Annotated in this window: 108 protein-coding genes and 3 pseudogenes (1 of these 111 cut by a window edge); 72 read left to right on the top strand and 39 right to left on the bottom strand. The window is 67.0% G+C overall.

Going from position 1 to position 114,994, the window contains the following annotated elements; translation table 11 throughout:
- A protein-coding gene (locus ACE37B_RS19905) for an acyl-CoA dehydrogenase family protein (protein WP_409925251.1) crosses the window boundary here: on the top strand, positions 1-792 show its 3' portion. The gene continues 276 nt to the left of window position 1, outside the view; the window shows 792 of its 1,068 coding nt (coding positions 277-1,068); its start codon lies off the left edge, out of view; it ends in the stop codon at positions 790-792.
- On the top strand, positions 789-1,538 hold the full coding sequence (locus ACE37B_RS19900) for a VOC family protein (RefSeq protein ID WP_409925083.1): 750 nt from the start codon (positions 789-791) through the stop codon (positions 1,536-1,538). The genes ACE37B_RS19905 and ACE37B_RS19900 overlap by 4 nt, the downstream gene beginning before the upstream one ends.
- Positions 1,539-1,689: 151 nt before the next feature.
- Here the strand turns inward: ACE37B_RS19900 and ACE37B_RS19895 are convergent, their stop codons facing one another.
- The gene (locus tag ACE37B_RS19895; RefSeq protein ID WP_409925082.1) at positions 1,690-1,866 is read right to left on the bottom strand and encodes a hypothetical protein; all 177 of its coding nucleotides are present in this window, start codon (positions 1,864-1,866) and stop codon (positions 1,690-1,692) included.
- Positions 1,867-1,970: 104 nt separating this feature from the next.
- On the bottom strand, positions 1,971-3,422 hold the full coding sequence (locus ACE37B_RS19890; RefSeq protein ID WP_409925081.1) for an amidase: 1,452 nt from the start codon (positions 3,420-3,422) through the stop codon (positions 1,971-1,973).
- Positions 3,423-3,557: 135 nt separating this feature from the next.
- Here ACE37B_RS19890 and ACE37B_RS19885 point away from each other — a divergent pair, with 135 nt between their 5' ends.
- From ACE37B_RS19885 to ACE37B_RS19860, 6 genes are all read left to right on the top strand, one after another.
- On the top strand, positions 3,558-4,826 hold the full coding sequence (locus ACE37B_RS19885) for a cytochrome P450 (RefSeq protein ID WP_409925080.1): 1,269 nt from the start codon (positions 3,558-3,560) through the stop codon (positions 4,824-4,826).
- The gene (locus ACE37B_RS19880) at positions 4,823-6,796 is read left to right on the top strand and encodes a flavin-containing monooxygenase (protein ID WP_409925079.1); all 1,974 of its coding nucleotides are present in this window, start codon (positions 4,823-4,825) and stop codon (positions 6,794-6,796) included. Before ACE37B_RS19885 ends, ACE37B_RS19880 begins: the two co-directional genes overlap by 4 nt.
- Before the next feature lie 33 nt (positions 6,797-6,829).
- Positions 6,830-7,537: a nitroreductase family protein gene (locus tag ACE37B_RS19875; RefSeq protein WP_409925078.1), complete on the top strand. Its 708-nt coding sequence runs from the start codon at positions 6,830-6,832 to the stop codon at positions 7,535-7,537.
- Positions 7,534-8,217, top strand: coding sequence for a hypothetical protein (locus tag ACE37B_RS19870; RefSeq protein ID WP_409925077.1), 684 nt, complete (start codon positions 7,534-7,536; stop codon positions 8,215-8,217). Before ACE37B_RS19875 ends, ACE37B_RS19870 begins: the two co-directional genes overlap by 4 nt.
- A 128-nt stretch (positions 8,218-8,345) precedes the next feature.
- On the top strand, positions 8,346-9,122 hold the full coding sequence (locus tag ACE37B_RS19865) for a diacylglycerol kinase family protein (RefSeq protein WP_409925076.1): 777 nt from the start codon (positions 8,346-8,348) through the stop codon (positions 9,120-9,122).
- Between the two features lie 773 nt (positions 9,123-9,895).
- Positions 9,896-10,186 (top strand): DUF2380 domain-containing protein, encoded by a 291-nt coding sequence (locus ACE37B_RS19860; RefSeq protein WP_409925250.1) that lies wholly within the window; start codon positions 9,896-9,898, stop codon positions 10,184-10,186.
- 93 nt (positions 10,187-10,279) lie between these two features.
- On the opposite strand, the gene ACE37B_RS19855 is transcribed toward ACE37B_RS19860, so the two are convergent.
- The gene (locus ACE37B_RS19855; RefSeq protein WP_409925075.1) at positions 10,280-10,495 is read right to left on the bottom strand and encodes a hypothetical protein; all 216 of its coding nucleotides are present in this window, start codon (positions 10,493-10,495) and stop codon (positions 10,280-10,282) included.
- Positions 10,496-10,662: 167 nt separating this feature from the next.
- On the opposite strand from ACE37B_RS19855, the gene ACE37B_RS19850 reads away from it, so the two are divergent.
- The 3 genes from ACE37B_RS19850 (at position 10,663) to ACE37B_RS19840 (ending at position 13,536) form a co-directional block, all read left to right on the top strand.
- On the top strand, positions 10,663-11,736 hold the full coding sequence (locus ACE37B_RS19850; RefSeq protein WP_409925249.1) for an AIR synthase-related protein: 1,074 nt from the start codon (positions 10,663-10,665) through the stop codon (positions 11,734-11,736).
- Positions 11,737-11,740: 4 nt separating this feature from the next.
- On the top strand, positions 11,741-12,688 hold the full coding sequence (locus ACE37B_RS19845; protein WP_409925074.1) for an alpha/beta fold hydrolase: 948 nt from the start codon (positions 11,741-11,743) through the stop codon (positions 12,686-12,688).
- Positions 12,689-12,780: 92 nt separating this feature from the next.
- On the top strand, positions 12,781-13,536 hold the full coding sequence (locus ACE37B_RS19840) for an SDR family NAD(P)-dependent oxidoreductase (protein ID WP_409925248.1): 756 nt from the start codon (positions 12,781-12,783) through the stop codon (positions 13,534-13,536).
- Positions 13,537-13,640: 104 nt separating this feature from the next.
- Here the strand turns inward: ACE37B_RS19840 and ACE37B_RS19835 are convergent, their stop codons facing one another.
- From ACE37B_RS19835 to ACE37B_RS19825, 3 genes are all read right to left on the bottom strand, one after another.
- A complete protein-coding gene (locus ACE37B_RS19835) occupies positions 13,641-15,593 on the bottom strand; it encodes a serine protease (protein ID WP_409925073.1) in 1,953 nt (650 codons plus the stop codon).
- Positions 15,594-15,719: 126 nt separating this feature from the next.
- The gene (locus tag ACE37B_RS19830; protein ID WP_409925072.1) at positions 15,720-16,718 is read right to left on the bottom strand and encodes a hypothetical protein; all 999 of its coding nucleotides are present in this window, start codon (positions 16,716-16,718) and stop codon (positions 15,720-15,722) included.
- A gap of 97 nt (positions 16,719-16,815) precedes the next feature.
- Positions 16,816-17,811, bottom strand: coding sequence for a serine/threonine-protein kinase (locus tag ACE37B_RS19825; RefSeq protein ID WP_409925071.1), 996 nt, complete (start codon positions 17,809-17,811; stop codon positions 16,816-16,818).
- A gap of 175 nt (positions 17,812-17,986) precedes the next feature.
- On the opposite strand from ACE37B_RS19825, the gene ACE37B_RS19820 reads away from it, so the two are divergent.
- The 5 genes from ACE37B_RS19820 to ACE37B_RS19800 are packed head-to-tail and all read left to right on the top strand — an operon-like array spanning position 17,987 to position 23,345.
- Positions 17,987-19,510, top strand: coding sequence for a hypothetical protein (locus ACE37B_RS19820; RefSeq protein WP_409925070.1), 1,524 nt, complete (start codon positions 17,987-17,989; stop codon positions 19,508-19,510).
- 19 nt (positions 19,511-19,529) lie between these two features.
- Positions 19,530-20,003, top strand: a complete 474-nt coding sequence (locus ACE37B_RS19815; protein WP_409925069.1) for a hypothetical protein — start codon at positions 19,530-19,532, stop codon at positions 20,001-20,003.
- A gap of 41 nt (positions 20,004-20,044) precedes the next feature.
- Complete coding sequence (locus tag ACE37B_RS19810; RefSeq protein WP_409925068.1) at positions 20,045-21,355, top strand: TSUP family transporter; 1,311 nt, start codon at positions 20,045-20,047, stop codon at positions 21,353-21,355.
- Positions 21,352-22,179 (top strand): protein kinase domain-containing protein, encoded by an 828-nt coding sequence (locus ACE37B_RS19805; RefSeq protein ID WP_409925067.1) that lies wholly within the window; start codon positions 21,352-21,354, stop codon positions 22,177-22,179. The genes ACE37B_RS19810 and ACE37B_RS19805 overlap by 4 nt, the downstream gene beginning before the upstream one ends.
- Positions 22,176-23,345 (top strand): FHA domain-containing protein, encoded by a 1,170-nt coding sequence (locus ACE37B_RS19800; protein ID WP_409925066.1) that lies wholly within the window; start codon positions 22,176-22,178, stop codon positions 23,343-23,345. Before ACE37B_RS19805 ends, ACE37B_RS19800 begins: the two co-directional genes overlap by 4 nt.
- Before the next feature lie 46 nt (positions 23,346-23,391).
- Here ACE37B_RS19800 and ACE37B_RS19795 read toward each other — a convergent pair whose 3' ends face one another.
- Positions 23,392-23,847: a winged helix-turn-helix transcriptional regulator gene (locus ACE37B_RS19795; RefSeq protein WP_409925065.1), complete on the bottom strand. Its 456-nt coding sequence runs from the start codon at positions 23,845-23,847 to the stop codon at positions 23,392-23,394.
- A gap of 55 nt (positions 23,848-23,902) precedes the next feature.
- On the opposite strand from ACE37B_RS19795, the gene ACE37B_RS19790 reads away from it, so the two are divergent.
- Together ACE37B_RS19790 and ACE37B_RS19785 are read left to right on the top strand one after the other, a co-directional pair.
- Complete coding sequence (locus tag ACE37B_RS19790) at positions 23,903-24,712, top strand: acyl-CoA thioesterase (RefSeq protein ID WP_409925064.1); 810 nt, start codon at positions 23,903-23,905, stop codon at positions 24,710-24,712.
- A gap of 4 nt (positions 24,713-24,716) precedes the next feature.
- Complete coding sequence (locus tag ACE37B_RS19785) at positions 24,717-26,171, top strand: DHA2 family efflux MFS transporter permease subunit (protein WP_409925063.1); 1,455 nt, start codon at positions 24,717-24,719, stop codon at positions 26,169-26,171.
- Positions 26,172-26,221: 50 nt separating this feature from the next.
- Here the strand turns inward: ACE37B_RS19785 and mnhG are convergent, their stop codons facing one another.
- The 8 genes from mnhG to ACE37B_RS19745 all read right to left on the bottom strand — a co-directional run bounded on the left by mnhG (position 26,222) and on the right by ACE37B_RS19745 (position 33,678).
- On the bottom strand, positions 26,222-26,671 hold the full coding sequence (gene mnhG, locus ACE37B_RS19780) for a monovalent cation/H(+) antiporter subunit G (RefSeq protein ID WP_409925062.1): 450 nt from the start codon (positions 26,669-26,671) through the stop codon (positions 26,222-26,224).
- On the bottom strand, positions 26,668-26,928 hold the full coding sequence (locus ACE37B_RS19775; RefSeq protein ID WP_409925061.1) for a monovalent cation/H+ antiporter complex subunit F: 261 nt from the start codon (positions 26,926-26,928) through the stop codon (positions 26,668-26,670). Before ACE37B_RS19775 ends, mnhG begins: the two co-directional genes overlap by 4 nt.
- Positions 26,925-27,488 (bottom strand): Na+/H+ antiporter subunit E, encoded by a 564-nt coding sequence (locus ACE37B_RS19770; protein WP_409925060.1) that lies wholly within the window; start codon positions 27,486-27,488, stop codon positions 26,925-26,927. Before ACE37B_RS19770 ends, ACE37B_RS19775 begins: the two co-directional genes overlap by 4 nt.
- Positions 27,485-28,966 carry a Na+/H+ antiporter subunit D gene (locus ACE37B_RS19765; RefSeq protein WP_409925059.1) on the bottom strand — a complete coding sequence of 494 codons (1,482 nt, stop codon included), beginning with the start codon at positions 28,964-28,966 and terminating at the stop codon, positions 27,485-27,487. The genes ACE37B_RS19770 and ACE37B_RS19765 overlap by 4 nt, the downstream gene beginning before the upstream one ends.
- A complete protein-coding gene (locus ACE37B_RS19760; protein ID WP_409925058.1) occupies positions 28,963-29,406 on the bottom strand; it encodes an NADH-quinone oxidoreductase subunit K in 444 nt (147 codons plus the stop codon). The genes ACE37B_RS19765 and ACE37B_RS19760 overlap by 4 nt, the downstream gene beginning before the upstream one ends.
- A complete protein-coding gene (locus tag ACE37B_RS19755) occupies positions 29,403-29,906 on the bottom strand; it encodes an MnhB domain-containing protein (RefSeq protein WP_409925057.1) in 504 nt (167 codons plus the stop codon). The genes ACE37B_RS19760 and ACE37B_RS19755 overlap by 4 nt, the downstream gene beginning before the upstream one ends.
- Positions 29,903-32,359, bottom strand: coding sequence for a hydrogen gas-evolving membrane-bound hydrogenase subunit E (gene mbhE, locus ACE37B_RS19750; protein WP_409925056.1), 2,457 nt, complete (start codon positions 32,357-32,359; stop codon positions 29,903-29,905). Before mbhE ends, ACE37B_RS19755 begins: the two co-directional genes overlap by 4 nt.
- A 143-nt stretch (positions 32,360-32,502) precedes the next feature.
- Entirely contained in the window at positions 32,503-33,678 is a 1,176-nt protein-coding gene (locus ACE37B_RS19745) for a hypothetical protein (protein WP_409925055.1), read from the bottom strand.
- Between the two features lie 236 nt (positions 33,679-33,914).
- Here ACE37B_RS19745 and ACE37B_RS19740 point away from each other — a divergent pair, with 236 nt between their 5' ends.
- From ACE37B_RS19740 to ACE37B_RS19730, 3 genes are all read left to right on the top strand, one after another.
- Positions 33,915-34,436 (top strand): helix-turn-helix domain-containing protein, encoded by a 522-nt coding sequence (locus tag ACE37B_RS19740; protein WP_409925054.1) that lies wholly within the window; start codon positions 33,915-33,917, stop codon positions 34,434-34,436.
- The gene (locus ACE37B_RS19735) at positions 34,433-34,762 is read left to right on the top strand and encodes a DUF86 domain-containing protein (RefSeq protein WP_409925053.1); all 330 of its coding nucleotides are present in this window, start codon (positions 34,433-34,435) and stop codon (positions 34,760-34,762) included. The genes ACE37B_RS19740 and ACE37B_RS19735 overlap by 4 nt, the downstream gene beginning before the upstream one ends.
- Positions 34,763-34,868: 106 nt before the next feature.
- Complete coding sequence (locus tag ACE37B_RS19730; protein ID WP_409925052.1) at positions 34,869-35,624, top strand: class I SAM-dependent DNA methyltransferase; 756 nt, start codon at positions 34,869-34,871, stop codon at positions 35,622-35,624.
- Positions 35,625-35,806: 182 nt separating this feature from the next.
- On the opposite strand, the gene ACE37B_RS19725 is transcribed toward ACE37B_RS19730, so the two are convergent.
- Both ACE37B_RS19725 and ACE37B_RS19720 read right to left on the bottom strand, forming a co-directional pair.
- Positions 35,807-36,022, bottom strand: a complete 216-nt coding sequence (locus ACE37B_RS19725; protein ID WP_409925247.1) for a cupin domain-containing protein — start codon at positions 36,020-36,022, stop codon at positions 35,807-35,809.
- Between the two features lie 138 nt (positions 36,023-36,160).
- Positions 36,161-36,409, bottom strand: a pseudogene (locus ACE37B_RS19720) (helix-turn-helix domain-containing protein); the annotation flags it as partial.
- A 231-nt stretch (positions 36,410-36,640) separates the two neighbouring features.
- Between ACE37B_RS19720 and ACE37B_RS19715 the strand changes: the two are divergent.
- The 9 genes from ACE37B_RS19715 to ACE37B_RS19675 all read left to right on the top strand — a co-directional run bounded on the left by ACE37B_RS19715 (position 36,641) and on the right by ACE37B_RS19675 (position 45,883).
- Positions 36,641-37,717: an LLM class flavin-dependent oxidoreductase gene (locus tag ACE37B_RS19715; RefSeq protein ID WP_409925051.1), complete on the top strand. Its 1,077-nt coding sequence runs from the start codon at positions 36,641-36,643 to the stop codon at positions 37,715-37,717.
- Positions 37,714-39,240 carry an FAD-dependent oxidoreductase gene (locus ACE37B_RS19710; protein WP_409925050.1) on the top strand — a complete coding sequence of 509 codons (1,527 nt, stop codon included), beginning with the start codon at positions 37,714-37,716 and terminating at the stop codon, positions 39,238-39,240. Before ACE37B_RS19715 ends, ACE37B_RS19710 begins: the two co-directional genes overlap by 4 nt.
- A 110-nt stretch (positions 39,241-39,350) precedes the next feature.
- Positions 39,351-40,115, top strand: a complete 765-nt coding sequence (locus ACE37B_RS19705; protein ID WP_409925049.1) for an ABC transporter permease — start codon at positions 39,351-39,353, stop codon at positions 40,113-40,115.
- The gene (locus ACE37B_RS19700; protein WP_409925048.1) at positions 40,112-40,927 is read left to right on the top strand and encodes an ABC transporter ATP-binding protein; all 816 of its coding nucleotides are present in this window, start codon (positions 40,112-40,114) and stop codon (positions 40,925-40,927) included. The genes ACE37B_RS19705 and ACE37B_RS19700 overlap by 4 nt, the downstream gene beginning before the upstream one ends.
- Before the next feature lie 55 nt (positions 40,928-40,982).
- Positions 40,983-42,074, top strand: coding sequence for an ABC transporter substrate-binding protein (locus ACE37B_RS19695; protein ID WP_409925047.1), 1,092 nt, complete (start codon positions 40,983-40,985; stop codon positions 42,072-42,074).
- Positions 42,071-42,994, top strand: a complete 924-nt coding sequence (locus tag ACE37B_RS19690) for a dihydrodipicolinate synthase family protein (RefSeq protein ID WP_409925046.1) — start codon at positions 42,071-42,073, stop codon at positions 42,992-42,994. Before ACE37B_RS19695 ends, ACE37B_RS19690 begins: the two co-directional genes overlap by 4 nt.
- Positions 42,994-44,403, top strand: coding sequence for an FAD-binding oxidoreductase (locus ACE37B_RS19685; protein ID WP_409925045.1), 1,410 nt, complete (start codon positions 42,994-42,996; stop codon positions 44,401-44,403). The genes ACE37B_RS19690 and ACE37B_RS19685 overlap by 1 nt, the downstream gene beginning before the upstream one ends.
- Positions 44,400-44,810 (top strand): VOC family protein, encoded by a 411-nt coding sequence (locus ACE37B_RS19680; RefSeq protein ID WP_409925044.1) that lies wholly within the window; start codon positions 44,400-44,402, stop codon positions 44,808-44,810. The genes ACE37B_RS19685 and ACE37B_RS19680 overlap by 4 nt, the downstream gene beginning before the upstream one ends.
- A 56-nt stretch (positions 44,811-44,866) precedes the next feature.
- On the top strand, positions 44,867-45,883 hold the full coding sequence (locus ACE37B_RS19675) for a restriction endonuclease (RefSeq protein WP_409925043.1): 1,017 nt from the start codon (positions 44,867-44,869) through the stop codon (positions 45,881-45,883).
- 121 nt (positions 45,884-46,004) lie between these two features.
- Here ACE37B_RS19675 and ACE37B_RS19670 read toward each other — a convergent pair whose 3' ends face one another.
- The 3 genes from ACE37B_RS19670 to ACE37B_RS19660 are packed head-to-tail and all read right to left on the bottom strand — an operon-like array spanning position 46,005 to position 47,452.
- Positions 46,005-46,412: a hypothetical protein gene (locus tag ACE37B_RS19670; RefSeq protein ID WP_409925042.1), complete on the bottom strand. Its 408-nt coding sequence runs from the start codon at positions 46,410-46,412 to the stop codon at positions 46,005-46,007.
- Entirely contained in the window at positions 46,405-47,028 is a 624-nt protein-coding gene (locus ACE37B_RS19665) for a nucleotidyltransferase domain-containing protein (protein WP_409925041.1), read from the bottom strand. The genes ACE37B_RS19670 and ACE37B_RS19665 overlap by 8 nt, the downstream gene beginning before the upstream one ends.
- Positions 47,029-47,038: 10 nt before the next feature.
- Positions 47,039-47,452 carry a hypothetical protein gene (locus ACE37B_RS19660; RefSeq protein WP_409925040.1) on the bottom strand — a complete coding sequence of 138 codons (414 nt, stop codon included), beginning with the start codon at positions 47,450-47,452 and terminating at the stop codon, positions 47,039-47,041.
- Between ACE37B_RS19660 and ACE37B_RS19655 the strand changes: the two genes are divergently transcribed.
- The 4 genes from ACE37B_RS19655 (at position 47,453) to ACE37B_RS19640 (ending at position 53,762) form a co-directional block, all read left to right on the top strand.
- The gene (locus ACE37B_RS19655; RefSeq protein WP_409925039.1) at positions 47,453-47,884 is read left to right on the top strand and encodes a restriction endonuclease; all 432 of its coding nucleotides are present in this window, start codon (positions 47,453-47,455) and stop codon (positions 47,882-47,884) included. It abuts the gene before it with no gap.
- A 240-nt stretch (positions 47,885-48,124) separates the two neighbouring features.
- Positions 48,125-50,959 (top strand): DEAD/DEAH box helicase family protein, encoded by a 2,835-nt coding sequence (locus tag ACE37B_RS19650; protein WP_409925038.1) that lies wholly within the window; start codon positions 48,125-48,127, stop codon positions 50,957-50,959.
- The gene (locus tag ACE37B_RS19645) at positions 50,956-52,278 is read left to right on the top strand and encodes a restriction endonuclease subunit S (RefSeq protein ID WP_409925037.1); all 1,323 of its coding nucleotides are present in this window, start codon (positions 50,956-50,958) and stop codon (positions 52,276-52,278) included. The genes ACE37B_RS19650 and ACE37B_RS19645 overlap by 4 nt, the downstream gene beginning before the upstream one ends.
- On the top strand, positions 52,272-53,762 hold the full coding sequence (locus ACE37B_RS19640) for an N-6 DNA methylase (protein WP_409925246.1): 1,491 nt from the start codon (positions 52,272-52,274) through the stop codon (positions 53,760-53,762). Before ACE37B_RS19645 ends, ACE37B_RS19640 begins: the two co-directional genes overlap by 7 nt.
- Positions 53,763-53,930: 168 nt before the next feature.
- Here the strand turns inward: ACE37B_RS19640 and ACE37B_RS19635 are convergent, their stop codons facing one another.
- Complete coding sequence (locus tag ACE37B_RS19635) at positions 53,931-54,692, bottom strand: hypothetical protein (RefSeq protein ID WP_409925036.1); 762 nt, start codon at positions 54,690-54,692, stop codon at positions 53,931-53,933.
- A gap of 2,583 nt (positions 54,693-57,275) precedes the next feature.
- Here ACE37B_RS19635 and ACE37B_RS19630 point away from each other — a divergent pair.
- The 4 genes from ACE37B_RS19630 (at position 57,276) to ACE37B_RS19615 (ending at position 59,442) form a co-directional block, all read left to right on the top strand.
- On the top strand, positions 57,276-57,686 hold the full coding sequence (locus ACE37B_RS19630) for a hypothetical protein (RefSeq protein ID WP_409925035.1): 411 nt from the start codon (positions 57,276-57,278) through the stop codon (positions 57,684-57,686).
- Positions 57,637-58,092: a nuclease-related domain-containing protein gene (locus tag ACE37B_RS19625; protein ID WP_409925245.1), complete on the top strand. Its 456-nt coding sequence runs from the start codon at positions 57,637-57,639 to the stop codon at positions 58,090-58,092. The genes ACE37B_RS19630 and ACE37B_RS19625 overlap by 50 nt, the downstream gene beginning before the upstream one ends.
- Before the next feature lie 163 nt (positions 58,093-58,255).
- The gene (locus ACE37B_RS19620; RefSeq protein WP_409925034.1) at positions 58,256-59,050 is read left to right on the top strand and encodes a hypothetical protein; all 795 of its coding nucleotides are present in this window, start codon (positions 58,256-58,258) and stop codon (positions 59,048-59,050) included.
- Between the two features lie 221 nt (positions 59,051-59,271).
- Positions 59,272-59,442, top strand: a complete 171-nt coding sequence (locus ACE37B_RS19615; protein ID WP_409925033.1) for a hypothetical protein — start codon at positions 59,272-59,274, stop codon at positions 59,440-59,442.
- A gap of 137 nt (positions 59,443-59,579) precedes the next feature.
- Here the strand turns inward: ACE37B_RS19615 and ACE37B_RS19610 are convergent, their stop codons facing one another.
- Positions 59,580-62,696 (bottom strand): DUF3427 domain-containing protein, encoded by a 3,117-nt coding sequence (locus ACE37B_RS19610; RefSeq protein ID WP_409925032.1) that lies wholly within the window; start codon positions 62,694-62,696, stop codon positions 59,580-59,582.
- A 112-nt stretch (positions 62,697-62,808) separates the two neighbouring features.
- Between ACE37B_RS19610 and ACE37B_RS19605 the strand changes: the two genes are divergently transcribed.
- The gene (locus ACE37B_RS19605) at positions 62,809-64,683 is read left to right on the top strand and encodes a UvrD-helicase domain-containing protein (RefSeq protein ID WP_409925031.1); all 1,875 of its coding nucleotides are present in this window, start codon (positions 62,809-62,811) and stop codon (positions 64,681-64,683) included.
- Positions 64,684-64,721: 38 nt separating this feature from the next.
- Here ACE37B_RS19605 and ACE37B_RS19600 read toward each other — a convergent pair whose 3' ends face one another.
- Positions 64,722-65,135 carry a YccF domain-containing protein gene (locus tag ACE37B_RS19600; RefSeq protein ID WP_409925030.1) on the bottom strand — a complete coding sequence of 138 codons (414 nt, stop codon included), beginning with the start codon at positions 65,133-65,135 and terminating at the stop codon, positions 64,722-64,724.
- A 130-nt stretch (positions 65,136-65,265) separates the two neighbouring features.
- On the opposite strand from ACE37B_RS19600, the gene ACE37B_RS19595 reads away from it, so the two are divergent.
- The 5 genes from ACE37B_RS19595 (at position 65,266) to ACE37B_RS19575 (ending at position 69,871) form a co-directional block, all read left to right on the top strand.
- A complete protein-coding gene (locus ACE37B_RS19595; RefSeq protein WP_409925029.1) occupies positions 65,266-65,646 on the top strand; it encodes a RidA family protein in 381 nt (126 codons plus the stop codon).
- A 175-nt stretch (positions 65,647-65,821) separates the two neighbouring features.
- Entirely contained in the window at positions 65,822-66,412 is a 591-nt protein-coding gene (locus tag ACE37B_RS19590; protein ID WP_409925028.1) for a hypothetical protein, read from the top strand.
- Positions 66,409-68,094 carry a hypothetical protein gene (locus ACE37B_RS19585; protein WP_409925027.1) on the top strand — a complete coding sequence of 562 codons (1,686 nt, stop codon included), beginning with the start codon at positions 66,409-66,411 and terminating at the stop codon, positions 68,092-68,094. Before ACE37B_RS19590 ends, ACE37B_RS19585 begins: the two co-directional genes overlap by 4 nt.
- Positions 68,094-68,789 (top strand): hypothetical protein, encoded by a 696-nt coding sequence (locus ACE37B_RS19580; protein WP_409925026.1) that lies wholly within the window; start codon positions 68,094-68,096, stop codon positions 68,787-68,789. Before ACE37B_RS19585 ends, ACE37B_RS19580 begins: the two co-directional genes overlap by 1 nt.
- Positions 68,786-69,871 (top strand): serine hydrolase domain-containing protein, encoded by a 1,086-nt coding sequence (locus ACE37B_RS19575; RefSeq protein ID WP_409925025.1) that lies wholly within the window; start codon positions 68,786-68,788, stop codon positions 69,869-69,871. The genes ACE37B_RS19580 and ACE37B_RS19575 overlap by 4 nt, the downstream gene beginning before the upstream one ends.
- Before the next feature lie 198 nt (positions 69,872-70,069).
- Here the strand turns inward: ACE37B_RS19575 and ACE37B_RS19570 are convergent, their stop codons facing one another.
- Positions 70,070-70,513 carry a DMT family transporter gene (locus tag ACE37B_RS19570; protein WP_409925024.1) on the bottom strand — a complete coding sequence of 148 codons (444 nt, stop codon included), beginning with the start codon at positions 70,511-70,513 and terminating at the stop codon, positions 70,070-70,072.
- A 198-nt stretch (positions 70,514-70,711) separates the two neighbouring features.
- Between ACE37B_RS19570 and ACE37B_RS19565 the strand changes: the two genes are divergently transcribed.
- The gene (locus ACE37B_RS19565; RefSeq protein WP_409925023.1) at positions 70,712-72,343 is read left to right on the top strand and encodes a glycoside hydrolase family 68 protein; all 1,632 of its coding nucleotides are present in this window, start codon (positions 70,712-70,714) and stop codon (positions 72,341-72,343) included.
- A gap of 23 nt (positions 72,344-72,366) precedes the next feature.
- Positions 72,367-74,013 carry a glycoside hydrolase family 32 protein gene (locus ACE37B_RS19560; protein ID WP_409925022.1) on the top strand — a complete coding sequence of 549 codons (1,647 nt, stop codon included), beginning with the start codon at positions 72,367-72,369 and terminating at the stop codon, positions 74,011-74,013.
- 121 nt (positions 74,014-74,134) lie between these two features.
- On the opposite strand, the gene ACE37B_RS19555 is transcribed toward ACE37B_RS19560, so the two are convergent.
- Complete coding sequence (locus ACE37B_RS19555; protein WP_409925244.1) at positions 74,135-74,677, bottom strand: DUF305 domain-containing protein; 543 nt, start codon at positions 74,675-74,677, stop codon at positions 74,135-74,137.
- 320 nt (positions 74,678-74,997) lie between these two features.
- Between ACE37B_RS19555 and ACE37B_RS19550 the strand changes: the two genes are divergently transcribed.
- Positions 74,998-76,272 carry a hypothetical protein gene (locus ACE37B_RS19550; protein WP_409925021.1) on the top strand — a complete coding sequence of 425 codons (1,275 nt, stop codon included), beginning with the start codon at positions 74,998-75,000 and terminating at the stop codon, positions 76,270-76,272.
- Between the two features lie 56 nt (positions 76,273-76,328).
- On the opposite strand, the gene ACE37B_RS19545 is transcribed toward ACE37B_RS19550, so the two are convergent.
- Complete coding sequence (locus tag ACE37B_RS19545; protein ID WP_409925020.1) at positions 76,329-77,783, bottom strand: PLP-dependent aminotransferase family protein; 1,455 nt, start codon at positions 77,781-77,783, stop codon at positions 76,329-76,331.
- Positions 77,784-77,802: 19 nt separating this feature from the next.
- On the opposite strand from ACE37B_RS19545, the gene ACE37B_RS19540 reads away from it, so the two are divergent.
- Both ACE37B_RS19540 and ACE37B_RS19535 read left to right on the top strand, forming a co-directional pair.
- Complete coding sequence (locus ACE37B_RS19540; RefSeq protein ID WP_409925019.1) at positions 77,803-78,141, top strand: hypothetical protein; 339 nt, start codon at positions 77,803-77,805, stop codon at positions 78,139-78,141.
- Positions 78,142-78,217: 76 nt separating this feature from the next.
- On the top strand, positions 78,218-79,672 hold the full coding sequence (locus ACE37B_RS19535; protein ID WP_409925018.1) for a hypothetical protein: 1,455 nt from the start codon (positions 78,218-78,220) through the stop codon (positions 79,670-79,672).
- 76 nt (positions 79,673-79,748) lie between these two features.
- On the opposite strand, the gene ACE37B_RS19530 is transcribed toward ACE37B_RS19535, so the two are convergent.
- Together ACE37B_RS19530 and ACE37B_RS19525 are read right to left on the bottom strand one after the other, a co-directional pair.
- Positions 79,749-81,089 (bottom strand): MFS transporter, encoded by a 1,341-nt coding sequence (locus tag ACE37B_RS19530; protein WP_409925017.1) that lies wholly within the window; start codon positions 81,087-81,089, stop codon positions 79,749-79,751.
- Positions 81,090-81,099: 10 nt separating this feature from the next.
- A complete protein-coding gene (locus ACE37B_RS19525) occupies positions 81,100-81,294 on the bottom strand; it encodes a hypothetical protein (RefSeq protein WP_409925016.1) in 195 nt (64 codons plus the stop codon).
- 54 nt (positions 81,295-81,348) lie between these two features.
- Between ACE37B_RS19525 and ACE37B_RS19520 the strand changes: the two genes are divergently transcribed.
- From ACE37B_RS19520 to ACE37B_RS19505, 4 genes are all read left to right on the top strand, one after another.
- A complete protein-coding gene (locus tag ACE37B_RS19520; RefSeq protein ID WP_409925015.1) occupies positions 81,349-82,569 on the top strand; it encodes a threonine ammonia-lyase in 1,221 nt (406 codons plus the stop codon).
- A 102-nt stretch (positions 82,570-82,671) separates the two neighbouring features.
- Positions 82,672-83,682, top strand: a complete 1,011-nt coding sequence (locus ACE37B_RS19515; protein WP_409925014.1) for an iron-siderophore ABC transporter substrate-binding protein — start codon at positions 82,672-82,674, stop codon at positions 83,680-83,682.
- Entirely contained in the window at positions 83,679-84,503 is an 825-nt protein-coding gene (locus ACE37B_RS19510; RefSeq protein WP_409925013.1) for a hypothetical protein, read from the top strand. The genes ACE37B_RS19515 and ACE37B_RS19510 overlap by 4 nt, the downstream gene beginning before the upstream one ends.
- Positions 84,504-84,657: 154 nt before the next feature.
- A complete protein-coding gene (locus ACE37B_RS19505) occupies positions 84,658-85,959 on the top strand; it encodes a ferric reductase-like transmembrane domain-containing protein (RefSeq protein WP_409925012.1) in 1,302 nt (433 codons plus the stop codon).
- 288 nt (positions 85,960-86,247) lie between these two features.
- On the opposite strand, the gene ACE37B_RS19500 is transcribed toward ACE37B_RS19505, so the two are convergent.
- A complete protein-coding gene (locus ACE37B_RS19500; protein WP_409925011.1) occupies positions 86,248-87,396 on the bottom strand; it encodes a flavin monoamine oxidase family protein in 1,149 nt (382 codons plus the stop codon).
- A gap of 302 nt (positions 87,397-87,698) precedes the next feature.
- Here ACE37B_RS19500 and ACE37B_RS19495 point away from each other — a divergent pair, with 302 nt between their 5' ends.
- Positions 87,699-88,139, top strand: a complete 441-nt coding sequence (locus ACE37B_RS19495) for a nitroreductase family deazaflavin-dependent oxidoreductase (protein WP_409925010.1) — start codon at positions 87,699-87,701, stop codon at positions 88,137-88,139.
- A 63-nt stretch (positions 88,140-88,202) separates the two neighbouring features.
- Here the strand turns inward: ACE37B_RS19495 and ACE37B_RS19490 are convergent, their stop codons facing one another.
- The 5 genes and pseudogenes from ACE37B_RS19490 to ACE37B_RS19470 all read right to left on the bottom strand — a co-directional run bounded on the left by ACE37B_RS19490 (position 88,203) and on the right by ACE37B_RS19470 (position 91,439).
- Positions 88,203-89,060 carry a serine hydrolase domain-containing protein gene (locus ACE37B_RS19490; RefSeq protein WP_409925243.1) on the bottom strand — a complete coding sequence of 286 codons (858 nt, stop codon included), beginning with the start codon at positions 89,058-89,060 and terminating at the stop codon, positions 88,203-88,205.
- A pseudogene (locus tag ACE37B_RS19485) lies at positions 89,004-89,146 on the bottom strand (hypothetical protein); the annotation flags it as partial. The pseudogene ACE37B_RS19485 and the gene ACE37B_RS19490, both read right to left, overlap by 57 nt.
- 122 nt (positions 89,147-89,268) lie before the next feature.
- A complete protein-coding gene (locus ACE37B_RS19480; RefSeq protein WP_409925009.1) occupies positions 89,269-90,240 on the bottom strand; it encodes a sigma-70 family RNA polymerase sigma factor in 972 nt (323 codons plus the stop codon).
- Between the two features lie 105 nt (positions 90,241-90,345).
- Positions 90,346-90,969, bottom strand: a complete 624-nt coding sequence (locus ACE37B_RS19475) for a dihydrofolate reductase family protein (RefSeq protein ID WP_409925008.1) — start codon at positions 90,967-90,969, stop codon at positions 90,346-90,348.
- The gene (locus tag ACE37B_RS19470; protein ID WP_409925007.1) at positions 90,966-91,439 is read right to left on the bottom strand and encodes a VOC family protein; all 474 of its coding nucleotides are present in this window, start codon (positions 91,437-91,439) and stop codon (positions 90,966-90,968) included. Before ACE37B_RS19470 ends, ACE37B_RS19475 begins: the two co-directional genes overlap by 4 nt.
- A gap of 213 nt (positions 91,440-91,652) precedes the next feature.
- Here ACE37B_RS19470 and ACE37B_RS19465 point away from each other — a divergent pair, with 213 nt between their 5' ends.
- Together ACE37B_RS19465 and ACE37B_RS19460 are read left to right on the top strand one after the other, a co-directional pair.
- Positions 91,653-92,846, top strand: a complete 1,194-nt coding sequence (locus tag ACE37B_RS19465; RefSeq protein WP_409925006.1) for an acyl-CoA dehydrogenase family protein — start codon at positions 91,653-91,655, stop codon at positions 92,844-92,846.
- A 297-nt stretch (positions 92,847-93,143) separates the two neighbouring features.
- Positions 93,144-95,741 (top strand): LuxR C-terminal-related transcriptional regulator, encoded by a 2,598-nt coding sequence (locus ACE37B_RS19460; RefSeq protein ID WP_409925005.1) that lies wholly within the window; start codon positions 93,144-93,146, stop codon positions 95,739-95,741.
- A gap of 252 nt (positions 95,742-95,993) precedes the next feature.
- On the opposite strand, the gene ACE37B_RS19455 is transcribed toward ACE37B_RS19460, so the two are convergent.
- Positions 95,994-97,079, bottom strand: coding sequence for a DUF222 domain-containing protein (locus ACE37B_RS19455; RefSeq protein ID WP_409925004.1), 1,086 nt, complete (start codon positions 97,077-97,079; stop codon positions 95,994-95,996).
- Between the two features lie 320 nt (positions 97,080-97,399).
- Here ACE37B_RS19455 and ACE37B_RS19450 point away from each other — a divergent pair, with 320 nt between their 5' ends.
- The 4 genes from ACE37B_RS19450 to ACE37B_RS19435 all read left to right on the top strand — a co-directional run bounded on the left by ACE37B_RS19450 (position 97,400) and on the right by ACE37B_RS19435 (position 99,414).
- Positions 97,400-98,236, top strand: a complete 837-nt coding sequence (locus ACE37B_RS19450; protein WP_409925003.1) for a phytanoyl-CoA dioxygenase family protein — start codon at positions 97,400-97,402, stop codon at positions 98,234-98,236.
- Between the two features lie 101 nt (positions 98,237-98,337).
- Positions 98,338-98,574, top strand: coding sequence for a 50S ribosomal protein L28 (gene rpmB / locus ACE37B_RS19445; protein WP_409925002.1), 237 nt, complete (start codon positions 98,338-98,340; stop codon positions 98,572-98,574).
- Between the two features lie 41 nt (positions 98,575-98,615).
- Positions 98,616-98,870 (top strand): type B 50S ribosomal protein L31, encoded by a 255-nt coding sequence (locus ACE37B_RS19440; RefSeq protein WP_409925001.1) that lies wholly within the window; start codon positions 98,616-98,618, stop codon positions 98,868-98,870.
- Positions 98,871-98,961: 91 nt separating this feature from the next.
- Positions 98,962-99,414 carry a Fur family transcriptional regulator gene (locus tag ACE37B_RS19435; RefSeq protein WP_409925000.1) on the top strand — a complete coding sequence of 151 codons (453 nt, stop codon included), beginning with the start codon at positions 98,962-98,964 and terminating at the stop codon, positions 99,412-99,414.
- A gap of 51 nt (positions 99,415-99,465) precedes the next feature.
- Here the strand turns inward: ACE37B_RS19435 and ACE37B_RS19430 are convergent, their stop codons facing one another.
- A complete protein-coding gene (locus ACE37B_RS19430; RefSeq protein WP_409924999.1) occupies positions 99,466-100,443 on the bottom strand; it encodes a WD40 repeat domain-containing protein in 978 nt (325 codons plus the stop codon).
- 52 nt (positions 100,444-100,495) lie between these two features.
- Positions 100,496-101,512 carry a GTP-binding protein gene (locus ACE37B_RS19425; protein WP_409924998.1) on the bottom strand — a complete coding sequence of 339 codons (1,017 nt, stop codon included), beginning with the start codon at positions 101,510-101,512 and terminating at the stop codon, positions 100,496-100,498.
- Positions 101,513-101,699: 187 nt separating this feature from the next.
- On the opposite strand from ACE37B_RS19425, the gene ACE37B_RS19420 reads away from it, so the two are divergent.
- The 6 genes from ACE37B_RS19420 to ACE37B_RS19395 all read left to right on the top strand — a co-directional run bounded on the left by ACE37B_RS19420 (position 101,700) and on the right by ACE37B_RS19395 (position 106,889).
- Positions 101,700-102,542 carry an IS5 family transposase gene (locus ACE37B_RS19420; RefSeq protein WP_409921328.1) on the top strand — a complete coding sequence of 281 codons (843 nt, stop codon included), beginning with the start codon at positions 101,700-101,702 and terminating at the stop codon, positions 102,540-102,542.
- A gap of 88 nt (positions 102,543-102,630) precedes the next feature.
- The gene (locus ACE37B_RS19415; protein ID WP_409924997.1) at positions 102,631-102,927 is read left to right on the top strand and encodes an ArsR/SmtB family transcription factor; all 297 of its coding nucleotides are present in this window, start codon (positions 102,631-102,633) and stop codon (positions 102,925-102,927) included.
- Complete coding sequence (locus tag ACE37B_RS19410; RefSeq protein ID WP_409924996.1) at positions 102,924-103,247, top strand: hypothetical protein; 324 nt, start codon at positions 102,924-102,926, stop codon at positions 103,245-103,247. The genes ACE37B_RS19415 and ACE37B_RS19410 overlap by 4 nt, the downstream gene beginning before the upstream one ends.
- A gap of 122 nt (positions 103,248-103,369) precedes the next feature.
- Positions 103,370-104,638: an iron-containing alcohol dehydrogenase gene (locus tag ACE37B_RS19405; protein ID WP_409924995.1), complete on the top strand. Its 1,269-nt coding sequence runs from the start codon at positions 103,370-103,372 to the stop codon at positions 104,636-104,638.
- Positions 104,635-105,657 carry an AAA family ATPase gene (locus ACE37B_RS19400; RefSeq protein WP_409924994.1) on the top strand — a complete coding sequence of 341 codons (1,023 nt, stop codon included), beginning with the start codon at positions 104,635-104,637 and terminating at the stop codon, positions 105,655-105,657. Before ACE37B_RS19405 ends, ACE37B_RS19400 begins: the two co-directional genes overlap by 4 nt.
- Positions 105,654-106,889: a VWA domain-containing protein gene (locus tag ACE37B_RS19395; protein WP_409924993.1), complete on the top strand. Its 1,236-nt coding sequence runs from the start codon at positions 105,654-105,656 to the stop codon at positions 106,887-106,889. Before ACE37B_RS19400 ends, ACE37B_RS19395 begins: the two co-directional genes overlap by 4 nt.
- A 19-nt stretch (positions 106,890-106,908) precedes the next feature.
- On the opposite strand, the gene ACE37B_RS19390 is transcribed toward ACE37B_RS19395, so the two are convergent.
- Together ACE37B_RS19390 and ACE37B_RS19385 are read right to left on the bottom strand one after the other, a co-directional pair.
- Positions 106,909-107,937 (bottom strand): WD40 repeat domain-containing protein, encoded by a 1,029-nt coding sequence (locus tag ACE37B_RS19390; protein WP_409924992.1) that lies wholly within the window; start codon positions 107,935-107,937, stop codon positions 106,909-106,911.
- Positions 107,922-108,911, bottom strand: coding sequence for a CobW family GTP-binding protein (locus ACE37B_RS19385; RefSeq protein ID WP_409924991.1), 990 nt, complete (start codon positions 108,909-108,911; stop codon positions 107,922-107,924). Before ACE37B_RS19385 ends, ACE37B_RS19390 begins: the two co-directional genes overlap by 16 nt.
- A gap of 82 nt (positions 108,912-108,993) precedes the next feature.
- Between ACE37B_RS19385 and ACE37B_RS19380 the strand changes: the two genes are divergently transcribed.
- The 6 genes and pseudogenes from ACE37B_RS19380 to ACE37B_RS19355 form a co-directional block, all read left to right on the top strand.
- On the top strand, positions 108,994-109,806 hold the full coding sequence (locus ACE37B_RS19380) for a class I SAM-dependent methyltransferase (RefSeq protein ID WP_409924990.1): 813 nt from the start codon (positions 108,994-108,996) through the stop codon (positions 109,804-109,806).
- Complete coding sequence (locus ACE37B_RS19375; protein ID WP_409924989.1) at positions 109,803-110,891, top strand: FecCD family ABC transporter permease; 1,089 nt, start codon at positions 109,803-109,805, stop codon at positions 110,889-110,891. The genes ACE37B_RS19380 and ACE37B_RS19375 overlap by 4 nt, the downstream gene beginning before the upstream one ends.
- 124 nt (positions 110,892-111,015) lie before the next feature.
- Positions 111,016-112,068: an ABC transporter substrate-binding protein gene (locus ACE37B_RS19370; protein WP_409924988.1), complete on the top strand. Its 1,053-nt coding sequence runs from the start codon at positions 111,016-111,018 to the stop codon at positions 112,066-112,068.
- A gap of 34 nt (positions 112,069-112,102) precedes the next feature.
- Entirely contained in the window at positions 112,103-112,861 is a 759-nt protein-coding gene (locus tag ACE37B_RS19365; protein ID WP_409924987.1) for an ABC transporter ATP-binding protein, read from the top strand.
- Between the two features lie 95 nt (positions 112,862-112,956).
- Complete coding sequence (locus ACE37B_RS19360; protein ID WP_409924986.1) at positions 112,957-114,564, top strand: acyl-CoA synthetase; 1,608 nt, start codon at positions 112,957-112,959, stop codon at positions 114,562-114,564.
- Between the two features lie 231 nt (positions 114,565-114,795).
- Positions 114,796-114,994, top strand: a pseudogene (locus ACE37B_RS19355) (hypothetical protein); the annotation flags it as partial.

The following is a 114,994-nucleotide window of genomic DNA, read 5'->3' as shown; positions in this document are numbered from 1 at the left end:
GTCGCTCCGTTGCTCGCGGCGACGTCCGACGATCGACGGGGGCTCCTCGACGGTGTGGTCGGAGGTGACCTCGTCGCCACGGCGACGCTCTCATCGGGCAGCACGCTGGCGACCGATGCTCAGGACGCCGACATGATCGCCACCCTCGGACCGACGGTTCGGCTCGACCGTCCGTCCAGATTCCGCGTTCGGCCACAACAGAGCATGGCCAGCGGGCGCGGCGTCTGCGTCGTCGAGCCCTCGACCGAAGCGCAGGAGGTCGTGGGCCCGACCGCCGACGATCTGTTGCCGCGGATCCTCGTTGCCAACTCAGCGCTGCTGTTGGGGAACGCCGCGGCGCTGGTCGAGCGCACCCTCGACTATGTGGCCGAGCGTCGACAGTTCGATCGACCGATCGCCTCGTTCCAGGCGGTGAAGCACCGGCTCGCCGATGCGCACGTCGAACTCGAGGCCTCTCGGGCAGCGGTGTGGGCGGCGGCGGTCGACCTCGACGAGGGACCCGCAACGCAAGCCCGCGCGGCTGCCCACACCGCCGCGGCGATCGTCGGTGAGGCGGCTGAGTTCGCCAACGATATGGCGCTCCAACTCCACGGTGGGATCGGTTACACCTGGGAGTACGACCTTCAGCTGTGGTTGAAGCAGGGCATCGTCCTCGGTCGCCGACTGGGTCGACCGGCACGGCACCGACGCCGGGCCCTGGAGCTCAGGGTCGCATCGATCGCCGGGAGTACCGGAACCGCCACCGCAGTGGGTTCGCGCCCATCTGCCGACACAACGGAGGTCACGCCATGAGCATCGCACGCTTCGACCACATCGCCTACGGCGTCGAGCACCCGACGGCGACGTTCACCACACTGCGCAGCCGGCTCGGTCTGGAGTGGGTGCAATGGGACACCAACGTCGGATTCGCCGCGCTCCAGGCGGAGTTTCCGAGCGGATTCAAGATCGAGGTGATCCACCCCTTCGAAGCGGAGCGCAACCCTTTCATGCGCCGGTTCCTCGACCGGCACGGCAACGCTCCCCACCACCTCACGTTCCGGCTCCAGGGCATCGAGAGCTACCTGGAGCGTCTCGGCTCGATCGGTGTGGAACCTGTCGCCGTGCGCCTTGACACCCCGGCGTGGAGGGAGGCCTTCGTGCACAGTCGCGGAGGGATCGGTGTGCTGCTCCAACTCGCCGAATCGGACAACGACCTGAACACTGAGGCGCCGCCCGAGTGGCCCGACGCCGCCCCCGAGACCGCTCGGTTCGTCCGTCTCGAGCACGACGTCGAGCACCTCGGTCGCGCGTGCGAGATCCTGGCCGCCATCGACGGCACACCCCAGGATCCATCGAGTGACGACCTCGGCGACTTCATCGACGTGGTCTGGCCGGGCGAGCGGACGCTCCGGCTCCGCCCGTCGTCCGAGCAGCCCGACGGACGACACCGGTGTCTCGTCGTCGATCGGCTCGCCGGGGTCGACACTGGCCGCCCCGCAGATCCGTTTGCCGACCCTGAGTTGGGTGCGACGATCTGCGTCGAAGCGGCGGACGCCTAAACCGTTCGCTCGACGGGCGCCGATCGCGCTCGTTCGTGGGGAGCCGGTGGGCTGCCGCTCGCCCGACTCGAGCTGTGCGGTGAGTGGAACAGCGAGCCGTTGGGGCCGTAGCTGACCCCGGACTGGCGTCCTACGGCTCGGCAACTCGCGGTCAGCGCAGCCACGCAAGCACCATCGCGCGCTCGACGGCCCGGACGAGCGAAATGGTGGTGCAGCCGTGAGCCCGGTCATCGGTCACCTCGCCCTCGTCGGCCGTGGCCCGCTCGCCGTCGAGTGCAGGCGGTGGCGCGTGATGGCATGTGCAGCACGCGCCCGCCGGGGAACTCATCGGTGCCGAACTGACCAGTCGTTGCGTCGCCGTCCGGCGATGCTCGTGGCCAGGTTGTGGAGGTCAACGGTCCGCTGTGGTGGCGAGCGGCCACCGTTCGGCGTTCAGCCGGCGTCGCCGAGTAGCGGGGCCTCATCGGGCCGACGGTGCGCCCAGGGGCGAGCGGTCTCAAGCTGGCCAGCCAGACGGAACAGCGTGGCCTCATCGCCGTACCGTGCGGCGAACTGGCTCCCAACGGGCAACCCGTCGGCCGTCCAGTGGAGCGGCACCGACATCGCTGGCTGACCGCTGGCGTTGAATACTGCGGTGAACGGGATGTACGACCACACGCGGCGCAGGTATTCGTCGAGGTCGTCGCTGTTCATATCGAGGTAGCCGAGCGGCGGCGGCGGGTGAGCCACCGTCGGCCGCAGGATCACGTCGTAGTCCTCCATGAACGCTCCGATCTGGCGGCCGGCGAGGTGGATCGTCTCCACCGCCCGAACATAGTCGGCTGCCGACACCGCCTGCCCGACCTCGACCCGCTTCCGGATGACGACCTCGAGCTCATCGCTAGAGGGTTCTCGTCCGAGCACCTCGGACCGCTTGGCGACGGCGTTGGCGTAGTTGACTGCGATGATCTTCACAACCGCCTGGGATACCTCGGCGAGGTCGTAGTCGGGGCCGACCTCAACGACGTCGTGTCCCAGCTCCGCGCACAGCGCCACGGTCGAGTCGAATGCCGCCTGCGCCTCGCTGTGGACGTCGAGACCGTCGGGCCGTTGCATCGAGGCGGCAATGCGGAGCCTGCCCGGGTCCCGGCCGACCTCGTCAAGGAACGGTCGCTCTGGCGCAGGGCACGCATAAGGGTCACCCGTGGCGGGTCCGGACGTCACGTCGAGCAAGGCGGCGCTGTCGCGTATCGTGCGGGTCACGGCGTGTTCGGCACTCATGCCCACCCATTGCTCGCCGAGGACCGGGCCTGACGAATTGCGACCGCGCGAGGGCTTCAGCCCGAACAGGCCGCAGCACGACGCCGGGATTCGGATCGAGCCTCCGCCGTCCGACGCATGCGCGGCTGGGACCATCCCGGCTGCGACTGCAGCGCTTGCGCCGCCGCTCGAGCCGCCCGATGAATGGCCGAGGTTCCACGGATTTCGCGACGGCCCGAACAGGCGGGGTTCGGTTGTCGGCGATCCGCCCAGTTCGGGCGTGTTGGTCTTGCCGAAAATGACCAAGCCGGCTGACCGCAAGCGCGACACCACCACAGTATCGACCTCGGGCACAAAGTTGCGCCAGAAGGCGCTGCCGTAGGTGGTCGGAACGCCTGCGAACCAGGTCGTCAGATCCTTGAGTAGGTACGGCACGCCGGCGAGCGGCGACGTCGACGTGTCGACGGTCGCGAGCTGTGCCCGCGCCTCTTCCTCCATCAGCCTGACGACTGCGTTGACCGTCGGGTTGACGGCCCGAAGCCGATCGAGGGCTGCGTCAAGCAACTCCTCCGGGGTCACGTCTCCGGCGTCGACGAGCTCGCCCAGACCGACGGCATCGTGAGCGATGTAGTCGTCGCACTTCACGGTGGTGTTCCTCCTGGTGTCGTGCAGGGAACGGCGGTCGTCCCTGAGCTTGCGATATACGTCACGGTACCCCTGCCGACTGGTGTCGTCCAGAGATATTTCCGACATATGGAATTGGATCCGAAAATATGGAATGTGTCGCAGAATCCTGGTACGATCGTCAGCGAGGTGATGGTGTTGCGGTCGTTCGATCCCAGCTCGGTGGCGTTTCTCACCGATCCGTATCCGGTGTACGAGTATCTCCGGCAGCACGATCCGTTCGCGGAGGTCGAGATCGCCGGCGTGTCGATCAGCCTCGTCGCCCGCTACGACGACGTACGGCGGGTGCTCAAGGATCCGCAGGCGATGCAGCGTCCGCTTCACGGCGACGTACCCGAGATCCTCGGTGACGGACCGGCAGCCCGGATGTTCATCAGCAGTATGTCGCAGGCCGATCCGCCGCAGCACGCCCGACAGCGCCGCCTGTCGGCGGCCGCTTTCAGCCCGCGTGCTGTCGCTGCACTCCAGGGCCGGATCGACGCCATCGTCGCTGGCGCAGTGAATGATCTGGTGCGCCGAGAGCGGTTCGACGCGGTCCACGACTTCGCGCTGAAGATCCCGATGCGGGTGATCTGCGAGATCATGGGGATCCCAGAGGACGACTGGCCGGAGCTGATCGGCTGGACGCCCGACGCGCTGCGTGTGTTCATGCCGGAGGGCAGTACCTCGGATGAGCTCGATCGGTGCCACCGCGCATCGCAGTTCTTCTTCGACTACATCTCGGCGATGATCGAGGATCGTCGCCGGTCCCCGCGCGACGACCTCACGACGAGACTCGTTGAAGCCAACGACGAGGCCGAGAACATCTCCCACGACGAGATGTGCGCGATGATCCGCGGCCTTATCACCGCCGGGTTCGAGACCACGACGAATACGATCGCTGCTGGGTTCCTCGCCTTCGCCAAGTTTCCCGACCAGCTCGAACTGCTGCGGAGTGAACCCCAAGTCGTCGAAAGTGCCGTTGAGGAGCTGTTGCGCTGGGAGGGACCGGTACAGGCGCAGCCACGCTGCATGCACACCGAGATCGAGTTCGCCGACGGCGAGCGGTTCGAGGCGGGCCGCAAGTTCTGGCTTCTCCTGGGTTCGGCGAATCGCGACCGCAGCCAATTCGACAACCCCGACGTGGTGCGCATCGACCGCAACGAAGGCGACCATTTTTCGTTCGGCGGGGGGCGACACATCTGCCTCGGCGCGGGCCTGGCGCGCTCGGAGATCCGCAGCGCCTTGCGCCACATCGGGCGCGCCTTCTCCGCGATCGAACTCGACGGGCCGATCCAGCGCCGGGATCACTTCCAGTTCCGCGGTCTTGCGCATCTTCCGGTGAGCGTTACGTGGGCTCCGGAGCCGGTGGGGAGCGGAACGTGAACGCCACCCAGCTCGACCCGGATCAGATCGACCGGGCGCTGGAAGACGCCGACATCCCGATCCTACTGATGGTGCTCGTCCATCTGACCGGCGACATGCGGTGGATCGCCGAACCTTACCGTCCACTGCGCGACGTACGGCTGTTCCCCGACGAGTCCGGCGGACTCTCCCCCGAGATTCGACGCGAGGTCCGCTCGGCGGCTGCTGCCGAACTCCACAAGCTCGTCGAGGGAGCGACCGTGTTCGAGCCGTCGACCGACGAGTACGCCTCGATGATGAGCGCATGTGTCGGCGAGGCGGTGCCGCCCGAGTACGTGGGCTTGTTCCTCGAGGAGATGGGGTTCGTGCCCTCGACGCCGGACAAGACTCTCGACGGCGACCCCCCACCCGGGCCGCCACGGGACGTCTTGATTATCGGCGCCGGCTTCTCCGGGTTGGCAGCGGCGATTCGCCTGCAGGCGAGCGGGTTCGAGTTCACGATCGTCGAACGGAACTCGAGCGTCGGCGGCGTCTGGGTCGACAACACGTACCCCGATGCTGGCGTCGACACGCCCAATCACTTCTACTCGTTCTCGTTCCGCCCGAATCTGGCCTGGTCGTCGTACTTCTCGAAGCAGCCCGAGGTCCTGTCGTACATCGCAGACTGCGCCGAGCACTACGGCATTCTCGAGCGGATTGAGTTCGACACCGAGGTGCTCGAGACCCGTTGGGTCGAGAGCGACCAGCAGTGGGATACCACCCTGCGACGATCCGACGGGCGGCACGACCGCATCCGCTCCGATGTCGTGATCGCTGCGACGGGTCACTTGAGCCAGCCTCAGATCCCCGACATCGAGGGGCTCGACGACTTCACCGGACCGGTGTTCCACACGTCGCAGTGGCGCCACGAAGTCGACCTCTCGTCGAAACGCGTCGCCATGGTCGGTGTCGGAGCGAGTGCGATCCAAGCCGCCAGGACGGTTGCAGCCGAGGCCGACCACTTCGCGGTCTTTCAGCGCTCACCACAATGGGTTGCTCCCAACCCCGATTATCACCGCAACGTCAGCGACGAGAAACTGTGGCTGCTGGCGAACGTGCCGCGCTACGCCAACTGGTATCGCTTCGTGCGCTTCTGGCGGTACGGCGACAGCCTGCTCCAGTCGCTGTTCAAGGTCGACGGATGGGACCATGCCGATCGTTCGGTCAGCCCGGCCAACGACCGCCACCGTCGTTTCTTCACGGAGTATCTTCTGAGCGAACTCGAGGGGCGCGACGACCTGATCGCCAAGACGCTTCCGACATACCCCCCGTTCGGCAAGCGGATGCTCGTCGACAACGACTGGTTCAAGACACTACGGCTCGATCACGTCGAACTCGTGACCGACCCGATAGAGCGCATCACTCGGACCGGCATCGTGACCGAGGACGGAACCGAGTTCGCCGTCGACGTGATCATCTTGGCGACCGGGTTCTATGCCCGACGGTACGTGTGGCCGGTCGAGGCGATCGGTCGTCGCAACCTACGCGAGATCTGGGACGAAGACGATGCCCGGGCCTATCTCGGTCTCACGATTCCTGACATGCCGAACTTCTTTGTCATGGGTGGGCCGAACACTTCTCTGGCTCACGGTGGTAGCGCTATCTTCCATGCCGAGTGCCAGGCCCGCTACATCGTCAGCCTGCTTGACCAGTTGCGCAGCAACGGCTACGCGGTCGGCGACGTCGACCCAGGGGTGCTTGAGAGCTACATCGCCAAGGTCGACGAGCGGCATCAAGATCTGGTGTGGACCCACCCCGGAATGTCGAACTGGTATCGGAACGCAGATGGGCGCGTCGTAGCCACGACGCCCTGGCGGATGGTCGACTACTGGGCGATGACGCATGAGGCGGCCCTCGGCGACTACCGCCTCGACCGGCCGTCTTCAGCCGGTTCCGATGAAGTGGCCACGGCCCAAGACGACAGCGTTGCGCGAGCGAGCGAGCGCCGGTGAACAGAAGGAGAGGACGTGGATCTACACCACGCAATGAAGACATCGCCGGCCCTGCGTGCGTTCCACGAGGACCCGATCCCGACTGGCGTGCTGGTGCGTGCGGTCGAGGCCGCGCGGTTCGCGCCCAGTGGTGGCAATCTGCAGCCGTGGCGTGTGATCGTCGTCAACGATCCCGCCAAGCGCACAGCGATGCGCGATATCTACTGGCGTCACTGGCAGCCGTACTACGAGCAGAAAATGCAGAGCAAGCCTTCGGCCGAGGGCCTCGTTGCCGTCGAATTGACACCAGAGATGGAGCGGCGGCTGAACGCAGCCAACGAGTTCGCCGATCGCTGGGATCGTGTGCCGCTCATGCTCGCCATCTGTACTGACCTCAACCGTCTCCTGATGACGGACAAGGGGCTTGATCGTCCAACGATCGTGGGCGGCGCATCGACCTACACCTTCGTGCAGAACTTGATGTTGGCACTGCGAGCTGAGGGGCTTACGAGTGTCCTCACGACGCTGACAGTGGCCGATGAGCCTGACGTGCTCAGGATCCTCGGTGTCCCTGACCACTACGCGCTCGCGAGCGTGGTCATGGCGGCGCACTCACCACGCGATCTCGACAACACCAGGTTGACGCGGCTGTCGACCGAGGAGATTCTCTTCGTCGACGACTTCGGCGCTGCGCTCGAGACGAGCGGCGTCGACGAGATCGGCCCGTCCGACCCCGCGCTGTCCGCTGGAGGAGACCGATGAGCTCCCCATTCGAGCAAAATTTCGTCTACGTCGTCCGCTTCAACGTCGACGATGACCGTGCGATCGAGTTCGATGACTGGTACGTGAGACGCCACGGTCCTGACGTCGTTCGCGACGTTCCGGGCTTCGCCGCTGCGAGGTCGTATCGCGTCACGGACGGTCCGCAGAGGATCCTGTCGATCTACGACATCAGCGATCCAGCGATCCTCGTGAGCGACGAGTATACGTTCATGCGCTCCACGGACGCGCAGGGCAACAGCATCCGGGCGACCGCGCTGTCCGACTCCACGCTGTGCATCTACAGCGAGGTGGCGCGGGCGGCAGGGACGGTCAGCAAGGGACGATCGGACGTTCCGCGCTTCACGAGCGCCGACATCTCCACTCTCCGGTTCGACCTGGACAATGTCGATCAGGAACAGGCACTGATCGACTGGTTCGCTTCGCCCGGCCCGGCCTTCGGTGCAGACGCTGCTGCGCTCGGCAGCTACTTGTGCCGGCACGCAGCCGACCACCCGAAGGCTCCGTCCACTGAGCCTCAGTGGATCGTCGTAACCGACTGGCTGACGTCCTCGGGCGCAGGCGACGCACTCGACCTCGTTGACCAGGTGCAGGCTGTCGTCGGAAAGGTCGCCCGGGCGACCCTGGATCACGCCCGGCGTGTCTACGAGTACCAGGGGTGATCCTGAACGAGTGGTTCGCCGCCGCGCGCGAGCCAGAGCTTTGCGGCCGCATATATCGCTGTGCTCGAACACCAGCGCGCTCGGATCGACGACCTGCCGACCTGTGCTAGCCCAGCGGTGAATGCACGATGGGTCCCATCTTCCTCGGTGTCGAAGGTGGCCGCATGGACCGGTACTACGCGGATTGGACGGTCAAGCGGTTGGTGAAGCGCGCCGGGATCGACAAGCGCACCTCGCCGCACAGCCTGCGGCGCTCGTTCATCACCGCTGCCCTCGATGCCGGTGTCCCGTTGTGGGACGTGCAAGAGACCGCATCGAGTGCCGGCCCTCGCAGAACAATGCGCTGCGACCGGGCCCGTCGCAGCCTCGACCGGCATGCCACCTACATCGTGTCGACGTTCATCGCCGGAGCAACCAGACCGTTCCTCGCCGGTGACGGACTCGAAGAACTCCGCGCGGCGCTCGCCGATGCCGACTGCGCAGATCCGCCATGGCGTGAGGTCGCGAAGAGCAAGAAGGCACCGCCAGCGGTGAAGGAACTCGTCGAGCAGTGCGGCGTCGACCGGCTGCTCGTGTGGGGCGGCGACGGCACGGTACGGCGTTGCATCAGCACGCTGCTTCGCAACGGCTACGACGACGTCGCGGTCGGTGTGCTCCCGGCCGGGACGGGCAATCTGCTCGCCCACAATCTGGGGATTCCGATCGACAATGCGACGTCACCAGGTCAGACCCGCCCGGGTGGCTTGGGCGCGCTTGGTCACATTCCGGACGTTGATTTCGCACGGAACAACCTTGCGATTCGACCGATTGGAAGTCGGAGATCAGCCATGTACAGATGTTCGAGGTTCCACCCGGGGTGCGAGTGCAGGTTGGCCCAGTCGGTCCGCAGACCCTCAACGGGGTGACCTACCCGGGCGGCGCGAACCAGGTTGCGATTCTGAACGACGCTGATCGCGCCCGGCTCGTGGCGATCGGTGCCCCACGGGTGATCAAATGAGACGCCAGCTCGTCACCGTTGTTGGCTCGTTGACTCAACTCGTCATGGCCGAAGGGCTACCGGTGCGATTCGACCGACCAGCGCGATCGGTGTCGTTGGCCGGCAACTCGCTTGCGCTGGTTGTGTTCGACTGGGATCCCGGCGAGAAGAACCTGATCGTTCTTGGTCCAGCGGGCGACGAACTAACCCGCCTGGGCACGACGTGTGGATCCGGCTCAGTGGACGAGGTACTCGAGGTCCAAGGCGAACTCAGATTCATTGAGGCGACCCCTCACGGTCTCTACCAAGCCACACTCGATCTCGGCTCCCTAACGCTCGAAAGGGTTGCTGAGCGGCGGTAGCTGGCACGTGTGCGGACGCAAGCTCTTGTGTGCGCTTCCGTCGTCGCTGGCACGGTCGCCATCGTCACCGCCAGCCCGGTTGCTGTTGCCGCTCTCGGCCTCGAACAGAACGGTCGGGGCTCGGCCGGAAGCGCAAACGCTGCGGGTTCAGCGTACGCCCATGGCTATCCGGCCGTTGCAGTGGTGGACGGTGAGCGGGCCGTCGCGGATCACGTCTTCTTGCGGTCCTTCGTCGCCCCCTTCTGCCCCACAAACGCCACCTCGCGCGATTGGTTCGGGTGATCGTTCTGTGGGGGCGATTGGGCCGTCAGAGAATCCGGGGGCGTTGCCTAGTGTGGGAATGACTGATCATCATGTGTTTCCGCAGCAGTTCCGCAGTCGGTTCGGTGATGCTGCAATCAACATCGATGATTTCACGGTGACGATCAATCACAACACGACTCACTTGCGGGATGCGCATGGCAACGGTCTTCCGAATCAGGTGATGCCCGGTGGGTGGAACAAGCGGTGGGCCGAGTTCTTCGATTGGAATCCGAACGCTTCTGCGACGGAGATCTATCAGTTCGGTGGCGGGCTGATGGATGAGTTCGGGCTGAGTGGGTTGCCGATCCATCCGTATGGCAAGCCGTGACGCTCAGCTCGACCTGATTCTTGATTGGCTGGTGAAGCAGTAGAAGCAGATGAAGACGGCGACGACGTCGACGACGTCGACGTCGGCGAGTTCCTAGCCTTCGCCGATCGAGTCGAGTTGGCCGTAGAAGCTCCTTGTCTCGCCGCAGCTGTCGCAGCGCGGGTAGTCGTCGGGTCCGGTGAAGAATGGTTCGCCGCCGATTCGATGGCGGGTGCCGACGTCGGGGTCTGCGTACGGGAAGCAGCGGAGTTCGGCGGCTTCGTCGGTGAGCGGTTCTGCTCGGAGTGGGAACGCAGGGATCTGTTTCATGATGCGTTGTTCCAGCGGCGGGTGTCGTGGCGCAGGAGGATGGCTCCGATGAGGCGTATTCGGACGGGGTGAGGTGATCGAGGCCTGCTTGGTGGCGTTGGCGGGTGGAGAAGCCCTCGATGAACTCGAAGAGGTAGGCGTGGCAGGCGGCTCGGGTCCCGAAGTAGATCGAGCCTCGGATCCATTCGATCTCGACTTTCAGCCGCGCCCAGAACGTCTGGATCGCGGCGTTGTCGAACGCGTCGCCGGTCGAGCCGAACGACAGGATCATGTCAGGGTTGGCGGCGACGAACGCGAAGCCCAGCGACGTGTGGATACCGGATTCAACGCTCGATGCGGTGAACCTCGCTGCACAGCATCCCGACCGTGAGGTGGTGTTCTTCGCGATCGGCTTCGAGACGACCGCTCCCGCCAACGCGATGGCGGTGCATCTGGCCGAGCAGCGCGGCCTCGAGAACTTCTCCGTGCTGGTGAGCCACGTGCTGGTGCCGCGGGCGATCGACGCGATCGTGTCCTCTCCGACGAATCGGGTCGACGGGTTCCTCGCGGCCGGGCACGTGTGTTCCGTCATGGGCACCTGGCAGTACGAGCCGCTCGTGGCACGCTTCGGCATCGTTCCCGAAGGCGTCGACATCCGTCCGTCTCGGGCGACTGCTGGCGACGTCGTCATCGTGAGCGGACCGATCGGCCAGCACGGCGTGGCGAACATGTCGCGACGAGAAGGCCTCGAGTTCGGAACCGAGATGACCAGCGACTCCGCCCCGCTCAACGGCCTGGTTGCAGCGATGCTCGACGCCTTTCGAGACCTTCACGTGCTGCGCGACGCGACTCGCGGCGGGGTGACGGCGTCACTGTGTGAGATCGCGGGAGCCGGCCGTGTCGGGATCGAGTACGAGGAGTCGTTGATTCCGGTGCCGGACGACGTCGCCGCGGCCTGCTCGTTCCTCGGACTGGACGCGATGAGCATCGCGAACGAGGACAAGCTCGTCGCGACCGTGCCGACCGACGCGTTGGACGACGTGCTGGGTGCGATGCACGCGCACCCGCTGGGCACTGACGCGTGCGTGATCGGTCGCGTCGTCGATGACCATCCCGGCGTCGCCACCACCGCGTTCGGCGCGTGTCGCGTGGTCGACGTCCCCCTCGGCGAACAACTGCCCGCATCTGCTGACCCCGCCGCCCCATGCGACAGAGTGGGTCAGACCCACTCTGTCGGTGCGGGTCGTGATCTGGCAGCATGATGCGATGGATCCGCTGACGTATCGGACGATCGCCGTCAACGACGTCGAGTTGCAGGTGTCGGTCTCCAACGAGGGCGGCCCGGCGGGCCTCGCGTTGTTGCTGCACGGGTTCCCCGAGTTGGCGTTCTCGTGGCGGCATCAGATCCCGGCGCTCGTCGCCGCCGGCTACGAGGTGTGGGCGCCGAACCTGCGCGGCTACGGCGAGTCGTCCAAGCCGCGCAAGGTCGCCGATTATTCGATGGATCGTCTCCTCGCCGACATCGCCGCGCTGATCGACGCGTCGGGCCGCGCCGACGTCACGCTGGTCGGTCACGACTGGGGAGCGGCGCAGGCGTGGATGTTCGCCAGCCGTCGGGTGCGACCGATCGAGCGGTTGGTGATCATGAACGTGCCGCATCCGGCGTGTATGCGACGCGAGCTCCGATCGTTCCGCCAGCTCCGCAAGTCCTGGTACATCTTCTTCTTCCAGATTCCCTGGCTCCCCGAGAAGTTGCTGCGGGCACGTCGGGCGCAGGCGGTGGCCGACGCGTTCGAGAAGATGGCCGTCGACACGACCAGGTTCCCCGCCGCCGTCACCGACGTCTACCGAGAGGCGGCGATGCGACCCGGAGCGATGCGCGGGATGATCAACTACTACCGCGCCGCGTTGCGCGGCGCTCGCTCGACGGCACGTGAGGAGTTCGCGGTGATCGAGACGCCGACGCTGATGGTGTGGGGTCTGGAAGACACCGCGCTGTCGAAGGAGACGACCGACGGCACCGACGAGTACGTGGCCGACCTGACCCTGCGGTTCCTCCCCGATGTGTCGCACTGGGTGCAGCAGGAAGCGCCCGAGATCGTCAACGCGATGCTGCTCGCCTGGCTCGCCGGTGACCCGGTTCCGGAGGCCGGTGACGTGATCGCCGACCGTCTTCCCGAGCCAGCCGAGCCAGCCGGGTCACCGCCGACCTGACGTCGGGCTGCACCCCCGTGCCGGGAACGGCCAGTGATCGAGCGCGTGTCGGGATGCGGTTTCCGAGCGACGATCGCGACACGATGGAGCAGATGGCGACCAGCGACATCGGGGACGGTTCGGTGCTGCTCCTTGGAGGCCGCAGCGAGATCGGGCTGGAGGTGGCCCGGGGTCTGGCCCCGGGCCGACGCGTCATCTTGGCGGCTCGACGATCGGGGGACCTGGCGACGGAAACGCAATCGATCCGTGCGGCTGGAGCGACATCGGTGGACGTGGTCGAGTTCGACGCCGACGACACCGAACAGCACACGGCGGTGATCGACGACATCGTCACACGGTACGGACCGGTCGCGGTGGCGGTCCTCGCCTTCGGGATCCTCGGCGATCAGGCCGCCGCCGAGCGCGATCCGGCGCATGCCCTCGCCGTCATCCAGACCGATTTCGTCGCACAGGTCAGCGTGCTCACGGTGTTGGCGAATCGGATGCGGTCGGTCGGGAGTGGCCGGATCGTCGTGTTCTCGTCGGTGGCCGGTGTACGGGTTCGTCGAGCCAACTACGTGTACGGATCGGCGAAGGCCGGCCTCGACGGGTTCGCCAGCGGACTCGGTGACGCCCTGCACGGCACGGGCGTCAGCGTGCTCGTCGTTCGACCCGGGTTCGTGATCGGACGGATGACGGAGGGCATGTCGCCGGCTCCGATGTCGAGCACACCGAGCCAGGTGGCGAGCGCCACCGTCGAAGCGCTGCATCGCGGCCGTTCGTCGGTGTGGGTACCGCGGGCACTGCGACCCGCGTTCTTCGTGGCTCGATTGGTCCCGCGGGCGCTCTGGCGGCGGATGCCGCGCTAGTACGGCTGGTTCGCACGAACCGGTTCGGACGTCACCCGCAGCGCAGGGGTCGGCAGCGCGTGATCGGCAGCGCGTGATCAGCGACGCGGGTCAGCGGAGCGTGATCAGAGGGTGAGCGTGAGGTCGGAGTCGAACAGGCTGTCGGGGTCGGTGAAGACCACCTGACCGTCGCAGTCGACCACCTGTGTCTGATAGCGGCCGGGTGGCAGCACGGTTTCGAATCGCTCGCCGGTGCCGATGGCTGCGGTGTTGCGTGGGATGCCTGCCGACACCGAACCGGCTGGCGCCCACTGCACAGCGCACACCGGTGGGCCGGTGTTGTCGAGGGCGATCACCACGCCGATCGGGTTGTTTCCGACGTAGGTGGAGTGGATGAACACGCCCTCGCCGTCGACGACCCAGATCGCCTCGTAGAGACCGGGAACGAGACCGGCGGGATTGTTGATGCACCCGAAGAACTGACCCGAGGCGCCGCCCTGGTTCGTCCCTTCGGAGACCGAGCCGTCGTCGAGGACACCGTCGATGTTCCACCCGAACACGAACGGCGTGCCCGGCGCGAAGTTCTCGTACTCCCAGGTCAGGCACAACTGGGTCGACCCGTCGGGCACCACGAAGACCTGAGGGTCGGGGAGGCCGTCGGTCGTCTGGAGCGAGAAGCGCGGGTTGATGGCGAACGGCTCGTCGTCGGCCGGGGCCACGGGCGGCGCGGTCTCGGGCGGCTGGGTCGCCGGCGGTGTGGTGGGTGGCGTGGTGGGTGGCGTGGTGGGTGGTGTGGTGGGTGGCGTGGTGGGTGGCGCGGTCGGCGTCGTGTCGGCCGGAGGGGTGACGGGCGTGTCGCGCGCCTCTTCGATCAGCGCGAGCGCGAGGCTGATCGGCCGAACCCCGTTGACGAAGCCGCCGGTCGGCACGCAGGTGTCGTTCTCGTCGATCGTTCCGTCGCGGTTGGTGTCGGCGACGACCCGGCAGTCGGTGATCGAGTCGTTGGTTCCGACGCGGGTGGGGACGCCCACGATCCGACCGGTGTCGTCGGCGGCGAGTCCGCCGCTGTTGCCGCCGGAGATCGCCGTGTCGGTCTTCAGCCAACTGCGCTGTCCGAGCCCTGGCTGTTCGACGAAGCCGGAGATGGTTCCCTCGGTGAACGTGATGGTCTCGCCGCCGACGCCCGGAAATCCGAACACGCGCAGCCGCTCACCGAGCTCGAGCGATTCGGAGTCGCCGATCTCGACCACGGGGAAGTTGGGAACGACTTCTCCTCCGTCGAGGCGGGCGGCGATGCGGATCACGGCGAGATCGAGCCGGGCGTCGGCGACCACGACCTCGGCCGTGAACAACGGGATCGGTGGGAGGTCGGGTCGATCGATCGTCGCGACGATGAGGTCCTCCCACGGGCAGATCTCGGACCGTTCGACGACGTGCTGGTTGGTGAGGATGAGGCCGGACGCGTCGATGATGGTGCCGCTGCCGGTGCACGCGCCGCCGTCGAACGGGGCGATGATCTGCACGACCGACGCAGCGAGTTGCTCCGCCGACAGGTCCATCGGAGCGGCCGGTGTCGTCGTGTTGGTGTCTGGGGCCGATCCGTCGGTGGTCCCGCCTGGCGTGCCCACGGGTTCGTCGCCGTCGGTTCCGACGGGGGTTTCGGCGGGCTCGGTGTTCGCGGAGGCGTCGCCGCCATCACCGTCGCCGTCGTCGCCTCCGAGGATGACGACCAGTCCGACCACCAGCACGAGGACGAGCGCGACCGCTCCGCCGATCAGCATCCACGGCGGCTTCGATGCCGGTTCGCCTGATCCGGCCGGTGCGGGTGCCGCAGCGTCGAACGACGCCGGGGGGACGTCGAACGACGCCGGGGGGACGTCGAACGACGCCGGGGGGATCTGGCCGGCGCCGTAGCCGCCTGCGGCCGACTGGCTCGGCTCGGCCTGTGGGCCGAGGTGGGTGGTGGGAGGCGACGACCACGGCGCCGTTTCCGGGAGCGGGTCGGCGGCGGGGTGCTGGTCGGCCGGGCCGGGAGTTTCGGGGCCATCGGATGGGTCGCGGGGCGGGTCGTTCGACACTCGGCGGACAGTACGGATCGTGCGGTAACAGCCGGGCAACAGTGCCGGACAACAGTCGCTGGTCGGTGTGGTGGTCGGCGGTTCGAAGCCGGATCAGAGCCGGATCAGAGCCGGATCAGAGCCGGATCAGAGTGGGATCGTCATCGGGCCGAGGACGTCGATGCCGTACTCCTCGGTGACGATCGTGCCGTCGCAGGCCGTTGCTTGAATGTCGTAGACGCCGTCGGGCACGCTGACCACGAACGATTCGCCGGGGCGCACCGAGGTGAGGTTGAGGGGAATGCCGAACGACGTCGCAGCCTGCGGCGACACGTTGACGTTGCAGAGTTCGAGGCCGCTGGTGGAGTTGACGAACTCGATGTCGATGGGGATCGACCCCTCGCCGACGTACCACCCGTGCCGGAAGACGACGGTGCCGTCGGCGGTCCATTCGATCTCGTGGAGCCCTGATGGCAGCCCGGCCGCATCGAAGTTGCAGGCGAAGTAGACGCCGGACAGCGAGCCGACGTCGTTGACGCCGTCGAACGCGGTACTGAACTCGCCGTTGATGAACCACTCCATCCGCAGCGGGATGCCGATCGGGACGTCGAAGAAGTCCCAGGTGAGGCAGATGCGTGTTGCTCCGTCGGCGATCGCCACGACCTCGGGAGCGGGTCGGCCGAGGTCGTCGACCTGCAGCGAGAAGCGGGGATTGCGCGCGAAGGCAGGTCCGTCGGGCCCGGGCACGGCAGTGGCTGGTGGGGCGGTGGCGCTGGGCGCGGAGGTGGGTGCCGCCGTTGCCGGCGCCGTGGTGGGCGCCGTGGTGGGCGCCGTGGTGGGCGCCGTGGTGGGCGCTGAGGTGACCACCGGGCCGGTGGTGGGCAACGAGAACGTCGGCACCGTCGACGTCGTGAGTGGGCCGGTGCTCGTGGCGGTGGTCGAGGCGGCGATGGTCGTGGTGCTCGCCGGTGTGTCGGCCCCCGGTGATGCGTCGTCGTCGCCGAGCACCACGACGAACAGGCCGAGGAGGAGCACGGCGACCAGCGAGACCACGCCGGCGATCAGCATCATCGGCGGCCCATGGCCAGCACTGCTCGTGCCGCGGCCCGCGGCTGGCGCCACGTTCGATCCCGGCCCGTCGGTCATGGTGCGAACGTAGAGCAGGCCCGCCAACAACGCACCAACAGCAGCGGCCTCGCTCGCGACCACGCCGGCCGTCAGGTGCCCTGGCGCGCGGGTCCAATCAGAGCTGTGACGCGATGATCAACAGCAGCAGCACGGCCGACACCGCGAGCAGCGCGATCCCGATCGTCCTCGACCGGTCGGGATCCCACGACGAGAACGACGATGACGCAGATGATGCGGCGGCGGGCGCGAAGGCGGGGGCGACGGGTGCGGTGGCTGGCGACCAGTTGGTCACCTTCGGGGCTGCCAACGGTTGGCGTCGAGCCCCGTCGAGCTCACGTCGCAGCTCTGCCACGGTCGGATGGCGATCGGCGGGATCCTTGGCCATGCCGCGCTGGATCGCGTCGGCGACGGCGGGTGGCACGTCGGGGCGTTCGACCCGCGGCACCGGTTCGGTGGCGACGCGGCGCAAGACCGAGAGCGCCCCGGAGTCTTCGCCGTATGGCTGGCGCGCCGTGAGCAGCGCGTAGAGGGTCGAGGAGAGCCCGTACACGTCGGATTGCACCGTTCCCGGTTTGCCGTCGAGGACGACGGGGTCGGCGAACGCCGGAGTCGCGCGGATCGTCGTGGTGCCCATCTCGTCGTCGATCAACGCGGCGATGCCGAAGTCGACGATCTTGGCGCGCCCGAACGACGAGAAGAGGATGTTCTCCGGCTTGAGGTCGAGGTGGAGCACGCGTCCCTGATGCGCGTGGTCGAGTGCCTCGCAGAGCACGTCCGCGATCGAGAGGGCCTCGTCGACCGGCAGTGGGCCGTCGCGGCGGAGCCGGTCGGCGAGCGATCCGCCTTGGAGCATCTCCATCACGAGGTAGGGCCGCCCGTCGGCGAGCGCACCGGAGGTGTGCACCACGGCGATGTGTGGATGCCCCGACAGGGTGCCCATCGCCCGGCGTTCTCGGTCGAAGCGGCGGCGGGCGTCGTCGTTCGGGATGCCTTCGAGGACCTTGATCGCCACGTCTCTGCCGTGCGCGACGTCTTCGGCTCGATACACCGTGCCGAAGCCGCCTCGACCGATCTCGTCGATCACACGGAAGCCGTCGAGTTCGACACTCACCGTTCGATCGTCCTCCGCACGTCGCAGAGGCTAGCCCTTCGCTTGCCGGCGCTCACTTGCTGTCGTCCGTCCGCCACCCGTCTGCGGCCCGTTCGTTGTCGGCGTGGTCGGCGCTGTTGGCGCGCTGTTACCGCGCTCGGCAACGGCCTCGATTTCGCCCACTACGGTTCGCCCGATGCGGGGGATCGATCGACTGGACACCGTCCCGGTGTGGAGCGACCACGACGTCGCGAGCGCCGGCTGGGACGTGGTCGACGTGCCGTTGACGAGTGTCGGTGGCGGTCTCGGCTCGTTCGCGCTCGTCGACACGCTGCGCATCGGTGGCCGGTCGGCCGCCGAGCTCGCGGTGCTCTCCGACCTGACCGTGCCGTCCCAGACCTACGAGCACCTCGCGACCAACAGCCAGATCCCGCGCCACGAGCGCCTGCGGTCCGACTCCGGATCGGTGATCGACAACATCTGGGGCTGGCCGGGGTACGCGCTGCGCGAGGCCGTTGCCGACAAGTCGGTGGCACCGGCATGGCAGGCGATGACCGAACCCGTGCTGACCGAGTACTTCACTCCGAAGGCCGGTCAGGTCTACGAGTCGGTCGCTCGGGAGGCGGTACGGATCGGCTGGGACTCGATGGTGCGACGAGGTGTCGTCCGGACCGTTCGCAAGCGCGCGGAGGGCGGCTACTACGTGCTGCATTCCCCTGACGGCGACGACGCGGTGGGCCCCGATGGCGACCGCCGGCGGGTGGCGTACCGGAGCCATCACGTCCACCTCGCGGTCGGCTACCCGGGCGTCAAGATGCTGCCCGATCTCCAGCGGTACCGCAGCGACCACAACGACTGGTCGCGTGTCGTCAACGCGTACGAACCTCACGACCACGTCTACGAGGAATGCCGTCGGCGTCCGTGCACGGTGGTCGTGCGCGGCGCTGGGATCGTCGGCTCGCGTGTGATGCAGCGGTTGATCGACGATCACGACGGCCACGGTGCGCAGACGACGATCGTGCATCTGTTCCGCAACTACCCCGACGGCTATCAGGGGGATTCGCCGACGTTCCGTCGTCCGGCTCGCCGCGGTTGGGCCTATCAGGCGTTCAACTATCCGAAGGCGGCGTGGGGTGGCCAGTTGCGCGATCGTCTCGACGCGCTCGAGGGTCAGGCCCGCGCCGACCTCATCGACGAGATGGGTGGAACGAACACCGCGCCACGACGTGACTGGCGCGAGCAACTCGAACGCGGCGACCGGGAGGGCTTCTACCGCCAGATCCTCGGCAGTGTCCGTTCGGTCGAGCCCGGTGAATCGGCCTCGAACATCCAGATGACGGTCGCGGAGCCGTCGGGTTCGGAGCTGCGTTTCGACGCCGACTTCATCATCGACGCGACGGGGCTCGAGGCCGACATTGAGCAGCATCGGGTGCTCAACGATCTGCTCGTCCACGGCGGAGCCGGTCGCAATCCGAAGGGCCGCCTCGACGTGGAACGCGACTTCTCGGTGCGTGGCACCGCCAGCGGGACCGGGCGGCTGTACGCATCGGGTTCGATCACGCTCGGCGGCTACTACGCCGGCGTCGATTCGTTCCTCGGCCTCCAGTACGCGGCGCTGCGCATCTCCGACTCGCTGGCCGACCACGGGTTCGGGCGCCGCATCGGGCCCGGCCGTTCGATCTCCCAGTGGTGGCGATGGGCCCGCAATCAACCGATCTGACGCGCTTCGAGGACACGAGATGACACCCACGCTCTTCGGACGCATCCAGACCCGAGTCGTCATGATCTTCGGGCTCGGCTCGTTGTGGACGATCCTGATCGGCCCGTTTCTGCCGCGGCCCGGCGACATGTCGCTGGCTTCGATGTACGGGGCGCTGTTCACCGCGCTCGTGGTGGTCGGCGTGCTCGGCGTCGGATGGGAGTGCGCCTACCACGGCCTCCAGCAGTACCGGTGGGAGAAGGACTGGCCGACGCTGTTCGGGTTGCTCACCGCGATCCCGGAGGGCATCGTGGCCTACATCGTGCTCGACGCCGGACTGCCGTGGGACGTCCGGCCGGGACCGCCCGGCGCCCCCGGGGCGTTCCCGCTCGCGGCGTTCCTCTGGATGTTCACCACGACGTGGCTGCTCGTCTGGGCGACGGTGAACGGCCCGCTTCAGATCGTCTCGTTGCGCTGGCGCTACCGCGGCGGTCGTTTCGACTCGCGCTGGTGAGCGTGCTGGTGATGCCGTGAACGATCGGAAGGTGCGCTGACGTGGACGAGACCGACAACGTGACGCCTGCGCCGGCCGATGACCGTCGTGCTGCGGCCGAGCGTGCGGGCGACGGGTTCGACGTCGACGCGATCGTGAGCGCTGCGTCGACGGCGCGTGGTCGCGACGAACGTCGCCGGGCGCGTGCCGCGCTCGGCGTGTCGGCGTCGGTGACGGTCGTGTGGTTGATCTACGTCACCGCCTGGTCGCAGTGGGATCGGGTGATCGACAACTGGGTCTCGTCGATCACGATGGTCGCGGGCAGCTTCGTCGCCGGGGCGACGCCGCAAGGTGGTGGGGCGGTCGCGTTCCCCGTCTTCACGAAGGGCCTCGAGATCCCGAGCGAGGTGGCGCGCACGTTCTCGCTGTGCATCCAGACGATCGGGATGGGCGCGGCGTCGTGCGCCATCTTGATCCGACGTCGGCGGGTCGAGGTCGGAGCGCTCGTCGCCGCATTGCCCGCCGCGCTCGGGGGCTTCCTCGTCGGCTACCTGTTGCTCTCCGATCGCGATCTGCTCTTCGCGCCGTCGGTGCTCCCCGGTGCGTACGTCAAGGTCGGCTTCACGTTGCTCACGGCTGGGATGGCGGCCGTCATCTACCTCGCCTACCGCGTGCACGTGTTGGAGGTGAGGAACCGTGTCGTCGCCACAGGACAGCGAGCCACGCTGATGTTGGTCGTGTGCGGTGCGATCGGTGGCCTCGTCTCGTCGCAGGTCGGTTCCGGTGCCGACGTCTTGCTGTACCTCGGTCTGGTGGTGCTCGCCGGTGTCAGCCCGCGTGTCGGGGTGCCGACGAGCGTGTTGCTGATGGCGTCGGTCTCGATCCTCGGATTCGTGTTGATCGGCATCGTCGACGGGCAACTCGACATCACACTCGTCGCAGACGGCGTGACGGCGGTGGGTGGCACGGCGATCGACGGTCCGCCGCTGGAGGCGTCTCGTTTCGACCTGTTCGGTTTGTGGATCGCTGCGGCTCCGATCGTCGCGTGGGGTGCGCCGCTCGGGTCGTGGGCCACATCGCGCCTCTCGGATCGTCGCCTCGTGGTGGCGGTCGTCGCGTTGGCGATGCTCGAGGTGGTGACCACGGTCATCTTCCTCGACGAACTCCGCAGCGAGGTCGGCCTGGTCGTGTTCGCCGTCGGTGGCGCGATCGCGATCGTCGGCGGACTCTTGTTGTTGCAACGCCACCGGGTTCGTCTCCTCGGTCTCGCACCGCTCGATCCGGAGGCGTCGTTACGACGCTCGATGGTCGATCTCGGCCCCGATCACGAGGCACAGGTCGGCGAGCGCTCTCAGAAGGAGGAGCCACGATGACGGGCACTGCGGGCCAGACGTTCGGCGACTACCAACTGCTCGCCACGCTGCGCGACGCCGACCACGCGTCGACCCATCTCGCGCGCCCGCCGCAGCGTCTCGGCGTCGTCGACGACCGGGTCGAGCTGAAGCTGCTCGGCAGTCGCGGGAGCGCCGAGGACTTCAAGCGGTTCTCCAACGAGATCCGTCTGCTCCACGCGCTGCGCTGCGACCATCTCGCGGAACTGCTCGACGCCGGCAGCGTCGGCGGCACGATGTTCCTCGTCACCCGGCACTACCCCGAGGGGACGCTCGACTCGCGTCGGGAGTCGCTCGACGTCACTTCGCGCCTCTCGCTCGTGGCCGACGCGGCGCGGGGCGCGCACGAACTGCACGAGGTCGGGGTGACCCACCGCGACTTGCGTCCGGACAACATCGCCGTCAGCAACGGTCGAGGTCGCATCGTCGACCTCGGGCTCGCTCAGATGGCGGCCGGGACCTCGGCGACCGTGGGGGCCGGGCCGATCGGATCGCTGGCGTTCGGTGACCCGGATCTGCTCGCATCTGGGCGCCCTGGTCGCTCGTCCGACATCTGGTCGCTCGGCCTCGTCCTCCACGACGTCGCCGGAGGTGCGCCTCCGTACGGGGAGATTCCGACGCGCAATCTGCTCGACGCGCTGCGTCATCTGGTGCGCACGACGCCCGTGGTCGATCCGACGCTCGACGACGACGTGCGCGCCGTCATCTCGCGCTGCCTGGCGCCGCTCGATGAGCGCTACGCCACCGCTGTCGAACTGGCCGATGCGCTCGACGCGCTCGTCCGATCCCGAGGAGGAACCTCATGAACCGGCTCAGCGAGCTCAGCACGATCAGCGGAAGCGGCGGACGGGTAGCGATCAGTCCCGGCGGACGGCTGGTCCTGGTCGCCGATGGGGTCACGAACGCGCCCGACGGGTCAGGCTCCGACGGTGCGTCGCTCGGTGGCGCGGTCCGTGGCGCGATCGGTGGCGCGATCGGTGGAGCGATCGACGACGCCGTCGGGTCGGGCAGCGGTGTTCGGGCGGCCGTCGAGCGACTCGCCGCACTCGGCCACCGCGATGTCGTGGTGATCGAACGAATCGACGACATGGCGGTCATCGGATTTCGCGGTGATGTGGTGGTCGGCTGGATCGTCGGTGAGGTCGAACGGTTCGCTCGCCCCGTCGGCGTCGACACGGTGTGCGACGTCCAGGTTCCGGCGGCCGCCGCCGAGATCGCCGTTGCGTTGGGCTCGACCGTTCCCGCACGCGGCGAGTCGCTCGAGATGTGCGCCGTCGCCGACACCGGCACGTCGCCGGCCGGCCGCGTCCACGTCGACCTCACGACGCGCCCGGCCGACGTCGCCCTCCCACCACCGCAGCTTCCGCCGCCGCCACCACCAACTCCGCCATCGCCATCGCCGGTGCCCGAGGGGATGGAACTGGTGAACTTCACGGTCGCGGTGCCCGCGGGCGTTCCGCTGCCCGTCGGCTCAGCCGGTCGGGCGCCGGAGGTCTCGGTGCTCGGGATTCGTTGCCCGCTCGATCATCACAACCATCCGGAGGCCGAGTACTGCTCGTCGTGCGGACGCAAGATGGGCGTCAACGCGACTGCCGTGTTCGTGCAGGGTCCGCGCCCGCCGGTCGGGTTGCTGTTGACGGCGTCGGGCGAGGCGATCCCGCTCGCCGGCGACCTCGTGATCGGGCGCGAGCCCACGAGTCACGCCGATGTCGTGGACCGCAGCGCGACTCCGGTCCACATCGACGATCAGACGCATGTCGTGTCGCGACATCACGTCGCGATCACGCTCGATGGCTGGGACGTGTTCGTGAGCGACCTCGGCAGCGCCAACGGGACGGTGCTCGCGTCGGGACGAACCGGACTCGAGCGTCGCTTGTCCGCCGGTGAACGCGTGCGGATGGACGCCGACGACGAGATCCGATTGGGCGAGCACGCGTTCCGCCTCGCCTTGCATCACATCGCCCGTCGCTGAGCCCGAAGCCGGGCAGCGTGATCGCGCCCGTCGGGCCGGCTGACGCTCAGTTCGTCGCGCCGGGGCCGGGGACGGCGCGGACCGTGCGGGCGTCGAGTGGTTCGCCGCAGACGTCGCAGGTCAGGCGGGCGGTCGTGAGGTGTTCGTGGTCTCGATGCTCCAAGAGGATCGGTTCGTTGCCGGCGCCCAGGATCCATTCGTCGCCCCACTGGCGAAGGGTGGTCATCACGGGCCAGAGCGCGCGTCCTTTGTCGGTGAGGACGTAGTCGTAGCGGCCGCGGGCGTCGTCGTAGGCACGTCGTTCGAGGATGCCGGTGTCGACGAGTTTGTCGAGGCGTGTGGTGAGGACGTTGCGGGAGATGCCGAGTCGTTCGACGAAGTCGTCGAAGCGACGGATGCCGAGGAAGCTGTCGCGCAAGATCAGCAGGGTCCACCACTCGCCGACGATCTCGAGTGCCTGCGCGACCGAGCAGTTCATGTCGGCGAACGATGCCTTGCGCATGGACGCAGCCTAGGTGAGTTGCGTCATCGAACTCAAGGGTGCCATGATGAGTTGCATGACAGAACTCAGGATGGATCGGTCGGACTTCGACCGGACCACGACGCTCACACCGAACGGCGCCGACTCCGGATCGTTCACGGTCGACCTCGACGCCGGATGGTCGTCGTTGGTCGGCGTGCACGGCGGGTACCTGTGCTCGCTCGCCGTTCGGGCCGCGGAGACCGTGGTGGAGCACCGGTCGGTGCGCACGCTCACGACGAGCTTTCTCCGAACCGCATCGGTGGGTGCTGCGGTCGTGTCGGTGCGCGAGATCCGCCGCGGGCGCACGATGTCGACGATCGCCGTCGACATCGACCAGGACGGGCGTCATCTGCTGTCGAGCCGCCTGACGGCGTTCGTCGAGCGCGCGGGCGTGGAGTGGTCGACGCCGGTCGACCTCGAGTTGCCGCCCGTGGAGCGATGCGTGCCGATGGAGCCGGGCAACGTCGCTCACTTCGGTCGCGTCGACGGACGTTTCGACCCGGCGAGCCTCCCGTTCTCCGGAGGCGAGCGGGCGATGGTGCAGGGGTTCCTCCGACCACTCGAGGGGCGACACGTCGACTCGGCGTGGCTGGCGATGGCCAGCGATTGGTTCCCGCCGCCCGCGTTCGTCCGGCTCGACCCGCCGACCGGCGGCGTCAGCATCGACCTGACGACCCACGTCCATCAGCCCGATGTGCGACTGGGCGACGACGACTGGTTGCGCGCCCGGTTCGAGATCCGAACGTCGACCAACGGTCTGGCGGTCGAGCACGGTCTGATCACCCTCGGCGACGGGACCCTGGTCGCCGAGTCGTTCCAGACCCGCCTCACCGCGCAGGACTGACGTCGTGTTCGCCGATTCCCAGCGCACGTTGCTCATCGCATCGTTGGCCACGTTGGCGACGTTCCTCGACACGACGATCCTCTACGTGGCGTTCCCCGACATCACCGCCACGTTCACCGAGACGAGCGCTGCCGAGTTGTCGTGGGTGCTCAACGCCTACACCATCGTCTTCGCCGCACTCCTGATTCCCGCCGGCAAGATCGCCGACCGCGTCGGTCACCGGCGAGTGTTCCTCACCGGGTCGGCGCTCTTCACGGCTGCGTCGATGGCCTGCGGGCTGGCGCCGACCGCTGAGCTGCTGATCGCGTTCCGCATCGTGCAGGCCGCAGGTGCCGCGTGTCTGATCCCTGCCTCGTTGGCGCTGGTGATGCACGCCTTCGCACACGACCAACTGCCGCGAGCGGTCGCGATCTGGGGTGCCGCGGGTGCGGTGGCCGGCGCGCTCGGGCCCACGCTCGGCGCTGCGATCGTCGAGTCCCTCGGTTGGCGTTGGGCGTTCTTCATCAACCTGCCCGTCGGCGTCTACACCCTGGTGGCCGGACGTTCCAGCTTGAACGAGTCGTCGGATCCCGACACGAAGGTGCCAGCGATGCTCGGCGTCGTGTTGGTCGCCGCGGCCGCCGGCCTGGTGTCGTATGCCGTGGCCGGTACCGAGGAGATCGGATGGCTCTCGGGACGCACCATCGCCATGTTCGTCGCCGGTGGTGTCGCCGTCGGGGTCTTCATCGTCCATCAGCGCCGTACGTCGGCCCCGGTGCTCGATCTCGAGCTGTTCGGTATCGGCAACTTCCGGTGGGCCAACCTCGCGATGCTCGTGTTCGGAACCGCTTTCTCGGCGCTGTTCCTCGGGTCGATCCTGTTCCTCACGCAGGTCTGGGGCTGGTCGATTCTGGAGGCGGGTTTCGGCGTGGCGCCGGGGCCGGTCGTCGTCGGCCTCGTCGCTGCGCGTATCGGATCGCTCGCCAGCCGGATCGGTCAGCGCCCGATCCTGCTGCTCGGCGGTGTGCTCTACGCGTGCAGCGGCGCGTATCGCCTGGTGATGCTCGGCCCTGATTCCGACTATCTGCGCGACTACTTCCCGTCGATGGTCATCAGCGGGATCGGCGTCGGCTTCGTGTTTCCGCAACTCTCCAGCGTCGTCGCCCAGGCCCTGCCACCCAACCGGCGCGGCGTCGGTGGTGCCGCATTGCAAGCGGGTCGCCAGCTCGGTGGGACGTTCGGTGTCGCGCTCACCATCGCGTTGCTCGGTGCCGCGACCAGCGCGTCGTCGGCGCTGTCGGCCTTCGACGGCATCTGGTGGTTGATCGTCATCGGCGGCCTCGCCACGTCGGCGTTCGCCCTCCCGCTGCTCGCGTCGACGCCCGTCGTCGGCGCCGACACGGTGAACGCTGCTTCCCCGCCGCCGGCGCGGGTCCGGCCAGCGACCGCGCCGGAGCAATTCGGCGCGCCCTCCGACTGAGTCGAGCGCACCGAGGCCGCCTCTGGACGCGAGCCAGCTGACACCTGGTGTCAGCTGGGTGAGCCCTCCGCAGCGTCGGGCCCGGTGTCGGTCGCGGTGCCGTCCCCGGTGTCGGTAGCGGTGTCGGTAGCGGTGTCGGTCGCGGTGTCGGTCGCGGTGTCGGTCGCGGTGTCGGCAGCGTCGAGGTCGTCGACGACCCAGGGGGTCGAGGGGCGCAGACCGGTGGCGTGGGCGGCGCGGCCGAGCATGTGGCTCGCGACGGGGGCGGTCCAGAACTGCAACAGCACGGCGAGCAACAGCTTCGTGGTCGGGGCGGGTCCGGGGATTCGCAGCACCGCGGCACCGACGGTCAACACGACGGCGAGCGTGGCCGGCTTGGTGGCCACGTGGATGCGTGAGTAGGCGTCAGGCATGCGGAACAGCCCGATCGCGGCGATCAAGGCGAGGGCCGCGCCGGAGATCATGAGCACGGCGGCGAGGACGTCGACGACGGTGTTCATGATCCTCGCTGTTCGATGTAGCGGGCGATCGTGACGCTGCCGAGGAACGCGAGCAGGCCGATGATCAACAGCAGCGCGGCGACGAGATCGTCGAGGGTGATCGCGATGGCGACGGCGAGCGCGTTGAGGATGACGGCCACGAGCATGTCGATGCCGATCGCTCGGTCGACGAGATTGCGTGAACGTACGACGTGCACCGCGGTGAGCACCCCGGCCATCGCCAGCATCACGCCGCTCACCCAGCCGACGACGTTCACGACGCGTCCTCCTCTGCCGTCTCCTGTGCCGTCGCTTGTTCGGTCGCGTGTGGGGTCGCGTGTGGGGTCACGGCCGACACGACGAGGCGTTCGAGGCGCTGCACGTCGGTGCGGATCGCGTCGGGATCGTCGAGTCCGAGCACGTGAATGTAGAGCACGGGCGGCACCGACGGTGACTCGCGGTCGTCGCCCTCGTCGTAGCGGGTTTCGAGGGTGACGGTGCCCGGGGTGAGGCTGATCGCGTCGGCGACGATGGTCGCGACGAGCGGCGACGGCTGCGACAGACGCACGCCGACCACGCCCGACCGCAACCGGGCAGGGGTCGGGGAGAGCACGGCGGCCACGACCGTCACCGACGACGACACCAGCCGCCACACGAACACGGCGAGCAGCTTCACGAGCGCGATGGGGTTCAGCGTGTGACCGCGCGGGCCGGGCCCGAACAGCATGGCCAGGATCGCGACGACGAGCACACCACTGGCCACGTTGATCACCGAGATCTCGCCCCACAGCGCCAGCCACACGACGAGGGCGAACAGGGTGGGCACCAATCGGCTCATGGCAGTACCGCCGTTCGGTACACGGCCGGGTCGGTGACGTCGTTCGCCGCGCGCTCACTGAATCGGTACAGCGGCCCGGCGAACACGGCGATCAGCAACGTCAGGGCGACGACGCCTGCGGTCACCGCCGACATCAACGGTTGCTTGCGCAAGATGCCCTCGTGGTGGGCGTCGACCGACATCGGCTCGGGGTCGCCCCAGAACGCGCCGCTCCAGATCTTGAGCATCGACACCAACGTCATCAACGACACCGCGATGGCAGCGGCCACGATCCACCACGATCGCTGGTCGAGTCCTTCGGTGACGATGGCGGTCTTGCCGAGGAACCCGGAGAACGGTGGGAGCCCGGCGAGACTGAACGCGGGGATCAAGAACAGCAGCGCCAATGGCCCCGATCGTCGGGCGAGCCCGGACACACGCCCGAGCGTGGACGAACCGGTCTCTCGTTCGATGATGCCTTCGACGAGGAACAGCGACGTCTTCACGGGAATGTGGTGGAGCATGTAGAAGATCGTCGCGGAGATCGCGGCGACGCCACCGAGTGCGACGCCCATGATCATGTAGCCGATCTGGCTGATGATGTGGAAGCTCAGGATCCGTTTCATGTCGGACTGTGCGATCGCGCCGAGCACTCCGATCACCATGGTGAGCCCGGCGATGACGAGCAGCAGTTCGCGGTTGGTGTCGGGGAACAGCAGCGTCTGGGTGCGGATGATGGCGTACACGCCGACCTTGGTGAGCAGCCCGGCGAACACCGCGCTGACGGGGCTCGGAGCAGCCGGGTAGCTGTCGGGCAGCCACGAGAACAGGGGGAACACGGCGGCTTTGAGACCGAACGCGATGAGCAGCAGCAGGTTGAGGCCGAGGCGGACGCCGTCGGGCAGTTCCGCGAGTCGTTCGGGGAGCTGCGCCATGTTGAGCGTGCCGGTCGCGGCGAAGATCAGGGCCACACCGGTGACGAGGACGAACGACTCGATCACGTTGAGCACGACGTAGGTGGTGCCGGAGCGGATCTGGCCGTCGTTGCCCTCGAGGGTGAGCAGCACGTAGCTGGCGATCAGCAGCACCTCGAACCAGACGAACAGGTTGAACAGGTCACCGGCGAGGAACGCACCGCACACACCGGCGATCAGGACCTGGTAGGCGGGGTGATACCAGCGGGAGCGTTCGTCGTCGGTCTGCTGGCCCATCGCGTAGAGCAGCACGGCGAGCAGCATCGTGGAGCTGATCGTCAGCATCAGTGCGGCGAAACGGTCGGCGACGAGGTTGATCGCGATGTCGGCGGGCCAGTCGCCCATGGCGGCCACCTCGGTGCCGTCGCGGTCGACGCCGATCAGGATGGTGACCGAGATCGCGGCGGTCGCGGCGGCCGCGGCGACGCTGATCACCCGCTGCATCGTGCGTGAGCCGATGGCGAGCAACGACAGCGCGGCACCGATGAGCGGCACCGCGATCGCGAGGGGCAGCAGCACGCTCATGCTGGCCCTCCCGGATGATGGTTCGGGGTCGCCTCGGAGGCTGCCCCTGCTTCGGTGTGTGCGGTGCCGTTGTCGTCTGCGGCTGCTGCCGCTGCCGAGTCGGACTCGGCGAGGAGTCGGTCGCTGATGTCGTCTTCGACTTCGTCACTGCCGTCGATGGTCCACATGCGGTAGGCCATCGCGAGCAGGAACGAGGTGACGCCGAAACCGATCACGATCGCGGTGAGGACGAGCGCCTGGGGGACCGGGTCGGTGAAGTCGCCGACCTGGCCGATGATCGGGGTCACGCCCGGCCCGTCGCCCGAGCTGAGGATGAGCAGGTTGATCGCGTTGCCGAGCAGCCCGAGGCCGAGGATGATCCGGGTGAGCGTGCGATGCATCACCAGGTACGTGCCGACCCCGGCGAGCACGCCGATCAGGATCGCCTGTTCCCAACTCATCGCCGGCCCCGCATCTCGCCGTCGCCACGGCTCTGCAGCTCGCCGTCTTGGCGGCCTCGCATCTCGTCGTCGGCTTCGGCGAGCGCGACCAGCACGGCCATCGTCGCGCCGACGACGAGGATGTGGACGCCGATGTCGAACAGCGACGACGACACGATCTTCAGTTCACCGAGCACCGGGACGTCGAACTTCCAGATCGCCGATTCGAGGAACGAGCCGTCGGCGATGAGCGACGTCAACCCGACGGAGACAGCGATCAACAGGCCGGTGCCGATCAGGACGATCGGGTCGACCCGCAGGTTTCGCACGCCGCGCGGCCCGGCGGCGAGGTAGCGCAGTACGACGGCCAAGCCCATCACCAGGCCGCCGGCGAAGCCGCCGCCGGGCGCGTTGTGGCCGCGCAGCGTGAGGAAGATCGAGAAGATCATCAGCACCGGCGTGAGACCGTCGACGGTTTCGGTGAGCACGACGGAGCGCCGGGTGCGGTTGGGTTCGCTCATCGCCACACTCCCACCCGTCGGCCGCGATCGATCGGCAGGCCGCCGTCGGTGTTCGCGTCGCCCTCGACGTTCTCGATGTCGACACCGTCGTCGAGGTGTTTGCGGCGCTGCTCGCGGCGGGCGGCGCGCACGAGGTTGATGACACCCGCGCCGGCGACGGCGAGCACGACGATCTCACCGAGTGTGTCGAAGCCACGGAAGTCGACGAGGATGACGTTGACCACGTTGCGGCCACCGGCTTCGGGCTCGGACAGCGCGACGTACTCTTCGCCGACCGAGGGAGCGGTTCGCGAGCTCGACGCGCTGAGCGCGAACACCGCGACGGTGACGCCGACGGCGGTGGCGATGCCGATTCGAACGAGCTTGGGAGCCCACGCGGGTGCGGGTGAGAAGTCCGACGGGAGGCGGGCGAGCACGAGGAGGAACACGACGATCGTGAGCGTCTCGACGAGGAACTGGGTGATCGCGAGGTCGGGCGCGCCCTGGATCAGGTAGACGATGGCGAGGCCGTAGCCGCTGCCACCGAGGAGGACAGCGGCACCGAATCGGTTGCGGGCGAACACGATGGCGACCGCGAGCATGCCGGTGACCACGACCGCGACGAACTCGATCGGCGAGTTGCTGAAGCGCGGGCTCGAGATCGAGTCGGTGGCGCCGGCGACGATCGCGGCGAGCAGCGCGGCGGCGACGGTCGACAGCACGACGGCGAGGTAGAGCGGGAGTGATCCGCTCTGGGTGGTCGCTGTGATCCGGCGGGCGCCGTCGAGCAGTCCGTCGTAGGTGCGGTCGTAGATGGCGGTCGCGGCGCTGCGCGATGCGTCGATGTGGCGGGTGGCGGCACGGGTGAACCACCACAGCGCGATGCCGGCGGCGATGATTCCGGTCGAGGTGAGGAGCGCTTCGTTGACGCCGGGCCACAGCACGAGGTGTTTGCTGGCAGTGGCCGGATCGAGGGACGCGGCGGCCGATGCCAACCAGTCGCCGACCGGCCCGGCGCCGAACCCGAACGCGAGTGACGCCAATGCGAGCAGCACCGGGGAGGCGAGCAACCCGACCGGTGGGCGGTGCACCGACGCCGGGTCGATCGGGCCGAGCGTCGGTTCGGGATCGGACCCGCTCTCGACACCCGGTGCGTCGACGCCGGGTGCGTCGTTGCCGAGCAGGCCGACGGTGATGCGGATGGTGTAGGCGACGGTGAGCACGGACCCGAGGACGATGCCGATGAGGGCGATGGTGCCGATGGTGCCGATCTCGTTGTCGCGGGCGAGTTCGATGAGCCCGTCGAGCGCCTTTTCCTTGGTGACGAACCCGAACGTGGGCGGGATCGCCGCCATCGACGCGGCGGCGACGATGATCGCCGCGGCCGCCACCGGCAGGGCGCGGGCGAGGCCGCGCAGGCGGCGCATGTCACGGGTGCCGGCCTCGTGGTCGACGACTCCGACCGACAAGAACAGTGACGCTTTGAACAACGCGTGGGCGAGGAGCATCGCGATGCCGGCGTAGGTGGTGGCGGGCGTGCCGAGGCCGAGCAGCACCATCAGGAACCCGAGTTGGCTGACGGTGCCGTAGGCGAGCGCGAGCTTCGCGTCTTGTTGGCGCATCGCGCCGATGCCGCCGAGGAACAGCGTGGCCAGGCCGGCGACGACGACGAGTTCCCGCCATGGGCCTTCGGAGGCGAAGGTGGGCGCGAACCGGGCGACCACGACGAGGCCGGCCTTCACCATCGTCGCCGAGTGCAGGTACGCGCTGACCGGGGTGGGGGCGGCCATCGCGCCGGGCAGCCAGAAGTGGAACGGGAACTGCGCCGACTTCGTGAACGCACCGACCAGTACGAGTACGAGCGCGACGCTGGTGAGCGTGCCGGTCGGTGGGTCGGCGGCGAGGCCGGAGATGGTGGTGGTGTCGCCGACGATCGTGAGGATGATGAGCCCGGCGAGCAGGGCGAGGCCTCCGACGCCGGTGACGAGGAACGCTCGCGTCGCCGCGAAGCGCGACGCGGGGTTGGACTGGTCGAAGCCGATCAGGAGGAACGACGTGATCGTGGTGAGTTCCCAGAACACGAACAGCGTGAGGAGCCCGTCGGCCCACACGATGCCGAGCATCGCGCCGGCGAACGCGACGAGGAGGCCGGCGAGGCGCCCGAGGTCGGCGCGGCGCCCGAAGTACGCCATCGAGTATCCCAGGACGAGGACGCCGATGCCCGACACGATCAGCCCCATCAGGAGCCCGAAGCCGTCGAGGCGCAGGGTGATCGACAGCGCGATCTGCGGGACCCACTCGATGTCGACCGTCGGGGTGTCGCCGTCGAGCACGGCGCCGCTCTTCGACACCAGCCAGCCGAACGTGATCGCCGGGGCGATCGCCGCGACCGGTAGCGCCCAGCGCGCGCTGCGTCGACCGGGCGCGAGGCAGACGACCGCCGCAAAGAGGTGAGCGAGGAGCAGAGCAATCACGCGGGTGGCGAGGCTAACCCTCTCTCGCCGTCGGCGTCACACTCGCTGTCGGCGCACGCCACGCCCACGCCGGCTGGGGTGATTCGGGTGCCGGTTCAGGTGGCGGTTCAGGTACCGGGTCAGGTGCCGGTTCAGGTGCCGGCTCAGGTGGCGGGATCGCAACGACCGCCGGGCACCGGTTCGAATGACACCGAGCTGGCATCGGGGGTCGGTGTCTCGGGCGTCGTCGCGTCGGGGGCGGTGGTGAGCATCCAGTGGTCGGTGCCGTCGCGGAGGAACTCGGCATCGACCAACTCGTCGATGGAGACCGGGTCTCGCTGGAAGGTGGCGAAGAATGCTTCGGCCGCAGTCTCGAGCGTGCGCTGTTCGACGTCACACGCGTGTGAGTTCTCGTCGGCCGTCTCGTCTGATTCGTCTGTTTCGTTCGTCGTGACCGAAGGGCAGTCCGAGCCGGCGATGTCTGCGAGCGTGCCGTCGGCGACCGCGTACCGATAGTCGCGAGGCAGGACGAGTCCGTCGCTGACGAGTCGATCGAGTCCGAACCCGGCGACGTCTTGGCCGCCGCTCAGGTGGAGGGCCCAGCCGAGGGTCCACGCGTCGACGCCGCACTCCGGGGCCGCACCGATCCACTCCGGGCCGAACACTCCGGTCGCGTCGCCGACGGTGCATCCGCCTGGCACGAGATCGATGACCTCCCCGTCGGGGCTCAGCGCGACGTGGGACCACTGCGTTGGTACGTCGTCGTAGACGGTGGCGAGGTCATCGAGCGATGTCGGTGGTGCGCCGACGGCGGCGGTGTACCCGCGCACGGCGGTCTCGAGGGCGATCAGGTCCAGCCAACATTCGCTCAACCTGGCGGCCTCGGCTTCGGCTTCTCGTTGGGCCTCGAAGTCGAAGTCGCAGGGCCCTCCGATGACGGCGACCGATCGGGGCACGTCACCGCTGACGTCGATGTCGAACTCGTCGAAGAGTTCGAGGAGGTAGCCGGCCGTGACCAGGTCGTCGGCCGAGGTGATGTCGCGTTGGTGCTCGGCGTAGTAGGCCTCGATCGCAGTGTCGAGCGTTCGCAACGCGATCGTGCACGCCTCGGCGGAGTGCCGTGTGGCGTCGCCGGAAGTCTCGGACTCAGCGGCGAGCGATGGTGTCGGTGCCAGGTCAGCGGCCTGCGCGCCGTCGATGTCAGTGCCGCCGTCGATGGCGGTGTCGGGTCGGGCGTTCGCCGCCGAGATGGCATCGACCGAGCGGACGGTTGCACCGTCGCCGGATGGTGCGCACGCCGAGAGGGCGAGCGCGGCGACGACGAGGGCGCTTCGGAACATGGAGTGAGATCGGCGCCGCAGCAATCGACCTTGAGGGCGCGCTCATCTCCGAGGCGGGCGATCACCTCGAGGCCGAGCGGGACGGCCACCCCATCGCTCGGCAGTCCAGTTGCTGTGGCGGGGAGCGACACATTGCCGGCGATGCCTGCTCGGCAGTCATTCGAGGTGATCGGAACGACCGGGGATCCGCACCAACAGAGATCGTGATATCGACAATCCGTGATAGTGTTGGGAGCGTGAACGTGGTCAGCGCTGGTGCACTCCTTCGTGATGCTCGTCGTCGATCGGGACTGTCACAGACCGAACTCGCCGAGCGAGCAGGCGTTGCCCAGTCGGTGATCAGTACCTACGAATCGGACCGGCGCGAACCGGGGTTGCACACGTTGCGCAAGCTCATTCACGCAACGGGTCACGCGCTGCGGATCGACCTCGATCCACTCTGCGGCCAACCGCTCGGGCTACCCGACTCCCCACTTGGTCGTCGGTTGCGACGTCATCGTCGTGCTGTCGTGCGCATCTGCGACCGCCGAGGTGCGCGCAACGTGCGCGTCTTCGGCAGCGTCGCGCGCGGTGAGGACACGGCCACCAGTGACATCGATCTGCTGGTCGATCTCGACCACACCGTCGGGCTCGTCTCGCTTGCCGGCCTCACCCGAGAACTCCGCGATGTACTCGGGGTCGACGTCGACGTCGTGCCGGCCAGTTCGTTGAAGCCCGTCGTCCGGCGCGCCGCCCTGGCCGAGGCCATAGCGCTGTGAGCCGTCACGACCGAGCGCGACTCGGCGACATCGTCCTCGCCATCGAAGCGATTCGCAGTCATCTCGAGCGCGGTGACCTCGCCGACGGCCTGGTCTTCGACGCAGTTCGCCTGCGACTCATCGAAATCGGTGAGGCGGTCAAGTCGATCAGCGGCGAGCAGCTCGACCGCGAGGCGAGCATCCCGTGGGCGGACATCGCAGCCATGCGAAATCACCTGGCACATCGCTACTTCGACACCGACCATGCCATCGTGCAGGCAACCCTCGATCACGACCTTCCGCCGTTGGCGGAGGCGGTCGCTCGATTGCTCGCCTCCGAGGTCTGAGACGTGGATCGCGTACGAGTCGGCTGGTCGGCGAACTCACGGCGCTCCTCGATGACGACGGGAAACCTCGGTCGGATGGCGCGGGGATTCGTGCGAGGGTGTTGGTGTGGATGCGCGCGGACACCTGGACGAGCCGGATGAGCATCTGGATCCGCGGATCGCTGCCGAGTACGACGCGGCGGTTGCTGATCGTTGCGGCCCCGACGCGGTGGACCCGGTGGTCGCGGTTCTCGCAGAGCTCGCCGGCGAGGGGGTGGCGGTCGAGTTCGCCATCGGTACGGGGCGGATCGCGTTGCCGCTCGCAGCGTCGGGTGTCGAGGTGATCGGGCTCGACGTGTCGGGGCCGATGCTCGCCGAGCTGCGTCGAAAGGACGGCGCGGAGCGCATCGAGGTGACGGTCGGCGACATGACCGCGACGCGGCTGTGCTCGGATGCGTCGCTGGTGTATCTCGTGTTCAACACGATCACCAATCTGCGTTCGCAACGCCAGCAGGTGGCGTGTTTCCAGAACGCGGCGGGGCATCTTCGCTCGGGCGGCCGTTTCGTGATCGAGACCGGGGTGCCGAAGCTTCGTCGTCTGCCGCCTGGTGAGACGATCGTTCCGTTCGACGTGTCCGCGCAGCATCTCGGCTTCGACGAGTACGTGGATCTCGTCGAGCAGATCTCGATCTCGCATCACTACTTCGTCGACGGTGATCGCGTGCGGGTCGTGGCGGGTGCGTTCCGGTACGTGTGGCCGTCGGAGCTGGACCTGATGGCGCAGCTGGCGGGGATGACGCTCGAGTCGCGCTGGAGCGACTGGCACCGCTCCCCGTTCACCGGCGACTCGGAGTCACACGTCTCGGTCTGGCGAAAGCCCTGACGCTCGCGGAGGCCGGTTCGCCGGTCGCGCCACGACCTGGGTCATCAGGTGGACCCACCCGTGGTGGATGTCGGGAGGCGACCGGAGCGTTGGACGTTTGTGCCTCAGGGCCGCCGCTCCGTCGAACACGTTCGGGCCTGGTCTCGCCGTCCGGCAGTGATTCGAACGAGAGGCCGGCCGTCTCAGAGCCGCTGGGTGACGATCAGGATTCGGGTCGGGCCCTGACCCCGTCGGCGTGTGCGATGGGGCAACAGGCCGTCATATGTGACGGCGTCGCCAGGTGACAGTTCGATGATGTCGCCATCAAGATCAAGGTCGATTTGGCCTTCGACGATGTAAAGCAACTCGTCGCCCGGATGCTGAAAGTAGTCAGCGAACTCGTCCGGCGAACCGTTCACCTCGAGTGCGCTGAGGGCGCGCTCTCCGCGAACGAGCGAGCGAACGCGTCCTGCAGATGCAACGCCGGTATGCGTCGGGTGAACCGGGTTTCCGCGCCTGACGATCGAGCTCGGCGACGGGTCGCCGAGCGCTATCAGGGCCTGAGCCGTTGTGCCGAGCTCTCGTCCGATTCGATCGAGGGTCGGTATCGATGGATGGACCAAGTCGTTTTCGAGCTGACTGATGAACGATGGCGAGAGGCCCGATCGGCTCGCGAGGTCGCGGAGCGAGAGGCCGAGACGGCGGCGTTCTGCACGAACTGCTCCGCCAAGGGACGCAGTGCCGGTTGTCTCTGTGGAGTCGGCATCATCGTCTGCGTCTCTTTGGTCACTCGATGCGACTCTCATCAGGGTCGACCCTAGTCACGTCACCGCGCTGGGGCTTGCGGAACGCGGGTTCTGTGCGGCTCGTGGCCCTCGATACCGGCGCTTCACGGCAGAGAAACACAGACGAAACCATTCACGCTTAGCTTTCGGGTGTTCATAAATACTGAACGCTTGGCGGACCGAACGAACGGCTCGACCTCGCCCACCAGCTGCCGGATCGCTCTGTTCCGCCAACCAATCACGAGAAACCCTATGACGATCGAACCGCACGAAAAGAAGGGCACAGCTCCAAAGCTCGGCGTGTACGTCAACAACCGAGCCGCAGTGTTCCTCGGCGAAGGGTTCACGCTCTCCGATCTCATCGATCTCGCCGTTTCGGCAGAAGATGCTGGGCTCGACTTTGTGTCGGTCGGCGACAGTTTACTCGCCAAGCCGCGGTACTCGCCGATCGTCGTGCTGGCTGGGATCGCGGCCGTGACCAAGCAGATCGAGCTCACGACAGGGATCCTGCAGCCGCACATGCGCAACCCCGTGATGCTCGCGCAAGAGTGGGCGACGCTTGACGTGCTGTGCGGGGGACGCACGAGCCTGGGGGTTGGTCTCGGCACCGGCCCACTCGAACTCGTCGAGGCCGAGTACCGACTCATTGGCATCCCAAAGCGAAAGCGGGGAGTCGCGTTCGATGAAGCCATCACCCTGCTCCGTCAGCTGTGGACGGAGCCGGAGGTGACCTTCTCGGGCGAAGTGTTCCAGATCGACTCGGCCACCGTGGGCTTCAGCTCAGCTCGCAGGCCACATCCGCCGATCCTCGTTGCCTGCGGTGGGTACGTTCCCGAGCAGGCTGGAACGGGCCCGAACGACTTCTACTCGCCCGAGACTGCCGGAACGTTCACGGGGCCGTTCGAGCGCGTCGTTCGGCTCGGTGACGGTTGGATCACCGGGATCGTGACGCCGGACGAGTACCGGCGAGCGCTTGGCGTGGTTGACGCACTCGCGCAGCAACGTGGCCGCAAACTCGACGATGGGTTCGAACGGCGACTCAATTGCTTCCTCCACATCGGGCCCGACGCCGCTCAGGCACGCCAGGTTGGCCAGGAGTTCTTGGAGTCGTACCACCGCCTCCCCTTCGACAGCGAAACCCTCGATCGTTGGCTCATTGCCGGCACCGCCGAGGCGTGCGCAGAACAGATCAGCGCGTACGTGGATGCGGGGGTGACGTCGTTCCAGTTCGTCCTCGCTGACCATCAGCAGCAGCGGCAACTGGAGCGGCTCGCCAACGACCTGGCGCCACGTGTCCGCGACAACGTCACCGTGGCGGCAATGGCATGAGCGAACGAACCGTCGACGTGCTGGTCGCTGGTAGCGGTGCGGCAGGTTGTGCCGCCGCCATCGGAGCTCACGATGCCGGTGCGGAGGTCTTGGTCGTCGAGAAGGCCCCACGGCCTGGCGGTCTGTCGGCCATGTGCAGCGGATTCTTGCGCGTCACCCGTGATCGCACGGCCGCCGCGCAGTACCTGGAAGCGACATCAGGCGGACGAATCGACGGATTGCTCATCGACACGATGGCCGAGTGGATGGCAGAGCTTCCCGATGTTCTCCGCACCTTTGCCGCCGGCGTGGACGCCGAGGTCTCCGTTCGCTTCGATCACGACCAAGGCCAGCACGAGACCGCTGACCTCTACGACTGGGAGGGCCGAGACGCGCTCGGGTGGGCCGGTATCGAATCGATCCCGGGATTCGACGGGTACGACTGGATCTCGCCGTCGAAGGGTCACAACTTGATGCGCGTCCTCCATCATCAAGTGGAGGCTCGCGGTGTGCAGATGCTCATGTCGACGCCGCTCGTCGAGTTGATCGTCGAGGGCAAGCGGATCACCGGTGCGGTGATCGACAACGACGGGCACCGTGAAACGGTCCGTGTGCGCGGTGGGGTCGTGCTGGCGACGGGAGGCTTCGAGTGGTCGACCCGTCTGTTGCAGGATCATCTCGAGATTCCCGACATCACCCCGATCGGGCACCGTTGGAATACCGGTGACGGCGTGGACCTCGCACAACAGGTCGGCGCAGCGACGTGGCACATGTGGCACCTCCATGGGTCGTACGGTTTCCGACCCCCTGACCGGATCGCCATGCGCAACCACCTGGGCGGGACCCGACGTTCCGAGCGTTCAGTCGCATGGATCGTCGTCGACCAGTACGGCCGCCGCTTCATGAACGAGGCGCCGCCCGCACCCCAAGACACGCCGTATCGCGACCTGGGCTGGCTGGATCCCGAAACGGGCAGGTTTCCACGGATTCCCTGTTGGACGATCTTCGACGAGTCAGGCCGTCAGCTCGGCCCGATCGGCAGAGCCGCATGGTCGGATCCTGCAGATGAGTACCACTGGTCGGCGGACAACCTGACCGAAATCGATGCCGGTTGGATCAAGCAAGCCGGTTGTCTGTCGGAACTCGCCGAGATGATCGATGTGCCAGGCGACGCGCTCGCGGCAACCGTCGAGCAGTGGAACCGAGTCGTCGAAGATGGCGACGATACCTTCGGCCGGCCGAGCGGCACGATGGAACCGATCCGGACCGCCCCGTACTACGCGATCGAAACGTGGCCGATCGTCACGAACACGCAAGGGGGGCCGCGCCATGACCACCTCCAGCGGGTGTTGACCCCCGGCGGTGAGCCGATCGCCGGACTGTGGTGCGCAGGCGAGCTCGGCTCGATCTTCGGACACATCTACTTGCTCGGCGGCAATCTCACCGAAGCCGTCATGGGCGGAGGCTGTGCTGGCCGCAATGCGGCCGCCAACGTGTCGACCCTTCCAACGATCATCGATGAAGCACCTCGGGGGATTGCATGACAAGCAGCGACACCATTACCGCGCCGACATCGGCTGACGCTCCCTCGTCGCCCGGGTCTTCCCCGACCGGCCCGGCCGCGGCGAGCGAGTCCGAAGTACCGAAACGCACGATGCGCGAACGAGCGGCATCGGTGGGCTGGGCGATGTTGTCCGCAGCGCTGTTCGTCGGCCTGTGGCAGCTGTTGTCCATGCGGGTCGGAAGTGCTGTATTGCCCCGACCGGTCCAGTCGGTTCTGGCAATCGGCGATTCCCTGGAAGCGGGTCATCTCTGGTCCGACATGCGAGTGACCGCCGTGAGGATCGCCGGAGCGTTTGCTCTGGCGCTCACGCTCGCGGTCATCTTCGGCGTGACGCTTGGAATGTCCAAGACCGCGACGAAGTTGTTCGGCAGTTGGGTCACGATCGCTGCGTCGATCCCCTCGCTTCTCTACATCGTGATCGCGTACTTGTGGATCGGTCTGAACGATCGAGCCGCCATCATCGGCGGTGCCCTGGTGGTGCTACCGACCATCACCTTCAACATGTGGCAGGGGCTGAAGTCGCTCGACCCCGATCTTTCGGAGATGGCACGAGCGTTTGGCGTCAGCCGTCGCACCACGATCACGTCGGTTCTGTTGCCGCAGACGCTGCCCTTCATCTTCGCGGCCAGCCGACTCGGTCTTGCGCTGACCTGGAAGATCATGATCTTCGTCGAGCTGCTGGGTCGCTCATCTGGCGTCGGCTACCGAATCCAGTTTTGGTACAACCTCTTCAACATGGAGCGGGTTCTCGCCGCAGCCATTCCCTTCATCTTCGTGATGCTCACCTTGGAGTTCGCTGTGCTCCGTCCCCTTGAGCGGCACCTCTTCCGTTGGAAGCGGGAGGAGTCACGATGAGCGCGACACTCAGCTTTGATCGGGTCTCGCGTCGCTTCCAGACCCGAACCCGTGTCGTTCACGCACTGGAGAACGTGTCGATCGAGGTGAGGCAACGGGAGTTCACCGCGCTGGTCGGGCCGTCGGGATGCGGCAAGTCAACACTGCTGAACATCGCTGCCGGGCTCGACACCGGCTTTGACGGGAGTTTCAGTCTGGACCCACCCAAGGCTGACCGTGCCTACCTCTTCCAGTCACCGCGGCTGCTCCCGTGGAAGACGGCGCAGGCGAACGTTGCGTTCGTGCTCGAAGCGCGAGGGGCGTCTCGCTCGAAGGCACGGACCGCTGCCCGCCACTACCTCGAACTCGTCGGATTGGCCGGATGCGAGCACCAGTTCCCCGCGCACCTCTCGGGAGGCATGCGACAGCGGGTGGCCCTCGCCCGGGCGCTCGCCGTCGACCCCGCTCTCATGTTGATGGACGAACCGTTCTCGGCGCTTGACGAAATCACGGCGCATCGCATGCGCAAGGAGCTGCTCGAGATCCACCAGATCGAGCCGCGAACCGTCCTGTTCGTCACCCACAATCTCGCCGAGGCGTGCTTCTTGGCAGACCGCGTGGTCGTCATGGCATCCGACCCGGGCCGAATCGTCGCTGACGTCACGATCGATGTTCCTCGACCGCGTGAGCACGACGATCTGAGGCTCTCCGCCTACCAGCGTGAGCTCTCGCGTGCCTTGTTCGACCACAGCAGCACGCCCGTCTCAACAGATTCACCAAACCAACAAGCCCCAGCTACCACCAAGGGAGATCCCCGCCATGCGACCCTCTAGTTCCACAAATAGGTCACGCCTTCGATCAGTAGCTGTACTCACTGCAGCGTTCGCGATGGTCGCTGCTTCGTGCGGCAGCGACGACGACGGCGACTCAGCGCCGGCGACAGAAGCACCAGCGGCCGAACCAGAGGCCGAACCGGAGGAGGCAGCGCCGGAGCCAGAGCCTGAACCCGCGGAGGAACCTGCGGAGTCCGAGGCTGAGGCACCCACAACGGAGGCTCCGCCTGCCGAGCTCGAGATCATTCCGCTGCGTTGGTCAACGATCAGCACGGCGAGTCAGGGGTACCTGCCGTCGGTCATCATCGAGCAGGGCATCGACGAGGAGTTCGGGTTCGATCTCGAGATCCTCGAGCTGTCGGGCACCGGCCAGCAGTGGACGGCGTTGCGCGGCGACGAGACCGATATCTCGTCGGGCAGCGTGCTCGACCTCGCCAGGCAGCGCGCGACAGGGCTCGAGGCGAAGGGACTCACCTCGTTCCTCGCGTACAACAGCCCGATCGTCGTGCTCGACGAGTCCGAGATCGCCACCTTCGGCGACCTGGCCGGGAGCACGGTCGGTACACCGAACGCTGGTTTGTTGGACTATCTGATCATCAGAGCAGCTGGCACCGAGGCGTACGGCGTGGACGTCGGCGAGGATGCCGAGCTTGCCGAGGCGGCACCAGGGCTCCTCAACGAGTTCATTCGCAACGGTGAGATCGATGCGACGCTTCAATTCTCGAGCCTCGCGTTCGCTCCGTTGGCGACCGGTGAGATGCGTGCGCTCACCGACGTTCGAACGCTGATGGGCGAGGGCGGATTCAATCCGGATGCGCTCTACTTGCTGTACGTCGCGAGCGAGGATTGGCTCGAGGAGAACCCGGACCGCGTCGATGAGCTGTACGGCATGATCAACGCGGGCATCGAGGTGCTCCAGACCGACGACTCCGTCTGGCCCGCTCTCGCCGAGGTGTCAGGTGTCGAAGACCCTGCGCTGCTCGACGCGTTCGTCGCCGAACAGCGAGCGGTGCTCTTCCCGCCGTACTCGGCTGATCTCATCGCCCCAACCGACGAGTTGATCCAGGCGCTCATCGGGCTGATCGGTGAAGCCGAGGTCGGCACGACCGGTATCGACCCCGACGCCTTCGTGTTCCCGGCATCGTGACCGACACCGCGACCGGCTTCCGGGGGATCGTCCCCTACCTGGTCTCTCCCATCGACCCAGACACCGGCGAGGTGGACGAGGCAGCGCTTCGAGCGCTGGTTGCCCACCTCGTCGAGGTGGGAGTGCACGGGATCAGTCCGCTCGGCAGCACCGGAGAGGTCATGCTGCTGGACGGTGACCAGCGACGCCGGGTCGTGGAAATCTGCGTTGACGAGGCGGCCGGTCGGATTCCCGTGATCCCCGGCGTCTCGTCGGCCAGCACTCGGGCAGCGTGCATCGAAGCCGAACGGTTCGCGGACCTCGGCGCGAATGGTTTGATCGCCATTCGGGAGAACGCCTACCCGGTGAACGACGCTGGCATCGGCGACTTCTTTGCGGCGGTCGCCACCTCGGTCGAACTCCCCATCGTGCTGTACACCAACCCCGGTTTGCTCGGTGCCGACATTTCGGCGGCGGTGCTCGATCGGCTGTTGGAGATCGACAATGTCCGCTACCTGAAAGACGCCTCCGGTGTCACCGGGCGGATTCTCTCGGTCATCAACCGACACGGCGATCGCCTCGGGGTGTTCAGCGCTTCTGCTCATATCCCCGTGTTGGTGTTCCAGCTCGGAGGTATCGGCTGGATGGCTGGGCCGGCGTGCGTGATTCCCGAAGCCAGTTTGCTGCTCTATGAACTCTCTCAGGCTGGCCGATGGGACGACGCGATGGCGCTCCAGCGGCGGGCGTGGCCGCTCAATGAGCTGTTCACCAAGTACGGGCTCGGGCCGTGCGTGAAGGCTGCGCTCGAGGTCAGCGGCTTCGCCGTCGGCCCGCCGATCGCACCGACCCAGGCGCTTGGTGAAGCGCCCCGAGCGCAGCTCCGCGCTGTGCTCGGCGACATCGCCGAAGCCGTCGACCAACTGAAGGAGATCAGTAGCTGATGACAAGCGCTGCGACGAAGCAATCCGCCCTCGACGCGTTCGCCGACGCGGCGGGTACCGACAACGTTCGGACTGACCCCGCGGACATCGCTCGAACCCTCAGAGACAACTCCTGGCTCTCGCCGATTCTCAAGGAGTACGTCGAGACTCGCCGTGGAAGCGACGACGGCGAATCGATGGGTGTTCTCGCGGTCGTCACTCCCTGCGATGAGGACGCGGTTCTTGGGGTGATCGCTGCTGCGGTGAAGCACCGTATTCCGATCGTCCCGCGGGGCGGCGGTACTTCCAACTTCGGCCAAACGGTGCCGGTCGAAGGTGGCATCATCCTCGACCTCCGTGGCCTCACCGGGGTGACGGATGTGGCCGACGGGCGGATCACCGCCCGTGCCGGCACGCTGCAGGGCGGCGTTGACGACGCGGCCCGAGAAAGCGGACAGGAACTGACCATCTTGACCACCACGTATGCGACCGCGACCATCGCCGGGTGGATCGCAGGGGGCCACGTTGGCCTGGGCGCGAGCCAATACGGGACGATCTGGGACGGGAACGTGCTCGGCGCACGCGTGGCCACCGCTGAGCCGACACCTCGGATCATCGACCTCGATGAGTCGAACGTGCTTCCCGTGCTGCACACGTACGGCACGACGGGCGTGATTCTCGATGTGACGATGCCTCTCGTGCCGGCCGAAGAGTGGGACGAGGTCGTCATCGACGCCCCCGACCTCGCGACGGCTGGCGCACTCGTTCGAGCGATCGCTACGGAGAACCTGCCGCATCGCGTTGCCACGGCGCAGGAGCCGGTCTTGATGGACTGCTTTCGGCCGCTCCGCTCGCTCGAGCTCAAGGGAGCAGGGATCATGGTGATGATTGCTCGCCGTGCGGCAGCTCGGCTCGGCGAACTCTGTCAATTGCACCAGTGCACGCTGCACCCATGGAAGCAGTGGGGCGAGACGGATCGACCGTCGATTGGTGTGATGGTGTACGGGCACCGGATGCTCTGGCTGAAGAAGGGCTACCCGAATGCAGGCTTCCTCCACGTGTACTTCTCCCCAGGCGAGGAGGATGATCAAGTCATTGCGCTGAAGGAGAGATTCGGCGACGCGGTGCTCGTCGAAATCAAATACATCAACTCGGCCTGGCTTCGGGGCCTGTGTGATCTCGATGGCCCAGGTCTGCTGCCGGCGTCTGTGCTCGCTGTTGATCCCGGAACCCCCGAACTCATCAATGAGGTGATGAGCTTCTGTCAGGAGCTCAACGTGAACGTTCAGAATCCGCACACCCTCAAGCTCGAGGAGAGCGGCCTGTTCCCTGACTTCGAGCAGATCCTCGAGTTCAAGCGCGAAGTCGATCCGTACCATCTCCTCAACCCAGGAAAGATCGGCAACGCCACACTGGAGCGGCAGAGATGACACGTATCGACCACGTCGCATTGGAAATCCACCGCTTCGACGAGCAGATCGATCTCCTGGTCGACACGCTCGGCCTGCGTCTGGTTCGGATCGGGGCTCGGTACTCGACCGGCCAACGCATTGCGATGCTGGTGGATGATCACGGCTTCAAGCTGGAGTTGATCGAAGCATCTCCGGCAGAAGATGACGCATCGCCCGTCAAGGGCACGGACGAGGTGTTCCAGCATCTGGCGGTGCGCGCTGACGACGTGGCGCTACTGCACGACAATCTGCTGGCAGCCGGGGCGAGCGAACGGCGACCTCCTCATCGCCTCGATGCAGCCAAGGCCGACACCTCACTGGTGGAACTCGGCACCCTCGCGGTCCAGGTGGTCCGGTACGACGAGGACAGCTCCGACCTCACCTGAGATTGGTCGCAACCAGCGGGCGGCGGCTGGCACGGAGGTAGCACTAGGTTGGCGGGGTGGCGGTGCTCTGGGGGATTCACAACAACGAGAAGTCGCTCGATCTCATCGGCGGCGGGTTCATCAGCGTCGGTTGGGAGGAACTCGGCGACCTCAGCCAGATTCCGATTGATCGCGACGACCTCAAACTGCGTCTGGCGGCAGCCTTTCCGTCGGCGAAGCCGGGGGCCATTCCGGTGTGGGCCGGATTGCTGTGGCGCTTCATCAAGGAGGTGCAGGTCGGCGATTACGTGCTCAGCCCTCGCAAGGCCGATCGCACCATCAGCTTCGGCGTCATCGACAGCGACTTCTACGTCGAGGCTGGCGAGCAACTGCATCCCAATCGGCGCCGTGTGAAGTGGATCCAGACTGGCGTGTCTCGCGACGAGTTCTCGAAGAGCGCGCTCAACGAGATCGGATCCGCGCTGACGCTGTTCCAGGTGAAGCGTCACGACAGCGAGTTCCTGCAGTACTTCCAGGTTGCCGGGCCCGGGCCGATCCAGGCGGGTGAGCCGGACGCCGAGGTCGAGCTCGCCGAAGATGAGCCCAACGCGGATCGGGTCGACACCTACAGCCGTGACTTCGCCGTCGACATTCTGCGGCACATGGATCCGTACCGGTTCGAGCATTTCGTCGCTGGACTGTTGGAGGCGATGGGGTATCGGGCGACGGCGACCGTGGCCAGTGGTGACGGTGGTGTCGACGTGATCGCCAGCCGCGATGCGTTGGCGATCGAGCCGCCGATCATCAAGGTGCAGTGCAAGCGGACGACGTCGACGATCGGTGGACCCGACGTGCAGCGCTTGGCTGGCGCCCTCGCGCACGGCGGATCGGAGCTCGGACTGTTCGTCACGCTGGGCAACTACTCCGCCGACGCGCTCCATCTCGAACGCACTCGGCAGGATCTGCGGTTGGTGAACGGCAAGCAGTTGATCGACTTGGTGTTCGAGCACTACGAGTCGCTCGATGCGGAGTGGAAGCGGTTACTTCCCCTTCGCCGCGTCTACGCCGTCGACCGCGACATCGTCGACGGCTGACGGGCGCTGGAGAGCTTGTCCACTCCGACTCAAGTGGCTGAGATCGCCCGGCGTGATCGCGACGCATCCGAGTAGCTACGTGCGGTTGGTCGCTGAGGCCCTGAGCGTTCTGACGCCTGCGTCAGCGGACGGTTGCAGCGACGGTCTGGGCGATCGACGCGCACTTCTGAGCGCGCTCGACGGCCTTCGTCGCAACGCCGACCGCGACGTCGTCGGGTTCGTATTCGGCCTTCGTCTTCAGGGGGAGGAGGCGACGCAGTTCCTTCTCGATCGCGAGGCCGTCCTTGCCGGCTGACTTCAGGAGCACGAGCACCTGGTCGTGTGAGTCGCCGGCGGCCCGCTCCCCGAGTCGAGCTCCGCACACCGCGTCGGACGCGTTGATGCCTGCGTGGACCGAGAGACTGGTTGCGGCGATGAAGCGTTTGGCTTCGAGTTCGCTCGCAGCCGCGTCTGCGTATTCCTGTGCCTTGCCGGCGTAGGCGCGGACTTGAACGGCCGAGACCTTCCTCGTTCTCGTCGGTCTAGGCACGAACCGCTTCAGCGATCTGGTCGAGGCTGAGTCCGTAGACGTGGATGCCGTCTCGCCGAACGTTCCTCCAGAACTCGGTGCGCCCCCGAAGCTTCGAGCTGGCCTCGCTGAGGCTCAACTCGATGATCTCGATGGAGTTGCCCGTGATGGAGCGCGCCTGGTCTCGCCAAGCCTCGAGGTCGTTGACCCACTCGTCGTCGTCCTCGTCGATCGAGTCGGGTCTGACGACGATGATGTCGATGTCGCTGTCGACATCAGCCTCGCCGCGAGCGAATGATCCGAAGACGATCACGCTCTCGGGTGGGTGCGCCATCGATGCAGCAGCCAGACCGATTCGATCGGCTGCGGTCTCGCGAGCGCGGGCGAGTTCGATCACGGCCTGCGCAGCCACGTTGGTTCGAGCGAGAAGGAACTGCGAAGAAGGTGGAACCTCGTACCGCTCGACGAGCCCCAGGTGCACGAGGCCCGGCATGACGCGGGATGCCTGTGCCGGGCTCACGCCAGCCAGTCGCGCGAGCGTTCGGAGGTTGAGCGGCGCGGTGGTCTCGACGAGGACCGCAAGGATTCGACCCTGGGCACCGGGGATGACCGCCTCGACCGGTCGGACGAAGTCCATGGACCGGACCCTAGCAAACGTGCATCAAAAATGAAACAATTGTTGTGTATCTGGAACGGAGGCGGCCGCTGCGGCGGAACGCTTCGACCACGGTGCTCTCGACGAGGCCGACGAAGGGGATGGATGGCATGCCTGGCGCGGCGTCGATCGCTGTGATCACCGGGCCTTGCGCGACGGTGGTCTTGCCGGTGCGCCGGCGTTCGTACCCTTTGGCCCACGTCACGAGTGTCGAGGGGCTCATACCGACGAGTCGGGCAGCCTGGGTCACCGTGTACAACGGTGTATCGGATCGTGGATCGTTGACGTTGCACCTCCGATCGTCGAGCGCGCCCTCAATATCCGCACGCCGTGTCACGGGGATGAGCCCAACGCGGATCGGGTCGACACCTACAGCCGTGACTTCGCCGTCGACATTCTGCGGCACATGGATCCGTACCGGTTCGAGCATTTCGTCGCTGGACTGTTGGAGGCGATGGGCTATCGGGCGACGGCGACCGTGGCCAGTGGCGACGGTGGTGTCGACGTGATCGCCAGCCGCGACGCACTGGCGATCGAGCCGCCGATCATCAAGGTGCAGTGCAAGCGGACGACGTCGACGATCGGTGGACCCGACGTGCAGCGCTTGGCTGGCGCCCTCGCGCACGGCGGATCGGAGCTCGGACTGTTCGTCACGTTGGGCAACTACTCCGCCGACGCGCTCCATCTCGAACGCACTCGGCAGGATCTGCGGTTGGTGAACGGCAAGCAGCTCATCGACCTCGTCTTCGAGCATTACGAAGCGCTCGACTCGGAGTGGAAGCGGTTGCTCCCCTTTCGCCGCGTGTACGCAGTCGACCGAGACATCGTCGACGGCTGACGGCCTGCGCCCGCGAGGCGCGAGCTCTGCGTTGTCGGGCTGCCGGGTCTACTGGTGCAGAGCGCGACGTGGCTCATGATTCTCTGGGGCTGGTGATGGGTTGGCCAAGGCCGTCGGGCGCCTTGGAACGCAGACTCGTTGGCTCTACCCGCGTTGGCCAGGTGGCCTCTCGTGAACTCGAAGACGTTCGCCGAATGAAGATCGGGCCCGGTGCTGTGAGACCTCGTACAGTTGCCGCTGATGACGGCGGACGATCCTGGCGACTACATCGCCCCGGAGAACAAGGCTCGCGCCCGGATCGACGACATGTTGACCCGGGCGGGATGGGTCGTCCAGGACTACAAGAGCGTCAACCTCTACGCAGGTGAGGGCGTCGCCGTCAGGGAGCTGGTGACGGCTGCCGGACCGGCCGACTATGTGCTGTTCGTCAATCGCCAGGCCGTCGGAGTGATCGAGGCGAAGAAGCAGGGCACCACCCTCGCCGGGGTCGAGTGGCAGACCGTCAAGTACCAATCGAACGTCCCCGACGAGCTCCCGGCGGTCCGCGCCGCCGACGGCCGCCTGCCGTTCGGATACGAGTCGACCGGCGACGAAACCTGGTTCACCTGTCGCTTCGATCCCGAGCCGACCGCCCGCCGCGTGTTCTGGTTCCACCAGCCGAGCACGCTCACCGACCAGATCGAGGACCAGGTCGAGGGACTGGGTGCGACCCTCCGAGCGAGAGTCCACGACATCGAGCCCCTCCCGCCGGCCGACCAGACGCCGTGGCTGCGCACGGCACAGCACGAGGCGATCACCAACCTCGAACAGTCACTCCAGGACAACAAGCCCCGCGCCCTGATCCAGATGGCGACCGGTTCTGGCAAGACGTTCGCCGCAGCCAACATCGCCGAGCGGCTGATCACCCAGGCCGGCGCACAGCGCATCCTGTTCCTGGTCGATCGGGCAAACCTCGGCAAGCAGACGCTCAAGGAGTTCCAGGGCTTCGACGTGCCAGGCACGGGCCGGAAGTTCAGCGAACTGTACAACGTGCAGCGGCTGGGCTCGAATCACGTCGACCCGGTCGCCAAGGTCTGTATCTCCACCATCCAGCGGGTCTATTCGATTCTGCGCGGCGACGACACGTTCGACGACGAACTCGACGAGCACTCAACGTTCGACCACGAACCCGAACGCACCGTCGAGGTCGACTACAACGAACACTTGCCGATCGAGGCGTTCGACGTGATCATCGTGGATGAATGCCACCGCTCGATCTACGGGGTGTGGCGCCAGGTCCTCGAGTACTTCGATGCCTTCCTTATTGGCCTCACCGCCACGCCTGGCAAGCAGACGTTCGGGTTCTTCAACCAGAACCTCGTGATGGAGTACGGCTTCCCCCAAGCGGTCGCCGATGGCGTCAACGTCGACTTCGACGTGTTCCGCCTCTCCACCACCATCACCGAGGCCGGCTCGACCATCGAAGGCGGCCAGGGTTACATCACCACGTTCCGCAACCGCGAGACCCGCCAGGAACGCCTCGAAGCCGTCGACGAGGATCTCGCTTACGACGCCCGAGCCCTTGACCGAAAGGTCGTCGCCAAGGACCAGATCCGCACGATCGCCAAGGCGTTCCGCGACAACCTGCCGGCGATGTTCCCCGACCGCGAGGTCGACGAGCACGGCCGACTGGCCAACATCCCCAAGACGCTGATCTTCGCCAAAGACGACTCTCACGCCGAAGACATCGTCCGCATCGTGCGCGAAGAGTTCGGCAAGGGCAATGACGTGATCTGCAAGATCACCTACAAGTCCTCCGACGGCAACAAACCCGAAGATCTCCTGCAGGCGTTCCGCACTAGCTACAACCCGCGCATCGCGGTCACCGTCGACATGATCGCGACAGGCACCGACGTGAAACCGATCGAGGCGGTGCTGTTCATGCGGATGGTTCGCTCCCGCAACTTCTTCGAGCAGATGAAAGGCCGCGGTGTTCGCACCATCGACGACGCCACCCTGCAGAGCGTCACCCCCGACGCTGCGTCGAAGGATCGGTTCGTGCTCATCGACGGCGTCGGCGTGACCGAGACCAAGCTGATCGACTCCACCCCGCTGGAACGCAAACGCGGCGTCCCGCTCGCCAAGCTGCTGCACCAGGCACGACTCGGCCACGTCAACGAAGACCTCGTCTCCTCGCTCGCCTCGCGGCTGTCCCGCCTCGACGGCCGGATCGCCGCCGACGACCGAGCACACCTCGAAGAGATCGCCGGAGTTTCGCTGCGCGATCTGTCCCAACAGCTGGTGGAGGCGATCGACCCAGATCGCCAGATCGCCACCGCGCAACAGGCCAGCGGCGTCATCGATCCGGACGCCGACATCGTTGCCACGACGCAACGGGAGATGTTCGAGAAGGCGTTGCTGCCGATCGCGTCGAACCCACAGCTGTGCGAGGAACTCGAGAACGTCCAGCGCAGCGTTGAACAGGTCATCGACGAGATCAGCCAGGACACCATCACCCGCGCCGACTTCGTCGTCGACGCCGAATCCCGGGCCAAGGAGACCGTCGAGTCGTTCCGCCAGTTTCTCGACGACCACCAGGACGAGATCACCGCACTCCAGGTGTACTACTCCAAGCCATACGCCCAGCGCCCCACCTACAGCGACATCAAGGCACTCGCCGACGCCATCGGCAAACCGCCGCACCGCTGGACCCCCGACAAGCTTTGGACCGCGTATGAGACCCTCGACGAATCCAAGGTCCGAGGCTCCGCCGGCACCGTGCTCACCAACCTCGTGTCACTCGTGCGGTTCACCCTCGGCCTCGACGACGAACTCGAACCGTGGCCCCAACGAGCAGCCGAACGCTTCGATGCCTGGATGCTTCAGCAACAGCAGGCCGGGCGCACCTTCACCGACGACCAGATCGCCTGGCTCGCACTCATCCGCGACCATCTGGCCGCCAGCCTCACCATCGACCTCGCCGAACTCCAAGACCCACCCTTCAGCCAACACGGCGGCCTGTTCAAAGCGCGCGAACTGTTCGGCCCGGACCTCGACACGTTGCTGATCGACCTCACCGAGGCGCTGGCCGCGTGAGCGAGCTGCCAGAGAGCTGGGAGGCTTCGACCGTCGGTGCTGTGGCCACCGTTCAGCTGGGCCGACAGCGCTCACCCAAGAACCACACCGGCCCACACATGCGTCCCTACCTGCGGTCGGCCAATGTCACCTGGCATGGCATCGACGTCATCGATGTCAAGGAGATGAACTTTGAACCGGATGAGGCGACAACCTTCGAACTCAGAGACGGCGACCTCCTGCTGAATGAAGCCTCTGGTAGCCCCGCTGAGGTTGGAAAGCCCGCGATCTGGCGCAACGAGATCCCTGGCGCATGCTTCCAGAACACTTTGCTTCGCGTTCGCTCAGCAGAGATGGATGAGGGCTTCCTCTACTGGTACTTCTTTAGCGCAGCGTTCTCAGGCCGCTTCGGCGAGGCCGGGCGGGGAGTCAACATCCGCCACCTGGGCAAGCAGGGACTGGCGAGCTTTCCCATCCCGATCCCGCCGCTCCGAGAACAACGACGGATCGTCGACTCCATCGAGGAGCACTTGTCCCGTCTCGACGCCGCCGAGGCTTCATTGACTGCGGCGCTCACACGAGCCAGCCGTTTGGTAGACGTTGCGTGCGCTGCACTCTCCGACGGCGACTGGCAGCTAGAGCCGCTTTCGGACTTGCTCATCTCGCTCCGGAACGGAGTCTTCGTGTCGAGGCCGTCCGCTGATCCACCCGGCGAACCAATACTTCGAATCAGCGCGGTCCGGCCCCGAAGGCTCGATGTGGAGGACGTCAGGTTCGCTGATCCATTGCCGGATCGAGCGGAGGACTATCGGATCGAACCGGACGACGTCTTGTTCACCAGGTACAGCGGCAATCCGAAGTACGTCGGTGCATGTGCCGTAGTTCCGCCGTCAGCCGCGGGCGTCCTCCACCCGGACAAGCTCATCAGGGGAGTGGTGGACATGGCCAAGGCTGACCCGAGATGGATTAGCGCGTACTTGTCAGTCGGCCGCGGGCGCGCTGAGATCGAGGCCAGGCTCAAGACGACTGCGGGACAGGTAGGTATCTCAGGTGGCCAACTAAGGACGGTCCCGGTTGCCACGCCTTCTCTGGAAGAGCAGCGGCGCCGTTGCGACGAGATCGACCGGTTCGCGGAGGTGGCCGACTGGTCATCCTCAGCGATTCGCTCGGCTCTTTCGAGATCAAGCTCGCTCCGCCGTTCGGTCCTCGCGGCCGCGTTCTCCGGTCAGCTCGTCCCCCAGGATCCGACGGACGAACCAGCGTCGGTGCTACTCGATCGCATGGCGGAAGCGCGTTCGGCGGCGAAACCACCTCCTAGGAAGAAGAAGGCTGCATCGTGACCGACTCGAAGGCCCTCGTCGACAAGCTCTGGAACTACTGCAACGTCCTGCGCGACGACGGGCTGTCATACGGCGACTACGTCGAGCAGCTCACGTACCTCTTATTCCTGAAGATGTCCGAGGAGCAGCGCCAGCTCGGCCTGCCGAACATCGTCCCCGAGGGGCTCGACTGGCCGTCGCTGTTGAAGCTGTCGGGCGAGGCGTTGGAGGCGCACTACATCAAGATCCTCAACGAGCTCGGCACCACCGACGACATGCTCGGCGTGATCTTCCGCAAGGCGCAGAACCGGATCCAGGACCCGGCCAAGCTTCAGCGGCTGATCCATGACCTGATCAACGGCGAGACGTGGATGGGCCTCGACGTCGACATCAAGGGCGACGCCTACGAAGGCCTGCTCGAACGCAACGCCGCCGACACCAAGTCGGGCGCCGGGCAGTACTTCACGCCGCGGGCGCTCATCTCTGCGATGGTCGACGTGATGCAGCCCACGCCAGATATGCGAATCTGCGACCCGGCCTGCGGGACCGGTGGGTTCTTCCTCGCCGCCTACGACTACATCATCAAGCACAACCCGCACCTCGACCGGGCCCAGAAGCAGCACCTGCGATCGGGTGCGTTCACCGGGTGGGAGATCGTCGAGAACACCGCTCGGCTCTGTGCGATGAACATGCTGCTGCACGGCATCGAGACCCCAGAGAGCGACAGCCCGATCCGGCTCGATGACGCGCTGCGCGACGATCCGGGGGAGCGGTTCGACCTTGTGCTGGCCAACCCGCCGTTCGGGAAGAAGTCGTCGGTGACGATCGTCAACGCCGAGGGCAAGGCCGACAAGCAGAACATGACCGTGGTGCGCGACGACTTCTGGGCGTCGACGTCGAACAAGCAGCTCAACTTCGTGCAACACATGCGCACCCTGTTGAAGATCGGCGGCCAGTGCGCCGTCGTCGTGCCCGACAACGTGCTGTTCGAGGGAGGCGCCGGCGAGACGATCCGCCGCAAGCTGCTCCACGAATGCAACGTCCACACCCTGCTGCGCCTGCCGACCGGCATCTTCTACGCCCAGGGCGTGAAGGCCAACGTACTGTTCTTCGAGCGCAAGCCTGGCTCGGAGACCCCGTGGACCAAGGATCTATGGATCTACGACCTGCGAACCAACCAGCACTTCACGCTCAAGCAGAACCCGCTGACGCGGGCCGACCTCGACGACTTCGTCGCTTGCTACCGGCCTGGCGCGATCGGGAAGCGCGAGGAGACGGAGCGGTTCAAGCGGTTCACCTATGACGAGCTGGTCGCTCGTGACAAAGCGAGTCTCGACATCTTCTGGCTCCGCGACGAGAGCCTCGAAGACACCGACAACCTCCCCGCCCCCGGCATCATCGCCGCCGAGATCGTCGAAGACCTCGAAGCCGCGTTGGAAGAGTTCCGAGCCCTCGCCGAAAGCCTCGCCGAGGTCGGCATCGACATCGACGCCGTGGCGGAATGACCCCGTCTCTGCCATCCGTACTGCTGATGAAGGCGGGGTGCTCGCTCGTGCCAACTGCAGGTGCGGTTGTTCGCTGAACCGGCGGGACAGGCGATGTGGCCGCCCTCGTGAGGGCGGCCACATCTACCTACAAGGCTTGGCCTTGCGAGGCCGGCCCGAGACGGCGAGCTAGCCTGCTCGCTTGTAGCACCCGAACCAGACGTTCCAGTAGGACGCCCACCAAGGGCACGTGTAGCCCCGGCGCTCGTAGACCCACTTCGTGGCCTTGGAGACGATGGCCCCCAGGACGAATCGGGCCCCCCAGATCCAGATGACCGCAGGAATCGGGTCAGCGACGACCGGGTACGAGACCTCTGCACTCTGGTGGTCGACCTCCAGGAAGAAGGAGGAACCGTCGACGATGTACCGCGTCGAGACCGGGTGTTGTGACGAGTCGAACGCCCACGGTGGAGCGATCGTCGCGATGCCGATGCCGTCTCGCCGGAACTCGACGTGGCCGGTCGGTGTCGTGACCAGCTTGATCGACGGATCGGATACCGAGAACTCGAATCGTGACGGTGCCTCCGTGCCGGCGATCACCTTGAGCACGCGAACGTCGCCGGAGGTTGTCTGCAGCAACACGGTGTCGGTGTCAACCTCACCCGTCTCATACGAGGTTGCCCCATCCCCAAGATCGACGGCAGGCCCGTCGGCGCCCGGCACGTTGATCGTGACGAGACCGTCGGTCGTGGCGATTTGGTAGCCGTCGGCGAGGTTGGCCGGCAGGACGGTCGGTTCGGGGTTGGTGTCCTCCAGAACCTCAGGCACGATCGATTCGATGATCTCGATCGGACTGCGCTCGACGGCGTCGACCGGTTCCGAGTCGCCGTCGGCCCCAACCGTCGCTGCGGTGGTCATCACGGTTGCCACGAGAATGGCGGTTCCCCGCACCACCCTCCGCTTCCGCTGTTGTTGCTGATTGGTCATCATTGCTCCTCTCAGTGAGCCCAATCCGGATGAGTGGGCCACTTCAAGTAGCGGTATGGCGCCTCAGCCCTCCGCAAGCCCGTAGTACAAGAATCTTGAAATTGGTGCATCGCCCCAGCTAGATGGGCATGTGACAGCTGGGCCAAGCCGTCTGGGAGGTGCTGGCCGATACATCTGGGTTGCCAAATGCTGCATGATGCGCAGTTCTAGGTACAAATGATGCAGCGAGCGCGAGCTGTATGATCAATATCGACGTTGCTGTATCTTCGGTTCATGGTTGCGCCCGTCGTCCATGAACCGAATATTGCTCAGCCGCTCTCACTGGTGCGGTTCGCATGTGAATCGTGGCTCCATCTCCTGGCGACCCAGAAGCGTGGTCGCAACAGCGCTGTGGGTGGTATCGAGACGATGCTCGCGGAGCTGGTGACCGAACCCACTTCCGACGCCGCACTCGCCGACTCCCCTCAGATCGCGCAGCTGAAGCGGGGCTACGAGTCGCTCGTCGCGATGGCGAAGCTGGAGTCGTCGAACTCGGGCGTCGCCGTGGAGCCCGAGCGCCGCAGGTCCGACCGGGCGCGCGTCGCGACACTGATCCGCACGCTGGATGACCATCTCGTTCAGATTCACAGCGATCGCGTGGCGCACCTCATGAGCTTCTACAAGAGCGCTGATGTCGAAGCGGCCACCGAGGTCGACGTCGTCGACCGCGCTTCGTTCGCTTCCGCCTGGGCTGCGGGGAGTTCTCGCTCGAAATATGAGGTGCTCGACAGGGGGCGCCTCGCGGCTGCGCTCGCCCAACAACTCGGGGACGGGCTCAAGGCCGTTCTCGAGCAGCATGCGACGCCCCGCTCGCCGTACCGGCGGCGGAATACCAGGATGCGAGAGCTCTTCGAAGAAACCTGTGACGAGCTGATCGCGATCGCTTCGCTCCCACCGTCGAGTGGGGGAGTAGCGGCGACTCGGTACCTGGCGGTCATCGGCGAGATTGCCCTGGAGCGAATCGAGCACCACATGTTCGGTCACATACTGGGGCAGCAGGCGCCCGCAGGCCTCGGAGCGGCACCGACCTGGCGGCTGCCGCGGGTCCTGACGCGAATCGGTGAACTCTGGCGACAGCCAGAAATCGCTGCGGCGGTGTGGGGCCCAACCCGTGCCCAGGACGTCAAGCATTCAGCGCGAGTGCTCCTGAGCAGAATCCTGACCGAGGAGACGCTGAATCCGAACCGCCCACGATCGTTGGTCTTTGAGGCGGTTCGGTTTCTTGGACTCGACGACTCCGAGATCGTTGGCCACGTTCGCGCACGCCTAGCTCTCGGCCGAAGCGCTGCGATGGTCAACGACTCTCCAACCGTTGTGCGGCCGTTCGGCGATAGCGGCGTCTTGTCGACTCGTGAGCAATCGTACGCTGCCCTCGTCATCACCGAGAGCGATCCATCGAATGTGGCTCGCGTGTGCGATCTGCTCCTTCAGGACCCCGATCCTAATCTCTTCGACGGGTTACTCGATGCCACGGCTGCTGCGCGACGGTACACGGCTGCCTACATGGCCTACATGGCGGACGAGCACGAACGCACTGGACAGTCATTCGGATCCTCGGCCCCACCGGTTGCAGCTTTCGTTGATCTGAGCTCGACCGAAGAGATGCCGAATGGCACACCCGTCGCAAAGGGCCCCAAGACACGACAGAGCTACCTCGAAGATCGGGAGCGGTACCGCAGATGGCTGGGTTTCGCCAAGGAGCTTTCAGGCGACGATCGATGGGTCCGAGCGCCCACGCAGGCGGTCTGGTCGGCGCTGCGGTCAGGGCTTGACGACGAGACTGCCGACGACGGAGGCCGATCGAACTGGGGCAACATTCGGCGGCGAGCGTCTCAGGCTCAGCGCGGATTGACAGACGCTGACGTGATTCTCGCCGAGGTCCCGATCCATGCCCGTTGGGCGACTCGGTCGGTGGTGACCCAGGCCGTACTCTCAGTCGACGGGACGGCCAGGCGTGAAGCAATCGAGGCGCTGAGACAGGCGGGCCTTGCGGGAGTAGCAGCCCGCTTGTTCGAACTGGTGGTTCAGCATCTGAACGAGCTCTCTTCAGACTCAGGGAGCCAACAACTCGATTGGCTGCTCGAGCAGGCAGTCTTCTGCCTCTCCTACACCGGCTCGATCGATGCGTTTCAGACCCTGATGGCCGAGGCTGGCCTGGCTCGCTGGGAGGGAGGACCCACGAGCGAACTCGCGTCGTACAGCCTCTCAGACGGCCCGCTGCCGCGAAGCCAGCGGTGGATCCGCACGACCGCGCTCCTCGGGCTCGCCGATCTTGGTGATTCCCTTCACGACGACGACTCGGACGATGGGGTGGTTCGAATCGGGATCGTCCTCGAGTCGATAGAACAGCGTCTCCGATGCATGGAGCGCGAGGGAGGCCGCGCCGCAAGGCACGTCAGCTCGGGACGTTTCCGGGACTACTGGTACACAGACTCCGGTCGAGAGCGCCGAGCACTAGCGATCGTTCTCGCGATGCTCCGGTCTGAGCGACCCCTGAGCATCGACTTGATGCACGTTCTGTCAGGGCGCTACCTGGAGACGGGCGTACCTCGGAGCCGAGCGAGGGACACTCGGCGGCTGCCGTTTCGGGTGGTCGGCCCATCCCTCGACGAAGCGGGTGTGCAGTACTACCGGCAGGAACAGACGGTGGATCGCAAGGCATGGGATCGGTGGTTCAAGGGAATGGAGGGGACGGCCAGGAAGTGGGACCTGGTCACCTGGCAGTTCGCCGAGTGGGGTCTCGAGCGCGTGACTACGCGCTTTCAACACCCAGGTGCTACATCAGGCGTGCGATTCGTTCCGGCTCGTCAAGCCTGCGAGGTGGCAGCCAGCCGCATGCGTGACATCAACCTTGGAGTGGTGACGATCCCTGCCGGTTGGATGGCGGTCGACGCTGGGCGCCCGGAGGAAGAGAGCTGACGCGAACGGCAACATCGATCACGTCGTCATCGCCCCGTCGGCCATCTGGGTGATCGACGCCAAGAACTACTCCGGCAAGGTCGAGCGGCGCCTCCACGCCGGCACGAAGCGTCTCTACGTCAACAACCGCAACCAGACGCAACTCGTCGCGAAGATGCGCTGGCAGGTCGACGCTGTGGCCAAGCATCTCGCACCGATGGGCTTCAGCTCGATGCCGGTGCGACCCGTCATCTGCTTCACGAACGCCGAGTGGGCCCTCCTGGCGAAACCCATCGAGATCGACGACGTCCTCGTGACATGGCCGCGGGCACTGGTCGCGGCCATCAACGATCCGGGCGGAATCGAGGCCGATGCCGCCCGAGCGATCGCGGTCGAGCTCAGCTCGCGCCTCCCAGCATCAGCCTGAGACCCGGCCACCCGGCGGGCACGCCGACCTCCCTGAGTTGGCGTTCGTCAACGTCGGTACCCACAAGGCTCGTGCCGGCCATCGATGTCGACATGTTGCGCATCACGGTGCTCGTCGAACAGATCGGGGTTGCACGACTGTGACGTTTTCGCGATCGTGTTCGATGTCAGTCATCAGGAATCAACTTGCCCCGTTCGTCGCCGGTGCACTCGCGGTCGCTGCGGTCGGTCTCTCGCTCAGCAGTTGGAGTGCGTCGGCTGCGCCTGGCGACGTCGACACGTCGTTCGTGCCGACCTCGCCGTGTCGGCTGTCGGACACACGCTCGAGCGACCGTGTCGGGCGCGTCGACACGCTCGGCTCCGGACGCACTGCGACGTTCCAGGCTCACGGCTCCAACGGTCGATGCACGATCCCGTCCGAAGCCGTGGGGCTCTCGATGAACATCACCGCACTCAACGCATCGGCCCAGACCTTTCTGACCATCTGGCCAGGCGGGCGTCAGCCGACTGCGGCGAGCCTCAACCCATCTCCCGGCCAGCCTCCGACTCCGAACGCGGTCGTCGTTGCCCTCTCGGACTCCGGCTCGTTCCAGATGTTCAACAACGCCGGGCAGGTCGACGTCGTCATCGACGTGAACGGCTACTACACGCGCTCGAGTCTGCGTCAGCTCCAGGAGCGTGTGGCGGCCCTCGAAGGCAGCAACGTGGCACCCACTCCGTCGGGGTTCTCGGCTCGGATCACCGGCTACGGCCCGGGCTTCTCGATCACTGAGGTCGTCGGAGACACCACGAACGGGTTGTCGGTAGAGGCCGACGTACGGGTCGACATCACCTGTCCCAACGGGACCGTGGAAACTGATCGAGTGTTCGACGTTCCGCCCGGGCAGACGCGTGGCTGGTCGGTGCTCTGCGATGGCGTCTTCACCTCTGGTGCGACTCTGACAACCGTCCGCGTCTGACGGCCACGCTTTGCTTGCTGGCACGACAACGGAGTGACTCCCACACGGCCGCGTTCGCGCTTGGGTCGATGCCCAGGGTGTACCGAAGCCCAACACAGCAGCGCCCAGCTCTGCGATCGGCCTCCACCCATGGTTGCCGGTCACGCGGAGCCGTGAGCTGCGAGGTAGGGGGAGCTGATCTCGAACATGGGCCGTTGCAGCCCCTGGCTACGGTGAACTTCATGACGACCGCTCCCTTGACTTCCGACGATCTCCGCCGGCAGGTGGCGGATGTCGTCGCGCCGTACGGCATGACGGTCGACGAGTTCGTGGCGTGCGATGTCGACGATCTTCCGAGCGACGAGCTCCGCGATCTTTGGCTGATGGTCAAGGCAGCCCTGGCACCTTCGTAGTCGTCGGGTACTCCATGGAGCGCCCCTCGACTCTCGCTGCGAACGTCGTTCCAGGTGCGACTCGCCGATGCAGGAGAACAGCTCGCACTCGAGCGCCCCGTGTTCGGACTGGCCATCGTCACCGAACCAGCGGCCCCTCAGACCGCCGCGGCGGCGAAGTCGTGGTGGAGGTCGCCGGGGAGGGGGTGGTGCAGTTTCCAGGTGATGGCCATCGGGCGTTCGCCGACGTGGTGCTGGTAGGTGGCGGGGCCCAAGCACCAGAACGGGTCGCGGACGGTCATCCGGGCGAACAGCAGGATCGAGCGGCCCATCGATTCGTGGTGCTGGTAGCGCCGGCCGGTCTCGCTGTCGGCGCGGGTGATCGACTGGCTCTCCCAGTGGATGAGATCCCGGCTGATCGCGTAGTCGCGGTAGCGGGTGGTCGGTGAGAACCCGCCGTCGGACTTGTCGAGGGTGAACGCGAACAGGTCGGCGCCGATGTCGGCGGCATTCTTCACGCCGGTCTGCCACGGCGCGACCTTCGCCCGTCGCCCACCGTCGCAGTCGAGGCCGAGCGACGCCAAGATCTCGAGGCGCGTGTAGCGAGCGTGGATCTGGAGCGGGGAGTCGGGGTGCGTGTCGAGCAGGCGATGCACGTGCTCGACCCGATCGGCCAGCAACTCGAACACCTGGCGCAGCTCGTCGCGCACCTGCCGATGCGCCCACACCACGTCGGTCGCCGCTTGCAACCCGATGTCTTTCGCCAACGCACGGCCCGTGCCGACGATCTGATCCACCACCGGCGCGACGAGCATGTGCAACGTCCGCCGTGTTCGCACGTCGAGGTCGTCGACCACCGGTGCGGTCGGTCGAGCCAACAGCTCCGTGTAGGTGGCCAGGCGGACGTGGTCGTCGACGTGCAACAGCCGCCCGACCACCCGACGCAGCTCGACTTCGTGCGGGCCCGGCGGCGCCACCGACGCACCGGCCTTTTCGAGCAGATCCGACCACGAACGGCGACCGTCGTACACGTCGTCGAGGTCGAGGCCCGACTCGTCCAAGAACCCGGCGAGGTCGATACTCGGATCGGCCCGGCGCAGCGATTGAAGCTCGTTGACCCTCGCTGGCCAACGCGTCGGAATCGCATCCCGCAAACTGCGCAACACGATCTCCTGCGCGACCCGATCGAGCTGCATGTGACATCCCGTGGGCAGGAACGGAAACCGCCGATCGATCGCCGTCTCGATGCTGCGACGCGTCCCACCGAGCAGCGCCCGATACCGGCGGTCGAAGCGGAACTCCTTGCGATGGGTGCCGACGAAATCGATCACCGTGCACAACGCCTTGCCCGGTGCCTTGCGAAGCCCACGCCCCAGCTGCTGCAAGAACAGCGTCGGGCTCTCGGTCGGACGCAGCATCAACACCGTGTCGACATCGGGCACGTCGACGCCCTCGTTGAACACGTCGACCGAGAACACGACGCGCACCTCGCCACTCCGCAATCCGGCAAGCGCAGCGACGCGTTCGGCGCGGGGCGTGTCGCCGTTCACCGCCACGGCCGCGATCCCGCTCCGAGTGAAATGGTCGGCCATGAAGTCGGCGTGCGCAACGCTCACACAGAACCCGAGCGCCCGCATCGACGACACGTCGACATGCTCGGCGACCTGCTGCACCACGAGGCGCGCCCACGCGTCGTCGCTCGTGTACAGGTTGCTCAGCGCGTCGATCTCGTAGCCGTGCCCGCGCCTCCACGGGACGTGGGTGAGGTCGGTGCCGTCGTGCACCCCGAAGTACATGAACGGTGCCAGGTGCTGCTGATCGATCGCCTCCCACAACCGGATCTCCGCCGCGATCCGATCGTCGAACCATTGCAGGATCGGCAAGCCGTCGCTGCGTTCGGGGGTCGCCGTGAGGCCCAACAGTTCGCGTGGGACGAGGTGGTTCAGCAGCTTCGTGTACGACGACGCGGCGGCGTGATGGAACTCGTCGAGGATCACCACGTCGAAGTGATCCGCAGCCAGGTTGTCGAGATCGGCCGCGTTTAGGCTCTGGATTGACGCGAACACGTGGTCGTAGCGTTGCGGTCGGGCGCCACCGACCCACTTCTCCCCGAATACCGGATCACGCAACGCGTGACGAAACGTCGCCATGCTCTGATCGAGGATCTCCTCGCGGTGTGCGACGAACAGCAGCCTCGACGACGGAAGTTGCCCACGAAGCCGGGCGTAGTCGATCGCGGCCATCACCGTCTTGCCGGTGCCCGTCGCGGCGACGAGCAGATTGCGGTGGCGACCCTTCGACCGAGCCACGGTGAGCAGGTCGAGCAGCCGCTCCTGGAACGCGTGTGGACGCAACTCGATCGGGCTGAGTATCACGTGCGGACCCGTGTCGCTGCGGCCCTCCCGCTCCATGTGCTCGGCGAACTCCTCGGCCTCGTACGGCACGAAGTCACCGTTCGACCAGTAGCTGTCGAACACCGCGTCGAACTTGTCGACGACGTCAGGGTTGCGGGCGCCAGACGCTCGCACGTTCCACTCGATGCCGGTGACCTGTGCCGACCGCGTCAGGTTCGACGACCCGATGTAGGCCGTCGAGAACCCGCTCGTTCGATGAAACACCCACGCCTTCGCGTGCAGCCGAGTCGTGCTCACGTCGTACGACACCCGGACATCGGCGCCCAGTTCAGCGAGCCGTTCCAGCGCCGCTGCCTCCGTCGAACCCGTATACGTGGTGGTGAGGATGCGCAGCGGTTTGCCCGCGGTGCAGTGGTCTCGCAACGCGTCGAGCAACGGACGGATGCCGCTCATGCGGATGAACGCCATCACCACGTCGATGCGGTCAGCCGACGAGATCTCCGAGATCAGCTGGTTCCACAGGCTCGGCTCGCCGGGCGCGTTGGTGAGCAGTGTTGTGTCGAGCACGGGGATGAGCGGGGTATCGATCGGCGCCGCCGACCCGTCGGGCTTGATGCCGAGGATGGCGTGCAACACCGCAGCCGGGCTGACCGGTAGCTGCTCCGCCTCGGTGTTCGTGAGCTCGGCGAGTTGTACCAGCAGGGCACGTGCGACGTCGGTACCGACCCGCAGCCGGTCGGCGTCTTTCACGTCGCGCAGCGCCCGCTCCACCTGCCGCGAGATGTGCAACGAGATCCGGTCCGGCGCCTCCGCGCTGCGCAGGTCGCGAACCTCCGCGCTCAGGCGTGCGAGTTCGTCGAGCTGCGCAGCGAGTTCGTCGGTGACCAGCACCTCGTACAGCCCCCGCTCCAACTCGCCCACCGCCGGCAACCTACTCGAGCATCGCCATACCCTGCCCCGACTCGGAGGGTGGGCGTTGACTTCGGCCGGCCCACTTGTGTGGCCCCCCTCAAGTCGCGGTGCAGGCAGGACGATGACAACTCCATACCTGATTCGGCAGGAGGTGGGTATGGCACATTTCGTTCCGTCGCTACAAGAGACCCGTTCGCGCCCGAAGTGGCTCAACACCGGCGAGCTTCGTGTTCTCGACGCACTTGCGGGCTTGGGCGACGGTTGGTCCGTGTATGTACAGCCGCGACTCGGCATGGACATTCCGGACTTCGTCGCGCTCCACGATGGCTACGGAGTCTGCGCGATCGAGGTCAAGGACTGGGCGTACAACAAGTACCGCAACGAGAACGGCGTGGTCCAGCGCCGCTGCTCGGCAGGCTGGACAGCGGTCGACGAGCACCCCCGGCTGCAAGCCTCTCGGTACCGGTCCTCGATCTTCGAGAATTCGTTTGCGCTGCCGGAGGACGGACGCATCGTGCCGCCCTGCGTCCGATCGATCGTCGTGCTGCTTAATCACCCGAGCAAGCAAGCGAATGAAGTCCTTCGGCGTGCCGCGAGAGCACCTGGGGAGCGGGTCGCGGTGTGGGGCGAACAGTTCTTCGACGCAATCGAAGAAGCACTCGTCGGCACGGCACCAGCGTCACCGCCAGCCGACTCGATGTCGAAGCTCCGCACCCACTTGGAGAGCGCAACATACGTGTCGCGTCTCCTGGCACCCGAGCCACTCAGTGAGGGTGCAGCCAACATCGCAAAGAACCCGAACGGGGCGAAGATGCGTCGGGTGCGCGGATCCGCAGGGTGTGGCAAGTCGTACGGCTTGGCCGCCCGGGCGGCTGCACTGGCTGCGGCCGGTGAATCCGTTCTGCTGCTGACGTTCAACGTGACGCTGGCGAACTACTTGCGCAAGCTCGTGGCCCGTCATTGCTCAGCCAACGGGGCCGACCCGACTCGCGTGACGTGCGTGCATCTCCACGGCTTCTGCTCGCGGATCGTCGACGATGCGAGGGCGAAGGGCCTTGAGCTGACCGTTCCCGACGACGCCGACAACGCTGACCTCGTCATCCACCAGGCGATGTCGGCAACCGAACAAGGAGTGCGGCTGCGCTTCGATGCGATCCTCGTCGACGAGGGCCAGGACTTTCGGCTCGACTGGTGGAATCTGCTCCGTAAGCAGGTGAAGCCCGCGGGCGAGATGTTGCTGGTCGCTGATCCGACGCAGAACATCTACGGCCAGGATTCATGGACTGACGAAGCTCACATGCTCGGTGCTGGCTTCTCCGGGCCGTGGACCGATCTCGGCCATTCGTACCGGTTGCCGAGGGACATGGTCGCCACGATCGCGACCTTCGGGCGACAGTTCGTCGGTGGCGAAGTGATCGGACCTGTCCCGCGGCCGACAAGCGGGGCGTTGCCATTCAGCGATGCTCCGACCGAGAAGCGTTGGATCAACGTGAAGTCTGCTCGCGACATCCCGGACAAGGCTGCACGTTTCGCGCACGAACTCGCCTCCGGAGCGAATCGCCTCGACCCGAGTGAAATCGTCGTGCTGTGCGAATCACACGATCAGGGACTTCGGGTCGTTCGCGAACTGGAGCGGCACGGCCATGACGTTCACCACATCTTCGCCAAGGACAAGGACGAACGGAAACGACGAAAGCAGCGATTCTGGCCAGACGCACCCGGCATCAAGGCGTGCACGATTCACAGCTTCAAGGGCTGGGAGTCGAGGGCGGTCGTGCTGTGCGTCGGCAGCAGCAAGGAATCGAAGCGACTGGCCTACGTCGCGATGACGCGCCTTGCAGCCGACTCGAACGGTCGACGCTCGTACATCGCCGTGGTCAACGCCAACCGCGGCCTCGATGCCTTCCGCGACACGTTCAAGGGCGAACCGCCGCCTCGCACTTCTCCAACATCTCGTTCGTTCCCCCCGCCGGCTCCAGACGACAGAGTTGCCTGACCGCGGGCGACACCTGAATGGACCACTCACCGGCAGCGTCAGGCTCTCGCCGCGTCACTGTTCGCGTAGAAGGAGGTTGTGTCCTTGGTTTGGATGATCTTCTTGCCGAACGGCTGGAGCGCCAGGCCAGCCAGCTTGATCGACTGGATTCCGAAGGGAATGCCGATGATGGTCAAGCACAGCAATGCGCCGGTCAGGACGTAGCTGATCGCCATCAGCACGCCCGGGATGATCCACAAGACCGCACCGAGAACTCCGAGCCTCGTCGCGCTGGGGTCATTCACGACCGTTCGACCGAACGGCCACAACGAGAACTCCGCGAGCTTGAGGCATTGCCGTGCGAACGGAAGGCCCACGATCGTCACAGCGAGCAGCAGTGCCCAGAACAGCCAGCCGATCGCGATCCACACGCCGCACAGAACCAGCCAGAGCACGTTTCCTACCGTCTTCATCACCGCACCTCCGAACGAGGTGGTCGACGCTACGCACGATCGATCGTGTTCCAACGAATGCGCTCGCCGTCGGTGGCCCCGCTCGAAACACTTGCCGGAACGCCGCCGAGGTGCGTGCGACACTGCGGGGGTGGGGCGTGAACGTGTTTCGCAGGGGAGTCGGTTCGAGCGCGAGATCGGGTACTCGCGTGCCGTCGTCGATGGTCGGTGGGTGTTCGTGTCGGGCACGACCGGCTACGACTACGCGACCATGACGATCAGCGACGACGTCGTGGCGCAGTGCCGCCAGACGCTCGCGAACATCGACGACGCGCTCACACGTGCCGGCGCGAGCGCCGACGACGTGGTCAGGGTCCGGTACCTCGTCCCCAACGCAGAAGACTTCGAGCCGTGCTGGCCGCTGCTGCGCGACTACTTCGGGCCCGCTGCGCCCGCCGCGACGATGATGGTCCTCGGCCTCGCCGACCCGGCGATGAAGATCGAAGTCGAAGTCACCGCACTCACCCCCTGACTCCGACTCCGGCGCCGTCGCAGAAGCCGTCGTCTCGCCACGAGCGCGGCCTCGTTCTGGTTGACAGCTCGGGGCGGACCTGAGAGGCTCAGCGCTCGGTTTTCGGAAAGGTCGTGGGGTGGAGAGTCGGGGTCGGAGAGTCGGGCGAGCACCGGTCGCAATCGCGGTCGGAACGGTGGCGACCGGTTTGGGTATCGGTTCGGTGGGAGCCGAGCCGCTCGATCTCGGCATCGAGGATTTCGTCTCCAACGGGTGCACGTGGGACAGCTTTCCGATCTCGGTCTCGGTGACCGGTTCGCCCCGATTCGAACGTCTCGTTCGAGAGGCGTCTGCGGAGTGGGAACTCGCTGCCCTCGACCGCTTCAGGTCACGTTTCGCCGGACGCGAAATCTTCACCTTCGTCGAGAACTCCGCTGATCTCGAAGTCGTCGAGTCCGACCTCGGCAACGTGCATCTCGATGGTGCCTTCGTCGATTCGGATTCCGGCGCGCTGGTAGAGGTGTGCGGTCAGTCCGGAGCGGTCTCAGGAGCGAACACCGTCGTCGTCAACTCGTTCTCGGGGCGTTCGCTCAGCGACCGGCAGTATCGAAACGTGATCGGCCACGAGCTGGGTCATGCGCTCGGCGCCGGCCATACCGGCGATCGAAACACCGACTGTTCCGTCGCTTCGATCATGTATCCGATCACCGACGACCGGCTCGACCCCCAGTGCGGGGTCAACGGTCCCCAGGCCGACGACGCAGGCGTGTTCCAGGTGGGCAAGTGAAGCGTTCGCTTGCGGTGCTCGTGCTGGCTGCGCTGGCCGCGTCGTGCAGCGCCCAGACGATCGACGACTCGCAGGAGCTCTCCGATCCCGGGGCCAGTCGGCGAGGACACGAGTCGATCGAGGCAGTCGCAGCCGACTCGACGATCATCGTCGAACTGGAGACGCCTGCAGGGTGGTCGTCGTCGGACGACGAGAATCTCGACGGGTCGACACCGGTCCGTACCCGTCTCGTCGAGCGCACGGTGATCGACGTCGTCAACGGCGCCGGCCTCGAGGTGGGGGATCTCATCACGCTGCGGGTCACCGGCGACCTCGACGACCTCGGAACGCCGTTCGTCGGATTCCACCTGCTGCGGCCGTGGGAGACCGCAGCGTCGATGGACGCCGGCACGCCGACCGGCCACTGGGTGGCGACGAATCCGTACGACGGAGGCCTGCAGGGTGATCCCGTGTCGATCCGAGCTGCGCTGGCGGCACTGGAACTCGGCGGCGGCTCCGACGGGGTGCGCGGCGAGACCTCGACCTCGCTGTTTCTCTCGTCGCCACCGGTGCGTCTGTTCGAGAGCCGAACCGTGTCGACGCTGCCGACGGTCGATGGCGACTTCGACGGGGTGGGCCGACTCGACGCCCGCGAGGTGATCGAGCTGCCGGTCGCTGGTCGAGGAGAGATTTCGTCGTCAGCGGTGGCAGCGGTCTTCAACGTCACGGCGATTCGGCCCGACCAGGCCGGCTTCATCACCGCCTGGCCGTGCGACTCGGCGCAACCGACGACAGCGTCGCTGAACTATGCCGCAGGCGCGGTGGTGTCCAACAGCCTGACGGTCGGACTCGACCCGGACGGCGCGGTGTGCGTGTACACGAGTCGATCGACCGACCTCGTCGTCGACTTCACGGGAGCCTTTGCAGATGGTGGGTTCGATTCGGTCGCACCGATTCGGCTCCTGGAGTCGAGGGATCTCGCGGAGAGCCGGACCGTCGACGGTCAGTTCGAAGGGATCGGGCCGGTCGCTGCGGGTTCGGTGCTCGACTTGGCCATCGGCAGCCGCGGCGGGCTCTCCGGCGACGGTGCCGCCGTCGTGTTGAACATCGCGGTCGTGCGCCCGGCGACCAACGGGTTCCTGACCGCCTATCCATGCGATGAAACGGAACCCTCGACTGCTTCGGTGAACTTCGCCCGGGGCTCGGTGACCTCGAACAGCGTGATCGTTCCCGTCGGCGCCGACGGCGCGGTCTGCCTCGTCTCGAGCGCAGACGCCGATCTCGTCGTCGACTCGACCGGAACGATCCCGGAGGCGCTGTTGGGCCGGATCACGCCATCACGTCTGTCCGACACTCGACCCGAATCGTCGACGGTCGACGGCCGCGAGGCCGGCAACGGACGGCTCTTCCCGGTCGAGGGCGTCGACACGCAGATCGTGTCGACCACCGGGCGCGGTGGGATCCCTGGCGACGCCACCGCAGTGGCATTGTCCGTCGCAGCGATCGCCTCGAACTTGGACCCTCCTGGATTCCTGACGGTGTATCCGTGCGCATCCGAGCGCCCGCCGACGGCGACACTGACGTTCGATTCGGGGGTGACGTCGAACAGCGCGCTCATCCCGGTAGGTCTGCTCGGCAGCGTATGCGTCTACGCGAGCGCGCCGGTCGACGTCGTGGTCGACGTCACCGGCTTCCTCCGGTGATGGAACTGACCGATCGGGTCGAGCGCCTCGACGGTCTCCCGGTCGACATCGCCGACCTCGACGTCGTGCTGCGCGACGAACACGACGCTGCGCTGATGAGCGTCCGCGTGTCCGATGGAATGGCCCGTGTCGCCCGTGTCGAGTCCTCGCCTTCCGCCGCCGGCGACGGTCGTCGTCTCGAACTCAAGCCGACCCCCGGTCACCTCCTCAGCGACGTGCTGTTCGGCGCCGCTCCACCGATCGATCGCGCCCGGATGCTGATGGTGCGGTCGGAGACCGATGCATGGGCACAGCATCCACCCTTCGACGTCGAACTCGCTCGTCAACCACAGAAGGTGGTGCCGAATGTCGACGTGACCATTCGCCACGTCTGCCGGGACAGCCTGGTCGGCGACCTCGACTTCGTCGAGCGATTCCGCGATGGGTGGCTCGTCGACCGCGTCGATCCGACCGATGCGCCGCAGGTCACGGTCTTCAGCACCTTCGCCAAACTGACGGCTGCCTACGACCCGACGCTCGATTCGTTGACCGCCGTGACGGGGATGCGAATCGAGTGCGTGAGCCCGGTGATGGTGCTCGTCGCTGCCGGCATCTACGAAGACCGGGTCTTCCGGGGATTCCTCGACCAGCGCTCGCACGCGAACCGCGCGCTGTCGGACTTCGCCCGGATGTGTCGGGCGGTCGAGACGCGATGACGGGGCTCGTCGACCACCTCACCGAACTCCTCGACCGAACCGCAGCGACCGCCATACAGGTCGAAGTCCGGTCACCGGAGCTCGACCTGAGCTGGGCAACCGGACTCGACGGAATCGATCAGCCGGTCAGCACATCCAGCCTCTTCGGCGTCTATTGCGCCGGCAAGCCGCTCACAGCGCTCGCCATCGCCAGGCTCGTCGACGACGGTCTTCTCCGCTTCGACCAGCCGATCAACCAACTGCTCCCGGACCAGCGGCTGATTATCGACGACACGACGATCGACGATCTGCTCTCCCACAACACGGGAACCTGGCGCAATCCTGCCGTCGCATTCGTCCCGCTTCGGCGTGATGTGCGTCGCGCGCACATCACGGAAGCGCTCGCTCGTTCCACACCCCCGCCGACGCGGACGTACAGCGAGTTCGTCGGCTGGGAACTGCTCGCCTTCGTGATCGAAGCCGTCACCGAGCAGCCGTTCGCGGAGTACCTGTGGTCGGCGATCATCGAACCCGCTGGGCTGTCCGACCACCTCGAGATACGACCCGAACGGTTGATCGAGCGTCGTGGCGACATTCGTCTCAACGTCTCCGACGTGGCCGGTACACCGGTGCCGCTCGTGTGGGAACGCAGCATCGACAACCTCGGCGATCCGTGCGCATCGATCGGTCTCTACGCCTCGATGCGCGGTCTGGTCGACCTGTACGTCACCCTCGGGCGATCCCTCACTGCGCCCGGTTTGGTCTCGTCTCGATCGTTGCATCATCTCGTGGAGCCCGCCGGCGAAGCGGCGTTCGACCGGGTGCTCGACCGGCCAGCCCGCCACGCGCACGGGTTCATGGTCGACCTTCCGCACCACGGGTTCCCCGGGCTCAGCGAACGGAGCTTCGGACACTCTGGTCTGAGTGGGATGACGTTCGCCGGACACGACCCCGACCGTCAACTGTCGTTCGCAGTTCACGTCAACCTCTCCACGAACACCGATGACGGGTCGGCGTCCGAGACGCCGATCGCCGTGCAGCGACGTCACGACATCGTCGACCAGATCCTCCGCGAGTATGGCGATCGCGCGGATGGTGCCTGACACCACGTTGACTCGGGCCGGAGCAGAGTGAGTCACCGTGATGCACTGTGCTCCGGCAAGCGGGGCGGTCGACCGTTGGCCCACGTCCGGGTCAGCAGCGGGCTCGAGCGATCCGGCGGACGCGTTCTGTCGCCGCCGCCACCGTCACGTTCCGCCACCGTCACGTTCCGACGAGCAGTTCCACGAATCGTGTGCGCGTCAGTGTGGGGCGGTCAGTTTGACGGCGGCGATGGACGCGACGAGGGCGGCGATGGCGACCAGGTTCGCCGGGCTCGTGACCTGCTGGCGCAGCGTCACCCCGACGGCGAACGTGCCCAGGGCGCCGATGCCCACCCAGATCGCGTACGCAGTGCCGATCGGGAGCGTGCGCACTGCGGTCGCCAGCAAGAACATGCTCAGCGCCAGCGCGACGACGAAGCCGACGGTCGGCCACAGCCGGGTGAACCCCTTCGTGTCGGCGAGCAACGACGCCCAGACCACCTCGAACAGACCAGCGACGATCAACAACAGCCATGCCACGACGATGCCTCCTGCCCCCGTCGTCTCGGCCGGTACGGGAGCGCCTCGTCGGTGCAGTGGATGACCCGCTACGAGCTCCAGGCTACGGGCGATGGAGACGACGTGGATGGAGACAGACGTCATCGTCCCCGGGCTAGATGAAGCCAGAACGCCCAGGGTCAGGCACCAGCTGTTCCGCACCAGCTGTTCCGTGGATGTGGTGACTGACACCAGATGGATCCGAAACCAGATGGATGAGGCCGAGTGGCGCGAAATCGCAGGGTGTGGTGGGGTTTGTGGGGTGGTCGTTTCGTGTGTCGGAGGCGCGGGTAGGGCCAACTCATGCGTAGAAAGTTCCTTCCTCTCGCTGCGGCATCGGCATTGTTCGTCGCCGCAGCCGCCTGCTCGGACGACGACACGTCGGAGGTGACCGTTCCGACGACGATCGACTCGATCGACGACGAGCTCGACATCGATCCGATCACCACCGACTCGATGGATCCGACGACCACCGAGTCGTCCGACACGACCGAGCCGGACGACACCACGACCACCGAACCGACCGACACCACCGATCCTGACGCGCCGGCGGTCGTCACCGGATTCGCAGGGTCATGGCTCGCTGACGATCTCGCGAGTCTGGAACTCACCGAGCCCAACACGATCCCCGTGATCGACTCGGCGCTCGCTGACGAGCGCGTGTCCGACGATCACTGGGTCTGGGACTGGTGGCCGGTGCGCGACCGTGACGGCCAGGTCGCCGAGATCGACGGTGTGAGTATCGCCGTCGCCCTGTCGGCCCCGGCCGACGTGCTACCCGGCAAGCGTCACGACATCGCGACGCACCGCTATCTCGTGACCGACGACGGCGGCCGTAGCTGGACCGACGGCGGCGAGCTCTTCCCCGAAGACTCCCAGGAACTGCTCGGTACCCGCCAGTGGGCCGGCTCAGCCATGTACGACGACGAGACCGGAACCCTCTACGCCTTCTACACCGCCGCCGGCGAGGACGACGACAACGACCGCGCAGAGTCGACCACGTCGACCACCACCGAGTCGAGCGACGAGCCGAGCGGCATCCGGTCGACCGAATCGACGACCAGCCTTGCCAGCACCGAGCCGACGACCACCGAGTCGACTGGTTCCGACGAACCTGCACCCGACGACGACCAGGTGGCGCCATCCGGTGGATCCGTCGGCGACGACATCTCGTATCGCCAGCGACTCGCCGTGGCGACGGCCGAGCTGTCGATCGTCGATGGCGAGGTGCGCTTCGACGACTGGTCCGACCACGAGGTGCTGCTGACCGGCGCCGAGACCGGGCTGTACGCCACCACGCAGGCGACCGAAGGCGGCGCTGGCCAGATCGATGCGTTCCGTGACCCGTGGTATCACCGTGACGAGGAGACCGGCGAGGAGTACCTCCTGTTCACCGCCACGATGCCCTACGCCGAATGCGAGGGTGACGGCGTGGTCGGTATCGCCCGTGCGACGACCGACGACCTCCGCGAGTGGGAGGTGCTCCCCCCGATGTTCGACGGCCACTGCATCAACAACGAACTCGAGCGGCCCCACATCGTGATCGAGGACGACCTCTCCTACCTGCTGTTCACCACCCACGCCCACACGTTCCGTGACGGCACGTCCGGGCCCGAGGGTCTGTACGGCTTCGTCGCCGACGACTTCCTCGGTACCTACGAACCGTTGAACGAGACGGGCCTCGTGCTCGCCAACCCGGAGGAAGCGCCGTATCAGGCGTACTCGTGGATGACCCTTCCCAACGGCGTCGCAACGAGCTTCTTCCAGTTCTTCGACATCGGTGGCGACGTGGAGATCAGCTACATCGGTGACCAGTCGCCCGAGTTCCAGCGGGAACACTTCGGCGGCACGTTCGCTCCGAGCCTGCTCATCGACTTCGTCGACGACGCCACCGAGATCGTCGAAGTCCTGGAGCCCGGCCAGCTCGCTCCCTGATGGCGACGCGACCCGCTCAGCGGATGCCGCGTTCACGCCTGATTACCCTCGCCGGACTGCTGACCGTCGCTGCGTTCGTCGCCGGACTCCTCGTGGGACGTGCGACCGAACGCACGACCGACACCGACCAGCCGGCCAGCGAGGCACCGGCCGTCACCGGTGTGGACGGCGTCACTGGCGTCGACGGTGTGGAGACGACGGAGCGGTTTCGCCCGGCCGTCCACTTCACACCGGACGAAAACTGGATGAACGACCCCAACGGGCCGGTCTACGTCGACGGTGAGTACCACCTCTTCTATCAGTACAACCCGTTCGGCAACCTGTGGGGCAACATCGGCTGGGGTCATGCGGTCAGCTCCGATCTGGTCGAGTGGGACGAGCAACCGATGGCGCTGGCCAGCGACCCGCCCGACATGGCGTTCTCCGGTAGCGCCGTCGTCGACCAGGCCAACACGAGCGGACTGTGCGGCGAAGATTCTGGTATCGACGATGACCGTGACTGTCTCGTCGCGGCGTACACCGGCCTCGTCGTCGACGCGAGTACAGCGATCACCCGCCAGGACCAGCGGATCGCGGTCAGCGACGACGGCGGCCAGCGCTTCGTCCCCTTCGCCGGCAACCCGGTCATCGACCTCGACCTCGCAGACTTCCGCGACCCGAACGTGTTCTGGCACGAACCGTCCGGTCGATGGATCCTCGCGGTGGCGTTGCCGGTCGAGCGCAAGGTGCTGTTCTTCGCATCGGACGACCTCGTCGACTGGGAACAGATCTCCGAGTTCGGACCCGCCGGTGCGCAGGACGGACTGTGGGAGTGCCCGGTGCTCGTCGAGTTGCCGATCATCGGCAGCGACGAGACGCGATGGATGCTCAAGGTCGACCACAATCCGGGCCACGTGACCGGTGGGTCGGGTGCGCAGTACTTCGTCGGCGACTTCGACGGCACGACCTTCACGGCGACCGAACCCGCCCCCGACGCGGAGCCGCGATGGGTCGACTTCGGAGCCGACTTCTATTGCGCGATGACGTTCTCCAACGAGCCGGATCAGGCATCCGGACGAACCTGGATCGGCTGGATGAGCAACTGGGACTACGCCAGCTCGGTGCCGACACACCCGTGGCGCGGAGCGATGACGCTCCCGCGCACGGTTGTGCTGACCGAGCGCGACGGTGCGCTGCACCTGACACAACAACTGGTCGAGGCGTTCGACGACCTGCGCGACGACCATCGACGCTACGAAGGTGATTCGATCGCGGCGATCGCCGACGATGTCGCTGACGATGCGGGCGGTGACGTACTCGACGTGGTCGCCTCGTTCGAGCTCGGTGACGCGGCGGCCGTGGGGCTCGATCTCGCAGGGGGCGAACGGTCGACCGTCCGGATTCGATACGACGTCGGCGCCGGCATCCTCACGCTCGACCGCACCCAATCGGGCGAGGTCACCTTCGCTGCGAGCTTCGCCGCGGTGCACGCGGCGCCGGTCACGCCGATCGACGGCGTCTTGTCGATGCGCATCGTCCTCGATCGCTCCTCGATCGAGTTGTTCGCCGACGACGGCCGCGTCGTGCTGACCGACCTGATCTTCCCGACCCCCGGCGCGACCGGCGTCTCGGTGATGAGCGAAGGCGGCGAATCCGGCCCCGCCACCCTCGACATCTGGAACCTCACCTGACCACCATCCGCAACGACGGATGCCTCGGCTTCGTGAACGCCCCGTCGTGTCGCTCCTCGTTGATGAACTGGGGCCACGACCCTCTGGTCTGAGCGAGTCAGTCGCTTGGCGACAGAGCCAGTCAGTCGCCGGGCGACAGTTCGTCACGGCCGTCGACCACGTCGAACTCGGGGACCGGTCGTTCGTCGAGTTCGTCTCGGGTCGTGACTTCACCGTTCGCCTCGATGTCGTCGATCAGCCACTGCATCTCGGCGATCTCGCGACGCTGGGCGAGGATGATCGCGTCGGCGAGTCTCAGCACTCGCAGGTCGGTGAGCTCGGAGCGTTCGCTCGTCAGGATCGCGATCGAGTGGTGCGGGATCATCGCCCGCATGTACGACGTGTCCTGCACGGTGGTCTGGCTGCGCACGAGCCACAGCGACGAGGCGAAGACCACGACGCTCACGGCGAGGATGGCGCCGTTGACCACCTTGCTCTTGTACATGCCGAGCATGAACAGCAACATGATGACCGCCATCGTCGACCCCATCACGAGTGCCATGTAGAAGCGGGTTTCGCTCCACTCGACATGGTCGAGGGCGAAGGTGTTGAGGTACATCAAGACGAACATCGTCACGGTCGACGTGGCGATCATCGCACCGAAGCGCCAGTACATCCTCCGCATCTCCCAGTCCTGCTGGGTCGCTCGCTCGTCCGTCACCGGCTCGGTGGTCGGCTCGGTCGCTGGCTCGGTGGTCGGCTCGGTCGTCGGCTCGGTCGTCGGCTCGTGCTCGTTCATGGTGGGCTCTTTCGTGCTCGTCGTCGGCTGCACCTCCGGACGCGTGCGTCGCACGCAGCTCCACTGGCACATGCCCGATCGAGCGGCGTCCGAAACGACGACCGAGCGGTCACTCGCATCGACATGGTGACCGACACCAGGTTGACGTCGGCGGGCGCTGGCCGGGTCGTCGTGGTGGGCGGCACGGCGTCGGTACAGTCGCTTCGATGGCGGACGAGTTGCACCGGGGTGTCCCCGGCCCGCGAACTCCACGATCGGGTGCAGCGGTTCGGCCACCTCGGCGCAGTCGAACGGCGCTGCTCACAGCCCTCCTGGCCGCCTCGGCATGTGGGGCTGCCGATACCGCGACCACGCCGACCGAGCCGACCACCACGACGGCGACCACGGGTGCGGCGACGACCCCGACGACGACAGCCACCACAACCACGCCCACCGCCAGCACCACCACGACATCCACGACCAGCACCACGACGACCAGTACCACCACGACCGCGGGCGCGGCGACCACGGGTCGGTCGGCGGAAGTGTCGCCGCTCGTCGAGGTGGCGCGAGGGAGGCTGGACTCACTCGTCGTCGCCGACCCGGATCGGACCCGGTCGCCCTACGAACGCGACGACTACGACGGCGAAGGCTGGGCCGACGACGACGGCGACTGCGTCAACACCCGCCACGAGGTGCTCGCCGCGACCAGCCTCGACGCGCCGATCTTCGACGGCTGCCGAGTGCGGTCGGGCCGCTGGATCGACCCCTATTCGAGCGAGACGATCACCGACGCCGCGCTGGCGACCATCGACCACCTCGTCCCCCTCGCCGAAGCCCATCGGGCCGGAGCGTGGCGTTGGGACACCGCCTCCAAGGTCTCCTTCGCCAACGATCAGACACCGGGCGTGCTCGTCGTGGCGTCCGGAGACAGCAATCAGGCCAAGGCCGATCTCACCCCGGATCGCTGGCTGCCTCCGGATCCGGTCGCGCACTGCCAATACGCGATCGACTGGATCTCGACCAAGTCCCGGTACGCGTTGACGGTCACTGCCACCGAAGCCGCCGCACTCGACCGAGCGCTCGGCACGTGTGCGACCACCAGCGTCGTGAGGCCGCCTGTCGACGCGCCGACTCCGAGCGTCGTCATCACCACACCGACGACCACGACCACGTTGCCGATCGCACCGACCGCCGGCCCGGGTGTGATCGCGTTGCTCTCGTGCGACGAGCGAGCCGAGGAAGTGGCCATCGCGAACACCGGCGGCGAGACGGTGTCGCTGTCGGGATACGTGTTGCACGACGAGGGCCGCAACCACGAGGTGTCGCTCGGTCAGTTCGGGTCGCTCGACCCGGCGCAACGACTCGTGATCGTGACCGGTCCGGACGCCGTCGCCGGCGACGGCCGCGTCGTCTGGAAACTCCAGAACGTGTGGAACAACGACGGCGACGTCGCCCACCTCATCGCTCCTGACGCCACCCTGACCACCCTCGCTTGCTGACGCGATGCGACAGAGTGGGTCTGACCCACTCTGTCGTTTGGTGGGTGGCGGGAGTTTCAGATGACGTGGGCGGCGACGGGGCGGCGGTCGAAGGTTCGCCACGCCTCGGCCAGGCGGCGCATGCCCTCGGAGAGCACGGCCGCAGGTGCGGTGAACGGGATGCGGATATTGGGGCAGTCGGCGTCGACGGCCGAGAACTGCTGACCCGATGCGATCAGCACGCCGTGGCGACTGGCATGGCGCACGAACGCTGCCGCCGACGCCTGGTCGGGGAGCGTCGCCCACACCGACAACCCACCGCGCAACGGCGCGAACGTCCAGTCGGGGAGCTCGTCGCGGAGCGCGTCGACGACGATGTCGGCGGCGGGCCGAAGCTGTTCGAGACGCTGCGCGACGAGATCGTCGTAGCGATCGAGCGCCGCGATACCGAGCATCTGGTTGACCGCAGGGGTGAACATGTCGGCGACGGCCTTGTGCGACCGAAGGCGATTCACGACCTGCGCGTCCGCGCGCAGCCAACCGAGCCGCAAACCCGGCCACACGACCTTGCAGATCGACCCGGCGATGATGCCGTAGCCGCCGGTGTCGTGCTCGTCGATCGCGGGGAGGTGCCGACGGTCGAAGCCGATGTCGGCAGCCACACGATCCTCGAGCGTGAGGATCCGATGCCGGCGCGCCAACGCCGCGACGGCGGCGACCCGATCGGGCGGGAGGCGCGATCCCGTCGGGTTCTGATGTTGCGGGTTGAACGCCATCAACGCAGGTCGGAACCGATGGATCTTCGCCTCGAGGTCGTCGATGATCAACCCGTCGCGATCGAGCCGCACCGCCTCGAACCGCGCGCCCACGTGCTGGACCGCGTCGATCAAGCCGGGCCACGTGTCCTCCTCGCCCAGCACGACGTCGCCCGGTCGAACCATCGCCGACACCACCAACGAGATCGCCTGCTGCGCGCCGCTCGTCACCAGGATCTGATGCGGCGTGGTCGACAGACCCTGGCGGGTGTGCAGCTCGGCGATGCGGTCGCGCAGGCGCCACCAGCCGAGCGGCTCGGCGCCGTCGAGATCGGCGGCGTGCGCGCTCAGGTCGATCTCGGCGAGCATCTCCGACACGACCGGCAACATGAGCGGGATCGCCTTCAACAGGTCGATCGCGGCGCCTTCGTTGATCCACAACCGTTCGCCCACGAACTCGTCCGAGCGCATCGCGGCCGTGAGCGCTCGACCGGCGACGGTCGTGCCACTTCCCTGGACGCGCACCACGGCCCCGTCGGTGGCGAGATGGTCGTACGAGCGCACGATCGTGCCGCGAGACACCGTGAGCGCGTCCGCGAGGGCGCGCTCGGGCGGGAGCAGCTCGTCGGCCCGAAGGCTGCCCTCGGCGATCAGCGCGGCGATCCGGTCGGCGAGGTCGCGGTAGAGCGGCCCCTCACCGGTGATCCACTGGCCCAGCAATTGGACCAGTCGTTTGGCACCCACTTTGCGGGGATTGGCACTCGATTGGACCACCACGGATCGCGACACTACCGACATGATCACCGAGCTGACAGAGCCAATCGACCAGCATTGGACCAGGACCGACCTCGATGGCGTGTCCGTCGAACTCGCCGACACACCGGCGACGGCGGTCGAGGTGAACCGCCGCCTCGCCACGTTCGAGGTCGGCGACATCGATCGGTCGCTCGTGCCGTACCTGGCTGCGGCCGCCGCCGAACTCGCCATGCTCGCGAACGTCGCGTGGCGTTTCAGCGGTGACGATGCGCCGGTCGCACTCCTGCGCCTGATCGCCAAGATCACCATCCGTCATCCTGAGATCGGCGGCCCGCACACCCACCGTCTCCTCGAACAGTTGACCAAGCCGTCGCCCTGACCGTTCGCGTCGACCCTGGGCGAGGTACGTCTCGATACATGGTTCCGGAGGTTCGTGGTCACTAGCGTCGACGCCCATGTCTTCCCCACGTCTTCGAGTGTTCGGCGGGTTCGCGGCCGTTGCGGTCGCCGTTGGTGCTGGTGTGTGGAACGGCGCCAGTCAGACCGCCGCGATCGACAACAGCGTGTTCATCTCGTCGCACGGTGCGTTCGACGATCCCGCTCGCGACGACGCGCTCGCGATCGAGTGCGTGCAGTACGGATCGGGTGACCCGGCGACGTTCTCTGCGGTGGGCGCTCCCGATCCATCCGTGCAGGCCGCATCACCCGGGGTGCTGAACCAGATTCGATTCGGTCGTATCCCCACAGCGTTCGGTGGAGGTTGCTCCCCCGACCCGGGTGCCTCGACCGGCCTCGGGTCGTCGGGGTTCGGTTTCGTCGGCGCCTCGTCGCCGATCGTGTCCGGACTCGACGTCGAGTTGGGCCGGTTCATTCACTACAACCGAACGATCGAGCGCGGCGTCCGCAGCGTCGACCTGACCACGGTGTTCAGCTTCGACGGGCCAGGAGGCCCGGTCGATCACACCGTCGTCCTCGACGTGGACATCGACGAGACCGTGGACTTCGTCGGTGTGTCAGACACCTCACTGTGCGCCTTCGACGTGCCGGAGAACACGACGGTCACCAGCCCGGTGGTTGCGACACTCTGCGCCGATCGCGTGTCGGTGACCCCGGTGGGAGCATTGACGCCCGCGTATGGGGTCACCGAACTCTTGATTGAAGTGGTCGGATTCACCCGCGTCGTCGGCGGCGGGTGTGATGAGAACGACCGTGTCGACGGCGACTCGTTCTTCAGTGCCGAGCAGCAGGCGACGGAGTTGTGCGTGCTCGCTGCGCTGGTCGACGGCTCACTCACGATCGACAAGGTCGTCGACGGTGGTGCCGGCCGGACGTTCGACTTCACGCTGACGGAGCACGACCAGCGCACGACCCCGCCCGCGCCGGGAGCGACACGTTCGGTGCAGATCGATGCGACGTCGGGAGCGGGCACCTCGCCGACGATGTCGGTGCCGCCCGGGATCTACCGAGTCGACGAACTCGACCCGGGGCCTGGGTTCGTCACCGGACCTCTGAGCTGCACGGTCGGTGGCGACGACGCGATCGTCACCGTCGACGGCATCGAGTTCGTCAACGTGAACTCCGCCAGCGACGTGATCTGCTCGTTCACGAATCTCGTCGTCCCATCCACCACCACGCCGCCCACCACCACGCCACCCACCACCACGCCGACGAGCACGACCACGACGGCGGCCGTCACGACGACGACCACGCTGCCCGTGACGATGCCGACCACGACGACGATCGCGTCGATGGCGACCATCGTGACCACCACGACGACCGCTCCGACGCCGCAGCCGCCCGCCATCATTCCCGCAACGGGTCGTTCGATCAGCACACTGTCGTTGATCGCTGCCCTCACCATGTCGCTCGGCGCTGGCGGGCTCGTCGTGGCGAGCCGCCGTTCGCACTGACGCACTGCGTTCGCTGTCACGCTTCGGGCTCGCGCGCGTGGTCGGTGATCGCGCGAGTCGACGGTCGAGAGCCGCGTCAGGATCGGCGGCGACCGGCGACGGCGAGGACGACCGACGCCGCGGGCACGACGGCCGACACCCACAGCGCCGGTCGATAGCTCCCGGTGAGCGATTGCGACAGTGCGAAGAAGGCGGGGCCGATCGCGCTGCCGATGACCATGGCGCTCATCTGCACGCCAGCGATCTCGCCGAGGTGTCGGCGCCCGAAGATGCGCGGGAGCGCAGCAGACGTCAACGCGGAGAAGCAGCCTTGCGCCGTACCCCACATGGCGATCGCCATGACGAGCAGCAACGTCACGTTCAGGTGGCCGACCGTCAGATACATGATCACCTGCGCCACGCCCATGGCGCCGGCGACGAACATCGGCGATGTCACGTCGACGAGCCAACCGGTGACCAGCGTGACGGGAAGACTGACGAAGGCGAGCGGCACGAAGATGCGAACGATCGTGTCGCGGTCGAGACCCTGTTCGGCGCCGAAGTCGACGATGTGGAACGTCAGCGCCGTCGAGGTCGACGCGAGCGCCATCACGGGCAGGGTGACCGCCCAGAAACGGAGGTCGCGCACCGCCTCCGCACGGGTGGCATCCTCGTCGGAGCCGACCGTCACCGCGGTCGACCGGTTGCGTGAGACCTGGTGCTCGTCGTCGCCGAGACTCCGTACGGGTTCCAGCGGTACCCCGGTGTCGATCGTCATCCCGGCCGCCTCGGGGCTGACCCGGTAGAAGACGATGACCATCGTCGCGACCACCACCAACAGCCCAACGGCGAGGATCCGCCAGGCGACGCGGAACCCGTGCGCATCGATCAGCAACAACAGCAGCGCCGGCGTCGCAGCGAAGACGAAACTGCCAGCCGCCTGCGACAGCGAACTCACGAGCCCACGTCTCCGGTCGAACCATTGCGCCACCATCGTCCGCGACGACAACGTGAGGAGGCCCTGGCCGCTGAAGCGCAGACAGCCGAAGCCGACGCTCATCACGACGAGTCCGACGGTCGTGCTCATCGGCCCGACGAAACTCAGGGCGACGAGCGTGGCGGAGAGCCCGACGACGGCAGCGAGCGCGATCACACGCGAGCCGTATCGGTCGATCATGCGTCCGCCGCGCCCGAGCAGCAGTCCGCTCGATCCGGTGCCCACGAGATACGCGATCGCCAGTTGCAGTCGTGTCAGGCCGGTGGTCGAGGTGAGGTCATCGGTGAACACGCTGACGCCGTTCGTCTGACCGGGCGCGGAAGCGACGATGCCGATCGTGCCGACGACGAGGATCACCCAGCCGTAGTAGAACGGCACCCGAGCGGGATCGAACGGGCGACGGCCGAGCGAGGAAGTCGGTGCGTCGGTCGTCAGGGTCACCACGCTCAGGCTAGGAGTGCGCTGCGGGCTCGGCGCTCGCCGCGGCGATGACGCGATGACGTGGTGACGTGATGATGACGGCATGACGGCATGACGTGATGATGACGGCGTACAGGTACTCGCCGATCCGGAGGTGCCAGGGTGGCAGCACCGCGTCGATTCGTTGTGGACATCGCCAACGGGTCGAAGAGTAGGTTGCCCGCATGATCCGACGTTCGCCCTCAGGTACCACCGAGCGGGGCCGGCGATGGTCGAACCGATGAACGACGTGCCGACACCTGCGAGCGTCACGTTCGCCGATGTCGAAGCGGCGGCCGAACGGATCGCCGGTGCCGTCACGCGCACGCCGACGGCGGCGTCGCGCACGCTGTCGGAGATCACCGGTGCCGAGGTGTTCGTCAAGTTCGAGAACCTCCAGTTCACCGCGTCGTACAAAGAACGAGGCGCGCTCAACCGGCTGCTCCAGCTCGGCCCCGACGTCCCGGGGGTCGTCACCGCGTCGGCCGGGAACTTCGCGCAGGGCGTCGCGCATCACGCGACGCGCCTGGGGCGTCCGGCCACGATCGTGATGCCCGCGACGACACCCGCGGTGAAGGTGTCACGTACCTCGGTGCTCGGCGCCGAGGTGATCCTGCGCGGCGAGACCTTCGACGAGGCGAGCGCGATCGCCCGAGAGGTCGCGGCCGAACGCGGGCTGGAGTTGTTGTCGCCGTTCGACGACGCCGACGTCATCGCCGGGCAGGGCACCGTCGCGCTCGAGATGTTGGCCGACGTCGCCGACCTCGATGTGCTCGTCGTCCCGGTCGGCGGCGGCGGGCTCCTGGCCGGTATGGCGATCGCGGCGCGCGCGTTGGCGCCGTCGATCGAACTCGTCGGCGTGCAGAGCGAGCGGTATCCGTCGGTGCACAACGCGATGCACGACGACGACCTGGCGATCGGCGGCGCCACGATCGCCGACGGCATCGCGGTCGCCAAACCGGGGGATCGGCCGGTGGAGATCATCCGACGACTCGTCGACCGAGTCGAGGTGGTCGACGAGACGCTCGTCGAGCAGGCGGTCGGGTTGTACCTCGAGATCGAGAAGTCGGTTGCCGAAGGGTCGGGTGCCATCTCGCTCGCCGAGGTCCTCGCCCGACCCGATCGCTATCGGGGCAGGCGCGTCGGGCTGGTGCTGAGCGGCGGCAACATCGATCTCCGACAGCTCGCCTCGGTGACGCTGCGCAGCCTGGTGCGCACCGGACGGCTCACTCGGTTGTGGGTCGAACTCGACGATCGGCCCGGTTCGCTCGGTCGTATCACCACCGACGTCGGCGAACTCGGTGGCAACATCATCGAAGTCATCCACCAGCGCCTCGATCCCACCGTGCATGCGCGGGCGACCGAGGTCGAGCTGACGATCGAGACCTCGGATCGCGCGCACCTCGACGACGTCGTCGCCGGACTCGCCGCTCGCGGCCACCGCGTCCGCACCCATCACTGACACTCGTCCGGATGACTTCGCCCTGGCGGCCGAACGGTTGTAAGGGTAACCTAATGCACTGTGATAGCCAGTCAGATCATCCGTCGTGTCGGGAGCGTGACGGTGACGTGCCTGTCTCTGGTTGCGTGTGGCGGAGGCACCGACGATGCCGTCGCCGTCGCCGACACGGTCGCGCCCTCGACCACCCCGGAGACGGAGTCGACCGAGAGCGAGCCGACTGACACGAGCGAGCCGCGAACCGTTGCCGACCCACCCGTCGGCGACCCACCCGTCGACGACGAACCGGTCGACGAGATCGCCGACGCCGCGATGGGGATGACGGTGCAACGCATCGTGGTGAGCGATCAGGCGATCCTCGACGCGGCCCTTGCTCTCGACCTTCCGGTGATCGCCACACCGGGCTACAGCGACCGGGAAGCGATCCCGTCGTACCTTGCCGATCGGGCGGCCGGCATCGAAGTCCTGGCGGAACGCAGCGAGGTCAATCTCGAATCGCTGGCCAACATCCGACCCGATCTCCTCCTCTTCAGTTCCAAACAAGTCGAGTCGTCGGGCGCCCGCGAGCAACTCGCCGAGATCGCCGAACTCGCGGAGTTGGACGTATCGACCGCGGATCCGTGGCGCGACGTGCTGCGAGACGTGGCCAGCGCGGCCGGCGTGCCCGAGCGCGCCGAGCACACCATCTCCATCGCCGACGCCGCACTCGAACGAGCTCGCCGAGCCATCGGCCCCGAGGGCCTCGCCCGGGAGGTGTCGGTGGTTCGCTGCTTCGGCGACTCGTGCCGCTACTTGCCGGGCGGAACATCGTTCCCCGGTCAAGTCCTCGACGAACTCGGCGTCGCCCGACCGCAGATCCAAGCGAGCGACCCGGAGGGCCGTGCGTTCGTCGACGTCAGCCCGGAGCGTGTCGACCTGCTCGACGGTGACATCATCGTCGTGTTCGGAACCGACGCGGTCGACTCGCTCGAACAACTCCGGCAGAATCCGCTGTGGAGTCGACTCGATGCAGTGCAGGCGGGTGAGGTCTACGACGTCGACCCCGCAGCCTGGTTCACCGGCAACGCGATCGCCGTCGAGGTGATCATCGATGACATGGTTCGGATCCTTCGATGAGCGGGGCTGTCGACGTTCTGCTCGATCTGAGGGCTCGGTGGGCGCCGCGCGGCGTCGATTGGTGGAGCGAGGATCCGACCTCGCTCGACGGCTCCGGTTGGGTTCGCGCCGACGAGCTCGCCCGGGATCCGCAGCGCATCTCGGCGCTCGTCGACGACTGGGCGGGCGCGTACGGCATCGAGCATCGCAAGGCGGCAGCGTCGTTGCTGGTGAAACGACTCGGTTCGATCCTCGCGTTCCCGCCGACGGTCGCATGGCTGAACTGGCGGCGGGTTCCGACCGTGCGTCCCGACGGGGTCTGGTTGCGGTTCGGTGCGGGTGGCCCCGAGCGCCTCGCGCTCCCTGCTCCCGACGTGCTGGTGCTCGCCGACGACGCGCTCGCCGGCGGCGACGGCGTGACCGTGGCGACCGATCCCGCCGATCTCCTCGAACACCTCTGGGCCACTGCGTACGACGAGACCATGGGAGCGCTGATCGACGGGTTCCATGCGGCCGAGCGCACCGGAACGCGCCACCTCTGGGGCAACCTCGCCCTGACGGCGGTCAACAGCGCCCTGTGGTGTACGGGGCGTGCCGATGCCTGGAACGACGGGCGTTCGCTGCTCGAACGCGATCGACGCATGGCGCGCACCGTCTCGATCGTCCCGGCTCATCGCCCCGACACCGGCCCCTTCCTGGTGGCACTGCGAACGACGTGCTGCCTCGCGTACGAAGACGGTGATCATGGCACCTGTGCGTCGTGCAGTCTGCTCGACCGTGACGAGCGACTCGATGACCTCACCCGACGGATCGGTGACGCCTGGCGCGACCGAACCGGCTGAGCACGCCACGCCGAGCTGACCCCACCAAGCGCACGACACCGCCCGACGTCAACGTGGTGTCGTCAACGTGGTGTCAGACACCAGGTTGACGTGGTTGGGGCGGGAGGTGTCGTTGGGGCGGGAGGGGGGTACTGCTCGGTCCATGAAGTACGGCGTGACAAAGGTGGTGCCCTGGATCGCGGCGTATGCGGCGCTGGTGTTGACGCCCTTGCTGCTCGCAGTGGTCGGCCCCACACCGGCGCCGCGTCCGTTCTTCGTCGAGTTCGGCGTCGGACTCGGCTTCGTCGGGATCGGCATCGTCGGCTTGCAGTTCGTCATCACCGGACGTTTCCGCTCCATCGCCCCGGTGTTCGGCGGCGACGTCGTCCTCCAGTTCCACCGACAGATCGGTGTCATCGGCATCGCGCTGGTCCTCGCCCACCCCGCGGTGCTCATCGCGAGTGATCCCGACTACCTCGAGTTCTTCGACCCGACGGTCAATTTCTTGCGGGCGCTCGCCTTGTCGGCGGCGGTCGGCGCTCTGATCCTGCTCCTCGTCACCAGCCTCTGGCGTGAACGGGTGATGTTGAACTACGAGTGGTGGCGGGTCGCTCACGGTGTCCTCGCGCTCGCCGTGGTCTTCATCGGCATGATCCACGGCCTGCAGGTCGGCGAGCATCTCGGCACATTCTGGAAACGCGGCCTGTGGGTCGGCGCGCTGTGCGGGGTGATGTATCTGGTCATCCACACGCGAGTGGTCCGGCCGGCTCTGATGAAACGTCGTCCGTACCGGGTCGTCGAGGTACGCGAGGAAACGTCCGACACGTTCACGATGGTCGTCGAACCCGATGGCCACGTCGGCGCGCCGTTCGAGGCCGGGCAGTACATGTGGATGACGGTCGGCTCGTCGCCGTATTCGCTGCAGCAACACCCGTTCTCGCTGTCGTCGAGCACGCACGATCCGACGCTGAGCTTCACCGCCAAGGCGGCTGGCGACTTCACGTCGTCGTGGACCGACATCGACCCGGGCGAGCGCGTCTACCTCGAAGGCCCCTATGGCGCGTTCACGCTCGACCCGACAACGGAGGGCGCAGCGTTTCTCGTCGGCGGGATCGGCGTGACCCCGGCGATGAGCATCCTGCGCACGATGCGCGACACCGGCGACGACCGCCCGGTGGTGCTCATGCTCGGTAACCCGACCCTCGCCGATGTCGCGTTCCACGACGAGTTGGAGGAGTTGACCGACGAACTCGACCTGCGCGTCGTCCACGTTCTCGAGGAGCCGCCCGATGACTGGACCGGCGAGTCGGGCTTCATGGACAAAGAGATGATCGAGCGTGCATTGCCCGACGACTGCCGCACGTTCGAGTTCTTCATCTGCGGACCCGAACCGATGATGGACGCCGCCGAATCGGCGCTGCGCGAGATGGGCTTCACGTGGCGCCAGATCTACACCGAACGCTTTCAGATCGTCTGACGTCGATCGCCTCGACCATCCGCGAGAACAGGACCCACCCCGATGCTCCACCGCCACATCCGCACCGTCGCCAATGCCCTCGCCGTCGCGCTCGTCGGCGTCGTCGCCGTGGTCGCCGCGCTTCGCGCCGGCTGAACACCGCCGCCAACGGTTCGGCCAGGGAATCGGCCAACCGCTCGGCCGACGGTTCGGCCAACGGTTCGGCCAACTGCTCGGCCAACGGTTCGGCCAACCGCTCGGCCGACGGTTCGGCCAACCGCTCGGTCAGCGACTCGATCAGCGACTCGATCAGCGACTCGGCCAGCGACCTGTGGGGTCAGCGGTGATCGTCGCGACCGCGCGCTGCGCGGCGGCGATCGCTCCTTCGATGTGTCCGGCCGAGTCGGGAGCGGTTTCGGTCGACGCCCAATGGATGCGTCCCCCGCCGGTCGGCCGCTGGTACGCCCGATGTGAGTAGGTCTCCATCGGCGATCGCGACGGGGCCCCGGGTGATGTCGCGGGCGCGGCATCTCGCCAATCCTTGACCACGATCTCGAGCGGCGACGCCGCGTCGTGACCGAAGATCTCGACGAGTTGTTCGATGATGGCGCGTTCGCTCGGTCGGGGATCGGCGGGCCCCAGCGGTACGAACCCGAAGAGCGCCGCGGGTTCGGCGTCGACCCCGCTCATGTCGTGGATCTCGCGTAGCGGGCCGACGTGGCTGATGGCCGAGCCGGAGAGTCCGTGGCGGCGCCAGAACGCGTCGTGATACACCGCGACGACCTTGGCGATGTTGCCCATCCACACGGGGGTCGCCGACGCGAGCGCGACGAGTTCGTCGGGCAGGTCGGGTCGGAACTCGATCGAGGTGACCGCGACCGACGGCGGCAGCGCCAACACGACGTGGCGGGCGATCAGCGAGCCACCGTCGTGCGTGACCCGCAACGGCCCGGCCCGTTCAGCATCCCCTTCACCAGCCCGGTCAGCATCCCGGTCAGCGTTCGGGTCGGATGCGCCGTTGGCGGCGTCGTTGGCGGCGTCGTCGTGGTGCTCGATGCGATGGACGGCGGTGTCGAGCGAAACGATGTCGCCGAGACGCGCCGCAAGGCCTTCGGTCAGCGACGCGGCACCGTGGGTGAAGCGTCCGGACGCGACGTCGATCGGGTTCCCGTCGAGGCGCTGCACTCCGCCGCGAGCGTGGTACATGGCGTCGCCAGCGAGGTGCTGCGCGTGGGTGGCGACCCCGAGTTCGACGATGAGGGCCTCGACTCGAGTCTCGCCCGGCCAGAACCAGGTGGCGCCCAAGTCGAGTCGCCCCGCTGCAGCCTGGTGGCTCGACAACCGTCCGCCGACGCGCTCCTCGCGCTCGAGCACGACACAGCTCAGACCGGCATCGACGAGCCGCGTCGCTGCCACCAATCCAGCGATGCCTGCGCCGACGACAGCTACATCGACCACGACGTCCTCCACCTGAACCGCCTCGACATCCAGCTCGACGCGACGAGGTGGGGAGGGTGGCGCGTCGGGCACAACGCACCATACGTCCGCACGCCGCAGCCACACACCTCAGCTTCGCTGCAGCCTCGCCACTCCACCAGGTTTGACGACCTACCCGGCCGTCGCCGACCGTACGTGATGGCCGGCGGGTTGGTGTGATGGCCGGCGCGTTGGTGTGATGGTCGGCGGGTTGGTGTGATGGTCGGCGGGTTGGTGTGATGGTCGGCGGTTCGACGGCAGCGGTATGGCTCTACGCTTGGCGTATGCCTCTCACCGGTGAGTACGAGCCGAGCACGTCCGACTGGGTCCGCGAACAAGTCGAGACCTACGAGCGCACCAACGGCCAGGAGGCGAACACGTTGCGCGAGACGGGTATCCCCGTCGTCATCGTCACCAGCCTCGGCGCGTCGAGCGGCAAGCTGCGCAAGTTCGCGTTGATGCGCGTCGAGCACGAGGGTGAGTACGCGCTGATCGCGTCGATGGGCGGCGCGCCGACCCACCCGGCCTGGTATCACAACCTCGTCGCCGAGCCGCTCGTCGAGATCCAAGACGGACCTGCGCCGAGCGACTTCCGGACCGAGATCGTCGAGGGCGACGAACGCCAGACGTGGTGGGACCGCGCCGTCGCGGTGTTCCCGCCGTACGCCGAGTACGCCGACAAGACCGATCGTCGCATCCCCGTCTTCGTCGCCCGCCCGGTCTGAGCGGCCGCTCCGATCCTCCGATCGACACGTTTCTCCAACCGACCCGTCTCTTCGGCCGACTCGTCAGTCGGCGAGGCCGGTGTACAGGGTGGTCCAGAAGTCTTGGAGCGCGACGGGCAACGCGTCGGGTCCGGAGAAGCTGTCGGTCGTGAGCACCACTCCGATCAACCGCACGGCCGGATCGTTGACCCACGAGCTGCCCAACCCGCCGTCCCAGCCGTAGCTCCCGACACAGCGAGCCGGCCCGGTTCGGCGGAGCTGGACACCGACACCGAATCCCCATCCCATCGAGCCGAGCGGATCGATCGCGGCACCGGGGTGTCCACCGGTACCGGCGACGTCGAGATGGTCGGTGGTCATCGCCTCGATCGAGGTGCGAGCAAGGAGGCGCGAGCCGTCGGCGAGGCGTCCTCCGGCGAGGAGGAGTCGGGCGAACGCGGCGTAGTCGTCGACGGTCGAGAGCAGCCCGGCGGCGCCTGACGCGAACGCGGGTGCCGCCATCCACTTCCCGGCGGACTCGTCGTAGACGAATCGCTCGCCGTCGTCGCCGACTGCGTAGCAGGTGCTCAGACGTTCGACCGCGCCAGCGGCGGTGGCCTCGTCGCCGACGTGCGAGTCGAGTTCGGCGATCGAGAACCCGGTGCTGTGCATGCCGAGCGGCTCGAGGAAACGCTCGCGCAGGAAGGCGTCGAGCGGCTGTCCGGCGGCACGGGCGACGAGCACACCCAGCACGTCGGATCCGGTGTTGTACAGCCACTGCGATCCCGGTTGATGCAGCAGCGGGAGCGAGCCGACGGCGCGCATCCACGAGTCATCGACGCGATCCGGAAGATCGTGTCGGCCCGCACCGGGTCGGTGCCGGCGCGGGCCAGCGTGCCGGCGGTCCCTGCGATCACCTCCCCGTCGCGTTCGGCCAGCCAGGCGACGCCGCCGATCTCGTCGGATGCGACATGGCCGTGCAGGAGTTCGTCGAGTCGGTCGGTGAGCCAGGGTTCGAACGTGGTCATGTCGGTACCGACGTCACGGGCTCGTCGAACTCATCGCGCGCCAGCCGACGGTCGGGCGGGTGGGCTGGCGGGCTGGTGGGCTGGTGGGCGGGAAAATGGGCCGACCGGATGGGCCGACCGGATCATGCGGGCAGATGTGGCGGGAAGCCGAAGCGGGCGAAGCTCTCCGCGGTGTCGAGAAACGAGTGGACCGCTGCGATGCGGTCGCCGCATACCTCGATCACCTGCAGGGCCCACGGCGAGTGGCCGCCGGTCGGGTCGACGCGGTACTGGGCGAACGCGGCGCACCCGTTCGCGTGACCGGCGAGGAGTCGAGACCCGGCGCACCCGATCCCCGGGCCGGCGTACCAGGCGAGCACGTCGTCGCGGCCCTGGAGCCACATCGCATAGGGCGGCATCGTCTGGATCACGTCGTCGTGGAGCAGCGACGCGAGTGCGTCCATGTCGTAGCGCTCGAACGCGTCGACGTAGCGAGCGAGCACCTCGAGTTGTGCGGCGTCGAGCGGCTCGGTCGGCGTGTCGGTGTGCACCGTTGCCATCGTCGCTCGCGCCCGCTGCAACGCGGAGTTGACGGCGGCGACGGTCGTGTCGAGCAGTTCGGCGACCTCGGCGGCGGGCCAGTGCAACACCTCCCGCAAGACGAGCACGGCGCGCTGTGTCGCCGGCAGGTGCTGGAGCGCGCTGACGAACGCGAGTCGGATCGAGTCGCGCGCCGCGGCGACGTCGGCCGGGTCACCGTGGAGGTCGATCACCGACGCATCGGCGATCGGGGTGATCCAGCGATCGTCGGCGAGCACGTCGGCGAGGTGGACCGGATCCGGGGGGCGGGCCGGTCCGAGATCGACGGGACGAGCGCGGCGCTGCGGGCTGCGCATCATGTCGGTGCACACGTTGGTGGCGATGCGAAAGAGCCAGGTCTTGGTGCTCGAACGGCCCTCGAAGCGCTCGGCGGCGCGCCACGCTCGCACCATCGTCTCCTGGACGGCGTCCTCGGCCTCGGCGCCCGACCCGAGCAGCCGGTAGCAGTAGCCGGTGAGGGCGCGGCGATGCGCGTCGAGTTGTTCGGGTGCCAGGTCGGGCGAAACGGTGGTCACCCGCGCATGGTAGAGCTGTCGAGCGCCACCTCACCGACGAGTTCGCCCCCGCCGACGCCGGGCCACCAGCGGGCACGAACGGGCCGACGTCGGGCCCGTGAACGGTCAGTCCCAGGTGGGCATGGGTGGCATCTCGCCGGCGCGGTATCGGCACACGAGCACACCGCCGGCGGTCGCTTCGACCGACACGAGTTCGAGCGCGCGCAACTCGCCGTCGGTGGGGAAGATGCGCTTGCCGCCGCCGAGCAGCACTGGCTCGATCATCAGCAGGTACTCGTCGACGAGGCCCGCCGCGACGAGGGTCGTCGTCAGCTGCGACGAGCCCCAGACCGACAGCGTTCCACCCGGTCGGGCGACGAGTTCGGTGACGGCATCGACGACGCCGTCGACGGGGATCAGGTGTGAGTTCTCCCAGACCTGTCCGACGTCGGTGGAGGGTTCGAGCGTCGACGACACGACGTACTTGGTGGTCGCGTTCATCCGGTCCGCGTACGGGTCGCCGGCACGCTCCGGCCACGCGCCCGCCATCGCTTCCCACGTGCGCCGTCCGAACAGCAACGCGTCGGTCTCGGCCATCGTCGCGTCGATCGCCGATCCCATCACCTCCGGGTCGAACCACGGCATCGACCATCCGCCGTGGCGAAACCCGCCGTCGGTGTCTTCCTCGGCGCCACCGGGCGCCTGCACGACGCCGTCGAGGCTCATGAACTCCGAGACGACGAGCTTCACGCGACGCTCGTGTCGCTCGTGGTGTCGGCGTCGATGTCGGCGTCGCCTGCCGGGTCGCCCGCGGCGTCGGCGGTGATCATCCAGGCGACGCCGAAGCGGTCGGTGCACATCCCGAACAGCGGTGACCAGAACGTCTCGTCGAGCGGCATGCCGATCTCGCCGCCCTCCGAGAAGGCATCGAAGACTCGGCGAACCGTGTCCGGATCGTCGAAGCCCAATGAGATGGCGACGCCGGTGGTGCCTGCTCCATCGCCGGTCGGGTCGTCGGAGGCCATGATCATCGTCCCGTCGTCGAAGACGAGCGCGGCGTGGATGACCATGTCGGGGTCGACCTCGAACGGCGGTGGCTCCGCGTCGGCGGGCATGTCGCCCAACGTCATGATCTCCAGGCTGCCGCCGAGGACGTCGTGGTAGAAGGTCATCGCCTCCCGGCAGGTGTTGGTGAAGAACAGATACGGATGCAGTGACATGGCGAGGTGCTCCTTCGATGGGCGGGTCGCGCTGGCCGATGTTGTCATGGTGTCGACGAGCCGGGCGACCGAAACTCATCGGGGCGGGTGGCCGGCACGCATCGGCGCGTGTGGCGTCGTGGTGACCATCGGCCCTGTCGCCGGTGGCTGGTCGCTCGTACGTTCGAGGCTCGGCGCGCGTCGGCGTCGACGGACGAGGAAGGTCAGCCCACGATGGATTTCCAGGTGTCGGAGAAGATGACGACGATGCTGGCGATGGTCGGCGAGTTCGTCGATCGCGAGCTCGTCCCGATCGAGAACGAGATGCTGTTCGGCACCTCCGGTGGTGTCGATCGGATGGTCGCCGACGCGCAGGTGAAGGTCCGCCAGATGGGGTTGTGGGCGCCGAACCATCCGGTCGAGTTCGGCGGGCTCGGCCTGTCGATGGTCGAGCACGGGCTGCTCAGCGAAGCGACGGGGCGCTCCCCGCTCGGCCACACGGTGTTCGGGTCGCAGGCGCCCGACGCCGGCAACATCGAGATCCTCCACACGCACGCGACCGAGGAGCAGCGTGACCGGTTCCTGAGGCCGCTCGTCGCGGGTGAGATCCGCAGTTGCTTCTCGATGACCGAGCCGGAGACCGCGGGGTCGAACCCGCTGCTGCTCGCGACGACGGCGGTGAAAGACGGCGACGACTACGTCATCAACGGTCAGAAGTGGTTCACGTCGTCGGCCGACGGTGCCGCGTTCGCGATCGTGATGGCGGTGACCGACCCCGACGCGCCGCCGTATGCGCGCACCAGCATGATCATCGTCCCGACCGACACGCCGGGCTTCAACCTGGTGCGCAACGTCAGCGTGATGGGGCACGCCGGATCGGGTCATGCCAGCCACGCCGAAGTCATCTACCAGGGCTGCCGGGTGCCGCAGTCCAACCTGCTCGGCCCCGAAGGGGGTGGGTTCGTCATCGCGCAGGAACGTCTCGGCCCGGGACGGATCCATCACTGCATGCGCTGGCTCGGGATCGCCAGTCGGGCGTTCGACCTGATGTGTGCTCGAGCGAACGAGCGGGTCATCTCACCCGACGGCGAGACGCTGGCCGACCGACAGGTGATCCAGCATTGGGCCGCAGAGCTCGACGCCGAGATCCGCGGCGCACGCCTGCAGACGTTGCACGCGGCGTGGATGATCGACACCCACGGCGCCAAGGCGGCCCGCGACGAGATCTCGGCGATCAAGTTCTCGGTGGCCAACACGATGCTGCGCGCCGTCGACACGGCGATCCAGGTCCACGGCGCCCTCGGGGTCACCGACGACACGATCCTGTCGTACTGGTACCGCCACGAACGCGCCGCACGGATCTATGACGGTGCCGACGAGGTCCACAAGACCTCGCTCGGCCGCCGCCTCCTGCGCCGTTACGCCTGACTCGAGGTTCGTCGGCGCGGCGGGCGCGAGACCTTCCCCGCGGTGAGGGCACCGATCACCGTCGCCGATCGAGTTGGTCGTGCCTCTTGCCGTGCTGCTGTTCTCCCGACTGCTGGACCTCGTGTTCATCGATCCCTCCCGATGCGACCTCGTTCACGGCTCCGCCGCCGTGACCCTCGTCGAGAGTACGGACACGGTGAGCGGTCGGCATCCGTGGACATCCACGTAGATTCCGAGTCGGGACACGCAACTTCCTCCGTCGAACTCCGGCATGCCCGGGTCGGCTACGTTCGAGCGGTGTCCAGCGCCAGGGCTCGCCAACGACAGCTCGACGAACTCGTCGAGGTGCTCGCGTCGTCGACATGCCGCGGCCTCGTGCTCACCGGCGAGGCCGGGATCGGCAAGACCCATCTCGCGGCAGCACTTCTCGACCGGTTCGCCACGTCCGGCCGTCCGGTCAAACGGCTCGGTGCGCTCGGCTCCGACTCGATGCCACTCGATGCCCTGTCGCGGGTGGTCTCGCCGCACGAGGCGTACTCTGGACTGACGCCCACCGTGTCGCTCAAGCGGCTGCTCGAACACGACTCCGACACGGCCGTGTTCATGATCGACGACGCCGACCGTCTCGACGGCGTGAGCGTCGAGACGCTGGTCGAGGTCGCCGTTGCCGGGCTCGCGCAGTTGATCGTCACGATCCGGACCGGCGCGCCGGTGCCGACCTCGATCGAACGGGCACTCACCAACGGGGCCCTCGCCCGCGTCGAGGTCCGGCCACTGGGGCCGACCGACACGGCGATGGTCGCCGAAGGGGTGGCCGGTTGTCGGCTCTCGGCGAGCGCCACCGCTGCCGTGCATCGCCTCACCAAGGGCAATCCGCTGTACGTCCGCGAACTGCTCCTCGCGGCGATCGAGGAAGGTGCGTTGCGGCTCGATCGCGACGTCGCGACACTCGACCGACTTCCCGCAGCGAGCGAGCGTCTCACCGATCTGCTCGAGCACCGCCTCGCCAGCTTGACGCCCCACGAACGCGGCGTGCTCGATCGCATCGCGCTCGTCGGTGACGTCGGCCACGACGAGATCATGAGGTTTGCCGGGGCCGACACGCTCGAGTCGCTCGAACGTCGAGGTCTGCTCCGATCGGTGCTCGACGGACGGCGGTTGCGCTTCGAGCTCGCCCATCCGCTGCACGCCGAGATCGTGCGATCGACCGAGTCGTCGATGCGCAGCCGCTGCGTCCGCAGTGAGCATGCCGAGCACATTCGCTCGTACGGCATGCGCCGAGGTGGTGATCAGCTTCGGCTGGCGGCGTGGTCGCTCGAAGGGATCGGCGCCGTCGATGCGTCCGTGTTGTGGGAAGGCGCGCGCATGGCTGCCGCGGGCAGCGATCTGGCCTTGGCGCAACGACTGGCGCAGGCCGCCTTCGACGCCGAACCCTCCGTGCTCGCAGCGCAACTACTCGGCGCTCGACAGCTCGCCGCGGGCGACTTCGAGGCGATGAAGGATCTCTTCTCGCGGTGGGAAGCGCTGGTCGTCACGCCGGTCGAGCGGGCGACGTTCGAGGAGATCTACACCCAGGCGTGGTACTGGCGTGGCTTCGACGCCAGCATGATCGATCGCTTGCTCGACGGACTCGACGGATGGCCCGATCCGACGTCGCGTAGCCAGGCGCAGTCGGCGGCCGCGGCGCTGCTCGTGTCGAGCGGCAGGATCGACGAGGCCGTTGCGCTGGCATCGGAACTCGGTGATCTCCCGCCGGGACCGACGGCAGTGTTGACCGGAATGACACTCGGTCATGGGTGGCGATCGCAGGGAATGCCGATCGCCGCCGAGGCGTCGGTGGCCGCCACGCTCGAGCTGTATCGGTCGATCAGTGTCGACGCCTACCTGCTGTCGGCGGTGGCGCTCGCCGGGCTCCAGATCCAGAGCCTGGCCGACGCGGGCCGCTTCGCCGAGATCGACGAGATCGTCGCAACTCGTTCGCAGTCGTGGCACGACCTCGGCGACACCTCCAATCTGGCGCTCGCCAACCTCGCCATCGGCTACTCGTGGTTGTTGCGCGGCGACGACGTGCGCGCTCGCGAACTGGCCGTCGCGGCGGTCGCCGGGTTCGAACGAAACCGCCATCCGGGAATGCGTCGTTGGGCGCTCATCCTGCATGCGTTGGCGAACGCCGAGGCCGGTCACGTCGACGACGCCGAGCGCGAACTCACACAACTGGCAGCGCAGCGCGATCACCCCGCGCAGCTCTTCGCGACGTCGCTCGCTCGGGCTCGAGCGTGGGTGGCGGTGCACCAGGGTCGCGTCGCCGAGTCGGTCGGCCTCCTGGTCGACGCGGCCACGACGGCGATCTCGTTCGGCAACGTGGCGGGAGCGATCGACTGTCTGCACGACCTCACCCGGCACGGACGATTCTCCGATGCGGCTGCCGTTCTGGCGACGATCGATGCCGAAGCGATCGCACGTCTCGAAGGTGAGTTCCATGCCGCCCGGATCGCGCACACACAGGCGGCCGCGGCGGGCGATGTCGCGGGGCTCGGTCGGTGCATGCGTCGCTTCGACGCGTTGTCGATGAGCCATCTCGCGGCCGCGTGTGCCGATGCGGCTGCGCTGCTGTCGTCGTCGAATCGCGAGGCGCAACGCTGGCTGGGTGAGAGCGCGCAGCGTCGGCGTCTCGGAGCGTCGCGCCTCGACAGCGTCTTGGCGACCGGAGGGTTGACACGACGCGAACGAGAGGTGATCGTGCTCGCAGCGCAAGGTCGCACCAGTCGAGAGATCGCGAACGAGCTCGGCATCTCGTTGCGCACGGTCGAGACCCATCTCAGCAACGCGTACCCCAAGTTGCAGGTCGACGGGCGAGCCGGTCTGATCGCGCTCGCAGCACTCGGCTCGGCCTGACCCGCTCGATGGAGCGGGTCGTCCGGGAGTCGCCGGGCGCCGAGTTCGCCGCTGCGTTGTGGGGCTCGACACGCATCAGGCTGCGCGTCTGGTGGGTGGGCCGGTGGCGAGGGTGTTGCCGTCGGGCAGGTTGATGGTGAGTTCTCGGTGGGTGCCGAGGGTGATGGTCCAGTGCTCTTGGTGAATGAGCGAGTGGTGCTGCGAACAAACGGGGAGAAGATTCTCGAAATCGGTGTGCCCACCGTGCTCCCATCAGATGATGTGGTGCATCTTGCAGCGGTTGATGTGGACGTTGCAGTCCGGAATGGCACAGGTTGCGTACAGTCCGCGCATCGCTCGGCGTTGGGCGTGGTTGGCGAGGCGACTCGAGCGGCCGAGGTCGAGTTTGCCTGGGGCGTGGAGCACGATGCCGTTGCGGACCAGTACGACGTCGGGGTCGGTGTGGCCGGCGAGTTCGGCGAGTACCTGCATCGGCACGTCGACGGGTATGCCCCAGTCGACGAGTGGCCCGCCGGCTCCGTTGGAGTGTCCGGCATCGATCACGACGAGCAGGTTCGCCGCGACCCGAGGTGAGTGAGGTGCTGGCAGTCGGGAATCGCCGACGCCGACGCCGAGGTTGCTGTGGCTTGGTTGGTGGTCGTCGGCGGCCTGGGAATCGTGGCCGGTAATGCTCGCTGGGTCGATGAGTCCGCCGCCGGTGACGAGTTGTATGAAGGCGAGCCCTCGGAGGTGCGCTTGCTTTTCGATGGGGTGTTCGGGGCAGGTTGTCGGCACGGACTTCGCGAAGAGTTGTTGGACGGTGTGTTCGAGGACGGCATGCAGGTGGGCGCCGGTGAGCGGGTCGAAGCGGCCTTTCACGTTGAGCATTCCTTCGTCGTCGGTCCACGAACGCAGCGACGTTGCGCGGCGTTGTCGTTCGAGTCGCTCGATGCCGTCGCGGGCCAGTAACCGGTTGCCGATGTCGCGAACCCGTCGTCGGAACTGCGTGAGGGTCATCGACGCGGCAACCTCGACAAGGTCGTCGCATTCGCGGAGAAATTCTCTGCGGAGCCGCTCGGGCAGCGGCCGCGCTGCACGAGCGATGGCCGCGACGTAGTCGTCGGTGATGATCGCGTCGTCGAGTGCATCGGCAACAGCGGGTGTGTCGTCGAGGATGCCGGCGTTGTCGAGGAGCGACCCGGCGTCTCCGAGTGAGCCCTTCGTGTCGTCGGCGATCGTCTTCTCGGGGAAGGCGTCGACGCGTTGGATGACTCGTGCGAGTTCGGCTTCGGCGGCTGCGAGCCAGGATCGGGTTTCGCGGATGGCGACCATGCCGGCCCGAGCGAGTTGGAGTGCCAACGTGGGGTCACCGGCGTCGGCGGTGGTCGGGGCGGACGCGCGGGTGCGTGCGACCTGCTCGTTCGACCACTCCGGTGAGATCCATGCGATCGACAGTACGCAAGGGGGGTGACACACGTGTTCGAGTCACAGCAGCAAAGCGAAATGATGTTCGAGGAGGAGTCCGCTGAAGCGGAAAGCTGGTCATGGGTCGCTGACCGATCGTGAGCGTCTGTCGCAATCGCTCCCGAAAGGAATGGGAGCCGAGCCGAGCGGTGGTTGCGGAGCCGACTGACGGCGACGTGCCAGCGACATGAGCCACTCACAGGTACGGTCGTGTCGTGCCCTTGCAGCGCTTCGTCGATCGGCCGGATGCGGCAGACGTCATCGAGCAGTACCGGCGCGACGGAGCGGTGGTCGTGCGTGACGCGTTCACCGCCGAGCACGTCGAGTGGGCGCGCGACGCGATCGATGCCAACCTCGCCTCGCTGTCGCCCCTCGCGTTACGGGCGAGCGGCGACGACGACGGTGCGTTCATCGAGGACTTCTGCAACTGGCGTCGGTTCGCGTCGATGGAGCGGTTCGTCCGGGAGGCGCCGGGTGCCGAGATCGCCGCTGCGCTGTCGGGCTCGACACGGATCAGGCTGTATCACGACCACGTGTTGGTGAAAGAGCCGCGTACCCGCCAGACGACGCCGTGGCATCAGGATCAGCCGTACTACAACGTCGACGGCACGCAGAACGCGAGCATGTGGTTTCCGGTCGACCCGGTGCCGGTCGAGTCGAGCTTGCGCGTGGTCGCCGGCACGCATCGAGGTCCGTGGTACTTGCCGCGCACCTTCCTCGACGAGCAGGCGAAGTGGTTTCCGGCCGGCTCGCTGGCCGAAGCGCCCGACTTCGACGCCGACCTGGCCGCCGACCCGAGTTCGTGGCGGGTGCTGGCGTGGGAGCTCGAGCCCGGTGACGCGGTGTTCTTCGACATGGCGAGTGTCCACGGGGCGGGTGGGGTGACCGGCTCGGGCCGTCGTCGTGTGCTGTCGGTGCGGTTCCTCGGCGACGACATGGTCCACGCGCCGCGCCCCTGGACGACCTCTCCGCCGTTCCCCGGCCTCGCCGACGAGCTGCCCGCCGGTGCCGAGATGGACCACCCCCTCTTCCCGATCCTCTGGCCGCGCTGACCCGGCTCGGGGCGTATCGGTTTGTGTCAGACACAAACCGATACGCCAGCCGACAAGGCCGGGGAATCGGAATGAGTCTCACTCCGGGTTAGGCTGCTGGCATGTCTGGAACCTGTCAGCTCCTCGGCAAGCAGATGTCGTTCGGGAAGTCGGTGTCGCACTCGCATCGTCGGACCAACCGCACGTGGAAGCCGAACGTTCAACGCAAGCGCTACTGGCTGCCCTCGGAGCGGCGCTACGTCCGCCTCACCCTGTCGACGAAGGCGATCAAGACCGTCGACCGACGGGGTATCGAGTCGGTGGTCGCCGAACTGCGGCGTCGAGGCGTCAAGGTCTGAAGCCGCCCGGAATCCGATCCACCTCGAGAAATGACGTCCCGATGAAACCAGGTATCCACCCCGACTACCGCCCCGTGGTGTTCGAAGACTCCGCCGGCGGTCAACGTTGGATCTGTGGCTCCACGATCCAGACGAGCCGCACCACGGTGTGGGATGACGGCACCGAGTACCCGCACGTCCTGCTCGACGTCTCGTACCACACGCATCCCTTCTACACCGGCTCGATGACGATCGTCGACACCGCGGGCCGGGTCGAGCGCTTCAACAAGCGCTACGGCCGCCGCCAACGCGATTGAACCGCCGCACGTCCCCCCGGCCTGCCCGCGACGCGCGGGCGACGTCGGGCCGAGCTTCTCATCGATTCCTATTTGCGCTAGCGTCGTCGTCATGTCGGAAGCACCACTCGATCTCGTCGGTCTGCACGACTCGGTTCGGTCGAAGTTGCTCGCCGCCGACCAGATGTACACGACCGGCCGTCGCGAGCTCGTCGAGTTGCTCGTCTCCGTGGGCCGGCCGGCGACCGTCGCGGAGCTGCTCGAGTTGCGTCCGAAGCTGACGCAGAGCTCGCTCTATCGGAACATGGCAGCCCTCGAAGCGGTCAACGTGGTGCAGAAGGTCGTCTCGACCGACGACCGTGTCCGCTTCGAGCTGTCCGAAGAGCTGATGGGCCATCACCATCACATGATCTGCGAGTTGTGCGGCAAGGTCGAGGATTTCGCCGTGCCGGCTCGTTCGGAGAAGTCGATCGAAGCGATGCTCGAGCGGGTCGTGGCCGATTCGGGCTTCACGGCCTCAGGGCACCGCCTCGACGTCGTCGGCGCGTGCGCCGACTGCAGTTGACGCCGACGACCGGCCTTGCGTCGTCGAGCCACCGTGGGTCGACCGTGCCACTCAGCGGCGATCGAACGACGGTGTGGGGAGCCAGATGAGCGTGCCGTCGGACGACGTGGCGGCGAGCCGTCGCCCGGTGCCGTCCCACGCCACGGCCAGCACGATCCCGTCGAGGTGACCGCGCCAGATCGGCTCGTCGGCGACGTGCGGCGCCCAGACGATCACCATTCCGCCGTCATCGCCGGACGCCAGCAGATCGAGTCGTGGGTGTGCGGCGAGCGCCGTGATCGGGCGATCGTGGCCAGCCAGGATGCTCGGCTCCTCGACGAATGCGGAGACGGTGCGATCCCAGCGGGTGATCTCGTCGTCGCACACGCCGCACACCGCGGCCCCACTGGCGAGCCACGCGACCTCGGCGACGCGATCGCTGAAGCCACTGAGCTCGATGCCGTCGACGTGGTGCGGTTCGAGCACGTGCATCGATCCGCCGAGTTCTCCCGCGACGACCGACCGCTGGAGTGGGTCGGCTTCGACGGCCACGATGGTCGGCAGTCGGACGTATCCCTGCGGTGACCGGCGCGTGACGTCGAACCAGCACAGGCCATGGACACCGCCGACCGCGACGAGTCGGTCGCCGAGGGCCGCGAGGCTGGTGAGCAACCCGATGTCGAGGGGGTGCCGTTCGCTTCCTGCGTCGTCGAGGACCAGCAGTTCGTCGCCGGTGGCGAAGACCGCGCCGGCGGGAGTGACCACGCTGGCGACGATCGACGTCGGCGCCAGCGCCTTGACGAAATCGCGACCTTCTCGTCGCACAGCGGTGCCGTCCTGCGCCCCGATGGCGATGACCCCATCTCGCTGGCTGAGCGTGCGCGGAGCCGAGTTCAGCCGGTGGATGACCCCCGGGCCATTGACGTCGGTCTGAGGGCTGGGTCCGGTGTCGAGGCAGAGCACGCTGCCGTTGTCGCATGCCGCGACGAGCGAGTCGTCGACCCAGCACAGATGTCGGGCGGAGTCGGGGAGGTGATGGCGCCGGGTCACCGTCGTCGCGGAGCGGTTGGCGGACGCTGCATCTTCGGCACGGCGTGCATTCTCAGCGCGCGATGCTGTCTTCGAAGTGTTGGCGCACCGTCCGAGCGCACAACCCGTGTCCGACCACGACGATACGGCTGTGGTTCGGGCGGGCCTGGTCGCGAGGAGCGGCTTCACTCGTCGCGAAGTCGTAGATGCCCCTGCACCACACGAGATGGTTCTCGCCGTCGACGGCGACCTCGCCCTGGAGGCGGAGCAGACGAACGCCGTCGCGGGCGAGGAGTTCGTCGAACCACGCCTCGCAGGCCTCGGCATCGAGGGGCGAATCACACTCGAGCGCGATCGTCGTGGGCAGGTCGTCGGGGTCGTCGACGACGAGCGCCTCGGCTGCATTGCTCGGGCCGATCGCTGGAGCGCCGTTCCACGCTTCGATGCCGAGAAACCCACCCACGCCGACGGCACGGATGCTGGGCGCCCACACCGGGCCCAGTCGATTCAGGGTGCGCACGGATCGGGCGGTCCGGTCCCAGGCTGCGGAGGTGAGCCGGTTGGCCCCGGCGACGACGATCCGATCGGCGATCGCCAGCGCTTCGAGTTCGGGACGTGAACCGAAGGGAAGATCGAGCGCGAGGCGAGTCGACAGTGTCGAGCCATCGACGACGGCGCAGACCGAGTCGAGCGCGACGAGGCGACGAAGCTCGGGTTCCGCGATGATCGTGTGCGCAACGGTGGCGACCGAACGCTCGGGTGCGACGAGGACGAGGACGTGGCGCACCGGGGCGGGTCGCTCGATCAACAGCCGCATGACGGTCACGAGATCGAGGCGCGACGCCGAACTCATGCAGTCGGCCTGGCGGGTTCCTTCGACAGCGGGAGCGGTGATCCAGCGCACGCCGACGCGCGTGGCGACGCTCGAAGCCGGTTGCGGATCGGTCTCGCTGACGACGGCGACGCTGCCCGGACCCTCGTGGGCCGCGATGTCCCACGCGAGTTGTGCGACCAAACGCTCGGCGTCGGCGCCGCCGGCGACCACGGTCACCGCAGTCGCCGCAGCCGTCGACCTGTGCTCTTCCTTCATCGGTGCCCGACCCTCCATCTCGTTCGGTCTGGGCGAGTGTATAGGAATGATTCCGACTCCGATAGCCTGCCGGCGTATCGGTTTGTGTCTGGAGGTCGCGCGGATAGGTGACCATCCACCGGTCGGTGGGTTGGCTCGGTTTTCATACCGAGTGCGACCCAACTAACCGACCGGGGAGGTCACCCATATGATGCGCGCGCTCGATTCTGAAGTCCACGATGCGGTGTTCGAAACGATCCGAGGCTTGCTCCCGGACCGGCCCGAACATCCGTTGGGTTGTCATCGGCCCCGTATCGACGACCTGGTCTGTTTGCGGGGTCTGTTGATTCGTCTCGTGACGGGCGCATCGTGGGAGACCGTCGAGTTCTTGATGGGCTACACCGTGTCCGACACCACCCTGCGGTCCCGTCGCGACGAGTGGATCGACGCCGGGGTGTTCGATCAACTGCTCGAGCAAGCACTGGCCGCGTACGACCGAATCATCGGTCTGGACCCGACCCATGTCACCATCGACGGCAGCGAACACTTTGCCCCGTGCGGGGGTGAAGGAACCGCTGCAGGCCCGAAAACCCACGGTCGTCTGGGCTGGAAGTGGTGCGCCGGCGTCGACGCCGACGGCATCCCGATCGGCTGGGTCATCGACGGCGCAAACCGCCAGGACTACCGACTGTTGCAACCCACCCTCAACGCGATCACCGCACATCCCGTCACCGCACGGATCGGCACCCTGCACCTCGACCGAGGATTCGGCTACAAATCACTCCCCGACAGACTCGCCGACTACACGATCGGCGACGTGAACGTGATCCCACGAAACCAGCCAGGTCAGGGCCGCATCCAACTCGTCGGATTCGGGCGCCGCTGGGTCGCTGAACGCACCCACTCCTGGTTCACCAACTACGGCCAAATCCAACGCAACACCGACCGCCGAGCAACACACCGCCACGCCGCCCTCTGCCTCGCAACCGTGTTCCTCATCACCGCACGACTCATCGACCACCGCAACACCAACTACCGCCCTATCCGCTGACGCTCCTGACACAAACCGATACGCCCCGCACCGAGGAGGCCGGCAGCGGGAACGCATAAACGGATGCGCATATGTCTATACTCGCCTGGTGATCGTTTCGCCGTCGCTCGCTCGAGGTGCCGAACTCCTCAAGGTGCTCGGCAACCCGGTGCGACTCGGCGTCATCTGTGAGCTCGAAGCGCGCGGCGAGTTGTGCGTCCACGAGTTGGTCGCGTCGCTCGACGTGTCGCAGCCGCTGATGTCGCAGCATCTCCGAGTTCTCCGCACGGCGCACCTCATCGAGGGGCGCCGTGACGGCAAGGAGACGAGGTATTCGATCGTCGACGATCACGTCACTCACATCGTTCGCGATGCCATCAAGCACGCCGAGGAGGCACGACCATGACCACCGACACCATCACGTCCAGCGAGGCCAGTGACCACCGGGTCCACGACGGCCACGACCATCAGCACGGACCCGATTGCGGTCACGCGTCGGTCGAGCACGACGGTCACGTCGACTACTTCCACGACGGTCACGTTCATCGTGAGCACGATGGTCACTGGGACGAGTGCTCCGGCGCGCACGCCGAGCACGCCGACCACGCGGATCATCAGCACGGCCCTGACTGCGGCCACGAAGCGATCCCGCATGGTGACCACGTCGACTACCTGCATGACGGCCACCGCCATGCGCTGCACGACGGACACTGGGACGAGCACTGAGCAAGCGTCTCGACTGGCGATGATGATCCCGAGTCTGGACGGCGCCGAACTACAGGAATAGGAACGGTTCTGACTACTCTTCGGACACGCCGACTCCACGGCGCCGACCGAAGGGTTTCAACATGGACGTCAGTCGCCTCCACATCTTTCCCATCAAGAACTTCCACCCGATGCCCGGTGCGCTGCTCGGGCCCGGCGCTCACGAGATGGTCGGTGCGTCGGCTGTCGAGTTGGGTTTCCAACGCACGCTGCTGATGTCGACCGGACTGCGAGGCACCGGCATCGTCGAGGAGATCCGAGCCCAACTCGAAGGGGTCGGTATCGAGGTGAGCGTGTTCGACCAGGTGCAGTCCAACCCGAAAGACACCGACGTCATGGCGGCTTACGCCGCGTATCGGTCGGCTGGCTGCGATTCGTTCGTCTCGGTCGGTGGAGGATCGTCGCACGATTGCACCAAGGCGACCCGTGTCGTCGCAGCGCACGACGGTCGTCTGATCACCGATTTCAAGGGTCCGCTCGTGCTCGAGAACTCGGTGCTCCCGCCGCACATCGCGGTCTCGACCACCGCCGGAACCGGCTCGGAGACCAGCTTCGCCTTCGTCATCACCGACACGACCAGCGACCCCGACAAGCCGCACAAGTTCGCCAGCTTCGCGCACGCTGTCGCACCGTCGCTCGCCATCGACGACCCGGTGTTGTTCTACGAGCTCCCGAGCGATCTGACCGCCTACTGCGGCTTCGATGTGCTCGCTCACGCGGTCGGCGCGTACGTGTCGATTCTCGACATGGTGCCGTCGCACGGCCCCGCCCTCCAGGCCGTCGAATTGCTCACCGCGCATCTCCGCACCGCGGTGGGGAACGGCTACGACGCGATCGCCCGCGAAGGGATGATGTACGCGCAATACATCGCCGGGCAGGCGTTCAACTCGGCGGGCCTCGATGCCGTGCACTCGATCAGCCACGCCACGAGCGCGCACTACGACACTCACCACGGACTCGGCAATGCCATCGCCACCATCCCGGTGTGGGAAGCGAACCTGCCCTTCGCCTACAAGAAGTTCGCTCGCGTGGCCCAGGCGATGGGGGTCGACACGAGCGCGATGAGCGAGGTGCAGGCCGCCGAGGCGGCGGTCGACGCCGCGCGACGTCTCGCCGACGACGTCGGGATCCCGGCCAACTTCACGTCGCTCAACGCCCTGCCCCGTTACAGCAAGAGTCGGATCGGGGAAGGCGCCTACAGCCACGCCGCGACCATCGTCGGTGATGACGCCGACTGCGCCCGCATCGCCGTGCACGCACTCGGCGATGTCTGCACCGTCACGAACCCGAAGGCCCTCACGATCGAGACGATGACCGATCTGGTCCGGGCCTCCATGACCGGCGCCCGGTGACCGTCACCCCGCCCGTCACGCCGTCCGTGCCGTTGCCCTCCACGCCGTCCGTGCCGCCGTCGACTCCACGATCCGCCGCGCCGGAGGGTCGGCACGCCGATCCGGCATCGAACCGGGACCCCGCGACGCTCCGGGCTGATCTCGCCGACCACGGGTACCTCGCCGACGCGACGACCGCCACCGTGGCGAGCTTGGCACTCGCGCTCGGCCGTCCGATCCTCGCCGAGGGCCCGCCCGGGACGGGAAAGACACAGCTCGCCACGTCGCTGGCCGAGGTCACCGGCCGCCGGCTGCTGCGGTTGCAGTGCCATGAAGAGCTCGACGAGGCGCGCACGTCGTACGAGTGGGACTACGGCCGCCAGATGCTCGCCACGCAGCTCGTGCGGCCCCAACTCGACGCCACGCTGGGCGGTCTCGGAGCCGACGAGTTGTTCGAGGCGACCGCCGATCTCGAACGATTCTTCTTCTCCGATCGGTTCCTCGTCGAGCGCCCGCTGCTCGCCGCGGTGCGCGCAACCGAGCCGGTGCTGTTGCTCGTCGACGAGGTCGACCGGTCCGACGAGTCGTTCGAAGCCCTCCTCCTGGAGGTGCTGGGGGAGCAGCAGATCACGATCCCGGAACTCGGCACGCTCACCGCCCGCCAGCCGATCGTCGCGGTGATCACCAGCAACGACAGCCGGGAGCTGTCCGACGCGTTGCGACGGCGATGTCTTCGCCTCGGGTTCTCCTATCCCGATGCCGACCGCGAAGCCGAGATCATCGACGCACAGGTGCCCGGCGTCGCAGAGGCGCTCCGACGAAGCGTCGTCGGCTTCCTCGCCGAGCTGCGCGGTCTCGGACTCCGCAAGCCCCCCGGTATCAGCGAGTCGATCGACTGGGCACGAGCGCTGCTCGTCGTGCATGCCGACCGACTCGAGGCGGATGTCGTCCGATCGACGATGGGCATCATCGTGAAGCACGCCGCCGACGAGACGCTCCTGTTGTCGCACCTGGACCGACTCGTTGCTGCATCGACGTGAACCGACCGATCGACCCGCTGGTTGCGTATCTCACCGACGGGCTCCGTGCGCACGGCGTGCCGGTGTCACCGGCGGAGGTGATCGACGCGCACCGGGCCCACGCGATCGTCGGTGTCGCCGATCGCGTTGCGTGCACGGCCGCGTTGCGAGCGACGCTCGTCAAGCACGCAGCACATGACGGGGTCTTCGACCGATTGCTGGCGGCGCTCGACGCCACGGATCTGGCACTCGGGTTCGGCGACGTCGCCGCCGCTGGCGGACCGGCCGTCGCCGTCGACCTCGAGGACGGCACCGAGCGGGGAGCGCCGTTGCCTGACGAAGCCGAACGGCTTCGCATCAGCGACCGCGACACCGATTCGGCCGATGCGCCCGGAGACGTCGCGGTCGGACGCGACGATCCTGACTCGCTCGCCGACAGCGCTGGTCTCGACGGTGTCGAGGTGGCCGATGCTGGAGCCGACACCGGGCCCGATGCCACGTCACATCGCCTCGTCGTCCGACCTCGAACGTCGAGCGAGTATGCCTTGGAGCCCGAGGCTCGTCGCGAGGTCGAGCGGGTCGCTCGCGAGTACGTGCGAGCCCGGCGTGGTGCTGCGCGCCGTTGGAGCGTGGCCGATCGAGGACGGCTCGACGTGCGGCGCACGCTGCGTGCTTCGCAGCGGACCGGCGGTGTGCCGATGCAGCTGCCCCGGCGAGGGAGGACCCGACCCTCGCCGCGCGTCGTGGTGCTTGCCGACGTGAGCATCTCGGTACGACCGACGGCCCGGTTGGCGCTCCACGCCGCCGATGCCATGACGCGCTGCACGCGTGGGGTGCGTCTCGTCGTCTTCGTCGATCGAGCGGTCGACGCGACGGCGATCGTGCGTCGACTGGCTCCCGAGGCGGTGGTGGCGGAACTGGTCGACGGTGGGGTGGTCGATGTCAGCGCGGCGTCCGACTACGGGCGAGCGCTGCGGAGCGCGCACGACCTGCTCGGATCGCGGATCGATTCCTCGACCGTGGTGGTCGTGTTCGGCGACGGTCGCAGCAACGGCGCTGACCCAGGTCTGGATGTGATCGATCGCTGGTGCCAGATCGCCAACGCCGTCGAGTGGTGCACACCGGAGCCGCCGGGGGCATGGCCGCTCGGCTTCGGCGAGATGCAGGCGTACGCCGACCGCGGCGTCACCGCCCGGACGGTGCGAGACCTGGACGATCTGGCCGCCGCGCTCGCGCCTCGATCCGGCGACTGATCGGAGGCGGTGCCTGCGATCAGACGATCGACACCAGCTCGACGGTGCCGTCCGCGAGGCCGACCACCGCCGAGTTCCCCGATGGATGCCAGCACACGGCCGACACGCCGGGCTCGGAGAAGCGGACGTGTTCGGGCTCGAGCGGCCGTCGGGTCGAGCTTGGAGACGGCCACAGCACCAGTCGACCGTCCGCGCCACCGGTGAGCAGCCGCGTGCCGTCCGGTTCCCAGGCGAGGCAGCTGATGTGGCGTTCGTGGACGCTGCCGATCGCCGGTGCGCGGCCCTTCGGGCCCTTCCCCGAGAAATCCCACACCGTGAGTTCCTCGAGGCACGCCGATGCCATCCACGCGCTGTCGTGGCGGAACGCCAGGTGCTCGAGCTTCGCCGGATAGCCCGACATCGACAGTTCGTCCCCCGACCACAGGCGCCAGAGGTGGATGGTGGCGTCTTGGAATCCGGCGCACGCCCAACGCCCGTCCGGTGCCAGCGCGAGTGTCAACGGCGACCCCTTGAACGCGTGGGTTCGGGCGGGTGCAGCGTCGTCCAGACGCTCGGGGTCGTACCAGGTGATTCCGCCGTAGGAGGTCACGCCGACTCGCTTGCCGTTGGTGGCCCACGCCGCCTTGGTGATGGTCGAGGACACCGCGGGAAAGCGGTGGACCGTCGCAGCGTCGCGTCCGCACAGCACGAGGTGGCGTCCGTCGGCGGCCGCGAGCAGCAAGCCGTCGGGCGACCAGGCCAGCGACGAGATCCACGCGCTCCCGTTCAGGATCGTGACCAGCTCGCCGGTTCGCGCGTACACACGAACCCGGCCGTCTTGCCCACCGACGGCGAGGCGCGAGCCGTCGGGCGACCATGCCGCACACAGCACGCCCATCGCATGCTCGTCGAGTTTGCGGATCACCGACCCGTCGACACCGACGAGCGCCACGTCGCCGGCGAGCGATCCGGCCACCACGTGGTCGCCGTCGGGAGCGACGTCGATGGTGCTGACGTAGTCGCCGAGCTGCAGCCGCCAGGACGCGTCGCCGATCATGAGATCAGGCACTTGCGAAAGCTCGCTTCGAGACTGGCCCGGTCGAGGTTGCGTCCGATGAACACGAGCTTGTTCGACCGCGACTCCCCATCGCGCCACGGGCGGTCGGCCTGTCCGTCGAGCAGCATGTGGACCCCTTGGAACACGTAGCGCCGGTCCATCCCGGCGATCGACAAGATCCCCTTGGACCGGAAGATGTCGACACCTTGCTCGGCCAGCAACCGGCTCAGCCAGCGGTTGATCCGATCCTGATCGAGATCGCCGTCCGCGTGGATGCCCACCGAGGTGACGGTGAGGTCGTGCTGGTGCTCGGCATCGGGATCGAGGAACTCCGGGTCGTCGACCAGCACCCGATCGAGGTCGAAGGCGCCGACGTCGAGGATCTCGTCGAGATCGACCTGGCCGAACGTCGTGTGGACGATCGGTGCGAGGGCATTGATCTCTCGGATGCGCCCCTCGAGCTCGGCGATGGCGGCGTCGTCGACGAGGTCGACCTTGTTGATCACGACTCGGTCGGCGAAGGCCAGTTGTTCGACCGACTCGTTCTCGACGCCTTCCGGCTTCTGTTCGTCGAGGTGGAGCAGCAGGTGTTTGGCGTCGACGACGGTGACGATGGCGTCGAGGCGGAGTTGCTCGGACACCTCCGGATCGACGAAGAAGGTCTGTGCGACGGGGGCGGGGTCGGCGAGGCCGGTCGTCTCGATCACGATCTGGTCGAAGCGATCCTTGCGCTTCATCAGGTTCCCGAGGATGCGGATGAGGTCGCCGCGAACCGTGCAGCAGATGCAGCCGTTGTTCATCTCGAAGATCTCCTCCTCGGCGTCGAGGACGAGGGCGTCGTCGATGCCGACCTCGCCGAACTCGTTCTCGATCACGGCGATTCGCTTGCCGTGCTGGGCGGTGAGGATGTGATTCAACAAGGTGGTCTTGCCGGCCCCGAGAAATCCGGTGAGCACGGTGACGGGAACCTTCTGGTCGTTGGTCATACGCCAACAGTAACAGGAATCATTCCGAAAAAGAACGGAAGGTCGGCGTGAAATAGGAATCATTCCCAATACGATGGCGATCATGTCGCAGATCGAGTCATGGGACCGCCAACAGGAGCGATACATCGGGGGCAGAGAGGCGCGCTTCGACGCGATGTTCGACGCCATCTCCTGGCTGATGGCGTCGGCGACGAGTCATCACTCGGCCGATGGGCGGCCGATCGTCGTCGATCTCGGCTGCGGCCCCGCAGCGATCGGTCGACGCCTCCTGCAGCGCTTCCCGACGGCGACCTACGTCGGCGTCGACGTCGACCCCGTCTTGTTGCACCTGGCCCGCGAGGTCGCCGACGACGCCGAGGTGGGCGCGATGCGAATCATCGACCGAGATGTTGCCGACCCGACGTGGTTGTCGAACGACCTCGCCGGTCGAGCCGACGTCGTCTGCTCGTCGACCGCCCTGCACTGGCTCCCACCCGAGGCGCTCGACCAGGCATTGATCAACGCGCGACGAGCACTGCGCCCGGGCGGGATCCTCCTCAACGCCGATCATCTCGGCGACGATCCGGCCTCGCCCTGCATGCGGCTCGCGGACTGGGTGGGCGACCGGGACGAGGCGGACGCCAGTGCCGACGCTGCACCGAGTTGGGACGAGTGGTGGGCCGCAGCACGCAGCGATCCGGACCTCGCGCCACTGTGCGTGCGCCGCGACCGGATCTTTCCGCCCCGTGATGCGAACGGCTCCGGCCGCGAGGACGCTGCCGGAGAGGTCCGTCCACTGCTCGCCGACTTCGTCGCTGCCACTCGACGGGCCGGCTTCGTCGACGTCGACACGATCTGGCAGCGCTTCGACGACCGCGTGGTGATGGCGCTCGCGCCGGATGCGGCTCCTGCGTGAGCGCCTCCACCATCGTCGACGATGCGAGCGCGCGACAACGCATCGTCGACGCGCCGGTCGTCTGGAGCCGCCGACCGCTGCTCGGCGCGCTCACGGTGGTGTCGCTGGCGTCGATCGTGGTGGCGATCGGGATGGGTCCGGTCGCGATCGACCCCCAGACGGTCACCCGCATCATCGGCCATCACACGGTCGGCTATCCCGACGTGCAGACCTGGCCGGCAACCGCGGATGCCATCATCTGGCAGGTTCGGCTCCCACGCGTCCTGCTCGGTGCGATCGTGGGCGCCGCACTCGGTGTCGTCGGGGTCGCCTTGCAGGCGATCGTGCGCAACCCGCTGGCCGAGCCGTACATCCTCGGCGTCAGTTCGGGCGCGTCGACGGGAGCAGCAGCCGCCATCTTGTTCGGTGTCGGCGCAGGGCTCGGCCCGGAATCGGTCTCGCTGATGGCGTTCTTCGGGGCCCTCGGTGCGTTGGCGTTGGTCCTCGCACTCGCGCGATCGTCGGGTCGCATCACGCCGTCGCGGATGCTGGTCGCCGGGGTCGCCGTCAGCTATCTCCTGAGCGCGACCACGAGCCTGTTGATCCTGTTCGCCGACAGCACCGAGGGAGCCCGAGCGGTGATGTTCTGGCTGCTCGGTTCACTCGTCAACGCCGAGTGGTCGACGCTCCCGATCGCGTACGGTGGGATCGGTCTCGGCATCGGGATCGTCTACTGGTGGCGACGTCGTCTCGACCTGCTGTCGCTCGGCGACGAGACGGCGCTGGCGAGCGGCGTCGACCCGAACCGCACCCGTCTGGTCCTCGTGGTCGTGATCGCCCTGTGCGTGGGTGTCGCGGTGTCGCTGTCGGGCGGGATCGGATTCGTCGGCCTCGCCGTACCGCACATCGCCCGCCGCGTCGTCGGCCCGATCCACCGCCACCTCGTCCCCGCCGCCGCCGCGATCGGCGCGCTCACGCTCGTGTGGGCCGACGTCGCTGCTCGGATGGTGCTGCAGCCGCGCGAGTTGCCGATCGGCGTGGTCACCGGCGTGCTCGGCGCCCCCGTCCTGGTCGCCCTCGTCCGCAAGCTCCCGCATTCGACCTGACCGCCCCGTGTCCGCCTCGTCCTGACCGCATTCGACCTGACCGCCCTGAACTGACCGCCCCGACCTGACCGGCCCCATCGGATCGGTTCGTCTCGCTCCCCCATCCCATCCCGAAAGGACTGCCATGAACACCTTCCCCCTCACACGAGGCCGCCTGATCGCCATCGTGACCGCCGTCGGCCTCGTCGCTGCATCGTGCGGCACCGACGACACGACCGAGCCTGCCGCGACCGAGCCTGCCGCGACCGAGCCTGGGGAGGCTGCTGACCCGGTCGTGGCAGCTGGCTTCCCGTTCACCTTCACCAACTGCGATCGCGAGATCACGCTCGATGCGCCGCCCGAGCGGGTCTTGCTGATGGAGGCCGCAGCACCGTCGATCCTGTTCGCTGCCGGTGCCATCGACCGTGTCGTCGCTCGCATCGAGGACTTCCCGCCGGAGTACTACGCCGCCGACGAGCTGGAGATCCTCGCTGCGTTGCCCGCACTGCAGGCGCAGGCCACCTCGACGGGTGGCGTCGAAGTGTCGCTGGAAGCGATCATCGACTACGAACCCGATCTGGTGATCGGCTACGACACCGCCACGATCACGCACGAGTCGCTCACGGCCGTGGGGATCGAGCTGTACGTGATGCCGCCCTTCTGCGACAACCCGCCGACACCGTCGTTCGACAGCATCGTCGACGAGGTCGCTTTCTACGGCCGACTGTTCGGCACTTCGGAGGTGGCCGACTCGAGCGCAGCCGAACTCGCGGCGTCGGTCGCGGCGTCAGCTGACCAGCCCGTTGCTGCCGGGCGCACCGCGGCCGCGCTCTACGTCAGCTCCGATGGCAGCGCCATCTATGCGTACTCGGCGCTCGGCATGGTGCATCCCCAGATGGAGGCACTCGGGATGACGAACGTGTTCGCGGAACTGAGCGAACGAGTGCCGGAGATCTCGATCGAGGAGATCATCGATCGCGACCCCGAGGTGCTCGTGTTGCTCTATGACGACACCGGCCTGTCGCCGGAGGAGATCACCGCGCTCGTCACCGACCTCCCCGGCGCCGGAGCGATCCGTGCGGTCGCGAACGGCGACACCTACCCGCTGCTGTTCAACTACGCAGAGCCGCCGACGCCGTTGGTCGTGCAGGGTCTCGAGATCCTGGCCGAGCAACTCGCCGCCGCGTCGACCGAGTGAGCCGGGACCGCCAGGTGGCGCGCGGAGTGAGCCCGTGATCGCCGCGACCGGGATCGGGATGCGCTTCGGCGCGCACGAGGTCTTGGCCGGGGTGGATCTGTCGACCCGCCCCGGTCAGGTGATCGGCCTCATCGGCCCGAACGGCAGCGGGAAGTCGACACTGCTGCGTTGTATGTACGGGATGCTGCGACCCGAGCGCGGCGCGGTCCTCGTCGACACCGAATCGATCGAGGCGATGTCGCGGCGGGCGGTCGCCCGGACGATCGCGGTCGTCGCACAAGACGTTCCTGGTGACGCGACGGCGATGACGGTCGCCGAGTTCGTCCTGCTCGGCCGCCACGTCCACCGAGGTGACCACCAGGGGTTCACGGCCGACGACCATCGGATCGTGCTCGACGCGCTCGAACGGGTCCACGTCGCGGCGCTCGGAGGGCGTCAACTCCACGAACTGTCCGGCGGCGAACGCCAACGGGTGTTGATCGCTCGATGCCTCGCGCAGCAGTGTCCGACGATGTTGCTCGACGAGCCGACGAACCACCTCGACATCCGTTTCCAGCACGACGTCCTCGAGCTCGTTCGAGGACTCGAGTTGAACACGATCGTCGTGCTCCACGACCTCAACCTGGCGAACCGCTACTGCGACCACGTCGTGCTGCTCGATCAGGGCAACGTGGTGCGTCACGGCTGCGCCGACGAGGTCCTGTGCAGCGACGTGCTGGAACCCGTGTACGGCATTCCGGTCCGGCGGCTCGCCGACGGACTGCGGACCCACCTCGCGTTCGGCCCGACCTGACCCGGCGGCACGGTTCGACATCGGGTTCGGAGCGGCGGCCGAGGGCACTCGTCCACCTCGCCGCGGGCATCACGACGGTGCTACGACACGGGGTCATGGGGAACTGGAACTTTGCCGACATCTGGGAAGTCGTCGCGGACGATCTGCCCGACGCCATCTGTCTGATCCACGGCGATGATCGCCGCACGTGGGCCGAGGTCGACCGCCGCGCCGACGGTGTCGCCCGCCATCTGCTCGATGCTGGCCTCGAACGCCAGCAGGCCGTCGCCCAGTACCTCTACAACGGGCCCGAGTACATCGAGTCGATGTTCGCTGCGTTCAAGGGAGCGTTCGCGCCGGTCAACACGAACTATCGCTACACCGCCGACGAGTTGCTGTACCTGTGGGACAACGCCGACGCCGGCGCGATCGTGTTCCACGGCACGTTCGCTCCCACCATCGAGCCGATCCGCGAGCGGCTGCCGAAGGTCAAGGTGTGGCTGTGGGTCGACGACGGCAACGGCGACTGCCCCGACTGGGCCACACCGTACGAGTCCGTGGCGGCCACCCCGGTCGAACGGGTGGCTCCGGAGTGGGGCCGCACCGGCGACGACCTGAACTTCCTCTACACCGGTGGCACCACCGGGATGCCCAAGGGCGTGATGTGGCGCCAGGACGACCTCGCCGTGAAACTCACCGCGACGCTCGGCACGCCGCTCACCGACGACGGTTCCGTCGCCGATCTGCGCGGCACGTTCACCGCAGCCGGCTCACGGTTCCTCCCGGCGTGCCCGCAGATGCACGGCACCGGCAACTTCCCGTGCCTCAGCACGCTCAGCGGCGGCGGCAGTGTCGTGACGCTGACCAACCGCACCTTCGACACCGTCGAGTTGCTCGACACGATCGAGCGCGAGGGCGTCAACTCCTTGGCGATCGTCGGCGACGCGTTCGCCAAGCCGATCCTGCGCACACTCGACGAGCATCGTGGACGGTGGGACCTGAGTTCGCTCGTCGGCATCGTGTCGTCGGGCGTCATGTGGAGCAAGGAGTCCAAGCAAGGCCTTCTCGATCACCATCCCGGCATGATGCTGATGGACGCCTTCTCGTCGTCGGAAGCGCTCGGGATGGGCTCGTCGATCTCGTCGGCGGGCGCGCCGGCCGAGACCGCCAAGTTCGAGTTGAGCCCGGAGACGATCGTGATCGACGACGCCAACCGCCCGCTCCAGCCGGGCAGCGGTGAGATCGGTCGACTCGCGGTCGGTGGTCGCCAACCAGTCGGCTACTACAAGGACCCGGAGAAGACGGCGCGCACGTTCCTCGAGATCGACGGACAGCGCTACTCGTGCCCCGGTGACTTCGCGACGATCGAGGCCGACGGGACGATCACGCTGCTCGGACGCGGCTCGGTGTGCATCAACTCCGGCGGCGAGAAGATCTTCCCCGAGGAGGTCGAAGAAGCGATGAAGACGCATCCCGACGTGCTCGACGCGGTTGCCGTCGGCCTCCCCGACGACCGGTTCGGCGAAGTCGTCACCGGTGTGGTCGAGCCCCGTCTCGGCGCCACGATCGATGCCGACTCGGTCATCGCTCACGTCAAGCAACGACTGGCGGCCTACAAGGCGCCCAAGCACATCGTGGTCGTCGACACGATCGGCCGTGCCGCCAACGGCAAGGTCGACTACAAGCGGCTGCGCACCGACGCGACCTCCGCCCTCGACGTGTGATTCCGGCGTCTCGTCCCTGCCTGTAGCGCCGACAGGCCGTCGCGCCGGTCGGCGCGCGAGCCTCCGATTGTCGAAATGGTTCGTCTTCGTTTTCCTCGGGAAAACTGCTGCGCAACTGGCGCAAGCGCGTCGGGAAACACCGACCGAACGCAGCGCTTCGTCGTTCTGGCGGTCCTACGTTCCCGTGCATCCGGCGGACGCTCCGCCGGCCCACACATCGAGGAGAACACCATGCGTACACGAACCCCCGCTGCACTCGCGATCGTCGGAGCACTCGCCCTCGCGGCGTGCGGTAGCGACGACAACAGCGCCGACGAGGCTGCATCGAGCCCGCCGCCGACCGAGGCCGTCACCGATGACGAGATGTCCGACGATGAGATGTCGGATGACGAGATGTCGGATGACGAGATGTCGGACGATGAGATGTCGG

Origin of the sequence: Ilumatobacter sp. (assembly GCF_046290335.1) — a bacterium.
GTDB lineage: Bacteria > Actinomycetota > Acidimicrobiia > Acidimicrobiales > Ilumatobacteraceae > Ilumatobacter_A.
Note: the sequence above shows the minus strand (reverse complement) of the source record. Positions and strands in the feature narration are given on the sequence as shown.

Bases quoted from the DNA above. Each gene is read 5' to 3' on its own strand.
- ACE37B_RS19900 (WP_409925083.1), top strand. From the start codon at position 789: ATGAGCATCGCACGCTTCGACCACATCGCCTACGGCGTCGAGCACCCG.
- ACE37B_RS19895 (WP_409925082.1), bottom strand. From the start codon at position 1,866: ATGAGTTCCCCGGCGGGCGCGTGCTGCACATGCCATCACGCGCCACCG.
- ACE37B_RS19875 (WP_409925078.1), top strand. From the start codon at position 6,830: ATGAAGACATCGCCGGCCCTGCGTGCGTTCCACGAGGACCCGATCCCG.
- ACE37B_RS19870 (WP_409925077.1), top strand. From the start codon at position 7,534: ATGAGCTCCCCATTCGAGCAAAATTTCGTCTACGTCGTCCGCTTCAAC.
- ACE37B_RS19865 (WP_409925076.1), top strand. From the start codon at position 8,346: ATGGGTCCCATCTTCCTCGGTGTCGAAGGTGGCCGCATGGACCGGTAC.
- ACE37B_RS19860 (WP_409925250.1), top strand. From the start codon at position 9,896: ATGACTGATCATCATGTGTTTCCGCAGCAGTTCCGCAGTCGGTTCGGT.
- ACE37B_RS19855 (WP_409925075.1), bottom strand. From the start codon at position 10,495: ATGAAACAGATCCCTGCGTTCCCACTCCGAGCAGAACCGCTCACCGAC.
- ACE37B_RS19845 (WP_409925074.1), top strand. From the start codon at position 11,741: ATGGATCCGCTGACGTATCGGACGATCGCCGTCAACGACGTCGAGTTG.
- ACE37B_RS19840 (WP_409925248.1), top strand. From the start codon at position 12,781: ATGGCGACCAGCGACATCGGGGACGGTTCGGTGCTGCTCCTTGGAGGC.
- ACE37B_RS19830 (WP_409925072.1), bottom strand. From the start codon at position 16,718: ATGACCGACGGGCCGGGATCGAACGTGGCGCCAGCCGCGGGCCGCGGC.
- ACE37B_RS19820 (WP_409925070.1), top strand. From the start codon at position 17,987: ATGCGGGGGATCGATCGACTGGACACCGTCCCGGTGTGGAGCGACCAC.
- ACE37B_RS19815 (WP_409925069.1), top strand. From the start codon at position 19,530: ATGACACCCACGCTCTTCGGACGCATCCAGACCCGAGTCGTCATGATC.
- ACE37B_RS19805 (WP_409925067.1), top strand. From the start codon at position 21,352: ATGACGGGCACTGCGGGCCAGACGTTCGGCGACTACCAACTGCTCGCC.
- ACE37B_RS19800 (WP_409925066.1), top strand. From the start codon at position 22,176: ATGAACCGGCTCAGCGAGCTCAGCACGATCAGCGGAAGCGGCGGACGG.
- ACE37B_RS19795 (WP_409925065.1), bottom strand. From the start codon at position 23,847: ATGCGCAAGGCATCGTTCGCCGACATGAACTGCTCGGTCGCGCAGGCA.
- ACE37B_RS19790 (WP_409925064.1), top strand. From the start codon at position 23,903: ATGACAGAACTCAGGATGGATCGGTCGGACTTCGACCGGACCACGACG.
- mnhG (WP_409925062.1), bottom strand. From the start codon at position 26,671: ATGAACACCGTCGTCGACGTCCTCGCCGCCGTGCTCATGATCTCCGGC.
- ACE37B_RS19770 (WP_409925060.1), bottom strand. From the start codon at position 27,488: ATGAGCCGATTGGTGCCCACCCTGTTCGCCCTCGTCGTGTGGCTGGCG.
- ACE37B_RS19765 (WP_409925059.1), bottom strand. From the start codon at position 28,966: ATGAGCGTGCTGCTGCCCCTCGCGATCGCGGTGCCGCTCATCGGTGCC.
- ACE37B_RS19760 (WP_409925058.1), bottom strand. From the start codon at position 29,406: ATGAGTTGGGAACAGGCGATCCTGATCGGCGTGCTCGCCGGGGTCGGC.
- ACE37B_RS19755 (WP_409925057.1), bottom strand. From the start codon at position 29,906: ATGAGCGAACCCAACCGCACCCGGCGCTCCGTCGTGCTCACCGAAACC.
- ACE37B_RS19745 (WP_409925055.1), bottom strand. From the start codon at position 33,678: ATGTTCCGAAGCGCCCTCGTCGTCGCCGCGCTCGCCCTCTCGGCGTGC.
- ACE37B_RS19715 (WP_409925051.1), top strand. From the start codon at position 36,641: ATGACGATCGAACCGCACGAAAAGAAGGGCACAGCTCCAAAGCTCGGC.
- ACE37B_RS19710 (WP_409925050.1), top strand. From the start codon at position 37,714: ATGAGCGAACGAACCGTCGACGTGCTGGTCGCTGGTAGCGGTGCGGCA.
- ACE37B_RS19705 (WP_409925049.1), top strand. From the start codon at position 39,351: ATGCGCGAACGAGCGGCATCGGTGGGCTGGGCGATGTTGTCCGCAGCG.
- ACE37B_RS19700 (WP_409925048.1), top strand. From the start codon at position 40,112: ATGAGCGCGACACTCAGCTTTGATCGGGTCTCGCGTCGCTTCCAGACC.
- ACE37B_RS19695 (WP_409925047.1), top strand. From the start codon at position 40,983: ATGGTCGCTGCTTCGTGCGGCAGCGACGACGACGGCGACTCAGCGCCG.
- ACE37B_RS19685 (WP_409925045.1), top strand. From the start codon at position 42,994: ATGACAAGCGCTGCGACGAAGCAATCCGCCCTCGACGCGTTCGCCGAC.
- ACE37B_RS19680 (WP_409925044.1), top strand. From the start codon at position 44,400: ATGACACGTATCGACCACGTCGCATTGGAAATCCACCGCTTCGACGAG.
- ACE37B_RS19665 (WP_409925041.1), bottom strand. From the start codon at position 47,028: ATGGACTTCGTCCGACCGGTCGAGGCGGTCATCCCCGGTGCCCAGGGT.
- ACE37B_RS19655 (WP_409925039.1), top strand. From the start codon at position 47,453: ATGGATCCGTACCGGTTCGAGCATTTCGTCGCTGGACTGTTGGAGGCG.
- ACE37B_RS19650 (WP_409925038.1), top strand. From the start codon at position 48,125: ATGACGGCGGACGATCCTGGCGACTACATCGCCCCGGAGAACAAGGCT.
- ACE37B_RS19630 (WP_409925035.1), top strand. From the start codon at position 57,276: ATGCACGTTCTGTCAGGGCGCTACCTGGAGACGGGCGTACCTCGGAGC.
- ACE37B_RS19620 (WP_409925034.1), top strand. From the start codon at position 58,256: ATGTCAGTCATCAGGAATCAACTTGCCCCGTTCGTCGCCGGTGCACTC.
- ACE37B_RS19615 (WP_409925033.1), top strand. From the start codon at position 59,272: ATGACGACCGCTCCCTTGACTTCCGACGATCTCCGCCGGCAGGTGGCG.
- ACE37B_RS19605 (WP_409925031.1), top strand. From the start codon at position 62,809: ATGACAACTCCATACCTGATTCGGCAGGAGGTGGGTATGGCACATTTC.
- ACE37B_RS19600 (WP_409925030.1), bottom strand. From the start codon at position 65,135: ATGAAGACGGTAGGAAACGTGCTCTGGCTGGTTCTGTGCGGCGTGTGG.
- ACE37B_RS19580 (WP_409925026.1), top strand. From the start codon at position 68,094: ATGGAACTGACCGATCGGGTCGAGCGCCTCGACGGTCTCCCGGTCGAC.
- ACE37B_RS19575 (WP_409925025.1), top strand. From the start codon at position 68,786: ATGACGGGGCTCGTCGACCACCTCACCGAACTCCTCGACCGAACCGCA.
- ACE37B_RS19570 (WP_409925024.1), bottom strand. From the start codon at position 70,513: ATGACGTCTGTCTCCATCCACGTCGTCTCCATCGCCCGTAGCCTGGAG.
- ACE37B_RS19565 (WP_409925023.1), top strand. From the start codon at position 70,712: ATGCGTAGAAAGTTCCTTCCTCTCGCTGCGGCATCGGCATTGTTCGTC.
- ACE37B_RS19560 (WP_409925022.1), top strand. From the start codon at position 72,367: ATGCCGCGTTCACGCCTGATTACCCTCGCCGGACTGCTGACCGTCGCT.
- ACE37B_RS19555 (WP_409925244.1), bottom strand. From the start codon at position 74,677: ATGCGGAGGATGTACTGGCGCTTCGGTGCGATGATCGCCACGTCGACC.
- ACE37B_RS19550 (WP_409925021.1), top strand. From the start codon at position 74,998: ATGGCGGACGAGTTGCACCGGGGTGTCCCCGGCCCGCGAACTCCACGA.
- ACE37B_RS19540 (WP_409925019.1), top strand. From the start codon at position 77,803: ATGATCACCGAGCTGACAGAGCCAATCGACCAGCATTGGACCAGGACC.
- ACE37B_RS19535 (WP_409925018.1), top strand. From the start codon at position 78,218: ATGTCTTCCCCACGTCTTCGAGTGTTCGGCGGGTTCGCGGCCGTTGCG.
- ACE37B_RS19525 (WP_409925016.1), bottom strand. From the start codon at position 81,294: ATGCGGGCAACCTACTCTTCGACCCGTTGGCGATGTCCACAACGAATC.
- ACE37B_RS19520 (WP_409925015.1), top strand. From the start codon at position 81,349: ATGAACGACGTGCCGACACCTGCGAGCGTCACGTTCGCCGATGTCGAA.
- ACE37B_RS19510 (WP_409925013.1), top strand. From the start codon at position 83,679: ATGAGCGGGGCTGTCGACGTTCTGCTCGATCTGAGGGCTCGGTGGGCG.
- ACE37B_RS19495 (WP_409925010.1), top strand. From the start codon at position 87,699: ATGCCTCTCACCGGTGAGTACGAGCCGAGCACGTCCGACTGGGTCCGC.
- ACE37B_RS19470 (WP_409925007.1), bottom strand. From the start codon at position 91,439: ATGTCACTGCATCCGTATCTGTTCTTCACCAACACCTGCCGGGAGGCG.
- ACE37B_RS19465 (WP_409925006.1), top strand. From the start codon at position 91,653: ATGGATTTCCAGGTGTCGGAGAAGATGACGACGATGCTGGCGATGGTC.
- rpmB (WP_409925002.1), top strand. From the start codon at position 98,338: ATGTCTGGAACCTGTCAGCTCCTCGGCAAGCAGATGTCGTTCGGGAAG.
- ACE37B_RS19440 (WP_409925001.1), top strand. From the start codon at position 98,616: ATGAAACCAGGTATCCACCCCGACTACCGCCCCGTGGTGTTCGAAGAC.
- ACE37B_RS19435 (WP_409925000.1), top strand. From the start codon at position 98,962: ATGTCGGAAGCACCACTCGATCTCGTCGGTCTGCACGACTCGGTTCGG.
- ACE37B_RS19425 (WP_409924998.1), bottom strand. From the start codon at position 101,512: ATGAAGGAAGAGCACAGGTCGACGGCTGCGGCGACTGCGGTGACCGTG.
- ACE37B_RS19420 (WP_409921328.1), top strand. From the start codon at position 101,700: ATGATGCGCGCGCTCGATTCTGAAGTCCACGATGCGGTGTTCGAAACG.
- ACE37B_RS19410 (WP_409924996.1), top strand. From the start codon at position 102,924: ATGACCACCGACACCATCACGTCCAGCGAGGCCAGTGACCACCGGGTC.
- ACE37B_RS19405 (WP_409924995.1), top strand. From the start codon at position 103,370: ATGGACGTCAGTCGCCTCCACATCTTTCCCATCAAGAACTTCCACCCG.
- ACE37B_RS19385 (WP_409924991.1), bottom strand. From the start codon at position 108,911: ATGACCAACGACCAGAAGGTTCCCGTCACCGTGCTCACCGGATTTCTC.
- ACE37B_RS19380 (WP_409924990.1), top strand. From the start codon at position 108,994: ATGTCGCAGATCGAGTCATGGGACCGCCAACAGGAGCGATACATCGGG.
- ACE37B_RS19370 (WP_409924988.1), top strand. From the start codon at position 111,016: ATGAACACCTTCCCCCTCACACGAGGCCGCCTGATCGCCATCGTGACC.
- ACE37B_RS19360 (WP_409924986.1), top strand. From the start codon at position 112,957: ATGGGGAACTGGAACTTTGCCGACATCTGGGAAGTCGTCGCGGACGAT.